We start from the raw sequence: 115,343 nt of genomic DNA on the forward strand, positions 1-115,343 counted from the left end.
GACATTTGGCAACTAATCTCCCAACCGAAAAACACAATGCGCGATATAAAATCGCGACTACGCAATATCGTAGCAGCGGGTTTACCCCGCGACATTTGGCAACTAATCTCCCAACCGAAAACACAATGCGCGATATAAAATCGCGACTACGATAGTCCACCAAATAATGTAAGTAGTGCTATAAGTACTAAGTAAAATAATACATTGCGCTTAACAAGCTTAATCATACAAGTGGCCTCGTAGGTACAGCCGTAATAACGCTTTTCAACTTGCTCTGCAGCCAGCGCAGTACATGTTACTACTTCTCGGTTTGGAGATTTAAAGTTAAGTACGTAACGTAGCCAACAGCTTGTGCCTTTATTAAAGTTACCTATTACTAAATAACCAAAGCTGGTAATACGTGCAGGTAACCAGTCGAGCCAAAACAATAATTTATGTATAAGTTTAAAACGCTTAGCAAATATTACTTTATGATCTTCTCGTACTAAATCAGCTAAAGTACGTACCAGTGCATATAAAACCGCACCTGGCGCGCCTAAAACAACGAACCAAAAAATAACCGCACAGTAAAATCTAAAGTTTACCCACGCCAATGTTTGCCCAAAGGTTTCGCCACCATCTTGATCATCAGTACGCTTTTGACCTATTTGCAACGCATATAAAGATGCAGCAGTACCGTCATCTCGCGTTAACGCATTTAAATACGACTTATATAAAGCACGCTGCTTAGCACAACCAAAGCAAACCAAAAGCACCGCGATATTAATGCCCAACTGCCACAAAACAAAATCAGATAAACAATAAATTAGTGCCATCGCAATCACTGGAAGTAAAAGCCAAATTAAAAAGCCCGGTGCTGAGCTAAATAAGCCCTTATCACCAAGTAATTTATTAGAGCGATTTAAATAACCATTTGCGTAATAACTTATCTGCCAGTAATTAGACCGAGCCCCTAAGCGCTCTAGTATTAATGCAATTATTATAGAAACTAAAATCATGGGAATAACTCTCTTAACTTAGCTGTTCAAGCATATTAAAAAACAATGGCCAATTAAAGCTACTACCAGGATCGGTTTTACGCCCTGGAGCAATATCGCAATGCCCAACAATACGCGAAGGGGTAATTTTTGGATAGCGTTGCATTATAGATTTACTAATTATAGTTAATGTTTTGTACTGTTCTAAAGAATATGGTGCGGTGTCGGTACCTTCAAGTTCAATACCAATACTAAAGTTATTACACGCAGGCGCGTCCTCATACTCAGATTGGCCTGCATGCCAAGCACGCTTTTCAAAAGGTACGTATTGTATAGCCTCACCGGTGCGCTTTATAAAGCAATGGGCCGATACACGTAAATTCTTTAAGTCACTAAAACTCGGATGAGCATTGCAATCAATGCTACCCATAAATAACTCATCAACGAAAGGTGTACCAAACTGCCCTGCTGGCAATGATATATTGTGAATAACCAATAAAGAAATATCAGCCTCATCAGGGCGCTCATCAAAATGCGAACAAGGCCGCTGTGCTACCGTACTTAAAACACCGTCTAAATCTATTTTCATGATACGTTTATTATATAAATATCAAGATATACATAGCACTGATGCTAATGGATTTATTAAAAAAATGATAGTAACAAGCGAGGTATAAAACCTCACCTACAAATAATTCAAACCCATACGTAGATACGAATTTACATCCGCTCATATAACGTAACTGTTGAAATTAAAAGCGAGGTATAAAACCTCACCTACAGATAATTCAAAACCACACGTAGGTGCGAATTTACATCCGCTCATGTAACGTAACTTTTGAAATTAAAAACGAGGTATAAAACCTCACCTACAGATAATTTAAACCCACACGTAGGTGCGAATTTACTACAAGCGCTTATCTTTATATTGGCGAAAAGGCAATCGCTTCTCTTTCTTTTATAAACATAGTAAAATTTGCTTAATTTATTAACGCTTATGAGCTTTTATTATGTCTATCCCGCACTCTTTAGTTAGCCAACTTGTCACTCTTGCACTCGACGAAGATCTAAATTACCAAACAGCTCAAGACGGAGATATTACCGCGCAGCTTATCCCTCAGAGCGAGCAAGCCAACGCCAAAGTAATCACTCGCGAAGACTGCATTTTTTGCGGAAAAGACATCATCCTTGAAGTATTCAAACAAGTAGACCCAAGCGTTAAGGTTAATGTACTAATAAACGACGGCGACGCAGTTAAAGCAAACAGCACATTATTTACCGCTATTGGCTCGGCTCGTTCAATATTAACTGCCGAACGAACTGCCCTTAACTTTGTGCAAACGTTATCAGGCACTGCAACTACTACAGCGCATTACGTAAAAGAGTTAAGTGGTACAACTACGCAACTACTCGATACACGCAAAACCATACCTGGTCTGCGCGCTCTTCAAAAATACGCAGTAAAATGTGGCGGGGGTGCAAACCATCGTATTGGGTTATTTGACGCTTTTTTAATTAAAGAAAATCACATAGCGGCTTGTGGCACAATAAACAAAGCCGTAGCTCAAGCTAAACAAAACCACCCAAACAAACCTGTCGAAGTCGAAGTAGAATCACTCCCTGAACTTAAGCAAGCGATTGAGGCTGGTGCCGACATAATCATGCTCGACAACTTTAGCGTAGAGCAAATTAAGCAAGCTGTAATTTTAACCAACAAACGCGCAAAACTAGAGGTTTCAGGCAATATGACCCTAGAAACGCTTAAAACTTATTCACAAGCCGGTGTCGATTTTATATCAAGCGGAGCGTTAACAAAAAACTTACAATCAATCGATTTATCGATGCGTTTTGAACAATTTTAAAGCAACAACTGCCAATTAATACCGCTAATCGATTGACAAGTTAAGTAAAAAAGCATTAAATAACCCGAAAGGCTTACTTTGTAACATTTTGTTAAATAAAATCGCTTTTTTATAAGAAGATACGTGCTAAATACTAAAATAAAATGGTAGACTAATTCTGTTGTACTATTTTATTTAAAAAGGTAGTCATAAATAACTAGTACCTTTAGTTTTTAAAGACATAATTAAAAACTAAAGCAACTAAACTACTTACTTTATGCCTATACTATTTGTTGCTGCAACATGTAGTGCACTTAGTAAACTTTTATAGTTAGTACTAAACATAATGAATTCACATACGGCTTTTGTGTTTCATACTCTAAAGCTAAAGTGTAATAAAATTAATTTTAAGTAAAACTGTAAAGTAAATCAGTTAAATTAAGTGAGGCATTTTGCCGCTTAAGTGATTTAAGTTACAAAAATCTATCCTTTAGGAGAGGAAACATGAAAACAATGACTCAAAAACAACAGGGTTTCACCCTAATTGAATTAATGATTGTAGTAGCAATCATAGGTATTCTTGCTGCAATTGCATTGCCTGCATACTCAAACTACCAAGCAACATCTAAATTAACTGCCGGCTTAGCTGAAATTTCAGGTGCAAAAACTGAAATGGAAATTTTAGCGAATAATGGAGAAACAGTTTCAACAGTTGCTGATATCAAAGCAATTAAAAATGCATCTACTCAAAACTGTACTATCACAGCCTCAATGTCTGCAGGCGCAGGTACTATTGTTTGTTCTATTGCTAACGCACCATCACAGATTACCAATGCTAAGTTGACTTGGGCTAGAGCTGCTACTGGTGCATGGACATGTTCAACTACAGGTATTGCTGCAGCTGACAAAGACTTAGCTCCTAAAAGCTGTCCACAATCTTAATCATTTTTTGATTACTAAAAGCGCCTAGTTTGGCGCTTTTTTAATGCGTAAGAATCAGCATTCATGAATATAGTAAATATAATAAAACCATCACTCATCAGCTTGTTTTTTCTGTGTACGCTAATACCTTTAATACCCATATTTTCCTACGATTACCATAACCACCAACGCATCATTCAAATGGCTTTCTTACTTAGCCTAAGCCTTATAACACTTACTACTTTTTTAAGTAATAAAAAACCTACTTTTAAGCTTTCACTAAATAAAAAAAGCAGTGTGTTATACTTGATTTTTATTTTTTTTGGTTGCTTATCTGCATTAATGAGTGCGGAGCAAAGTTTTAGCTTGCTTTACACATTTCATACAAGTCTACTTATTTTAACTATGTGTTATGTAAGTACTATAAATAATAAAAAATCTATTTTATTTATTATTTATGCATTACTGATAACTCATACAAGCCTCATTTTAATATGCCTACTTAATATAATTTTTACGCTATCTGAACAACAGCCCTTAAACCCCTACATAATCTACTCCGGTTTTATTAACATTCGTTTTTTTAACCAAGTACAGGTGTTTATACTTCCATTTTTGGTGCTACTCCTAAAGTTTAAAAGCATTCAGCGTGTTGTATTTATTATTTTGTTTTTAAACTTATTACTTATATTTATTGGGCAAGCTCGTGGGGCTTTACTCTCATTTTTAGCTTTCTCCATTTTTGCTCTTGCTTTAAAAACTACATTAAAAAAACAAGTACTTCTTGGATTAGCCTGCTTTATATTAAGTTGCATTGCTTTTTATGCTCTGGACTCATTAAATAAAGGGGGGGCCGAAATACTACGCACATCCACCTCGGGCCGTATTGATTTATGGTTTAATACTATTTTAAGCCTATCTTTAAAGCATTTATTTATAGGCAATGGTCCTGGAGTGTTTGAAATGTCACTTGGCAGCTCAGCTCCTTTTAGCCATCCTCATAATTCGTTAATTGAAATTTTAAATGAATGGGGTCTTATCGCTCTTATATGTATTTTAACAGTTGTTTGTACAACCGTTAAAAAAGCTATAATACATTTGAAATGTCATAAAAAAGATATCATTACTGAAAGTCTCTTTTATTCTTTTGCTATAGGAATTACATACTCACTATTTTCTGGCGTGCATGTAATGCCGGTTTCACAAACACTCTTATTTATAATGTGGGGATTGCTACTTGGAAGAATTAATAAAAAAAGCAACCAAAGCATTCCCATAAATAAGTACTTAAAAGCTTTAATAGCCATTTTATTTATTTTTGCATGGTACCTTTACCTACAAAAAGCGATAAGTATTTATAATAATATTGACCCAGATAAGGGCTATATTTACGGACCTAGGTTTTGGTCCGTTGGGCAACGATTTTAAAGCACCCAACTTTTCTACCAAGAATCATTAGTTTAAGTTATGCTTATAATAATGAAGTTTTAAACCAAATTCAGCTGGGTACTCTTAATGGCAAAAAAACAACAAGATAAAGGCCTCGATACTTTTCAGTGGGTCGGTGTAAGTGCACGAGGGAAGAAACTTGAAGGCGAGCTTACAGGTAATAGTATTGCATTAGTAAAGGCTCAGCTTCGCAAGCAAGGTATCACTCCCTCAAAAGTGAAGCGTAAAGCAAAACCGTTGTTCGGTATTCAAAGTGTTCAAAAAATAACGCCAAAGGATATCGCACTAGTTACTCGCCAAATTGCAACAATGTTATTAGCCGGCGTACCATTAATACAGTCTATAGAAATGATTGGCACTGGTTCGACTAATAAAAGCATCAGGAAACTAATGGAGACTATTGCTGATGAAGTAAAAGCGGGGCAGCCATTATCTACAGCACTTAGAAAACACCCTCGCTATTTTGATGATTTATATTGTGATCTAGTAGCATCGGGCGAACAATCAGGTGCGCTTGATAGAATATTTGATCGTGTTGCTATTTATAAAGAAAAGTCTGAAGCATTAAAGTCAAAGATTAAAAAAGCGATGTTTTATCCTATTTCAGTATTAGTAATCGCCGGCATTGTAACCTCAATACTATTAATATTTGTAGTGCCGCAGTTTCAAGAAATATTCGCAGGCTTTGGTGCTGAGCTTCCTCCATTCACTTTATTTGTTATTGGCATATCAGACTTTATGCAAGCGTATTGGTGGATAATTCTTATTGGAATGTTTGCTTTTGGATACGCGTTTAAAGAAGCTAAATTAAGAAGTTTAAAACTAAGAGATGCAACTGACAGAGCAATACTAAAACTGCCTGTTATTGGCATGATTTTAAATAAAGCAGCTGTTGCTCGCTATGCACGAACTCTTTCGACTACATTTGCTGCTGGTGTGCCGCTGGTTGATGCACTTGATTCTGCTGCAGGAGCTTCCGGCAATGCAGTATACCGATATGCTATTTTAGATATAAAAACAGAGGTTAGCTCTGGTAATCAGATGAATTGGGCAATGCGTAACTCAAAAATATTTCCTGATATGGTAATACAAATGGTCGCGATTGGTGAGGAGTCTGGCTCACTAGACGGTATGCTTGCTAAAGTAGCGACTATTTATGAGCAAGAAGTAGATGATGCAGTTGATGGTCTTTCAAGCCTACTTGAGCCACTTATTATGGCCGTACTAGGTGTACTTGTTGGTGGCTTGATTATTGCGATGTATTTACCTATTTTCCAACTTGGCTCTGTTATTTAATTACCAAAAATAACAATTTACAGGAAATAAAAGAGAAGCTTACCTTTTTGTTTAGGTATAGCTATTAATGTCTTCTCATTTACTCTCTTTCACTTCTCTTTGTGATAAATACTTCACTTAATTTTTAAACGCTTAATTTTTAAAATAATTTTCAGGTAATATGATGCAAAGTATTATTGAAGTAATGCAAAGCCAGTTGTGGTTTTATTTAACCACCGTTGGCTTAATTAGTTTATGTATTGGTAGTTTTTTAAATGTGGTTATTTATCGCTTACCGTTGATGATGCAGCGTGAGTGGCAAAGCGAATGCAGACTACTGCTAGAAGATGAACTTACAGGGAATAAATCTAAACAAGCCAATATTAATGAGCCTTTTAACTTAGTCAAACCTAACTCTACCTGCCCTAAATGTAAAACAGCCATAAAGCCTTGGCAGAATATTCCTATTATTAGTTGGTTAGCACTCAAAGGTAAATGCGCAAGTTGCAGTAACCCTATTTCGGCCCGTTATCCTGCTGTAGAGCTAATTACTGCCCTATTAAGTTTAATTGTTGCCTATAGCTTTGGTGCGACCGAGCAAGCTTTATTATATATTTTTGTAACGTGGATTTTAGTAGCACTGACCTTTATTGATATTGACCACATGCTGCTGCCAGATCAACTTACACTTCCGCTAGTATGGCTTGCACTTATTGCCTCTGTAATGGGTTACACAATTACACCAACCGATGCCATTATTGGCGCGGCTTGTGGCTATTTAAGCTTATGGAGTGTGTTTTGGCTATTTAAGTTACTAACCGGTAAAGAAGGCATGGGCTATGGCGATTTTAAACTACTCGCTGTATTTGGGGCATTACTTGGCTGGCAATCATTACTTACTATTATTCTGCTTTCGAGCGTAGTAGGTGCCATTATAGGTATTGCGCTGTTGAGCATACAAGGTAAAGACAAAGCAACCCCTATCCCTTTTGGGCCTTATTTAGCGATAGCTGGCTGGATTACAATGCTTTGGGGCAACCAAATTCAAGGCGCTTATTTTAATTTAATTGGTTATTAAAATGAGTGAACAAATAACTAAAGTAAACAGCTGGGTATTAGGTTTAACAGGCGGTATTGGCTGTGGTAAAACGGCCATCAGTAACATGTTTGAAGAACTTGGTATTACAATAGTTGATGCCGATATAATTGCGCGCGAAGTAGTACTCCCAAATAGCACAGGGCTAAAAGCGATTACCCAACACTTTGGTGAACATATTTTATTGCCTGATGGCACATTAAATAGAGCAGAGCTGCGTGCAAAAATATTTACTAACAACAATGACAAAGAATGGCTTAATGCGTTACTGCACCCTCTTATACGGATAAAAATACTAACCGATTTAAACAATGCAACTAGCCCTTATGTTGTTTTAGTAGCGCCTTTATTGTTTGAAAACAACCTTGATAAATATTGCGACCATACCTTACTTATTGACGTACCAACCTCTGTACAAATAGCGCGTACAACAAAACGTGACAACACAAGTAGTGAGCAAGTTAAAAGTATTATTACCTCGCAAATGTCACGTGCCGATAAACAGCAAAAAGCGGATGATATTTTAAATAATGACCGCAGCTTAAACCTAGTGCATATAGAACTTGTTGATCTGCATAAAAAGTACCTACAATATGCATTACACAACAAAACTAACTCACATTAACACTGTCCTAACTCACACAAACTCGTATTTTAGTTAGTAAAATCACAACAAAGAATGAAAGGTGATGTAATCACCTTCTTTTTTCTGATAAATTGCTTACTATTGAAGGAATAAAACAGGTGCGCAATGAATATTAACTCACCGTTATTGAGAAAATTTATAACCCTTGGCCGCATTGATGCCGACACGGTTAAAAACAAACAAAATGAATTTGCCTCAACAGCTGAGCTTATTTCTAAATGTGGAAAAATCGATAGTAAAGATTTAGCTGAACAATGTATTGATTTGTTTCGCGTACCTTATTTTGATTTAAAAGATTTTGATCCTACAAGAATCCCAGCCGATCTCGTAAAAGAAAAACTCATACGTAAACATCACATTTTACCGCTTGTTCAAAAAGATCGAAAAGTTTATATCGCAGCATCAGACCCAACAGATTACGGTGCATTCGAAAACTTTGAGTTTAGTACCGGTCTTTCATGCGAAATTGTTGTTGTTGATTATATTCAACTCGATAACAAAATTGAGCAATTGCTAGATGCCACTGGCAGCTTAAATCTAACTGATGACGAGTTTCAAGAATTTGCTGATTTAGACTCAGAAAGCCAAAGAGATACAGCACCACAAGATGACGACAAAGATGATGCGCCTATCATCGTATATATCAACAAAATTTTAATGGATGCCATTAAAAAAGGCGCCTCTGATTTACATTTTGAGCCATACGAGCACAAGTACCGTATTCGCTTTCGTATTGATGGCATTTTGCATGAAGTGGCAAGCCCACCTAATACATTAGCAACCAAGCTTTCTGCACGTATTAAAGTAATGTCGCGACTCGATATTGCCGAAAAACGCAAACCACAAGATGGTCGTATAAAACTAAAAATCACTGAACGCAAAAGTATCGACTTTCGTGTAAGTACTATGCCTACCTTGTGGGGCGAAAAAATAGTAATGCGTATCCTTGATTCATCAAGCGCTATGTTAGGCATTGATGTATTAGGTTACGAGCCTGAGCAGAAAAAGCTCTATATGGATGCACTTGCCCAGCCTCAAGGGATGATACTAGTAACAGGGCCAACGGGTTCTGGTAAAACAGTATCGCTATACACAGGTTTAAATATATTAAACCAGCCAGAGCGCAATATTAGTACTGCGGAGGATCCGGTTGAGATTAACCTTGAAGGTGTAAACCAAGTACAAATTAATATTAAAGCCGATATGACTTTTGCCAATGCACTGCGTGCTTTTTTACGTCAAGATCCTGATGTAGTTATGGTAGGTGAAATACGTGACCTAGAAACCGCAGAAATATCAATAAAAGCGGCGCAAACAGGTCACTTGGTTTTATCAACATTGCATACAAACTCAGCACCAGAAACAATCACCCGTTTATTAAATATGGGTGTGCCGGCTTATAACGTAGCAAGTTCGATCAGCTTAATTATAGCCCAGCGTTTAGCACGTCGTTTGTGCCCTAAATGTAAAACGCCAGAACAACTTCCGAGTGAAGAACTGGCTCGCCAAGGATTTAGCGCCAAGCAAATTGAAGAAATGACGTTATATACGCCTAAAGGGTGTGATAGCTGTACCGATGGTTATAAAGGCCGAGTGGGTATTTACGAAGTAATGCAAATTACCCCTGAAATTGCCCAAATTATTATGCGCGGTGGTAACTCGCTTGAAATAGCTGACGTTTCACTTAAAGCCGGATTTAATAATTTACGTTTATCAGGTTTACGCAAAGCAGCCGATGGCCTTACATCCCTTGGTGAAATTAATCGCGTGACTAATTTTTAAAGGTCCATAGTAAAAGTTATAAGGTTCTGAACACTAAATTCAGAGCCTTACTTATACCTAGAGACTCATATCTAAGTAATGTAAAATGCAGAAAAAGATTGTAAAGAGTAAATTATGCCTACTATTGTAAACTGCCCAACCTGTAAAACTAAAGTTGAATGGTCAGAGCAAAGCCCATTTCGTCCTTTTTGCTCAAAACGCTGTCAGCTAATTGATTTAGGTGAATGGTCGTTTGAAAATAACAGAATTTCTGCACCAATCACCTCGGCTGAAGAGTTTAGCCAAGACATGATTGAAGATATTGAAGCTATGCTGGCTAAAAATGAAGATGACTTTTTTAAGTAATTTATCTTCATTATGCCCTAAATACGAAAACCAGCATTAAGCTGGTTTTTTAGTATTTACAAAAAGTATAATTAACTTTTTTGTTTACTGTGCTTTTTATTCATACGCTTTTGCATTTTAGCAAATTTCTCTTTTTGCTCAGCGTTAAGTACTTGCATTACTTGGTGCTGCGTTTTTAGTTTAATTAAACCAAATTGCTCACCTTTTTCATGACGTTCATTTAATAGCTCTTTTGCTGCATTTTCGTCAAATGTTGCCGCCGAAAGTAACGCATCCATTTTAGCTTTGTGCGCTTCACGCATCGCTTTACGGGCTTCTTTATCGTCGCCACGCAACGCTTTCATTTGTGCTTTTTGCGCTTCAAAAATAGCCTTTAGCTTAGTTTGCTGCTCATCTGTTAAGCTTAATTTTTCAACGCCGCGCTCAGAAAGTAAAAAGCGAGCTTGAGAATGGCCTTGTTTATGTCCGTCGCCTTTAGCTAATACGCTACCAGCACCAAGCGTTGCTGTTGCTAAGCCACAGATAAGTACTAATTTTGAAAGTGTGTTTAATTTAGTCATAATCATTACCTTAATATTGGGTTGGTTGTGGCTGCTAAGCCAGTGAGTTAACTATACCTAACTCAATGCAAAGTAACGCAAAGCAGTGTAAAGGTTGTGTAAAGATTCACCTTTGCACTATTTAGCGGGTAAAATAACGCTATAAACAACTCTAAGGGTTTGTAAATGAAACTATTAATGATTGATGACGACACTGGCCTTTGTGAGCTATTAAGTGAGTATTTAACTGCCCAAGGGTTTGAAATACAAAGCGTACACGACGGTGAGCAGGGCCTTAAACTAGCACAAGCAAATGACTACGCCCTTATATTGCTAGATGTAATGTTACCAACGCTTGATGGTTTTGAAGTGCTTAAACAGCTTAGGCAAACAAAACTCACACCGGTAATAATGCTTACTGCAAAAGGTGAAGACTTTGACCGTATTTTTGGTTTAGAGCTAGGCGCTGACGATTACATACCAAAGCCTTTTAATCATCGTGAATTACTAGCCCGCGTAAAAGCAATAACACGCCGTATTGAGCACATTAATAGCTTAAATGCAGCTACCACGAGTAAGTTACTCGTTAATGGTATTACTGTTAACCTTGCAGCGCGAGAGGCCTCAATCGACGGCTCTACACTAACCCTTACCGGTACAGAGTACGAAATACTCACGCTATTGTGTAAAAATGCAGGCGAAGTTGTTAGTAAAGAGCAAATTAGCGAAGAAGTGCTAGGCAGGCGCTTAGCTTCTTTTGATCGCTCTATCGATATGCATGTAAGTAATATCCGTAAAAAAATAGCTGAGCATATTCCAGGTGAGCGAATTAAAACAATGCGAGGTACGGGTTATGTCTTTATCCAAGGCGAATAAAAGCACTTACTTTGCTTGGTTAAAACATCCTGGGCACTACCTGTTTTTTAAAGTATTTATTTGGTTTTGGTTAACTATAATCGGCACCGTAGCAGCGCTTATATTTTTAAGTAATATAACCGCTATTAATGCAGTATCTAACGAGCCACTTTATGGCCCAATGAAAAAAAACCTAATATATACCGCCAAAAGTATTGAGCGTACTGCCATTAAACATAAGCGCAGCCTAAGTGAAGTATTAGTACACCCTCGCCTATCAAAGCGTAAACTTTTATACTTAAGCGCAGCTCAAAGCGAGGACTCTCTTAGTAGTAAAGAGGTGCCAGAGAGCATCGATTTAAGTTTATTAAACTTCACTCAAAATATGTCACCGCAAATTATTTTCACTGAAAAATATCAAGCCTTCGGCCCTGTTAATATAAACGTGCCTGAAGGGAGTTTTTATCTTTATGAAATAGATATTAATCATCAACCACCGCTAATAATGCGCTTTAAGCTTATGCCTAATTGGATGAAAATAGTCATCGCAATTGTTGCCTCTCTTATTTTAAGCTTTGTATTTAGCCGGAACTTAATAGCCCCTATAAATAGCCTTAAAAAAGCGGCAATTAAACTATCAGCGGGTAACCTAAGCGCAAGAGCCGACATTTCTGTAAACCGAAAAGATGAGCTAGGAATACTAGGGCGAGATTTTAACAGCATGGCTAATCAGTTAGAGCTTTTAATCAGCTCACAAAAACGCTTATTAGCCGACATATCACATGAGTTACGATCGCCTCTTACACGTTTAAAAATGGCTACCGGGCTTGCACAAATGCAAGCTAACGACGCTAGCCAATCGTATTTATTACGCATAGAAAAAGAAGCTAACCAACTCGATAAAATGATTGCCGACGTGCTGCAAGTTTCTCGCTTAGAAGCAAAAAGCCAAGCGCTTTCACTGCAAAAACAATCATTACAAATAATTGTAGATCACGTTATTAACGATGCGCAGTTTGAAGCAAAACAAAATAATAAGCAGCTAAATATAGTGGGCGCTGTAGACGTAAACATTAATTGCGACGAAGGCCTTATTGCCAGTGCGCTTGAAAACCTATTACGCAACGCTATTAAATACGCAAATAATACAATTAGCATTACTCTAAAGCATGCTGATGCCATTTATATAGAAATATGTGACGATGGCTCTGGTGTGCCAGATGATCAACTGAGCAAGCTTTGCGAGCCCTTTTTTAGACAGTCAGATGCGCGGGATCGCGTAAGTGGTGGCACGGGTTTAGGTCTTGCGATTGCTAAAAATGCTATTACTGCGCATGGCGGCAGTTTAGTATTATCAAATAAAGAACTAGGTGGCTTGTGTGCTAATATAACCTTGCCATTAATAAAAGAGTAAAGCATGTTTTATAGTAGTGAGCGTGAGCTTAAGAGTAATCAAATAACAATTAATAACTTTTATAAAAACACGCTAATTAAAGCTTATTTAGATACACCTAACGGGCAATTATTTTATGCTTATGCCATACCAGATAAAGCCAAAAATGCCATTGTAATAAGCTCTGGGCGCCTTGAAGGGTTAGATAAATATAAAGAGTTGTTATGGGAGCTGTATAACAATAATTTTGCCATATTCATAGCCGATCACCAAGGACAAGGCCGCTCTTATCGCCACCTACTAAATAAGCACAAAGGCCATGTTAATCAATTTAAAGATTACAGCGCAGACCTAAACTTATTTAATACACAAATAGTGGATACTCATTGGCAAGGTAAAAAGGTGTTAGTGAGTCATTCAATGGGCGGCGCCATAGCATTTGACTATCTTGCGCATTTCGAACACAATTTTAGTGGCGCGTTTTTATCAGCGCCTATGCTTGATATTTATACAAAAAATACACCAAAGCCTTTAGCTAAATTAATAGCAAGTACTGCAACCCTTTTGGGTCAAAAAGACAATTACGCACTAGGGCAAACCGATTACATACCCGATGAGTTTGCTACAAATGTATTAACCAGCAGCCCAGTGCGTTACGAGCTATTTAGGCAAACATATCAAGAAGAGCCATTACTACAGCTCGGCGGTGTTACTTACGGCTGGCTAAATGCGACGTTTGCATTTATAACTTCTGTGGATAACTTAAGCGTGACTATTCCACTTTATATTGCCAGTGCGCAAAACGACGAAGTGGTTGATAACAATGCCCAATATAAATTAGCAAACAGGCACGTAAACACTGTACTTAAAAGCTTTGAAGGCGCTAAACACGAGCTGTTTTTTGAACGTGATGAAATACGCCAGCCATTGCTTAAGAGCTTGTATCAGTTTTGTGAGTCGGTGACGGCTTAACAAGTACCGACAAAGGGTCGAGGTGGATCAGTATATCTACCTCAGACTCAAAGCGTTCTTTAAGCATTGCCTCTACTTCATCAGCCACATTATGTGCGCGAATCAAACTTAAATGATCATCAAGCTCTAAGTGCATTTGGATAAACTTAACTTTTCCGCCTTGGCGCGTACGAATATCATGTACACCATGTACATCAGCATGGGCTCTGGCTATATCAAATATGCTTTGCTTTTCATCATCTGGCAGTTCTTTATCCATTAAATGATCGGCACTATCGCGAGCAATATCCCAGCTGTTATAAAGTAAGTAACCCGCTACACCTATCGCAAAAACAGGATCGGCATACAACACACCATAATAAGCTAACAAAATAGCTAATAGCACAGCGGCATTTAATATTAAATCACCTTTGTAATGTACTGAGTCGGCTTTTATAGCAATTGAATCGGTGTATTTAACTACTTTATTTTGCACAAATACAATGACGAGCGTACACGCAATAGCAAAAATACTTACCCACACACCTAATAAAGAATGGCTTAACTGTATAGGATTAAATAAACGCTCAATACCATGAAAAGCAAGTAGGCAACCTGAGCCTGCAATAAACGCGGCTTGCCCAAGTCCAGCAAGTGCTTCAGCTTTACCGTGCCCAAACCTATGGTCATCATCTGCTGGGCGCAGTGCGTAACCCAAAACTAAAAAGCTCATAGCAGTGGCTGTTATATCCATTAACGAATCAGTTAACGAGCCAAGCATTGAGGCAGAGCCCGAAGCAAGCCACGCCCATGTTTTTGCGCCAATCATTAAACTAACCATTACCATGGTAACAATGCTTGAAGTTTTAACCCAAAATTCGTAGCTACGGTTATGCACGTTTTAATCCGATAATTAGGAGTACTCAATAGTGTGAGTATATCATTTTTTTAAAAGGTTTCGTGTATACTGCCCTTCGTCAAACTACAGATTATTTTATAAGGCTCATTATGCTGGATATTGTTTTATACCAACCTGAAATACCGCCTAACACTGGTAATATTATTCGCCTATGTGCCAATACCGGCTATGCATTACATTTAATTGAGCCGTTAGGTTTTGAGTGGGACGATAAGCGCGTGAAACGTGCAGGACTTGATTATCATGAATTTAGTCATGTTCAACGCCATGCCTCATTTGAAGATTACCTTGAAAAATGTAAACCAAAAAAAATATATGCATGTACAACCAAAGGTAGCCAATTCCATCATGAAGCTAAATACGAAGCCGGCGACTGCTTAGTATTTGGACCTGAAACCCGCGGCCTACCTGATGATATGATTCAAGCATTACCAAAAGAGCAGCGTGTGCGTATTCCTATGCAAGCTAATAGCCGCAGCATGAACTTATCAAACGCAGTAGCCGTGTTTGTTTACGAGTCGTGGCGCCAGTTGGGTTTTCCTAACGCGCAGTAAATAGCTTTGAGCTAAACAACAAAAAACCGACATAACGTCGGTTTTTTAGTTTTATAAACGCTTATAAAATTATTCAGAACGTTGCTCTCGGCCTAATAGCGCCATTGCAGCTTCTTTCATATCTTTATTTTCATAAAGCACTTTATAAATTTGCTCGGTAATCGGCATTTCTACACCGCTACGCTGCGCTAATAAATACACTTCTTTGGTATTTCTAAAGCCTTCAACTACTTGACCAATTGATTCAATAGCAGCATCAACGCTTTCGCCTTTACCTAACGCTAAACCAAATCGACGATTACGTGATTGGTTATCTGTACACGTTAGTATTAAATCGCCAAGGCCTGCCATCCCCATAAAGGTTTCTGGCTTAGCACCAAGAGCGCAACCTAAACGAGTAAGCTCTGCAAGGCCTCGGGTGATAAGTGCGGTACGCGCATTAGCGCCAAAACCAACACCGTCCGAAATACCGGCACCAATGGCAATTACATTCTTAACCGCACCACCGAGCTGTATACCAATAAAATCATCATTGTTATACACACGGAATGAGCGACCACAATGAAGTAAATCAGCGAGCTGCTGAGCAAATTCAGGCGACGTAGAAGACACTGAAATAGCTGTAGGTGAGCCCATCGCCATTTCTTTTGCAAACGTAGGACCCGACAGTACCGCAAGTGGAATATCATCACCTAATTCTTGCAAAGCTACTTCTTGTAACAAACGTCCAGTATTAGGCTCAAGCCCTTTAGTTGCCCACGCTACTTTAGCACCGTCTTGCAATGCAGGTTTAATCTGCGCAAGTGTGTCGCCAAAAGCATGGCTTGGCACAACAACAAGTACAATAGCGCTGCTAGCAACGGCATGTTGTAAGTTAGCTTCAAGAGTAAGAGTATCTGGAAAAGGAGCATCAGGTAAGTAACGTTGATTTTTCCGCTCAGCTGCAAGCGTGGCAACGTCGTCGCTATTTCTTCCCCAAAGTGTCACGTGGTGACCATTTCGGGCTAAACAAATAGCAAGGGCGGTGCCGTAAGACCCCGCCCCTAATACAGTAACAGCTGTAGTTGCTGTACTCATAAGTTATGCGTCTGCTGAAGCCTGGTCAGCTTGCGCAGTACGTTGTTGCATGTATTGTGCAAATAACGCATCAAAATTAACTGGCGCAAGGTTAAGCTGTGGGAAAGTACCACGGTTAACAAGGTTTGAAACAGCTTCACGTGCATATGGGAACAACACGTTAGGACAAAATGCACCTAGCATGTGCGCAAGTTGCACTTCTTCAACTTCAGCAATAGTAAAAATACCTGCTTGTTGAATTTCACATAAGAACGCAGTTTCTTCACCAAGAGAAGCGGTTACAGTCAGCGCTAAAACAACTTCAAATACACCTTCGTCTAGTTTATTAGAGCGTGTATCTAGGTCTAGCTTAACTTCTGGCGTCCATTCTTTTTGAAAAATGGCCGGAGAGTTTGGCGTTTCAAACGATACATCTTTAGTGTAAATACGTTGAATAGTAAATTGTGCGCCGTCTTGTGCAGCTGCTACGTTTTGATTTTCTTCGTTCATTGTTATTCCTAACTTGTTCGTTATTATAATTAAATTAAGCGTTTAGCTTAGCGTCAAGTTTACCTTGCGCTTCAATAGCCATCATGTCGTCGCAGCCACCGATATGTTCATCATTAATAAAAATTTGCGGTACTGTGCTTGCACCACCTGCTTTGGCAATCATTTCATCGCGTAGCTCAGGCTGTACACCAATATCATAATTTGTGTATTCAACGCCTTTGCTGTTTAAAAGCGAAAGAGCACGCTGACAAAATGGACAATACGCCTTGGTGTATAAAACAACATTACTCATAATAAATCCTCTATCGGCCTAGCTAAACTGATTAGCGACCTGTTGTAGTTGGTAAGCTGGCAGATTGCCACGCACCCATGCCACCTGCTAATAAGTAAACTCGTTCAAAACCAGCTTTACTCATAGCGGCTGCAGTACCTTGGGCAGTCATACCTGTAGTACATACAACTATAATGGGTTTAGTCTTGTACTTTTCAAGGCTTGAAAAGTCAGATTTTTTCGCATTCTCTGGGCTTAAGTGCTCAGCACCAGAAATACGCCCTGCATTAAACTCTTTTTGCGCACGTATATCGATTACTTGACCGTCATCACGGTTAATAAGTAACGTAAGCTGCTGAGGATTTATTTGACGAACAGCTGAAAGCTTACTCTTTATCCAGCCACTAACAATAAGGAAAACAATACCAACCCAAGCAAGGCTTAAAATGGGATGATTTGTAATAAATTCAATATATTGATCCATTCTACTTCCACTATGAAATTATGTTTTAAACCTAGGGCGTGTTGGCCTTTGTAGATTGAAATTTGTTCAATCTAGGGGCGATTAAATCGCGGCGCGAGATTTGTAACCTAGTGGGCTAAGTAAAAACCGAGCAACAAAGAGGTAATAGTCCCTAGAAAGAACCCAACGGGCAGCGTATGTTTGGTATTTATGCTACGTTATCGCCTATTTATGGGGAGTAACCACACTTCATAGGCTCTGCCTTGCCTAAAAACCAAACATACTGCTGCAAATTCAACCACCAAAGTGCAACACGCCCTAATATTTTAAGGATTTTGTACTTTAGCCACGCAAGTATACCCAAACCAACCTAAAATGCGAGTTTAGGAGCACTTAGAGACGTTTAAAAAACGATAAAGCCCCCCATATATAGTTAACAAGAACTCTTGATAATAAATCTATCTCAAGCAGAGTTCAGGTTAGTCAATGAGGTATAAGTGAAAAAATTTAATATCTTGTTTTCAATGCTGATCCTAGCTTAAAAACACGGTATGCTAAAACCACGCTAATAAACCTTTTAGGTGCACAGTATCCATCAACAGATACTAATTTTCAGGAGCTATTATGACAGAGCATAAAAAACCACTGGTATTAATGATTTTAGACGGTTGGGGATACCGCGAAGATACGCAAAGTAATGCTATTCTTGCAGCTAACACACCGGTATTAGACAATTTATGGGCCACACGGCCACACACATTAATATCAGCTTCGGGTTTAGATGTTGGTCTTCCTGATGGTCAAATGGGTAACTCAGAAGTTGGCCATGTGAACTTAGGTGCTGGTCGCATTGTTTATCAAGATTTCACCCGTATCACTAAAGCAATTAACGATGGCGAATTTGATTCAACCCCAGCCTTAGTTGAAAACATAGATAAAGCGGTAAGTGCAGGAAAAGCAGTTCACATAATGGGTCTTTTAAGCCCAGGTGGTGTGCATAGCCATGAAGACCACATAGTTGCTAGCATAAAACTTGCTGCAAAACGTGGCGCTAAAGAAGTTTACTTTCATGGCTTTTTAGATGGCCGCGATACACCTCCACGTAGTGCTAAAGCGTCAATCGAACGTATTGAAGCGTTATTTAGCGAACTTAAATGCGGTCGTTTGGCGTCACTTATTGGCCGCTACTACGCAATGGACAGAGACAACCGTTGGAACCGCGTAGAAAAAGCTTACAACGTAATTGCATTAGCTGAAGGTGACTTTAATTTTGATAACGGCGTAGAGGCACTTAATGCAGCGTACGAACGCGACGAAAACGACGAATTTGTGGCCGCTACAACCATTACACCAACAGGCGCCGCTCCTGCTTCAATAAACGATGGCGACACTCTAATTTTTGCCAACTTTAGAGCAGATAGAGCCCGCGAAATTACTCGCGCTTTTGTTGAGCCTGATTTTGATGGATTCGCAAGAAAAAGAACGCCAGAGCTTAGTGCATTTGTAATGATGACAGAGTATGCAGCCGATATAGATGCACCTATTGCCTTTGGTTCAACACCGTTAGTAAACGTACTTGGTGAGTGGTTTGAAAAAAATAACAAAACACAGCTTCGCATTTCAGAAACCGAAAAGTACGCACACGTTACGTTTTTCTTTAGTGGCGGGCGCGAAAGTGAATTTAAAGGCGAAACACGCGAGCTAATTCCTTCGCCGCAAGTTGCAACCTACGACTTACAACCTGAAATGAACTCAGAAATGCTAACCGACAAACTAGTAGCAGCAATTAAAAGCGGTAAATACGATGCTATTATTTGTAACTACCCTAACGGCGATATGGTTGGTCACTCTGGTGTATTTGAAGCTGCTGTTAAAGCTTGTGAAGCTGTAGATAGCTGTATCGGACGTGTTGTTGATGCACTTGAAGAGTTTGGTGGTGAAGCACTAATAACAGCCGATCATGGTAATGCTGAGCAAATGGCTGATCTTAAAACAGGCCAAGCGCATACAGCTCACACTAGTGAACCAGTACATTTTATTTATGTTGGTCGCGATGCAGAGCCTATGCAAGGTAAAGCATTAAGTGATGTAGCCCCTACAATGCTTCACTTAATGGGCATGGAGCAACCAAACGAAATGACTGGTACGCCTATCATGATGTTGAAATAACACATGAATAGACGTATTAACCGGTTAATTAAGTGCGGTTTAATACTAACTTCATTAGTGACTGCATCTGCAGTTGCTAATGAAGATCGTACTAAAAAAGACTTATCAGAAGTTCAAAATGCACTTGAGCAAAGCCAAGCTGAGTATAACGCCCAAAGAAAAAAAATAGCGTCACTACAAAAAAACCTAAAAAGCCATGAACTCGATATAGCTAAAAATGCTAAAGCACTTAACATGGCAGAACAATCAGTAAAAGAAACTAAAACACAGCAAAAAGAGCTACAAAATAAAGCCGATGAGCTCGATAAAAAGCACACTCAATTTCAGAAAATTTTAGCCGCGCAACTTAAAAGCGCCTATATGGCCGGTGGCGACGACTACTCTAAAATGCTGTTAAATCAAGAAGACACTGCAAAATTTGAGCGCACACTTAGTTATTACAACTACTTAAATAAAGCCCGTATTGAACAAATTGAAGATTTAAAAGACCTTCAACAGCAAATAGTACAAAACCAAGAAGAGCTTGTTAAAACACAAGAAAAACTAGCGCTTTTATTTGATGAGCAAAAAAGACGTCAAACTGCATTGCTTAATGCACAAAGTGAACGCCAAGCTAATCTTAAAAATTTACAAGCTCAGCTCAACAGCACCAAAAGTTCAATAAACTATTTAAAAGAAAACCAACAAACTTTAGTAGCAACAATTGAAGAACTCGAAAAAGAAAAAACACAGAAAATTGAATTACTGGGCCTAAATAAAAACAAAGGCAAATTAGACTGGCCGAGCAAAGGCAAGTTAGAGCACACATTCGGCCAACGTAAACATGGTGGTATTGATTGGAAAGGCGTATTAATTGGTGCAAAAGAAGGCACTAATATTAATAGCGTACATAACGGCCAAGTTGTATTTGCCGATTGGCTAAAGGGCTATGGTTGGGTAATTGTTGTAGACCATGGTGAAGGTTTTATGAGCCTATATGGTCATGCCCAAACACTGCTAAGAGATGTAGGCGACATGGTACGCGAAGGCGAAACCCTTGCTTTAGTTGGCCAAAGCGGCGGACAAGCTAGTTCTGGTCTATACTTTGAAATACGCCACAAAGGACGCGCAGTAAATCCTGTAAAATGGTGCAAACGCATTTAATTAAATAAATCGCTGCACCGCTCTGGAGCAGCTGATGACAACTAAAAAAACTGCAGTAATTACCATTGTTCAAAAAAATACAGGCTTTTATATAAGTCTGTATTTACTTGTATTACTAACCTTAATCGCTTTTTCTAGTAACGTACTAGCAAGCTCGATTAAAGATCTTAAAAGACAACAAATAGACGAAATACTCTTTAACATCCATACCTACTATGTTGAAGATCTCACCTTAAAAAATAGCCACCACATTAAATATAATAGCCAACAGTTTGAGCGTTTATATTCAAAGCTCGACTCTTACTCTAAGTACTTAAATGAGCACGAACTAACCTCATTATTTGATAACACAAACGGGCGCTATACAGGTATTGGTATTGAGGTTAAAAATATCGACGAGAATATGACGATTGTTAATGTGGTTAATAACTCCCCCGCAAAAGCAGCGGGTATTTTGCAAGGTGATATTATTGTCAGTGTAAACAACCAAGCAGCCCAAAACCGTACAATCGATGAAGTAGCAACACTAATAAGAGACAGTAAATTTTCAAATATAGAGCTAATTATAAGTCGTGATAACAATAAAAACCCACTCACGTTTCATGTAGCACGCCGCCAAATAAACCTCGAAAGCGTAACAAGCGAACTTCTAGATTTTGGTACTGGTTATATAGCTATCAATAACTTCTCTAACCACACATTACATGAGGTTGCTCTGCAAGTTGCTGCCCTGCAAAGCCACTTTGGTTACCCACTTAAAGGCTTAGTAATTGATTTACGTGATAACCCAGGGGGTACATTACAAAGCGCAGTAGCGGTATCAGACCTATTTTTACAAAGTGGCACTATAGTGACTACTAAAGGACGTTTTTACGATGCCAACCAAGCATTTTATGCAAAGCGTGGAGACATTCTAAAAAATGCCCCCATTGTTGTGCTTATAAATGAAAATTCAGCCTCTGCAGCCGAAATACTTGCAGCAGCACTTAAAGATAATAAACGAGCAACCGTTGTTGGCAGTCAATCTTTTGGGAAGGGTTCTGTACAATCGCTCATTCCTCTAGGTGACGGCAACACTGCATTAAAGCTCACCACAGCTAAATACTTTACGCCGCTAGGTAAATCGATTGATGGAATAGGAATAACCCCAGATGTGGCGGTTAATCAAACAAACCTTTCACAAAGTAATAAAGCCGTTATAATAAAAAATGAACACACTAACAGTAACGCGCAATTACTTACTGGTAACTTAGCCGACTTACAGTTAGTTAAAGCAAAACAATTACTCAGCATGCAGTAACTTGTATAAGCTGTTAAACAAAGCTAAAAAGATAATAAAAACTATAAACGTGAAAATAATAAAATGGCTAATATTAGCTATTTGTTTTAGCTCAGCAACAATTAGCGCTAAACAAATAGCAATAGTGATAGACGATATAGGCTATCATCAACGGGACTTAGAGTTCCTTTCCTTACCAGGGCAATTGTCGTATTCAATTTTGCCCCACACCCCTTATTCGCAAATTTTTGCAACGCTTGCTAGTCAATCAAATAAAGAGTTATTACTTCATGTACCTATGCAGGCACTTAACGGTAAAGAACTCGGACCTGGCGCGCTTACTTTAAATATGAATAAAGAGCAGCTTCAGCAAACTCTAGGAACCGCTCTCGCTAGTTTACCGCAAGTTAAAGGCGTTAATAACCACATGGGCTCAGCGCTTACGCAAAAAAGCCAAGCTATGAAGTGGACAATGGAAGTGCTTAAAAAGCGCCATTTATATTTTTTAGATAGCCGCACAACCGATTTAAGCCAAGCACAAAATGCTGCTAACTTTTTAGGTGTTGCCAATATTAGTCGCCAAGTGTTCTTAGACAATATAACTACACCAGAACAACTGCAGCTAAGGCTTGAAGAATTAAAACAACTAGCCATCACTCATAATTCCGCTATTGCAATTGCTCATCCCTACCCAGAAACAATCGAATTTTTACGCCATGCCTTACCCGAGCTAACTAAGCAAGGTTTTGAGCTCGTGCCGGTTTCGCAGCTGGTTGAGCGTAAATACATTCAGTTAGCGCAGGCTGAGGGGAAAGGGATTAGTGCTAGATGATATAAGCTTTAAATAATGCTATATCCGAATGATAAACTAATACCAATTCGCTTAATTAAGTGGTCTATTTTGAGGGCGGAAAAACGTGTTGATAGCTAGGCAAAAAATTCGCTATTTAGTTGTTCTAAATGAGAATTTTTTAACGCAGGTAGCGACACGTTTAGCCCCGCAAAATGATTAAGTATTATTGCGGATTGGTATAACCATTCAATATGCAGAGTATCGGTATTACTTAATTGGATATTTTATCGTTGGGTTTCGCTTCTCTCAAGCCAACCTACGCGAAAGCAAAAAGCCCCGCATTTTCATGCAGGGCTTTTTAAATTTTGCAGCTTGAACTGTGTTTAGCTCATAGCGCTTTGTAATTTTTTCATCGCTGTTTTTTCAAGCTGGCGAACACGTTCAGCAGATACACTGTACTTTTGTGCAAGCTCTTGAAGAGTCGCCTTATCATCCGACAACCAACGTGCGCTAACAATATCTTGTGAACGTTCGTCTAGTGTTTTAAGTGCGCTAAATAAACGAGTATGCGCTTGCTCTTTCCACTGCTCTTGTTCAACGTCGTCAGCTAAATCAGCTGCGCCATCTGTTAAATATTGTACTGGAGAGTACGTACTTGTTGGTGCGTCGTCGTTATCGTCGCCCGTTAGGTCAAAGCCCATGTCTTGGCCGCTCATGCGCGATTCCATTTCACGTACTTCTTTTTCACTCACACCTAGCTCGCTAGCAACGGTACTAACCTCAGCTTGATTAAACCAACCTAAACGCTTTTTATTTTTACGAAGATTAAAAAACAATTTACGTTGCGCTTTAGTGGTTGCAACTTTAACTATGCGCCAATTTTTAAGCACAAACTCGTGAATTTCGGCTTTAATCCAATGCACTGCAAACGATACTAAACGTACACCCACAGTAGGGTCGAAACGCTTAACCGCTTTCATCAGGCCTATATTACCTTCTTGAATAAGGTCAGCTTGTGGTAAGCCGTATCCCGAGTAGCCTTTAGCAATATGCGCTACAAAGCGTAAATGCGACATAATGAGTTGCTTGGCAGCACTAAGATCGCCTTCTTCCTGAAGTTTTTTAGCAAGTTCTTGCTCTTGTTCAACTTTAAGCATAGGAATAGTGCTTACCGCTTGAAGGTAACCGTCCATGCTTGCGCTTTGTTGTCCGACTGTAAGTGCCATTGCGTATAAATCTTTACTCATTTTTCACCTCGGTGATAAACATTTGAAACTATCTTAGCACTCTTTCTTTAAGAGTGCTAACCCCAATTTAAAACTTTTTTAAAGTATAAATCAAGCAGTTTTTAGTATGTGTTTAGTCTACTACAAGCGACTGAATAAGTGATGAATTGAGGGGCTGCAGCAGGTTAACCTCGCTGCATCACCTTATTTACAACTCATTACTTCATGGGAGGATAGTACATAAATATGACAATTTTAATAACAGGAGGTACAACCCAGTTCGGTACGATACGCATATCAAGCTGGGTTGGTTCACTTATAGTTTGCAGGATTTTTTATACTTTATCGGGTTCTATTTCTTTAATATATCGATTTACAGAAAGGTACGAGCCCACAAATCCTAAGCTTGTTGCAAGCAACACTAAAAAGCCGAGCTCATTAAGCGATAATCCAATTAACGAGAAGCTTGTTTGATACACCCCCGCTACACTGCTCACAGCGCTTGAAAGCCACCACATCATTAGTCCTACGCATATAAAGGCAAATAAACCACCTATTACACCATACCAAATACCGGTCCACAAAAATGGGGCATGTATAAAGGTGTTAGTTGCGCCGACTAGCTTCATTACTTGTATTTCTTCTTTTTTATCCATGATCGACAAACGGATGGTGTTACCAATAATAAGCGTCACTGAGGTAAGCAGTAATAATGCGATGGTTATTACACTTTCTTTCAGTAAATCTAGTAATGCATTTAAACGCTCTAGCCACGCTATATCGAGCTTACCAAAATCAACTTCACGTTCACTTTCTAATTTAGTTAGCAGTACTTTAGCGGCATTTGGGTGTCTGTGACGTTTTGTAGGAGTAACAAGTACCACATCAGGTAATGGGTTTTTATCTAAGTACTCTAAAGCTTGCCCAAAGCCAGATACGTCTTTAAATTCTGTTAGTGCTTTTTGCTTTGAAATAAATTCAACGCTTTCCACTTCTGGATAAAGTGCTAAACGCTTTACTAATGTTTGTGTTTCTTGCTCGTTCATACTTTCTTTTACAAACAACGATATCTCACTCGCTTCTTCAAAACCACTACTTACTTGCTGTACGTTTTTAACAACGAGATAAAGTGTTGCAGGTAACGTTAGGCTCAAACCAAGTACAGCAATAGTCATCATAGATGCAAGCGGCGTACGCCACATTTCACCTAAGCTATGAACACCTTGGCGAAAAATATTAATAATGAAAAAATAACCGCCAGCTAATACTGATTTTTTTTGCTTGTCGTTACTATTTTGACGACTTTTAAAAAGTAAACTCATAGTGCTCCCTCAGCGAGCGGATCTTGAAGCATGCGGCCATCTTTTAAGGTTAGACTGCGGTACTTCATACGTGCAACCAAACCTAAGTCATGCGTCGCTATAAGAACAGTGGTGCCGTGTTTATTAAAGTCCTCAAACAGCTTTAGTATTTCCATTGAAAGCTCAGGGTCTAGGTTACCTGTAGGCTCATCGGCTAACAGAATTGGCGGGGAGTTTACAATTGCTCTGGCAATACCAACACGTTGCTGCTCGCCTCCAGAGAGCATAGACGGATGACATTTTATTTTGTCTATCAGGCCTACTTTATCAAGCGCACCATGAACACGTTTAGCTATTTGCTTATGGTGAGTACCCTCAATAATAAGAGGCAGTGCCACGTTATCAAAAATGGTATAGCGCTCTAGTAAACGGTGATTTTGAAAAATAATACCTATATCACGGCGAGCATAAGGAATTTGACGCGAGTTTACTTTATTTAAATCAACACCGTTGATAAATACACTACCTGCCGATGGACGTTCCATTAAGCTAATTAACTTAAGCAACGTACTTTTACCCGCACCACTGTGGCCGGTTAAAAAGGCAAGTTCACCCGGTTTAACATGAAAATTAACTTTTTCGAGGGCGCGGTGCCCTCCAGGATAAGTCTTACTTACTTGCTGAAAATTTATCATCTTTTTATTATGCCAATTCAATTAGTTTACTAATAAAATTGGTATTCCTCGCAATTAAAAAGGGAGCAAGCTCCCTCTTTTGGTAAATTAAACGTCGTCCTCATCTTGGCTAAATAACGCATCAATAAAGTCATCGCTTTTAAAAGCGCGTAAATCATCAATACCTTCACCAACACCAATGTAACGAATTGGAATATTAAACTTATCTGCAACCGCAAAAATAACACCACCCTTTGCAGTTCCATCAAGTTTTGAAAGCGTAATACCTGTTAAACCAACGCATTGATTAAATAAGTTCACTTGGCTAATTGCATTTTGACCTGTGCCAGCATCAATGGTTAGCATCACTTCGTGCGGCGCATCAGGATCAATTTTTTTCATAACACGAGCTATTTTTTCAAGCTCTTGCATTAAGTTATCTTTATTTTGCAAGCGACCCGCTGTATCTGCAATTAACACATCTATATTACGTGCTTTTGCAGCTTGGAATGCATCAAAAACAACCGATGCACTATCTGCACCCGTATGCTGTGCAATAACAGGAATGCTGTTACGCTCACCCCAAACCTGAAGTTGCTCAACAGCAGCCGCTCTAAACGTATCGCCAGCAGCCAGCATAACCGACTTACCTTCGCTTTGAAATTGCTTAGCCATCTTACCAATAGTCGTTGTTTTACCAACGCCATTTACGCCCACCATTAAAATAACAAATGGCTTTTTATCTTTGGTAATGACTAAAGGCTGTTCAGCCGTTTTTAGCATCGCCGCCATTTCTTGTTTCATTAACTCATAAAGCGCATCACCATCTTTTAACTGCTTACGGTTTGCAGCATCAGTTAAGCTATCAATCAACTTCATGGTGGTATCAACGCCTAAATCGGCGGTGAGCAGCTGTGTTTCAAGATCTTCAAATAATTCGTCATCTATTTTTTTACCACTAAAAATAGATGCAAAGCCAGAACCTATATTAACGCGAGTTTTTAACAAGCCCTTTTTAAGACGAGAGAAAAACCCTTCTTTTTTCGGCTTTTCTGCTTTTTTAGCTTCTTCAATTGCAAGTTCTTCTGCAATGCGTTCTTGCTCTAAACGCTCATTTTCTGCTTTTTCAGCAGTAATGCGTTCTTGCTCTAAACGCTCATTTTCTAATTTTTCAGCAGCAATGCGCTCTTGATCTAAACGCTCATTTTCTGCTTTTTCAGCCGCAATGCGTTCTTGCTCTAAACGCTCATTTTCTGCTTTTTCAGCAGTAATGCGCTCTTGCTCTAAACGTTCATTTTCTGCTTTCTCAGCCGCAATGCGCTCTTGCTCTAAACGTTCATTTTCTGCTTTTTCAGCAGCAATGTGTTCTTGCTCTAAGCGCTCGTTCTGAGCTTTTTCAGCAGCAATACGTTCTTGCTCTAAACACTCACTCTGAGCTTTTTCAGCCGCAATGCGTTCTTCCTCTAAACGTTCATTTTCTGCTTTTTCAGCCGCAATGCGCTCTTGCTCTAAACGCATTTGCGCTTCTTGTTCTGCTAAACGTTTTGCTTGATCTTGTCTTTGTGCTTCAGCATCTGCTTGTTCTTTTGCTAATAACTCAGCATTCGCTTGCTCTATTGCAAGCTTTTCAGCCTTTACAGCTTCATCCTTTTTTTCAAGGCGTATTTGCTCTAGTCGCTCAGCCTCTATTTTTTCTGCAGCCAATCGCTCTTGCTCTAACAGCATCTGCGTTTCTTGATCGGCTAAACGTTGTGCATGTTCTTGTCTTTGCGCTTCTGCATCAGCTTGTTGTTTTGCAAGTAATTCAGCATTGGCCTGCTCAATTGCAATCTTTTCTGCGTTTTCAGCACGCTCTTGCTCTAAACGTTTTGCTTCAATTTGTTCAGAAGCAATACGCTCCAGCTCTAAGCGCTCTGTTTCGGCCTCTGCTTTTAAACGTTCAGCTTCAGCTTGCTCCTGCGCTAGCTTTTCTTGCTCTGAACGTTTAGCTTCAATTTTTTCAGCAGCAATACGCTCCTGCTCTAAGCGCTCTGTTTCGGCTTCTGCTTTTAAACATTCAGCTTCAGCTTGCTCCTGTGCTAGCTTTTCTTGCTCTAAACGTTTAGCTTCAATTTGTTCAGCAGCAATACGCTCCTGCTCTAAGCGCTCTGCTTCGGCTTCTGCTTGTAAGCGTTCAGTTTCAGCCTGCTGCGCAAGCTTTTCTTGCTCTAGCTTCTGCGCTTCTTCTTGCGCTAATGCTTGTTGTTTATCAGCGGCTGCTTTTTGCTCTGCTTCTTTTTTATCTGACTTGCCAAAACCGAGCCACGACATGAATTTACTTTTTTTTGTCATACTTGCTAATAACCACTTATAAAAATCTGATAAACTAAAATTTGAAATAGCTTGGCAATGCCCAGCAATAGTTGCTAATAAATACAACCATTCAAAACGTAAGTGTTCAATAGTAACACTTTTAATACGGTTGAAAAATGAAGCTACACGTAATCACCCATAATATTATCTGAGCTAGATACCATATACCATTTTTTAGTGAGCTAAATGAAAAAAAAAACAACGCAAAATAAAGCTACTAACAAGCCCAGTGATGGCTTTATTAGAGTGATTAGTGGCCAATTTCGAGGCCGAAAACTCCCTGTTAAAAATGTAGAAGGCTTAAGACCTACTACCGATCGAATTAAAGAAACTGTATTTAATTGGCTAATGCAAGATACGCGTGACACAAATGTACTTGATTGTTTTGCAGGTTCTGGTGGGTTAGGATTTGAAGCGCTATCTCGGTTTGCAAAAAACGCCACATTTATCGAGCTCGACTCGTCAGCTGCCAAGCAATTAGAACAAAACATTAGCACTTTAAAGCTCGACAACGCATACGTTAAACATACTAATTCACTCTCCTTTTTAGAGCAAAAAAACACAAACGAAGCGTTTAATCTTGTATTTGTTGACCCACCATTTCGTAAAGATTTAGCGCAAACAACCTGCGATTTATTAGAAAAAAACCAATGGTTAAGCGATGATGCATTAATTTATGTTGAAGTAGAAACAGAGTTAACCACCTTCAAGAACCCGAGCAACTGGTTGTTAATTAAAGAAAAAAAGGCAGGCCAAGTGTTTTGCAAACTCTACCAGCGCCAAGCAAATTAATACTGTTTTACATGATGCGTTTCTGTTAATATTGTCCTTTACATGTGGTGTTGCTTCGGATTACAATACCGCACCATTTTTGAACCACTTGATCAATGTTTGATCAACTTGAGCAACGCTCATAATTTAGGTAGGTGAATTTTTAATGCCAGTAATTAAAGTAAGAGAGAACGAACCGTTTGACGTAGCACTTCGTCGCTTCAAGCGTTCATGTGAAAAAGCAGGAATCCTTTCAGAAGTTCGTCGTCGCGAGCACTATGAAAAACCAACAGCTGAGCGTAAGCGTAAAAAAGCTGCTGCAGTAAAACGTCACATGAAAAAACTTTCTCGTGATAACGCACGTCGCGTTAAATTATACTAATATATTAGGTCTTGTATAAATGAGCCTTTTAATAACGCTAAAAGATGCGCAAAAAGATGCGATGAGAGCCAAAGACAAACAACGTCTTAACCCTATTCGTATGGTACTTGCTGCAATCAAGCAACGTGAAATTGACGAGCGCATAGAACTAGACGACGCAGGTATTACCTCCGTTATAGTGAAGCTTGTTAAACAACGTCGTGACTCTTACACTCAGTACAAAGATGCTGGGCGTGATGATTTAGCTGATATTGAAGCCAATGAAATAGTAGCACTTGAAACTTTCTTACCTCAAAAATTGAGTGAAGAAGAAATCATTGCTCTCATTGATGCGGCTATTGCTGATACTAACGCAGCAGGTATGCAAGACATGGGTAAAGTAATGGGTATAATCAAAAGCAAAGCCGAAGGTCGTGCCGATATGGGCAAAATCTCTGGTTTAATTAAGCAACGATTAACTGCCTAATACTCCCACATACATTAAAGTATGATTGAAGTGAACCGAGCCTTGCGCTCGGTTTCTTTGTTTTTAACTTTAATAAAAAGTACACCTACTAGGTTACTTTAAAATGAAATTTTTTATAGCTTCCCTATTTATTTTGTTATCATTTTGGTAAGTTAAAGCACGCTATACTTTGCATCAAGCTAGTATAAAAAAGTAAATTTCATATTCGTTATTCTTCTTATTATTTCAGGACTGTATTTTACTAATGGCTGGAAAGATCCCACGTAACTTTATAGACGATTTACTTGCCAGAACCGATATTGTCGACCTGATAGACTCAAAAGTAGGTCTAAAAAAAGCAGGTAAGGATTATCAAGCTTGTTGCCCATTCCATAACGAAAAATCGCCCTCATTTACCGTATCGCAAGACAAACAGTTCTATCATTGCTTTGGTTGTGGCGCTAATGGTAATGCTATTTCGTTTGTAATGGAGTATGAAAAGCTTGAGTTTGTAGATGCTATTGAAGAAATAGCAAGCATGCTTAACTTAGAAGTACCTCGAGAACAAGGCACAAACTCAGCACCAGAACGTACTGCTGCGCAAAAGCGCTCTGATTACGATTTAATGCTTCATACTGCGCGCTTTTATCAGCACCAATTAAAACACCACAGTAATTCTGCCGCCGTTATTGAATATGTAAAAGGCCGTGGTTTAAGTGGTGAAACAGTTAAAAAGTTTATGATTGGCTACGCTCCCAGCGAATGGGATGGATTATGTCTTCAGCTTGGCCGTAATAAAGAACAAAAAGAGCAATTGGTTGAATTAAAGCTAGCTTCAGAAAAAACACCAGGTAGACAATTTGATTTTTTCCGCGACCGATTAATGTTCCCTATTCGCGATAAACGCGGGCGTGTTATTGCATTTGGTGGCCGTGTAATGCAAGCCGACCAAGGGCCAAAATATTTAAACTCGCCAGAGACCCGAATTTTTCATAAAGGCTTTGAGCTTTACGGACTTTATGAAGCAAAGCAAGCCCATAAAAAACTTGAGCATGTAATGGTTGTGGAGGGTTACATGGATGTTGTTGCCTTAGCCGAGCAAGGGATTGAATATGCCGTTGCATCACTAGGTACCGCAACAACAAGCGAGCACATGCATACGTTGTTTAGAACAACAGATAAAGTAATCTGTTGTTACGATGGCGACAGAGCTGGCCGTGATGCAGCTTGGAGGGCGCTTGAAAACGCACTTCCTTATTTAAATGACGGTAAAGCACTGCAATTTACTTTTTTACCCGATGGCGAAGATCCTGACTCTCTTGTACAAAAAGAAGGTAAGGAGCAATTCGAATTGCGCCTAAGCCAAGCAGATGACTTTACCAAAGTATTGTTTAATAAATTAAGCCAAGAAGTTGATTTAACACTCGACTCAGGAAAAGCTAAATTACTCAGTGCAGCACTTCCACTCATTGAAAAAATCCCAAGTGAATTTTATCAAGAAAACATTCTTGAACAATTAGGGCGTTTAATCGGAAGAACACGTGAGCAATTAAATAACCGTTTAAAAACCCCAAAGCAACAGCATTCGATTGAACGTAAGTTTAAAATAACACCAATGCGTCAAGCGATTGGTATTTTAATTCAACATCCTAACTTAGCTAAAAATGTGCCATATTTACCTGAACTCGCACAAATGAATATTGCTGGTATAGGGCTATTATTACGCTTACAAGAGCAAGCTTTAGAAAAAGAAAGCATTACCACAGCGCAACTACTCGAATTTTTTAGAGGAACTGAAGATTACGAGCCCTTAATCAAGCTTGCAACGTGGCAACACGACATAAATGAAGAGCGTTTAGAGACGGTTTTTAAAAATACTTTCAAGTTTATTGAAGATCAGTGTTTAAATTATCGACTCGAGACCCTATTAATAAAGGACAAGACTCAAGGCCTTAGTAGCGACGAAAGACTTGAGTGTCATTTGTTAATGACAGCGTTAAAAGCCACTAACAGCTAGTCAAAATTGATTTAAACTGTTATACTGTGCTATTCACTGCGTCACATTATTCTAGTTGGCTTTAATGCAAACTACATGATGGCGCCTGTTGTATCAACTTATCAGAGTGGAAGAAACAATCTCTATGGATCCAACTCCTCAGTCACAATTAAAACTTCTGATTCAAAAAGGTAAAGAGCAAGGCTACTTAACTTTTGCAGAAGTAAATGATCACCTTCCACAAGACATTATAGACTCAGATCAAGTAGAAGATATCATAAGCATGATTAATGATATGGGTATCAAGGTTAGCGAAAACGCGCCTGATGCTGATGAATTAATGATGCAAGAAACAACGACAGACGAAGACGCAGCTGAAGCTGCCGCTGCAGCCCTTGCGACTGTAGAAAAAGAAATCGGCCGTACAACGGATCCGGTTCGCATGTACATGCGTGAAATGGGTACTGTTGAACTTCTTACACGTGAAGGCGAAATTGTAATCGCTAAACGTATCGAAGAAGGCATTAACCAAGTACAGATTTCTGTTGCAGAGTACCCTGAAGCAATCACTTACCTGCTAGAGCAGTGGGATAAGTTTGAAGCTGAAGAAATGCGTTTAAGCGATATCATCGTTGGATTTATCGATCCTAATGAAGATACAGCGCCAATTTCAGCAACTAATATCGGTTCAGAATTAAGTGCTAAGCAACTTGATGACGATAAAGATGACAAAGATGATGCTGATAGCGATGACGAAGATGAAGAAGAAGTAGACACAGGGCCAGATCCTGAAGAAGCGCGCATTCATTTTGAAAATTTACGTGATTTATACAATAAAGCACGTGATACGTTTGAAGCTAAAGGTCGTTCGCATCCTGAATCACAAGCCGCCATTTTTGAAATTGGTGAGCTTTTCAGAACCTTTAAATTAATACCTAAACAGTTTGACCGCATGGTAAATAACATGCGTGAAATGATGGATCGTGTTCGCGTTCAAGAACGTCTAATCATGAAACAAGCTGTACAAATTGCTAAATTACCGAAGAAAACATTCGTTAAGCATTTTGCTAATAACGAAACTGACGCTTCGTGGGTTGATTTAGAAATTTCAGGTAACGAAAAATACTCAGCTAAACTTGAAGAAGTTAAGCCAGAAATCATTCGTAGCATTAATAAACTATCTGTTATTGAACAAACAACAGGTTTAAGCATTGAGCGTATTAAAGACATTAACCGTCGAATGAGCATTGGTGAAGCGAAAGCACGCCGTGCAAAAAAAGAAATGGTTGAAGCTAACTTACGTCTTGTAATCTCAATTGCTAAAAAATATACAAACCGTGGCTTACAATTCTTGGATTTAATTCAAGAAGGTAACATTGGTCTGATGAAAGCAGTTGATAAGTTTGAATATCGCCGTGGTTATAAGTTCTCTACTTATGCTACGTGGTGGATACGTCAAGCAATCACTCGCTCTATTGCTGACCAAGCAAGAACAATCCGTATTCCAGTACATATGATTGAAACGATTAATAAACTTAACCGTATTTCTCGTCAAATGTTACAAGAAATGGGTCGTGAGCCAAATCCAGAAGAATTAGCAGAACGCATGATGATGCCTGAGGATAAAATCCGTAAGGTACTTAAGATTGCTAAAGAGCCAATTTCAATGGAAACACCAATCGGTGATGATGAAGATTCTCACTTAGGTGACTTTATCGAAGATACAACTATTGATTCGCCAATCGATTCGGCAACAATGGAGTCTCTTCGTGGCGCAACTAACGATGTACTTGCAGGCCTAACAGCCCGTGAAGCTAAAGTACTACGTATGCGTTTTGGTATTGATATGAATACCGACCACACCTTAGAAGAAGTAGGTAAACAGTTTGACGTAACACGTGAACGTATTCGTCAAATAGAAGCGAAAGCGCTGCGTAAATTACGCCACCCTTCTCGCTCAGATTTACTGAAAAGCTTTTTAGACGCTAAATAATTTAGCGCTACTATATAAACTAAAAAGGCCGCTATAGCGGCCTTTTTTCTATTTGAAGGAAATAATCATGGCTTGGATCCAAATTCGTATTAACGCCAATGCTGCAACAGCAGATGCAGTAAGTGACCTATTAATGGAAGCGGGTAGTGCTTCAGTAACCTTTATTGACGCAAAAGACACCCCTATTTACGAACCCAAAATTGGCACCGTTGTATTTTGGGCTGATACAACAGTAATTGGCTTGTTTGAAGCTAATCACGATATGAATGAAGTCGTTGCGTTATTGAAACGCCATGATGAACTAAAAGACAATTTAGTATACAAAATAGAGCAGCTTGAGGATAAAGACTGGGAACGTGAATGGATGGATAACTTCCACCCTATTCAATTTGGTGAAAGGCTATGGATTTGTCCAAGCTGGCGCGACATTCCAGATCCTGATGCAGTAAATGTACTGCTTGACCCTGGCCTTGCCTTTGGTACGGGCACACATGCAACAACGGCCTTATGTCTTAAGTGGTTAGAAAGCCAAGATCTAACAGGTAAAACGGTTGTTGATTTTGGTTGTGGCTCAGGCATTTTAGGTATTGCAGCTATAAAACTAGGCGCAGAGCGCATGATTGGGATTGATATTGATCCTCAAGCGCTTGAGGCAAGCCTCGATAATGCTAACCGTAATGGCGTTGCAGACAAACTTGAAGTATACCTTCCAGAAAACCAACCTGAGTTTACCGCCGACATAGTAGTGGCAAATATATTAGCCCAGCCACTTCGCGAATTGCACAGTGTAATTTTAGGTTTATTAAAGCCTGGTGGAAAAATTGCCATGTCGGGTATTTTAGAAGAACAAGCACAATCAGTTGCTGATATTTATGCACCGTTTATTGAACTAGATGACATTGCCGTTGAAGGTGATTGGACTCGAGTAAGTGGCACTAAAAAAGCGTAATAAACTGCATAACCAAATTTAGAGCATTAACTCAAAACCTGCATGTAAAGCCTGTATTTAACAGGCTTTACTATTTTTTTACATATTAAAAGTTTTCTGATTATTGTGTAAAAAATAAAACTTGTATAAATTTCAAACAAATCAACCTACTTGTCATGTGGTTATCAAATGTCAATACGAAAAGGGCAAAAAAAAGTTACTTTTGTTCAATTTATAGCCTTTGATTTTTGTGAAAAAAACCGTAAACTTAGCGCCCCTTGAAAAGAGGCCTATTGAATATAGTGCGTATCGGTAAATACCAACTTGAGAATAATGTAATTGTCGCGCCAATGGCTGGCATTACAGACAGACCATTTAGACAACTTTGCCGTCGTTTAGGCGCAGGGCTAGCTGTTTCTGAAATGCTATCGTCTAATCCTAAGGTTTGGAAAACGGAAAAGTCGATGAACCGTATGGATCACAGCGGTGAGTCGGGTATACGCGCTGTGCAAATTGCAGGAGCAGATCCTGAGCTTATGGCGCAGGCCGCACAATTCAATGTTGCTAACGGTGCACAGATCATAGATATCAATATGGGGTGCCCAGCAAAAAAAGTGAACAAGAAACTCGCAGGCTCTGCCTTATTACAGTTTCCTGAACTTGTGGAAGAGATTATTGATGCAGTCGTTAATGCTGTTGATATACCTGTGACACTTAAAATCCGTACAGGATGGGATCCGGATAACCGTAATGGTGTAGAGATTGCGAGAATAGCTGAACGTTATGGCATTGCATCACTTGCTGTACATGGGCGTACGCGCGCATGTATGTACAAAGGTGATGCTGAGTACGCCACGATTAGGGATATAAAACGTTCAGTGTCGATTCCTGTTGTTGCCAATGGTGATATTACATCACCAGAAAAAGCAAAACAGGTTTTAGACTATACGGGTGCAGATGCCATTATGATTGGCCGAGCCGCCCAAGGTCGCCCTTGGATATTTAGGGAGATAGACCACTATTTGCGAACTGGGGAACACTTACAGCCGCCTGCTATTGCAGAGGTGCGCAGTATTTTAATGGAGCATTTAACAAACCTCCATCTGTTTTACGGTGAGCCAATGGGAGCGCGAATTGCTCGCAAACATGTATCTTGGTATTTGCAAACCCATGACAGTGATGGTCAGTTTAGGCGAGTATTTAATGCGCTCGACAACCCACAAGCACAGGTCGTCGCATTAGAGCAATACTTTAAAACACTAGCAGCTAACTAAGAAAGAAAGAGACTTAATAATGTTCGAACAAAACGTGACTTCTCCATTTATCACTAACCCTCATGTTCAGTCACACGAGAAACCGCAGCCATTGCGTGATGCAGTAAAAAAAGCTGTTCACCACTATTTAAAGCAGCTTAACGGTCAAGATGTGCAAGACGTTTACGACCTTGTTCTTTCAGAGCTAGAAGCGCCATTACTTGAAGAAGTAATGACATATACACGTGGTAACCAAACTCGTGCAGCAATTTTACTAGGTATCAACCGTGGTACTTTACGTAAAAAGCTTAAAAAATACGGCATGAACTAATATGCTGGCTGTGATTTATCACAGCTAATTATTAAAAAAGCACCCTAGGGTGCTTTTTTTATGCCCGTAGTTTAATAGCCGAGTTGCAAAATGCTCACCCTCATCGGCGCTTTATAAGTCGTTTTTTGAGTTGTAATCAGTTAAAATGCCCGCTTCTAAGCTAGCTCATTAACTGAGGAAATCAAACTACAATGGATACTCATCGTCCCATTCGTCGCGCACTATTAAGTGTGTCTGATAAAACCGGTATTGTTGAATTTGCCCGCGCACTAGAAGCGCAAGGCGTTGATATATTATCAACTGGCGGCACATGTAAACTACTTGCTGATAACGGCATAAAAGTGACTGAAGTATCAGATCACACAGGCCACCCTGAAATCATGGATGGTCGCGTAAAAACTCTTCACCCAAAAATTCACGGCGGCATATTAGCCCGTCGCGGACAAGATGAAAGCGTAATGGCAGATAACAACATTTCTGCTATCGACATAGTTGTAGTTAACTTATACCCCTTTGCGAATACAGTCGCTCAAGAAAACTGCAGCCTTGAAGATGCTATTGAAAATATTGATATTGGCGGCCCTACAATGGTTCGTGCAGCCGCTAAAAACCACAAAGACGTAACAATCATGGTAAACGCGAGTGACTACGACCGTGTTATTAGTGAAATGCAAAACAATAATGGCTCTACTACATATAAAACACGTTTTGACTTAGCGATTGCAGCTTACGAGCACACTGCCGCATACGATGGCATGATTGCTAACTACTTCGGTAAAATGGTTCCTGATTACACCGAGGAAGCTGCTGTAGAGACTAAATTCCCACGTACTATCAATATGCAGTTCACTAAAAAGCAAGATATGCGTTACGGTGAAAACTCACATCAAGATGCTGCTTTTTATGTTGAAAGTGACATTGCTGAAGCATCAGTTGCAACAGCAACTCAATTGCAAGGTAAGGCCCTTTCGTTTAACAACATTGCAGATACCGATGCAGCACTTGAATGTGTTAAAGAATTTGACGTACCTGCGTGCGTAATTGTAAAACATGCTAACCCGTGTGGTGTTTCAATTGGGGACAATATTCTACAAGCATACGAGCGCGCTTTTAAAACAGACCCTACATCAGCATTTGGTGGCATTATTGCCTTTAACCGAGAGCTAGATGCCGCAACTGCACAAGCAATTGTTGATCGTCAGTTTGTTGAAGTAATTATCGCACCTAGTATTTCGAGCGACGCTGCAAAAATTGTTGAAGCTAAAAAGAACGTTCGTTTATTAGAATGTGGACAGTGGACAGGTAAAGCAGCTGGCCAAGATATTAAACGCGTTAACGGCGGTATTTTAGTTCAAGACCGCGATTTAGGCATGGTAACGCAAGGCGACTTAAAAGTTGTTTCTAAGCGCCAACCTACAGAGCAAGAACTTAAAGATTTACTATTTTGTTGGAAAGTAGCTAAGTTTGTTAAATCAAACGCAATTGTTTATGCCCGTGACGGTATGACCATTGGTGTAGGCGCAGGCCAAATGAGCCGCGTATACTCAGCTAAAATTGCAGGCATAAAAGCTGCCGACGAAAACCTTGAAGTTAAAGGTTCAGTTATGGCGTCTGATGCATTCTTCCCATTCCGTGATGGAATTGACGCAGCAGCAGCCGCTGGTATTACTGCGGTAATTCAGCCAGGTGGCTCAATGCGTGATGAAGAAGTGATTGCAGCTGCTGATGAAGCTGGCATGGCAATGGTACTTACTGGTATGCGCCATTTCCGCCACTAATCACACAAAGGGTTAAACGTTGGTTTAACCCTTTTTGTTTGCTATAAATTCACGTATTCTGATTATTCAATAACCTATTTAAAATTATAATGTGAAGGAACAAACAATGAAATTTGCGCTAAAATCGCTACTTGTAGCCACACTAACGATGACATCGACTATGGCGCTTAGCCATAACCACGAATCGAGCCTTGAGCATGCACTTCAATCAAGCGAACGTAGCGCTAAAAACAGCGTTCGTGACGAATATCGTCACCCGGCTCAAACACTTGCATTTTTTGGCTTTAAACCAACTATGACAGTTGTTGAAATTGCGCCAGGCGGTGGTTGGTATAGTGAAATTTTAGCGCCAGCACTAAAAGAGCAAGGTACTTATTATGCCGCGCACTTTCCTGCTGATTCATCAGTTGGCTACTACCAACGCTCTCTTGCGGGCTTTAAACAAAAAGTAGCTGAAGATGAGCGCTTTAGTAGCGTTAAAATTACTGAGTTTGCACCTGTAACACATTTAGATATTGCGCCAGCTGGCAGTGCCGATATGGTTTTAACTTTCCGTAATGTGCATAACTGGTATATGGGCAAAGATAAAAGCGGTGCATTAAGTGCATTCCAAGCTTTTTATAAAGCCCTTAAACCAGGTGGTACATTAGGTTTAGTTGAACACCGTTTAGCTGAAGAGCGTGCTGACGAAGATCAAAAAACATCTGGTTATATGAAGCAGAGCTACGTAGTAGACCTTGCTAAACAAGCTGGGTTTGAATTAGTAGCAAGCAGTGAAATAAATGCAAATCCAAAAGATACAGCCGATCACCCTAAAGGTGTATGGACGCTACCACCAAGCTTTAGACTCGGCGAACAAGATGCTGACAAATATAAAGCCATTGGTGAAAGCGACCGCATGACGCTGAAATTTAAGAAACCGCTTTAAATAGGAATTTTCGCCATGAATGTTTTAGTCATTGGCAGCGGCGGCCGCGAACACGCACTTGCGTTTAAAGCCGCTCAAAACACCAAAGTAAATACTGTATTTGTAGCCCCTGGTAATGCAGGTACTGCACTTGAACCAAAACTTGAAAACGTAGCAATAAACGTTGACGACTTAGATGGTTTACTTAGTTTTGCACAGCAAAACAAGGTAGAGCTTACTATTGTAGGTCCAGAAATACCGTTAGTACTGGGTGTTGTTGATAAGTTTCGTGAACATAACATGGCTATTTTTGGCCCAACGGCAGGCGCAGCCCAGCTTGAAGGCTCTAAATCGTTTACTAAAGATTTTTTAGCACGCCACAATATCCCATCAGGCGATTATCAAACGTTTGAACAAATTGACCCAGCCCTTGCTTATTTAAAAGAAAAAGGCGCGCCAATTGTTGTAAAAGCAGATGGTTTGGCTGCGGGTAAAGGCGTAATTGTAGCCATGACGCAAGCCGATGCCGAAGCAGCTATTCGCGATATGCTTGCGGGTAATGCTTTTGGCGATGCGGGAAGTCGTGTTGTTATCGAAGAGTTTTTAGACGGTGAAGAAGCGTCTTTCATTGTAATGGTTGATGGCAAAAACGTATTACCATTTGCTACCAGTCAGGACCATAAACGCGCTTACAATGGCGATGCTGGTCCTAACACGGGTGGCATGGGTGCATACTCACCTGCGCCAGTTGTTACGGATGAAATCCACCAGCGTATTATGAATGAAGTGATCTACCCTACGGTAGAAGGCATGGCAAGCGAAGGCCATCCGTACACCGGCTTTTTATACGCAGGTTTGATGATTGACGATACAGGTACCCCTAAAGTAATTGAGTACAACTGTCGCTTTGGCGACCCTGAAACTCAACCAATGATGCTACGTTTGCAATCAGATTTAGTTGAATTGATTGAAGCTGCTAACCGTGTAGAACTTGATAAAACAACGATTAAGTTTGACCCACGCGCAGCCGTTGGTGTTGTACTTGCAGCTAAAGGTTACCCTGGTGATTACCCTAAAGGTGATGCAATTTCGGGGCTAAAAGTTGATTACCCTGCGGGTGAAAAAGTGTTTCATGCGGGTACTAAGAAAAGTGGCAATGACGTTGTAACCGCAGGCGGTCGCGTATTATGCGCAACAGCACTTGGTAACACCGTTACGCAAGCGCAGCAGCGCGCCTATGAGCTTGTTAAACAAATTAGCTGGGATGGTATGGAATATCGTACTGATATAGCTTACCGTGCTATTGCACGCGAGCAATAGCCTGTAATACCTATTCATTGGTATAACCAGTTAATTTAACTACAAAAGCGCAGTTTATCTGCGCTTTTTTAGTGCTACACTAATTAAAAGGTTTTTTAAAAGTAAATTAACGTTGGAACTAAGAACTTTACGTTACCATGCAATTGCTGTTGCCATACTGATATTTATATTTTTTATAATCAGTACATTGGCATCAAACCTTGTCGTGCCTACACGATATACAATTGATAAAACGGCTCCAATGTACCTCGATTACGCCTACTATATTGACGAAACCAAAACTAAAACATTCGATACCATCATTAACCAACCTGAATTACTTACTCATCAACCATTTTCAGATGTTCCATGGAGTTTTAGCCAGCAAAACTATTGGTTGTTTCTTGATTTAGAAAATAAAAGCCTTAACAAGCAAAATGTTGTGGCACATTTTGACAACCCTATGGTCGATCATCTTACGGTTTATCGCCTCGACAAAAATAACAAACTAATTGAAACATACAAACTCGGTGATAAAGAAGAAGCCCTCTCTTTGTTTGAGTACAGCGTACCGCATATTCGTTTTTTAGTAGAAAGAAAATCGTCACAGCGCCTAGTAATGAAAATAGACACAATCGGCATAAGTAAAACACCTGTAAACTTATATCGTGATAAAGAGTTTATTGACTTAGTGCGCTCTCAAACTGGGATCTGGGGCATTTTTGTAGGCGTGCTATTGATGGCTGCGCTTTATAACTTGGTGCTTTATTTTGGCATAAAAGACCGTGTTTATTTAATTTATATTGGCTACATCGTCAGCGCTATTACGTTAATGGGGGCTGTATTAGGTTTTGGTTTTTATATATGGCCTAATCACTGGCAGCTCCTTATTAACGAACAAGTCGTGTTTAGTAATTATGGGGTCGCTTTTTTCACCCTTGCTTTTTGCACCATGTTTTTGCGCTACCATAAGGATAAATGCTGGCGCTACAAAATGAGCATCACCCTACTTTGGCTTATGTTTGTTCTTGCTGTATGTAGCTTGTTTATTCCCGAGAATATAGCGGCTCCTATATTTTTTGGTGTGATGGTACTGCTTTATATTACCTGTATTATTTTAATATATAACAAGTTACGTAGTGGTTTTAGGTGGGCTAAGTTTTATGTTTTTTCATGGATACCACTAATATTTGGTGCTGCAATTCAGCCCATGGAACTCACTGGTGTTTTACCGTATACCTTTACAACCCGCCATGCCTTTTTAGTCGCTATTTTGTGCGAAGTTATTTTAATGGCAATGGCGTTAGCAGACCGAGTAAGGTATCAGCGCGAACGTGCGCTTTACCATGCCACGCACACACAACAAACAAAGTTACTTAATAGCTCCAAGCTAAAACAAGCATTTATGGCGCTACAAAGCCAAAACCGCTCAACAACTTTATGTTTAATAAAAATACGTCACTTTAATTCGCTCAATACTATTATTACCTCTTCTCAGGGCTACACACTTATAAAGCATGTAGCCAAAGAGCTTGAATTAGAACTCAGCCATGAACGCGAATTTACAAACCTCGAAACAGATTTAAACACCAGCCCACGCTTAGCCGATTTAAGCAGTGGCGTATTTGCCTGTATTTCTACTAAAACACAAAACCAAGAAATGCTAGAAGCACTACTGACTAAAATAATTAGCAGCCTACCAAAACAATATGAAATTAAAGGGCTAAACCTGCAGCTTAGTTACAGTATAGGTATTAGTAGTGCAGGTAAGAGTAACGACTTTGAATATTGGTTAAAGCGTGGTTATTTAGCGCTTAAAAAAGCAAAAGGTAGCGTTAATCAAGTTGGGTCATCGTCAAATGGTAATAATCTAATGATGGACGTTGCTCTAGCCGCTAAGCTGCAACAAGCCATCAAAACAAATCAACTGGCACTTTATTACCAACCTCAAATAAACTTATTAAGTAACCACGTAAGTGGTGCTGAAGCTTTATTACGTTGGCCCGACCCAACTTACAGCAACTTATCAATTGAAGAACTAATAATACTTGCTGAGCACACAGGCATTATTAACGAGCTAACACTGTGGGTAATAGAGCAAGCCTGTAAAGACATAGTCAAGCTTACAAAAAATGGCTATAACGAGCACACAATTAGCGTAAATTTAAGCGCTAAAAACTTAACTATAAATAATTTAGCCGAAAAAGTAGAAAATATTTTAATTAAATACCAAGTGCCGGCACAGTTACTTAAATTTGAACTAACCGAATCGGCCTTCGTAGATAGCCAAGATGCACTTATAAAGTTAGTTGATGAGCTAACCGCATTAGGTATTAAAGTAGTACTGGATGACTTTGGGACAGGCTATGCGTCACTTAGCTACTTAGTCAATTATCACTTTAGTGAACTTAAAATAGATAAGTCATTTGTTTTTGATTTACCTAATAACCCTACTCACCAGGTTATTGTACAAACAGCCATTGATATGGCGCATAACCTCAATTTATCAATAACAATTGAGGGGGTAGAAACCCAGGAAATCCATCACTTACTCAAAGATATGAACGCTGACTACGCCCAAGGTTATTTATACGCAAAAGCACTGCCTTACACCGACTATTTACACTTCTTAAAAAGCCAATATAGCTTAAAAATGTTAGACTCCTCTTTTTAACATCTTTAGGGGCCAAGTAAAGATGCAAGGCACACTGCGTAAACTAAAATCGAGCTTAACCGAACCAGTACAATATCACTTACCAGTAGGTGAGCACTTAGTAGACTTAAATGCATTTATAGGTAAGGAGCTTACGCTTACCTTTAGTGGCACTATTTTATGTTCTAACTGCGGTAAAAAAACCAAAAAAAGCTATTCTCAAGGTCACTGCTTTGTATGTATGCGCAAGCTTGCTAGTTGCGATATGTGTATTATGAAACCAGAAACCTGCCACTATGACCAAGGTACTTGCCGAGAGCCAGAATGGGGCGAAGCAAACTGCATGATCCCACACTATGTATATCTCGCTAACACCTCTGGGTTAAAAGTAGGTATTACCCGCCACACACAAATACCGACTCGTTGGGTTGATCAAGGCGCGACTCAAGCATTACCTATTTTTAAAGTGCAAACTCGCCTGCAATCAGGTTTAGTGGAAGTTGCATTGGCTGAATTTATTGCCGACAAAACTAATTGGCGCAATATGTTAAAAGGTCAAAACGAAGCAATTGACTTAAAAGCAGCTGCAGCCGAACTGATCCCACAAATTAGTGAAAAGCTAAACGAGCTCAGTGAATTATTTGGCGCAACAGCAATAGAACAACTTGATGAAGATGTAGTTGATTTAAACTTTCCAGTAACCGAATACCCAACAAAAATCAGCTCATTTAACTTTGATAAAGACCCTGTTGTAAGTGGTGTTTTACAAGGTATTAAAGGCCAGTACTTAATTTTTGAAAAAGGCGTTATTAATATTCGTAAATTTACGTCTTATGAAGTAACCGTAGGCTAACGGGCTATGCTAAACAGCTATCCACAGTTATTGGTTATTTATAATGAGCTTGAGATAGCCCATAACCAACAAGAGCAACAAGAGTGCTTACACAGCGTTATGCAAAGTGAACTAAGCGATGTGCGAGTACTTAATAAGCAAGGTGACTACCTTAATTTACAAGGCACTGCTTGCCCTGAATTGAATGGCGAGCAACTAGCACAGCTTGTTACAGCTTACTTATTAAATGAAGGACAATGCTGCCTTGGTAAAATCAAAACCCTAAGCACAGCGCAGGCGTTTGATTTATTAGGGCTATAAGCACTCTCTTTATTTAAACCTCAGTAAGCACTTTTATATGCGCTACAGCACTGCGACCTAAAGCTGATAGCGCATAGCCACCTTCTAAGTACGAAATAACACCTTTGCAGCCGCCCTCTTTAGCAACACCACATAGTTGCTCGGTAAGCCAAATGTAGTCATCCTCTACAAACTTTAAACTTGCCATATCATCTTCTAGGTGTGCATCAAACCCTGCGCTTATAAAAAGTAATTCAGGCTTAAACGCTTTTAATTTTGGTAACCATTGCCCAGTAAACACCTCTTTTAGGTCGTCGCCATTACTAGCAATTGGCAGAGGTGAATTAACTATATGACTATTGTTTTTAACCGCTGTATTTGGGTAAAACGGATACTGAAATAACGAACAAAGCAGTACGTTTTCGTCATCAATAAAAATGTCTTGTGTGCCATTACCGTGGTGTACATCAAAGTCAGCAATCGCAATCCGTTTAACCCCTTTGCTTTGTGCGTACTTAACGGCAATAGCTAAATTATTAAACACACAAAATCCAGATGATGACTCTTTATTCGCATGATGCCCTGGCGGGCGTACTGAGCAAAAAGCAGCATCGAGTTTATCGGCAAGTATTTCATCAACAGCTAACAACCCTGCACCCACTGCACGTTCAATCGCTTTAAACGAATCGGGGCACAGCCAAGTATCACCGTCTAAATTAGCGAGTCCTTCGGTTGGTAGTGTCGTTTCTACGTGCTTAACTAAAGCTTCATCGTGAGCAAGTAAATAATGCTCACGCTCGGCTTTAGGTGCTTGAAGGTGTGTTAAGCCAACATCTACGCCGCTGGCTAATAATCTGTCGGTAATTGCATCTAAGCGCTCTGGGCACTCAGGATGGTCGTCTATCATTTTATGCTTACGGCAATGAGGATGTGAAATAACTGCTGTACGCATAAAGTGCTCCAAAGCAAAGTAAATTAAGTACTAATATAGCAAAACCACCTAATGGTGGCTTTGCGACTTTGGTTTATATCGATACTTTAAATATCGGTACTTTAAATACTAATGTTATTAGCTATTTTGCTTTTAAATGTAGGTTTCTAAAGTCAAAGCTAAAGTCGGTAACTTGCGTTGATACCGCACGCATTTTAGCGCTGTTTACACGGTTTTGTGAGCTCATTTCAAAACGAATAAATGCATCCGCTTCAAGTAGCTTTTCATCCCACTTAACAATAAATGTATTACCAGTGTAATGCTCAAGTGTGCCTTTTAAGCGCTTGGTATGCGTAAAATCAATATGTAACTTACTATCAAGCTGCTCAATAATCACATCGCCATACCAATCATCGTGTAATGTACCGGTGTAATTAATGTTTGGTAATTGTGGTTGGTAGTCAGCGGGGGCTTCTGGTTTTGCATTAGCATACGCTTGTTGCTTGCCTTCAAAATGGCTTTTAGCTAAATCCTCTACCCAGTCTTTATCTTCAAGCTCAAGCGCATCTTCAAGTACTTCATGGGTTACCGCCGAAAGCGCACCAAAAGCTTGTTGATTAGATAAAATAACAATACCAAGTTTTTTCTCAGGCAATAAAGTAACTTGCGATACCATTCCTAAAATACCACCACCATGACCTAGCTTTTTAAAGCCATGGTAGTCTTCAATGCTCCAACCTAACCCATAACCTCTAAACTGCTGATGATACGACTCAAACGCGCTTTTAGACGCCATAGACGTAATATGTGGGTGCCACATTTGCGCTTGTTGTTTTTCGCTAAACAGCTGCTCGCCACTTGGCATTTTACCGCCTGCTAATTGCGTACGAAGCCATTGGCTCATATCGCTTACACTTGAAGCAATTGCACCTGCGCCTCTAAAATCTTCTAGGTAATTCACAAAAAATGGATGAAGCATACCATCCATAGGAATATGACCTGTAGCCCAGTTTTTATTGCTTTTTGGAATACGTGAAAAGCCCGCGCGTGAGTTGTCCATGTGTAGCGGTTGTAATATATTTTTTTCGATATAATCGTTCCAGCTCATACCCGACACACGCGCAACCACTTCACCAGCGGTGACAAACATCAGGTTGTTATAAGCGTATTTACTACGAAAACTGCTCGCTGGTTTTAAATACTGTAATCCCGCTAAAATTTCATCAACTGACTTGTCGGTACTTGGCCAAATCATTAAATCGCCTTGCCCAAGCCCTAGCCCACTGCGATGGCTTAACAAGTCACGAATACGCATTTCGCGTGTTACGTATGAGTCGTATAATCTAAACTCTGGTAAATGATCAATTACGCGGTCATCCCAGCTCAACTTCCCTTCATCAACCAACTTGGCAAGTGCTGCAGTTGTAAACGCTTTCGTGTTTGAAGCAATACCAAACAAGGTGTCTTTGTTTACTTTTTTGTTGGTATCGAGATTAGTTACACCAAAGCCTTTAGCAAATATCACTTTATCGTTTTCAACAATGGCGACGGCCATACCTGGTACATCAAAACGTGCCATTGACGCTTTAATAACGTCGTCAATTTTGTTGGTATCAACTTGTGCCCAGCTACTAAACGTAGTGCCTGCTAGTAGTGCAATTGCGGCAAGTTTGGTTAATTTCATATCAATCCTATTTTATTATTGTTGATGAACTGCAAATTCAATTGCTGCGCGCTCTTGATTGGTATCGCTTTTTTGTGCGCGATTTAATATCGCATCACTGTATTCTTTTGGTACGCCCGCTTCAAGTGATCCGCGATGAACGTGTTTTATGTACCAATCGTATGGGAGTACATCGCTGTCGTGGGTATTAGCTATATAACAATGTGCAGTTACAGTCTCACCCGTTAAAAGCGTTGGGGCTATATCTACGCAGTCGTAACCTACGCCCTCAATACCATCTAAAATAACTTTTTCATCTTCATTAAGCTCATAAATTACGCCGTAAACCAGCGCGCCTTCTTTATCGCTTGGGCAAATACTGCATTTGCCAGAGCCATCTTTAAATAGCATATCAAAAGTTAGCTCGTAACCTTTAAGTACCGCTGTTCCTACACGCTTTACATTAGGTAAGCGCGCTAACAAACGATTAGATGACATATTAGAGCCAAACGAAAAATTATATAACGACATTTTATCTCCTGTACTTTTTAAATAAGTTAAATAACAACACGTACTGCAAGGGCAATTAAAATAACGCCAATTCCACGGTCAAACCAATAACCGCGTTGTTGGAAAAAACCCCTTACATTATTTCTAGAAAGTATTATTGAAAGCATTGAAAACCACGCCCAAGTAGCCAGTGCCATGTACACACCGTAACCGATCTGTACGCTAGTCGGTGTTGTTGGGCTAATCACGAGTGTAAATAACGACATAAAAAATAACGTGGCTTTTGGGTTTAATGCATTTGTGAAAAAGCCGCGCCTAAAAGCAAGCCAAACGGATTCTTCTTGGACGGTTTTGTTTTCAACATCTTTTGCAGCCTCGCCTTCATTACTTGCTGTAGGTTTTGCAGCTCTGAGTGCTTGTACGCCTAAATAAGCTAAATATGCACCGGCAAGATACTTAAGCGCCATAAATAAACTAGGCGATTGCGTTAAAATAAGCGCAACACCTAAAACGCAATAGGCAACGTGCAGTAGAATAGCAGCGCCAACACCGGCGCTTGTCCACAATGCATTGCGCCTTCCTTGTTGCACACTTTGCTTAAGTACTACGGCAAAGTCAGGCCCTGGGCTTGCTACTGCAAAAAAATGAGCAATAACAATCAGTAAAAATTCATCTAAGTATTCCACGCAGATCCTTGCTAGTTTGGCGAATAAGCTAATAACAGCGGGTTAGCCGAGTTATTTACCAATGCTTTAATTTCTTTTTGTGCTTTTTTGAACTGACCACGTAAATGCGGCTTTAAATGTTTTTTAGACACTTTATCGTTTTTAAAGTAACTAATCAGGGCATGCATAAATACCGTATGTGTTTCACTTAACTTAGCTTCACGGTTAGCGTATGGATTATAACAAGAGCCACAACCGCCTTTAAACTGATACACCGTGTTGCTCATCATCACACCAAATCCTAAAAAACAAGCAAGTGCATCGGCAGCTTGTGGTAAATACTCCCTACCGCCTGGCGGTAGCACCCCAACGTGATGGATAAGTATGGTGGCCAGAGTACCCGCATAACTAGCCACTAAATCTTGTGGCTGATTAATCTGATTAGGATTAAAAGAGATACTGACCTTATGGCTTGGCGGCACAATTAAATGACTGCCTTCGCCACGTATTTCATCACTAAATTCAAAGTGCGGAAAAACTTGCGGTTGTAACTGCTGAGGTGCGACTAATTGAATAGGCCATGCATTCATACCCGCGTAATTAGTAACGCGGGTAAAAACATTACTCGCCATTTCCTCAATGCTCGATACCGAATCGGGGAAAAAAGTGGCCGTTGGCAGTATTATTTGTGTTTGCTTTGTAAAAAACTCAGCATCAAAATTTTCTACAGCCCAAATAAATGTATCAATAAGCCATTGCTGCTCTTGATCTTCCAATAAAGGTGCCGATTTAAATAAAGCTAACATAAGGTGCTCTTATAAGTTTTAGTGCTAGTTTAGTCTTTCTGTGTAAGCGCCCAATCCCACGCTTGAGTATTGTATAGCGGCACTGTTGATAGCGCATGGTGGTGGCTACCACTGGATTCTTTAGTTGAGTACGATAAGTACAATAAAGTACGATTCTCAGCATCGTAAATACGGCGCACTTTTAGTGATTTAAATAATATACTTTTAGATGATTTGAATATCACTTCACCTGATTTACTGCGGTCTATTTTTTGTAGCTGCTGCGCTGTAATAGGCCCCGTTTGACGACACGCTATAGACATATCAGAGGGATCAGAAAAGTCCAAATTAGCCTCTATATGACTAATATGACAAGTAACGCCTTCGAGGATTGGATCTTGCTGCGAATTAACTACAACATCTTTAGTTGTAAATAACCCAAGGCTTACCGACGCAACATCATCAGAGCAAGCACTTAATGTAACAACAGCACCTGCAAGTAAAACTAAACGTTTAAATTTTTGTGGTAATTTCATACTTATCCTTAATTAATATATAAGTAATTTAGCACCTACGTTACTAAGCGAAGGTTCACCTGTATGTTTTTATACTAACATCAAAAATAAATACGACTAAATTAGTTTAAAGTAAAGATTTTAGATAGCTCAGGGTTTAGCGAACCCTGTTGTATTTGATACAATTAACTCTCGCTCATGCAGTAACTCATAATAGGAAACGCCTAAATGCCGCACATTATTATTGAACACTCAGAAGACCTCCCTGTATTACCACAAGTTCTCGTAGAAAAAATTCACAATACCGCCTTTGAAAGCGATTTATTTGAGTTAGAAACCATAAAAACGCGCGCTATTGCTTATCAGCAATATCAACTTGGCGCAGGAAAATCAGGGTTTATACATATCGCGGTACATATATTGGCTGGGCGCTCAATTGAGCAAAAACAAATGTTAAGCGAACTGCTACTTTCATGCTTAAAAACATACTGCAGAGCATCAGACAGCCTAAGCGTAAATATTTACGATATTGAGCATGAGATATACCGTAAAAATTAGTTAACTCTTGTAGTTTTGAGCAATAGAAGTAAACACTAGTAAGTAAAAAGCCCCAATAGGGGCTTTTTTGTATTCTAAAATCAGGTGCAGCTCATTGTCATTTACAAAACAGAGCATGAATAGCGTCCGATCTAACGCTGGAATTTAATAGTGCATTCGCACTCTTTCAAATTTAAGAAAGCTTAGCTTAATCTACGGATTAACTTTATTTAAATTATATTTATTATTAGAGGTAAATAAAGAATAATAAATTACACGATATTAAGTTCATGTAGCTTTAAATAATTTGAATAGGTATTTTTTGGGAAGCTTGTAAAAGTGGTGGCCCCTCCCAGACTCGAACTGGGGACCTAACGATTATGAGTCGTGTGCTCTAACCAACTGAGCTAAGGGGCCAACTTTTATATAACTGCTAGGCAGTTAATTTTTGAAGCGTTCAGTCACAGAGCGACTAAAGCGGGTTGCAGTATAAAAACTTTTTAGGTGCTTGTCACTACCAAACACCTTTATTTTAACAATCAGTAAGCTAACTGCTTAAATAGTAATCTTTTAGGTGGGTATAAGCATAAAATACAAGATATTTCCCATGATATTCTCTGCATTAAATTATAAAACCCTCCTCCCACATGTAGTCTTTTATATTTAACGCTCTACTTTTTAAGTAAAGCTAACATATATGTGTAGGCATACAAGGCTGTAAAAAATATGCTTGGGGCTACTGTAAGTGCCAAATTAGGTGTCTGATTAATTACATTCACCATAATCACTAAGCTCGATTGAATAGTAATCGGAATAATAGGCGCAAAAAGTACACCTGCTATTTTTTTGTTACCTAAATACGAGGCGCTAGAGTTAATTGCATTATTGAAGCTTTGTCGTATTGCTACGTTTTGTGGTGTTTTAGAATGAAACATACAAATAATTGGAGTTACGAACGCAAGCGTTACATAACTAGACTTATACTTGTTGACGACCTTTTCTAAAATAAAAGTAAAAAACAGCGTTACAAATCCACTATACAAACCTTGTACTAATGCAGCTTGAAGCGTGACAGATTTAGCAATATCTGCCGAACTATTTGCCCAGTAGGCCCAACTAAAATAAAAAACGAATGACACAACGCCTGACAGTATAAGTCGAATATTCAATTAGCTACCTCAATATGCGTAAAAACTTGGTTTAATGATAACACTAGAAGTGATGGTAATATTGCCACTTAATAATAGAGTAATTAATCGCGTATTGTAGATATATAAACAAACTAATGTTAAAGACTTCCTAAATGGCATCAATACAGAATCAGAACACTGCTGTTAGTTAGAAAGCTTAATTGAAGTAAACGATAGGTGTGGCTGAGGGAATGTTGGGAGTGAGTTACAAGAAATAAATCACTTAGTTTGAGTCAATTAAAAATTAGATTTTGATAAAAAATATTTACTTTAAAAACTGATATTGTGAGCCGATCAGTACTGAAGTTTTTATTTAGCTAAACCTCAGTAGTCGGCTTACACAATATATAATCTGTCATTATTTTTTCGCAATAATGTAGATTGCATGTATTAACCCTGGGAAATAACCTAACAGTGTTAATACAATATTTAACCAAAAATGCATACCTAAGCCAACTTGCAAAAACACACCTAATGGCGGCAATAAAACTGAAAGTATTATACGAATAATATCCATGACTAAACTCCATTTAAATTAAGCATTAAAAAGGCGTAAAGCCCAGTGTTAGTGGGCCTTAACTATACTGTATTATTCAGCAACAATAGCTAGTTTATCAACTACGTCACGAACATCTTCAGCATTTTTAGCAATTTTAACTGCTAGTTGTTTTTCAGCTTCAGACTCTACTGAACCGTTCAGAGTTACAATACCGTTGTCGGTATCAACATCAATGTCTGTACCACCTACTTCTGAGTCAAACAGGAAGCGAGTTGTGATTACAGTGGTGATTTTAGCGTCCGTTAGGTCGTTATCATCATCGTCCATCATGTCATTGCTTTTATCTTTGGTATCCATGCTTTTAACAACAGTAAGGCTGTTATCAACATCAGATACACCATCTAGGCTAAGTACAAGTTCTTCTGCTAGCTCTTTATCAAGCTCGCTATTAACTTTACCTGTAAGTACTACTTTGCCATTTTTTACATCAGTGTTAATGTCAAAGTTGTTTAGATTAGTGTTCATAAGTAGAACTGTTTCTGCCTTACCATCAATCCAAGCATCTTTACTTTCGTTTTCCCAGCTGTTTGCTTGGGCACCCATAGCCGTAGTACCAAGAACTAGAGCTGCGATAATAGACTTGTTAAATGTTTTCATAATCTTTCTCCTTTTGATTAAAGACACTTTAACTAATGCGAGCTTTGGGCCAACTTTATTTATACTTATATTTCAATAGGTTGAGTTTATTTTGGAGTGAGGCATTATCTATAGTTGTGTAACTATTTACAGGCTACTCGGTAAAACTTTCTCAAATAGTGAAAATAGCTAGATAATTGCATTTTTGGTTAATCTATCGTTAATATAACAAAATAAAAAACATCATTATAAATTAACCTACTGATAATTAGGGTGATTATATTTGGTGCGTGCTTTGCATATAAACATCAAGAGCAGTATCAATAGTAAATATAATAAGGAATGCCCCATGTCTGTAAAAGTTGAAGACCGCCCAATAGAGCAAGTACGCGAACAAGTAATTGACCAATTAATTTATAATTACAGTCATGGGGTTATTTCTGTTGATGCATTTGAGAGACGACTCGATAGCGCGATGGATGCACCTAATAACGACGCTCTTTTAGCCTTAGTAGAAGACTTAACACTTAATACCGATCAGCAATATAAAGCAGAAAAACAATCGCAATTTAAACCACATTATAGTGCACAGCAAAACAGTGATGATGATTTTACATTACGTAGTATTTTAGGCTCTAACGAACGAAGCGGTCAGTGGGTCGTGCCAAAAAATATATATTTAAGTAACTTTATGGGATCGGTGGTACTTGATTTTACTGATGCCATTTTTGCGCATCAAAATGTAACTATTCACGTTAACTGTATTTTTGGTAGCGATGAGATTTACGTACCAGAGCATGTAAATGTAGTGTCTAAAATGTTTTGTATTTTAAGTAGTCTTGAAAATAAATCGGTGTCGCTTAACAAACGCCAAGGTCCTACTATTCATATTGAAGGAAAGGCAGTTATGGGATCGGTTGAAGTAAAAATAAAGCGCACAATTAAAGAAAAATTTATGAGCTTTGCAAATGAGCTAAAAACCCAGTTTGGCACGGGTAATAATAACCGCTCACTATAATTGAGTAGCAGCACTTTAGCGTGCTGCTTAGTATTTTATTATAAATCGTTATTTCGCTCGCTTGGTATATCACTTAAATACTCTACAAACTCAACTTCAAACCCTGCAGGATCAATAAAGTAGACATTCTTTCTGAAAGGATTCTCGCTACCTTGCTTGCTTACTGTAAAACCCACTTTATTTAAGCGCATTACTACTGCGCTTAAATTATTAGTTACATAAGCAAAGTGTGCAAAACCAATTTGATGGCCCGATAAGTTTCTGTTTTCACCCTCACCATGGTCGCTTATCGCAATGTAATGCGTGTCATCTCCAAAGTGTACCCAGCGTCTTGGTTTTCCATGCCAATCGCCTCTGCCCTCACTTCTAATCGACCAATGTGGAAATACAGCGCGATAAAATTTAAGCATGCTATCTATATCACTCGCGACTAAGTTTACGTGCTCTAAATACATAATGTTGTCCTATCAATTAAGTTAGGATCACGATAAAACCTCAAGCTAACTTTAGGTAAAGCGTTATTTAAAATTAATTAAATTTAATTAACACACAAAGGAACATAATGACTTATTAATTGCTCATTATTATTTTTTAAAAATATAGACACTTTTCAATCTTGTATAAAAAACAAACATAAGTATTTGGGGTTTATTGTTTACTTTATGTCAAAAGTCGCTAAAATACGCCGGCTGAAATATATAAACGTTCTTTTACAACCCAAAGGTAATACCATGCATCCAATGTTAAACATTGCGGTTCGCGCTGCGCGCAACGCAGGCAAAATTTTACTTCGCGCAAGTGAAGATTTATCAAAAGTTGAAGTGCAACAAAAAGGCGCTAACGACTTAGTAACTAACATTGATAAAGAAGCCGAAGCCGTAATTCGTGACACTATTTTACAGTCTTACCCTACTCACTCTATTGTTGGTGAGGAATTAGGTGAGCATAAAGGCAAGGATGATGATTACCAATGGATTGTAGATCCTATCGATGGAACAACTAACTTCATCAAAGGTATCCCTCATTACGCGGTTTCTATCGCACTTAAAGTTAAAGGTCGTTTAGACCAAGCTGTTATTTATGATCCAATTCGTGGCGAGCTTTTCACTGCGTCTCGCGGACAAGGCACTCAGTTAAACAGCAAACGTCTACGTGTTAGCAAAACGACGGTCCTTGCAGGCACTGTACTTGCTACTGGCTTCCCTTTCAAAAACAAAAACCACATGGACGCATACACTGAAGCGTTTAAAGCATTGTTTGTACACACTGCAGACATTCGTCGCGCAGGTTGTTCTGCTTTAGATATGGCATACGTTGCTGCTGGCCGTGTTGATGGTTTTTTTGAAATTGGTTTAAAACCTTGGAACTCTGCTGCAGGCGAACTTATGGTTAAAGAAGCGGGCGGTATGGTTGTAGATTTCGCTGGTGGTAATAACTATAACCACAGCGGCAATATTATCTGTGGTTCACCAAAATTGACTCAAGCAATTATTCGTGAAATTCGTCCAGTATTAACTGAGTCGTTACTTCGCTAATTTAATGCTATTAATAGCATGCTAAAAAGGAGCTCAGGCTCCTTTTTTTGTGCCTAAAAATAAGGATTATCTAGCTTGAGTTCTACTGTTTTACCTTTTTCGTAAGGTAATGTATTTAAATCCTTCGCAAAGTATTCATCAAACAACGTATCAAACTCACCATTTTTTTGCATTATTTTAAGCCCTTTTTCAATTGCCACTGCAAGCTCTGGCTTACTATTTGATACAAAATAATAAAATCCTGTTGGGTAACTTATATATAAGTTAGGTACTATCACTAGGTTGCTTTCTTTATTAGCTAGAAGCTCTGAATTAACCTCGATAAATGAACGTGGGAAGTAATCAATACGCCCTGCACTTGTTAAGGCAAACATAGCCTGATAATTTGCAAACGGTCTTATATGCAAGCCATTAAATGCCATTATTTTTGTATCTGGCCAATCATGACCTTGCACCGCAGAAAGCTTACCTAACTGCCCTAAGCTAGTAATACCTTTAAATCTAGCAATACTGTTCTTACTTGTTAATAGTGCCCTTTTACCTATGTAGCCTTTAAACAATGGGATTTTAATCGCAATAGCTAAAGACTCTCTTTCGGGGCTGCTCATACTCCAGTATAAATCTAAATTTTTTGTACCTAGTGCTATTAAAGTACGTTGTTGATGGGGATGAATTAAAACGGGGTTAATCTCTGCAGGGTATTGTGCGCTCACCAATGCTTTTTCTAATAGCTCGTTAAGGTAGTCGTCACGAGCATATTGCACACGCTGCTCCTGTGCTACATTTACGATATTTACGTCACTTGCTAAAGCGCTGCATATAAACAAACTTACTACGTTAACTAAATACTTTAATGGCAACATAATTATCACCTTAGTTATTATCGGTAGTTTTAACAGTTATTATTGATAGTTTAAATTATCGCGTTATTTAAGCTAAATAGCTTCGAGCGCCTAAATGTAAGATGACAATATTATGTAACTGTACTTATTAATAACCGCGCTATTAATACTTATTTTAAATACATAGTACGACGTTACACTCATGGCGTGCTCTACAAAGTTAGCACTGTTTATTCATACTTGCACAGTAAAGCTAAAACAATCGTGAGCATAAATATATTACAGGCAATAAAAAACCGCTCAATGAGCGGTTTTTTAAAGTAGTTACAAAACCATTACGGCATTGCGTCTAGGTCTGCACCTTCTTTTTCAATTACTTCTGGTATTAAGTCTTCTTTGCTTACGCCCATTGCTATAGCAACAGAGCTCGCAACATAAATCGAAGAATAAGTACCAATAAACACACCAAATAGCAATGCAGTTGCAAAGCCATGAATGGTTTGTCCGCCCCATGCAAACAAAGCAATCAATACTAAAATAGTCGTGATTGATGTTACAAGTGTACGATTAAGTGTTTGCGTAAGTGAAATATCAATAATTTCTACAGTATCGTCAATGCGCACTTTGCGGAAGTTTTCACGTATACGGTCAGATACAACAATTGTATCGTTAAGTGAATAACCTATTACCGCAAGAATTGCCGCTAATATAGTTAAATCAAACTCTAAACCTAATATCGAAAATAAACCCACAGTAATAATAACATCGTGTAGTAGTGCACCTACCGCACCCACAGCAAAGCGCCATTCAAAGCGAAACGCAACGTAGATTAAGATACAAATAAGTGCAGTTAACATGGCAAGGCCACCCTGCTCTTTTAAGTCTTCACCTACGCTTGGGCCTACAAACTCAATACGGCGCATTACTACGCTGTCGTCTGCTTTTTTAAGCGCATCAATTACTTGGTTACCAATCACTTCAGCTTTTACATCGCTACCGCGTGGTGCTAAGCGAACTAAAATCTCTTGGCTTGAACCAAATAGCTGCACTGATGCATCAGCAAAACCATTATCAGCTAGTGCATCACGTACTTTTTTAAGATCAGCCGGTTGTGAAAAACCCACTTCTACCGCCGTACCGCCGGTAAAATCTAAACCAAAGTTTAGGCCCTTAACAAAAATTGATGCAAACGACGCTAAAATTAATAACGTCGAAAAACCCATAGCCACTTTTCGAAGAGACATGAAACGAAGGGTTCTACTACCCAAACTTAAAATTTGCATGTCAGCTCCTTAAATCGAAAGTTTATCAATACGTTTACCACCAACAAATAAGTTGATTACCGCACGGGTACCAACGATGGCTGTAAACATTGAAGTTAAAATACCAATCGCAAGTGTTACTGCAAAGCCCGCTATTGGGCCGGTACCTACTGCAAACAGTATAATGGCAGCAATTAGCGTGGTGATGTTGGCATCGAATATAGTGCTAAATGCGCTATCGTAGCCAAAATGAATTGCTTGTTGAGGGCTTCGGCCATCGGCTAGCTCTTCACGGATACGTTCAAAAATAAGTACGTTAGCATCAACCGCCATACCTACCGTTAATACAATACCGGCAATACCAGGTAGCGTAAGTGTAGCGCCTGGAATTAAAGACATAACACCAACAATCAGTACTAAGTTAGCCGCAAGAGCAAGGTTTGCAACCATACCAAAGCCTTTGTAGTACACAAGCATAAACACAAGTACAAACGCAAAACCAAGTGCAACCGCAGTCATACCCGCTTCAATATTTTCTTGACCTAAACTTGGACCTACAGTGCGCTCTTCAACAATTTGAATTGGTGCTACAAGCGCACCAGCACGAAGTAGCAAACTTAAGTTATGTGCTTCAGCTGGGTTATCGATACCTGTAATACGGAACGAGCGATCAAGACGTGCTTGAATTGTTGCTACGTTAATAACTTCTTCAACCTTAATAGGCGGAAGCGCTTTACCGTCTGCATCTTTTTTACCTGATGGCTTATATTCGATAAATACCGTTGCCATACGCTTACCAATAGCACGTTTGGTAAAGGCATTCATTTTTGCCCCACCTTTGCTATCGAGCGTAATACTCACTTGCGGGCGTTGGTATTCATCAGCGCCAGATTGCGCGCCAGTAATATGACTGCCTTCTAGAATAATACGCTTTTTAAGTACAACAGGGTAACCGTCGCGGCTCATGATCATTTCAGTACCCGCTGGGATACGACCTTGAGCAGCTGCGCTAATATCAGCATTTTCGTCTACTTCGCGAAATTCAAGTGTTGCTGTTGCGCCTAAAATTTCTTTAGCGCGTGCTGTGTCTTGAATACCTGGTAGTTGAACAATAATACGCTCAGCGCCTTGGCGTTGTACGTTAGGTTCTGCAACACCAATTTGGTTGATACGGTTACGAATAATCGTTTCATTTTGCTTGATAGCGTAGTCACGAATTTCTTTGAGTTTTTGCTCACTCATTGTCGCAAAAAATGCTTTATCGTTACTGCTGTCATCAATGTAGACATTTAGCGGGTAGCGAGTTTCTAAGAAGCTCTCTGCTGCGTCTTTATCTGCTTCGGTACGCATTTCTACACGCATACGATCGGAGCCTGCTACGCGGCGAACACTACGGTAACGTAGTTTTTCTTCGCGCAGGTCGCTACGAAAATCTTGTTCCATTTGCTCAAGCTGGTTATCAACCGCTGTTGCCATGTCGATTTCCATGGTGAAATGTACGCCACCACTTAAATCAAGACCTAGCTTCATAGGGTTACCACCAACCGCTTTTAACCAAGCTGGTTGAGCAGGTGCCATATTAATAGCAGAAATGTAATCGTCGCTCAGCGAATCACGCAGTAAGTCATGCGCTTTAAGCTGTTCTTCAACATTTTTTAAACGAACTAAAATTTGCCCATCTTCAAGTATTGTCGATTTAGCGGTTACATTATTTTTTTCAAGGATTGCGTTTACTTTGTCTACAACACTGAGATCGACATCAGCGCCTTTAGCACCTGAAACTTGTATAGCCGGATCACGACCATACAAGTTTGGAGAGGCATATAAAAGGCCAATGGCTACCACAGCTAAAACAAGTAAATACTTCCAAACTGGAAACTTGTTTAACACGGGGTCGTCCTTATTATTTTTATAGCGACTTCATTGTGCCTTTTGGCAATACTGCAGATACTGCAGATTTTTGTACTGTTACTTCTGCCTGCTCGTTTAAAGAGATAACGATGAAATCTTTCTCTTCAGAAATCTTCACAATTTTACCCACTAAACCGCCTTGGGTAAGTACTTCATCGCCTTTAGCCATCATACTCATTAAGCTTTTGTGCTCTTTAACGCGCTTAGCTTGCGGGCGGTAGATTAAAAAGTAAAAAACCAAACCGAAAATAGCTAACATTATTAGCATTTCCCAACCACCGCTTGCCGCAGGTTGACCAGCTGCTGCGTGTGCATTTGAAATAAATAAACTCATGATACTTCCTCTTTAATTTTAAAGTTTAATTTTTTATATCTACTAGCTCTGGCACGTCTTGGCCTCGGCGAGCATAAAAATCTTGTACAAATTCTTCTAATTTACCTTCGCTAATTGCATTACGTAAACCTTCCATAACACGTTGATAGTAACGTAAGTTATGAATTGTGTTTAGTCGCGCACCTAAAATTTCGTTACATTTATCAAGGTGATGCAAATAAGCTCGTGAATAGTTTCCACACGTATGGCAATCACACTCAGGATCAAGTGGCCCTGTGTCTGTTTTATGTACTGCGTTACGTATTTTAACTACACCTGTGGTAATGAATAAATGGCCGTTACGCGCATTACGTGTTGGCATAACACAGTCAAACATATCAATACCACGGCGAACAGACTCAACTAAATCCTCTGGCTTGCCTACACCCATAAGGTAGCGTGGTTTGTCTTCTGGCATTTTAAACGCACAATGATCAAGAATATTCATCATTTCGTTTTTAGGCTCGCCTACTGATAGACCACCTAATGCATAGCCATCAAAGCCAATTTCTTCTAAGCCTGCTTGCGATTGTGCACGTAATTCTGGGTACATACCACCTTGAATAATACCAAACAAAGCAGATGGATTGTCGCCATGCCCTTCTTTTGAACGCTTAGCCCAACGAAGAGATAACTCCATAGAATCTTTAGCTTCTTTTTCAGTTGCTGGGTATGGCGTACACTCGTCAAAAATCATAACGATGTCTGAGCCTAAGTCGCGCTGTACTTCCATCGACTTTTCAGGCGACATCATAATTTCATCACCATTTACTGGAGATTGAAATAACACGCCTTCTTCAGTGATTTTACGCATTGCGCCTAAGCTAAATACTTGGAAACCGCCTGAGTCAGTTAAAATTGGGAAATCCCAATTCATAAAGTCGTGTAAATCACCATGTTGCTTAATGATTTCAGTACCTGGGCGAAGCATTAAATGAAAGGTATTACCTAAACATATTTGCGCACCAGTGGCTTTTACTTCATCTGGCGTCATACCTTTTACAGTACCGTAAGTACCAACAGGCATAAATGCAGGTGTTTCTATTACACCACGGTCAAAAATTAAGCGGCCGCGGCGCGCTTTTCCGTCAGTACAATCTAATTCAAATTTCATATCATCCTCAATGTCGGAAAAACAGTCCAACAAGCTATAATTTAACCGCTCGATTCTACCCTTTTTGCCTCATTAATACTATTAACTGCGATAAATTCAATCTTGCTTATTACGCTAAACAAAAACCCCAGCAACGAAGCTGGGGTTTTTAATGTTTTTTACTGAGTATTAAATAACAAGCTGTTAATTGCGTGTTAAAAACATCGCATCACCGTAACTAAAAAAACGGTATTTTTGTTCAATTGCGGTATTGTATGCGCCCATAATATTGTCTTGTCCGCTAAAAGCACTTACTAACATAATGAGTGTTGACTCAGGTAAGTGAAAATTAGTGACCATGGCATCAACAACATTAAATTGGTAACCCGGAAAAATAAATATATCGGTATCACCAAAATACGTATCTAACTTGCCGCCGTGAACTTTAGCTGCCGACTCTAATGAGCGTACTGAAGTTGTGCCAACCGCAATTACACGCCCGCCACTTGCTTTGGTTTGTGCAACGGCAGCAACTACATCATCGGGTACTTCAATGTACTCGGAGTGCATTATATGCTCATCAACACTATCTACTCGTACTGGCTGAAAAGTACCGGCGCCAACGTGTAAAGTAACAAAGGCCATGTTTACACCTTTATCTTTTAGTGCCGTCATTAACTTATCGTCAAAATGTAAGCCCGCTGTTGGCGCAGCAACTGCACCTGGCTTTTCTCCATAAACAGTTTGGTAACGCTCGCGATCAGCTTCGGTATCAGGTCGGTCAATATAAGGAGGCAGTGGCATATGACCAATATCATTAAGTATATCTAGCACGTTTTGGCTATGATCAAACTCAAGCTCAAATAATGTATCGTGGCGTGCAACCATTATTGCCTTGGCTTTGCCCTCTAAAATAACTTCGTTACCAACCTTAAGCGACTTGCTCGCGCGTACGTGCGCAAGTACGCGATGTTCATCTAGCACTCGCTCTACAAGCACTTCAACTTTGCCGCCAGAGGCTTTTTGACCAAACATACGTGCTGGAATTACGCGTGTATTGTTAAAGACTAACAAATCGCCTTCGTTTACTAAATCAAGTATGTCGCTAAACACTTTATGTTCTAGAGTTCCGCTTGGGCCATCTAAAGTAAGTAAACGGCTGCTAGTTCTGTCCGCTTTAGGAAAACGAGCTATTAATTCATCAGGTAAGTCAAAGCTAAAGTCAGCCACGCGCATAATTAGTAATCCACATCATTTAAAATCGCGCCAAGTGTATATGTATCGGATATTAAGCTCAAGAAATCAGCCAAACTTATAATATCTTGTTTGCGTGTTTCTCATTAAATTTTCTTGTTCTTATGGTTAAATGTCACTATTCTTGTTCGGCTGAATTATTATAAGTTACATTAGGGGTGTTCAACACGTGCCAAACCAGCTTAAATTGCTAATATTAAACGCAAGTAGTGCTGAACGTCGCGCGATTAAGGGCACTTTAGATAGCTTAAATGTATTTACCTTTATTGATGCGCAAGATAGCCAACAAGCTTTAAAGCTTTTAAAACAACACCCTGTTGATATTATAATAACGGGCATTAATGTTGGGAAAATTGACGGCTGGCGCTTTTCGAGGATGATCCGCTCAGGATTATTAAAAACACCAAAAAACACCCCAATTTTACTTATTCCGCCAATTTACTGTGAGCGTATTGCCGAAACAACAGCCCGAAGCTACGGAATAGATGCTGTACTGCCGTTTGAACATAAAGACATGCTTCCTCAAGTGCTTGCGAATGTTTTATCTACGCACCTAGAAAAAAGTAGCCGACTAAATTTATTGCTATTAGAGCCGCTTCAAAATACGGCCGACAAAATTAGTGATCAGTTAAAGTTAAACTTTGCTATTACTCACGTTACCTCAGCCAAAGCAGCACTAAACGCTTACAATCAACAGCAGTTTTCAATTGTGCTACTCGATGCCACTATATCAAGTGCAGAGAGCTCGAGTGTACTCGTTGAAGAAATCCTACAGCACAATTCTAAACAAGCTATTGTTACGATTATAGAAAGTGATGATGCTGATTACGCTGAGCAGCTTTTGCTGTCTGGTGTTACCGATTTTATTAGAGCCCCATACGACCCTTCATTTTTAAATAAAGTGTGTGACCACGCCGCACGACGTGAAGATTTTATGGTGAGTTATGCTGAGTTTGCTTACAAAGTAGAGCAACTAAGCGTGAGCGAAGTGCGTTACAAAGAGTTATTTTCGGCTCATCAGCGTATTTTATTGCATTTAAATACGGTTGTTTTAGAGCTTGATCAGCAAGGGCATATTCGTTTTATTAACCCTGCATGGGAGGCATTGAGCGGTTTTGGTGTTAAATCATCACTACAAACCCCATTAAGCGCTTATTGTAATAACGAAGATAAAGGAAGACTAAATTATACTATTAATGACATTTTACATGGTGGCGAGCAACAGCAACAAATAGAAGTAAAGCTCACCCATAAAAATGGCAATTTAATTTGGGTCGAATGCAGATTACAGCTAATCAAAAATAGTCGTAATAACGCGACCATAACCGCCACTATCGACAACATACACGAACGTAAACAAGCAGAAATTCAACTACGTCATTTAGCACACCATGACCCATTAACTGGTTTACATAACCGTTATTACTTTGATCAACAGCTTAATAAAATATGCCAAGATAAATACACGTATGATGGCATAGAGCATGCTGTTATTTATATTGACCTCGATCACTTTAAAATAATAAACGACAGCAAAGGTCACCACCAAGGTGACATAGTATTAAAAGAAGTGGCGCAATTATTTAAAGCAAATATTGGCGAAGACCATTTGGTGTGCCGAATAGGCGGCGATGAGTTTGCAGTCATACTTACCGATATGAATTTACTGGATGCACACCTTATTGCTGAAGGTGTGTGCAGCGCAATAGAAAAACATGCTTTTAAATCAGAAGATCAGATATACACAATTAGCTGCTCTATCGGTTTAACTCAAATTACGACACAAAATAACGACCCTAATGAGTGTTTAAAACAAGCCGATATTGCTTTGTATATTGCCAAAAATTTAGGGCGTAACTTAGTACATTGCTACTCAAAAGAGGACGCTCAAAACAATACGCTTCAAACTGGGCTTGAATGGGGTCACGAAATTCGACAAGCACTGCAGCAAGATAATATTGAACTGCATTACCAACCTATTTGGGATTTTAAAGAGTGTAAAGTTGCTTATTTTGAAGCGCTCTTACGCTTAAAACTCAAAGGTAAACTTGTGTACCCAAATCAATTTATTCCCTCTTTAGAGATGCTTAACGACACATTTTTGATGGATCAATGCGTTATACGTAATGCCGTTGCTTGTGTGTCTAAGCACCCAGAGTTAAACCAAGTTGCTATTAATTTGTCAGCACAATCATTCTTAGATGAACGCTTATTGCCATTAATTGAATCAAATCTTGAAAAGTATAACGTGCCCCCTTCGCGGATAATTTTTGAAATAACTGAATCAGCAAGTATTAACAACTTAAAAGCGACTCGTAAAATGATTGAGAAGCTTAATAGCTTAGGCTGTCATTTTTCTATTGACGATTTTGGAACTGGCTTTAGTACATTTAACTATTTAAAGCAGCTTCCAGCACAACATGTAAAAATTGATGGCTCATTTGTAAGCGACATGCTTAATGACCCTATAGACTTAGCGTTAGTAAAAGCAATAAATGATATTAGTCGGTCTCTCGATAAGCGCTCTGTAGCTGAGTACGTCGAAAACGAAGAGATATTTTTTGCACTAAAAGAGATAGGTGTTGATTATGGACAAGGCTACTTTATTGCACGCCCAGTACCTGTTGAAAAAGTAAAAGATGAACTTGAAAAAATTTCAAAAAATAAAACGTTTTACCAACAACAAGCTAGCCCAAAATAAACAAAATTAAACAATTTGTTACTACCAATATTACCTTTCTTGCCTATACTTTCAGTATCAAATAAAAAATGTCGTGCATTTTAATGTATTTCACTTTAAAAACATGACATTACCTTTTGGCGACGTAGTACTGATATTTATAGTGGGTTTCAAAGCTATTTAAGCTTTTAAGGAGAAAGGTATGACACAGCTAGTTATGTTATTACTGATTATACATTTTGCAATCGCGTATCAGTGTTATCGTTACGCAAATATTAAAGGCTACCCAGTTAAGGTTTTTACTGTATTAGGTTGCGTGCCTTACTTTAACTTGGTGGTATGGATTTATTTACTATTTTTACCCGAACTTGAGCCTTTTGAAAGCCATTTTAAAAATCAAAAGCAGCCTTTATAGGCTGCTTTCATTCATTTACTATTCTTATTTAGAAAAATCTAAACTACATTGGCGCTTTAAAAATATCTCAAGCTGTTGACTAAATAACTTAAAGTCGCGGATCCGCCCCGTAGTTTTCCGCCACAATATGCCAATATCTCTATATGCATCGCTTTGTGATGGTGTTGCCACCATATTTTTATTATCTAAAATTCCGGCGTTAATCGCCATTTGTGGTAAAAAAGTCACCCCGAGCTGATGCTCAACCATACTCAATAATGTATGCAAGCTTGCTGCTTCAAATGGGTTAATACAACTAGCACGGTTTAAATGACATGCACTAAGCGCATGGCCTGTCATACAGTGCTCACGCTCGAGTAAGAATACGCTAGCCTCTGGTAATAGATTAAAGTCGACTACGCCCTTTGCAGCGCTGTAGTCCTTATGGTGCACTAAACTAAACTGATCTTTTGCCAATACTTGTGTATGAAATTTATCGGTTTCGTATGGCAGTGCAAGTAGCGCTAAATCAATATGCCCATGCTCAAGTTTATCCAGTAGCTTATCACTCGTATCTTCTATTAATACCAGCTCTAAATCACAAAAGGTTTCTTTACAAAAGTGATACAGAGGAGCCGCTATAAAGCTAGCAATTGTAGGTATAACACCCACCGTTAATTTACCACTCAGTGGTGTTAAAAAGCTTTTAGTGAGCTCTTTTAAACTAATTGTATCGTTAATTATTTTACGAGAGCGCTCAACAACCTCTTCACCAATACTGGTAAACATAAGGCTGCGATTTTCGCGTTCAATAAGCTGGCAACCCAACGTTTCTTCAAGATTTTGAATAGCACTGCTTAAAGTAGATTGCCCAATAAAACAGGCACTGGCAGCTCTGCCAAAGTGCTGATGTTGATGAACAGCTAATAAATACTGTAGCTGTTTGATACTTGGAAGATTGGTCATTTTTTCTTTCCACAAATAAAAAGACCCCAACACCTAGGGCATTGAGATCTTTTCAAGCTAAAAGTCTTTGAGTACTTTTTTGTTAAACCCCAAATGCGGTTCTTAGTACGTAGAAAATAACAATAGCAAGGGCAGCGCCAACTGGCAATGTAATTACCCAAGAAACTACAATGTTTCTGATAACACCCATGTTAAGTGCACCAATTCCACGTGCCATACCTACACCTAATACCGCACCTACTAAGGTTTGAGTAGTAGAGATTGGCATACCAGTACCTGATGCAATAACAACGGTAGAAGCAGCGGCTAGTTCAGCAGCAAAACCACGGCTAGGCGTTAAATGTGTAATGCCTTCACCAATCGTTTTAATTACTTTTTTGCCCAAAATAGCAAGACCCGCAACAATACCAAAACCACCTAGAGGTAGAATCCACCAAGCAATAGCCGCTTTTTTAGCAATTTCACCATTGTTTTCAACAATATTTACAACAGCAGCTAGTGGACCGATTGCATTAGCAACATCGTTAGAACCATGTGCAAAGGCCATACAACATGCTGTTAATACCATAAGAACAGCAAACACTTTTTCAACATTGTTGAATTGCATTTGTTTATCTGCTTTTGGATCGATATTTAAACGAGAAATAGCAATTTTACCAATTATAGCAACGACAACTGCTACAGCTATTGCTAAGGCGTACCCTTCGGCTGCACCTAAATCAACACCAACATGCTTTAAGCCTTTTTTAATTGTAACCAAGGCCATTATAAAACCTGCTAAACCCATATAAAGTGGTACATAGCGTTTAGCATTTTTTAGTGGTGCATCTGTATTAAAAATAAGTTTTTGTGCACTCATAAATATTAAGTATGCAATAAAGCCTGATATGGCGGGCGTTATAATCCAACTACCAACAATACCACCTACTTTATCCCATTGAATCGCCTCAGTACCAACAGCAACTAACGCAAAACCAATGATTGCACCAATGATTGAGTGAGTCGTTGATACTGGCCAACCCAAGAACGAGGCCATTAATAACCAAGCACCCGCTGCAAATAAAGACGAAATCATACCCAGAACCATAAGTTCAGGAATGTCTGCAAATGGTGCGGCATCGATAATTCCTTTACGAATTGTTGATGTAACCTCACCACCTGCTAAGTAAGCGCCTGCAAATTCAAAAATCATCGCTATAAAAATAGCTTGTTTGATTGTTAGCGCTTTTGAACCTACAGATGTGCCCATGGCGTTCGCTACGTCGTTCGCGCCAATACCATAAGCCATAAAAAAGCCGACTGCTGCGGCAATTAAAATTAATACCGTGCCGTAAGATGCAATGATATCCATTGTAAAACCTTAATCTTTCGTGTTTGAACTGATTTTAAATTAACGAGCTAACATCAGCTCAAGACGTGATCCTACGCGCTCTGCAATATCTGCAAGCTCGCCAACCCATTCAATGATTTTGTACAAAAACATAACATCAATTGGATTTAACTCACCCTCTACATCACGTAGCTGGCGGCGTACTTTTATCTGCATTTCGTCCGTGTCTTGTTCTATGGCATCCAATTCAACTAACATTTTTTCTACTAAGGTGACTTCTCGACCTTTAAAACCCGTTTCTAGCAATTCTTCTAATTCGTTAATTGCTTTAGATGCTTGTTTAGTCGCATCTACACAACGGGTTAAGTAAGCTAAGAAATCAGCTTGCATAACTTTTGGAATGGTCATTTCACGACCAATCACTCGCCCTGCAATATCTTTTGCTTTATTGGCAATTTTATCTTGTTGAGTTACTAGTTCGAGAAGATCTGTACGCTCTACCGGCATGAATAAACCACGCGGTAATTGTAAACGTATATCTCTTTTCATATCATCAGCTTCACGTTCTAAATTGCGAATAGTGATGCGAAGCTCTTCTGCTTGTACCCACTCTTCTTTAAATACGTGATTAAAAAAAGGTATCAAAGCTTTACTTGCTTGATGAACCTTCTTGATGTGTTCTTCCATTGGTTTGATAGGAGATTTTGCAAATACTCCTAAAAACGCGTTTGTAGGCATAACTGACCCTTTAATCAAATTGATATGCTTTGCAGCATGAATTTTACAGTATTAACCAAGATTGTGAACGCTTTTTATTACTTCACTAAAGCTTGCAATACACAAAGCGGCACTAAGCCGCTTTAATAGAAATACATGATGGATAAAAAATCATAGTGATTTTTCTATATCTTCTTGAGATGTATGGCGAATATCTTTGCCATTAACAAAATAAATAATGTATTCAGCAATGTTCTGACAGCGATCACCAATACGCTCTAATGAGCGAACAGACCAAACTAAGTCCATGATTTTAGGGATTGAGCGTGGATCTTCCATCATATAAGTCATTATTTGACGTGTGATAGCTTCATATTCGCGGTCAACTTTTGCATCTTCTTTATGTACTTGAAATGCGCGTTGCACATCCATACGCGCAAATGCATCTAGTACGTCGTGTAGCATTTTTAAAACTTGACGGCCCATATTTTCAATATTTACTAATAAATCTTGCTGATCTTTAGTAAATGAGTCTAGTGCAACTTTAGCAATTCGCTCAGCTTCATCGCCAATACGCTCTAAATCAGCAATTGTTTTTGCAATTGCAATCACTAAACGTAAGTCGCTTGCTGCAGGCTGGCGACGCGCAATAATACGCGTACATTCTTCATCAATGCTTACTTCCATAGCATTCACTTTATAATCGTTCTGACGTACCTTTTGAGCAAGCTCTGCATCGTTACGGCTCACAGCATCAAGCGCACTATTTAACTGCTGCTCAACTAATCCACCCATGCTTAATACATGATTACGTACATTTTCTAGTTCTTGGTTAAAACGCCCAGAAATATGTTTATTAATATTATGTTCCATAGTTACCTTCTCTCTTTATCTTGCACAACACGCTATAACGGACTAATTAACCGTAACGACCGGTAATGTAATCTTCGGTCTTTTTCTTCGTTGGTGTAGTAAATAAGGTATTTGTGTCTGAGTACTCAATCAATTCGCCCATATACATAAAGGCTGTTTGATCAGATACGCGTGCCGCTTGTTGCATGTTATGAGTAACAATAACAACGGTAAATTGGTTTTTTAAATCGTTTATTAGCTCTTCGATTACCAAAGTAGAAATTGGGTCGAGTGCCGATGTAGGCTCATCTAATAAAAGAACTTCTGGCTCAATTGCAATTGAGCGAGCAATAACTAAACGCTGTTGCTGACCACCCGATAAGCCAAACGCGCTATCGTGTAATCTATCTTTTACTTCATCCCATAAAGCAGCACCACGAAGTGATTGCTCTACCACTTCGTCTAACTTACGCTTCTCTTTAATGCCTTGTAAGCGTAGGCCATAAACCACATTTTCATAAATTGATTTAGGAAATGGGTTAGGACGCTGAAACACCATACCTACATTACGACGAAGTGCTGCTACATCTACGCTCTTATCGTAAATGTTTTGACCGTGAAGTAATATTTCACCTTCAATACGACAAATATCAACCAAATCGTTCATGCGGTTAATACAACGTAATAGAGTTGATTTACCACACCCTGATGGTCCAATAAACGCAGTTACTTGGCCTTTTGGAATGTTCATATTTACTTTATTAAGCGCTTGCTTATCACCGTAGTAAAGATCGAGATCTTTAATCTCTAGCGCTTTTTGGTCATCCGTTAAATTTTCTAGGTCTAACTTCTGGCCTATATTAGCTTGGTTTACTTTTGGAGCGACTGTAATCATTTTTGTTACCTATAAAATCTTTACTAATTAGTGTTCAAGCGATCTGAATTTTTCACGTAAATGGTTACGTATACCAATGGCCGTTATGTTTAGGGTAATAATCACCGACACCAATAAAAAGGCCGTTGCGTATACCAGCGGGCGTGCCGCTTCAACATTAGGGCTTTGGAAGCCAACATCGTATATATGAAAGCCTAAGTGCATGAACTTTCTATCTAAGTGAAAATACGGGAAGTTGCCATCAAGTGGTAATGTAGGGGCCATTTTTACGACGCCTACTAGCATTAACGGTGCAACTTCACCTGCAGCACGCGCAACTGCCAGTATTAAACCGGTCATAATTGCAGGGCTTGCCATTGGAATAATTATGCGCCATAACGTTTCTACTTTTGTTGCGCCAAGCGCTAGTGAACCATCACGTACGGTACTTGGAATACGAGATAAACCTTCTTCAGTCGATACAATAACAACTGGCAGCGTTAGTATAGCGAGCGTTAATGCCGACCACATTACACCTGGCGTACCAAATACTGGCGTTGGCGACGATTCTGGATAAAATAGTTGGTCTAAGCTACCACCTAACATGTATACAAAAAAGCCAAGGCCAAATACACCATATACAATTGAAGGAACACCAGCCAAGTTAATCACCGCGATACGAATCATTTTAGTGATTGCATTTTTAGCGGCGTACTCGTGTAAGTAAATCGCAGCAACAACGCCAAACGGTGTCACTATTACAGCCATCAACATAACCATAAACACAGTACCAAATATAGCAGGGAAAACACCGCCCTCTGTATTTGCTTCACGTGGATCATCAGATACAAACTTACCTAGCTGTACAAAATAGTGACCTAGCTTTGCAAAAAAGCCCATGTCGTTTGGAAACCAAACATCAAGTACTTGGTACATTGGAATCGTTACAACCTCACCGCGCATATCTTTTACAGTTACGTGGTCACGCTTAGCTTGCTTGCGTAGTGCAAATAAATCTTTTTCAAGTACACCATACTGTGCACGTAATTCAGCACGCTCTTGAGCAAGCTCAGCAACACGCTCATCAGTAAGTGCATTATCGAGTAAGTAGCCCTTTTCTTTTAAACGAAGGCGTTCAAGTGCGTAGTTAATATGCCCAATGTCACCATTTTGCAAATCAAGTGCTTCGTCATTTAAGTCAACTGCACGCTCTACAAGCTCATGTAGCGCTTCAATCTTATCGCCTTCGACTGGTTTACCATCTTTAATTACACTTTCAACATAACCATAAAAATTACCGTTTTTACTACGCTCAAATACAGCAAGCGCCGCTGGTGCTGTTTTATTTTTTATGTCGGTTTCTAATATCCAACGAAAATCTAAATCTACATATTCTCGGTTACCTGTTTTAATAAGCAAGCGCTCTATTTCTTCTTTTTCAAATTCGCTAACATCAATACCTGTCGCGGCTAAACGCGTTTTTGGTACTAATTCACGGTCGTAAACTTCGCCAATCACGGTTTGCTTTGCAATCGACCCTTCAAGTTCAAATTGCACAACTTCCGAAGGCCAAAAAAAACTTAATCCCTTCCAGGCTATCATTGCTAATAAGCCTAAAACTGAAATCAAACTGATGCTCACTGCACCACCGGTCATCCAAATCCAAGGAGAACCAGACTTAAACCACTGCTTTACCATGTCGTGTCTCTCCGCTTACATCGAGCTATATTTTTCACGCAGTTGCTGGCGAACAAACTCAGCTACTGTGTTAAAAATGAATGTGAATATGAATAGTACAAAGGCCGCTAAGAACAGTATTCTATAATGTGAACTGCCTACTTCAGACTCTGGCATTTCAACTGCAATATTTGCCGCAAGCGTTCGCATACCTTGGAAAATACTCCAATCCATAATAGGTGTATTACCCGTGGCCATAAGTACAATCATGGTTTCGCCAACTGCTCGGCCAAGTCCCATCATTACCGCTGAGAAAATACCAGGGCTTGCTGTTAGTAATACAACGCGTATTAGCGTTTGCCACTGCGTTGCACCTAATGCTAATGAGCCGTTTGATAAATGCTTTGGAACACTAAATACAGCGTCTTCTGCAATTGAAAATATGGTAGGAATAACCGCAAAACCCATCGCAATACCTACAACAAGTGAGTTACGTTGATCGAATGTCATACCCAGCTCATTTGTTAAGTACTGACGTACATTGCCGTCAAACATCCAAAGCTCAACAAATCCACTCATCGCAAACGAAAACCAACCAATAAGTAAGACGACCGGAATAAGGATAATTGAATGAGAACCTTCAGGAATTCTATGGCGAATTTTTGTTGGCAATTTAGTCCAAGCTAAGCCCGTCGCTAACATACCTAGCGGTAATAGTACGAGTAACCCAACAATCGCAGGTAAGTGTTCTTCTATTAACGGTGCTAACCAAAGACCCGCTAAAAAACCCAAAATAACCGTTGGTAATGCTTCCATTATTTCTACGGTAGGCTTAACCACTTTACGTAATTTGCTCGACATAAAGTATGCCGTGTAAATAGCCGCCGAAAGCGCGATTGGTACAGCAAACAACATAGCGTAAAGTGCAGCTTTTAATGTACCAAACGAAATTGGCACTAATGAAAACTTAGACTCAAAGTCATCACTAGCTGATGTTGACTGCCATATATAACCTGGCTCTGGGTAACCTTCGTACCACACTTCTTGCCAAAGTGCTGACCAAGTAACTTCTGGATGCTCGTTGTGAATATCTAATACGGTTAGTTTGTTATCCGCTAAAATTAACGCAGCATTTGAACGTGGTGCAATTGCAAAGTTCTCTATTGCACCTTCACTTACTTTACCTTGCCAAAGTTTTGCTTCACTTGTTGTGTAATACACACCTAGCTCACCATTATTGCCGGTAGTAAAAAAAGTACGACGGTAAAACTCAGTAAATATATTTAGCTTACTTTGCTTAGTCGTTTCAAATGAGCGAATTTTTTGATATTCGCGGCCTGTGTCAGTGTTTACTTCAAACCACTGCGAAACCTCACCGTTATCATTCGCAAGCATTAATGAGTTTGCACCAGCCAACAACTGTGCAGATACAATATTTGCATTTTCTTCGTTAGCCGAAAGTAATTGAATTTGCTCTACATCACTTGGGTCTCGTGTATCGTATACATACACTTGATTAGCAGAACGCACAAAAGTACGTGTTGTATCTGGCGACATTAATAACTCGTCTACACGTCCTTCAACATCAAGTTCTGTACGCTCAACAACCCACTCAACTTCACCAGTAAACATATTCTCTTCAGCAATAAAGCTGCTAAATAATACACGCTTATCTTCTGTAAGAGCTACAACCGCTGTTTTGTCTTCATAGTGACTAAATGCAAAGCGTTTAATAGCTGCACCTTGTTCATCTACTTCTAAAGCCATTTCCCCTAGAGGAAAACCTAAGCGAGGTGTTAATTTACGCTCGTTATTTGGAAAGGTAACTAAAAATTTAGGTGCAACAACCATTACGGTGCCATCTTCTAAGCCAAACGCATAATGCCCTTGAAAAGGCGCGCTTGTTGCAAAGCTTGTTGCATCACTTGGTAAATCTGCATTAAGTGTTTTGAGTTTTTTACCAAAACTACCTGACTCAACACTGTAAAAATCAACCTGCCCCTGCTCACTTAGTAAATAAGCTACTTCAGTTTGCTCTTCTACGCCTAAACCTACTATTTGCTGTGAATTAGCAACATGAAAGCTATCGCGCTTTTCTACTTTTGCTGATTCAAAAATTGGCTGTACTACATAAAGAAGGTAAAAGAATATTAATAGCAGCGCTACTAATACCATTATCCCACCTGCGGTTATGCCAAATTTGGCAAACCGATCTTTAAATAGACGGCTTCGATCCGTATTAAAAGTCGGCTTATTCGGATTTGAAGTCATCAAAACACCCTTAAATCTTAACGTTGCATAAATTATATTTCATCAAGATGACAGTATTGTTACAACGGTAACAATAAGCACTCTAAAACAGCTTTAAATAAAACTAACGAGGGAAAAGTCTAAATTAGCTTCAAATAGGTGATTTATAAGTGAACTAAATTATAAAATAATTGGACAAAGTATTTATCGAGGTCAATACTAAAAGAGTACTTAGTAAATAATAATGACTATTAATACTGCGTATAGTCAACACAACTATATCCATTTTTTTAACTTATAATCAAAGATTTATAAAAAAGTGCAACAACACACAATTTAAATTAGACAACATACTTAATGCCTATGCATTTACTTTCTTTGGGCTTAAAAAGAGAATTATTTATGAAGCAGTTGGTTATAACTATTTTAGGGAAAGATCGCCCTGGTTTAGTAGAGAGCATCTCATCAGTCGTATTACAGAATCATGGCAACTGGCTAAGCAGTAACTTAAGCCATTTATTAGGTCATTTTGCAGGTATTATTCAACTTGAAGTTGCTGAGGAGCATTTTCAATCATTACAAAGTGCTTTAAATAAGTTACCTAAGTTAGACGTTCGTATTGAAACCGGAAACACAGAGATTGAACCATCAACACTAGAGCAAATTAATCTAGTTATAACAGGTAACGACCGTCCTGGTATTGTTCAAGAACTGGCAAGTGTAATACGTCATAAAGGCGCTAATATTACTCACTTAAATTCAAGACAACAAAGTGCACCTAATTGGGGAGTGCCTATTTTTAGCGCTGTTGCTACCGTTACTTTGCCAAATGGTATGGATAAAGACGAAGTTATTGAAGCATTGGAATCAATTACAAGTGATTTAATTGTAGATACGGAAGAAGTTTAACCTCCATTTATGCGTGCCATACAACTGACACGCATACCATTTCAGTCCATCAAAATGCTCTGCAGATTATTTAACGCAGACATAAAATAAGCCGATGCAAGCATCAGCTATTTTAAATAATCACCTTAAAGCTAATAAGAGCGAGATAAACTCAGTAATCCCGCTCTTTTATAAAGCTACATATCCATATGACGATTAGTACTTTGCATCATTTGCTTTATACCTTGCTTTTCAAGCTCTAGTATTTGTTGAAGCTTTTCTTGCCCACTTTCGGTTTCGGCGCGTTCAAGTAAGTATTCATATAACTCAATCACTTTTTGATGTTGCTGTGCTAAATAGCCTTGAATGACTTCTTCATCGAATTGCTGATCTTTACTAATGTCTTCAAAAGTAATTAGCTCAGGATTTTTAGCAAAGTATTCATAACTGTACGTATCGAGCGTATTTATTTCGGTTATCGCTTTAAACCCGACTAAATCTTCGGCGAGTTTTTTTTCGTAATTTAGGTAGTAGTCCACCAGCATTGCATTATGTTCATCGAGTAAATCCTTTACGCTATAAAAATTAGCCGCCATTTGCGTATGAAACAAAACGGTCCAATCGTATACCTCTTTAATTGTTTTAACTTGCATGTGCATTCCTTACTTAGTTGACTGTATAGGTAATACACTGCGTAAAGCGTGCCAATTAAAAAGCTATTTAAAAACAGTTAGTTAATTTAAATATGAGTAATAACTAGCTATTTAATAGAACAACTTACAAATTATAGGTAATTTTTATAGAGCAATGCGTGAGTAGTAACAGCATTGCTCTATCGTCTTGTGGTTTTATATTATTTAAGTCCTTGTTTGCGCCACAGCAAGTAAACAGCAGGAATAACAAGTAAGGTGAGTACAATTGCACTGCCCATACCGCCAACCATAGGCGCTGCTATTCGGCTCATTACTTCGCTTCCGGTGCCTGTACCATAAAGTACAGGTAATAAACCGATAATAATGGTCGCAACTGTCATCATAACCGGGCGTACTCGAAGCCCTGCTCCTTCAATAATAGCTTGCTGTAATTGCACTAAGCTAAGCGGTTTTCCGGCTTGCTCTGCTTCGAGGCATTTTTCTTGATAGGCTTGGTTTAAATACACCAACATAATGACCCCTATTTCTACCGCAACACCGGCTAAGGCAATAAAGCCCACACCTACTGCAACTGAAAAGTTAAAGCCCTCTAAATACATTAGCCATACGCCACCAATCATTGCCAGTGGCAACGTAGCCATAATAATAGTGACCTCAGCAAAGCTTCTAAAATTAAGGTAAAGCAATACAATAATAATCGCTAATGTAAGAGGTAATACATAAGTCAGTTTGTCTTTAGCGCGCTGCATGTATTCATACTGCCCAGCCCACGTAATTGAGTAGCCAGCAGGTAGTATTAGGTCTTTATCGAGCACTTGCTGAGCGTGCTCAACGTAAGTACCAATATCAACGCCATCTATATCAATAAAACTCCAACCGTTTAAACGTGCATTTTCGCTTTTTATACCAGGCGGTCCATCTTCAATAAATACATCGGCTACATCACCAAGTGCTATACGCTGCCCTGTAGGCGTTACAATAGGTAACAACATTAACTCTTCTGGCGAGTCTCTGTATGCTTGTGGGTAGCGTAAATTTACTGGGTAGCGCTCTTGCCCCTCTACCGTTTTTGTTACGTTTGTACCACCTATTGCAGTAGATACAACTTGCTGTACGTCGCTAATGTTTAAGCTATAACGCGCGGCTTTTTCACGATTTATATCTACTTTTATATAACGTCCACCGGCTACTCGCTCTGAGTAAACCGATGCGGTGCCTTGAACATCTTTTAAAAGCACTTCTATTTGTTGACCAATTTTTTGAATTTCACTCAACTTTGGTCCCGCAACTTTAATGCCCACGGGAGTTTTAATACCGGTTGCGAGCATATCAATACGCGTTTTAATTGGCATTACCCACGCATTAGTCAGCCCTGGAAACTTAACCAAACCGTCGAGTTCTTTTTTAAGTTTTTCAAGCGTCATACCCTCGCGCCACTCGTCTTTTGGTTTTAACTGAATAAACGTCTCTATCATTGTAAGCGGCGCAGGATCTGTTGCAGTTTCTGCTCGCCCAACTTTACCAAATACTGTTTTAACCTCGGGTACTGTGGCAATTAACTTGTCGGTTTGCTGTAGTATTTCGCGCGCTTTACCTACCGATAAACCAGGATACGTTGTGGGCATATACATTAAATCGCCCTCATCGAGTGGCGGAATAAATTCACTGCCTATTTTATTTACCGGGTAAAAGCCAATAACAGAAACAACCACCGCGAGTACCAATGTCATTTTTGGAAATTTAAGCACCCAGTTAAGTAGTGGACGATACGCTGCGACGAGTAATCGGTTAACTGGATTTTTTTGCTCCGAAATGACTTTACCTCTAATAAAGTAACCCATTAATACCGGCACTAAGGTAATCGCAAGCCCAGCAGACGCTGCCATAGCATAGGTTTTAGTGTAAGCCAATGGCGCAAACATACGCCCTTCTTGTGCTTCTAAAATAAATACTGGCATAAAGCTGACGGTAATAATTAATAAACTAAAAAATAATGCAGGACCCACTTCACTCGCCGATTTAGCCACAACTTCCCAGCGATTTTCGTTGGTAAGGGGCGTTTTTTCCATATGCTTATGCATATTTTCAATCATGACGATAGCGCCATCGGTCATTGCGCCTATGGCTATTGCAATCCCCCCTAAAGACATAATATTGGCGTTAATCCCCTGCCAATACATAATTATAAATGCCGTTAAAATTCCAAGCGGTAACGTAATAATCGCTACAAGTGATGAGCGCACATGAAATAAAAACACCACACACACTAAGGCAACTACAATAAGCTCTTCAATTAGCTTACTTGTTAGATTATCTACCGCGTTATTTATTAAGTTGGAACGATCGTACACAGGGACTATTTCAACGCCCTCTGGTAATCCCTTTTTAAGCGATTCTAACTTTGCTTTTACGAGTTCAATGGTTTTTTGTGCATTTTCGCCATAGCGCATAATAACAATGCCGCCGGTTACTTCACCTTCGCCATTTAGCTCTGCTACACCACGGCGCATTTGCGGTCCGACTCGAATATCAGCTACATCACGCAATTGCAGCGCAGTACCATTAGCGTTTACGCCAAGCGGAATAGCTTCCAAGTCGGCAACACTCTTAATGTAGCCGGTGCTTGTTACCATGTATTCAGCTTCAGCCATTTCAACCACCGAGGCGCCCATCTCTTGGTTGCCTTGTTGAATAGCGGTTTGAATAAGGCTAAGCGGAATACCATATGCACGTAATTTATCGGGCTCTACATTGACTTGGTATTGCTTAACCATGCCGCCAACAGCAGCCACTTCAGATACACCGGGCACCGTTTGTAGCTCAAACTTTAAAAACCAATCTTGTAAACTTCGTAGCTGACTAATATCGTGTTTATTTGTTTTATCAACTAGTGCGTATAAATAAATCCAACCTACACCAGTTGCATCAGGGCCAAGCTCTGGCGTAGCGCTATCGGGTAATCTGCTTGCTACTTGGCTTAGGTATTCTTGTACTCGGCTACGCGCCCAATACAAATCAGTTTTTTCGTCAAAAATAACGTAAACGTACGAGTCACCAAAAAACGAAAAACCCCTTACGGTTTGCGCACCTGGCACAGAAAGCATTGCTGTGGTGAGCGGAAATGTAACTTGGTCTTGCACTACTTGCGGCGCTTGCCCCGGGTAAGTGGTTTTTATAATGACCTGAACATCAGATAAGTCAGGCAAGGCATCTACGGGAGTATTTTTTACCGCAAACAATCCTCCACCCAGTAAAATTAATGTAAGCAACAACACAAAAAAGCGATTGCTAACAGACCAGCGAATAATGGCAGTTATCATAATGGCTCCTAGTGAGAACTGTGTTGCATAGTAGAATGATCAATCGGCTCTGCGTTTTGCGCTTTAGTAATTACAAATTCATCGTTAATAATGCTAAAAGTAAAATTAATATACTGGGCATTTTCAAACTGACTAATATCAATATCTGGCGCTAATACAAAGTCCATTGTGGCGGGTTCTCGATTCCATTTTTCAATGGCCTCTCGGCTAATATTAATAATGCGATTTTGTGTATCTATGGCGTTAATAGTACCGTTAACCGTGGCGTTTTGTGGCTGCATATCCATGTTCATATTCGAGCCTGAACCAGAATCCGAACTCATACCTGAGCTGATACTAGGACTTGGCATTTCCATTCGTTTAAAGTCAGAGCTCTTACTCGACTCAGAGTCTATTAAAAATTGCGCTGAGGTCACTACCGTGTCACCTGTCATTACACCTGACAAAATCACCGCTTCATTACCATTAATTTGCCCAACTTCAACTTCTACCGATTTAAAACGACCCTCACCTAATGCAATAACTACACGGTTTTGATGCTGCGTGCGAATTACCGCTTCTTTAGGGACTGTAAATTGCGCCTTACTCGCTTTAGCGTGAATGCTCACTTGTGCAAACATATTTGGTTTTAACCGATGATCTGCATTTTCAAACCTAAGCCTTACACGCAGAGTCCGGTTTTTAGCATCAAGCGCGGGATAAATATAATCAACCTTACCTTCCCACTTTTGACCTTTTAAGTAATCAAGCGTCATCGTTACAGGTAAACCAACGCTCACTTGTTCTGATTGGCGCTCGAACACTTCCGCCTCTACCCAAATTTCATCAAGCTGGGCAATGCTCATCATTGATGTGCCTGGTTTAACGTAAAAGCCCTCTCGTACTGTTAGCTCATCTACCACACCACTTTGCTTTGCGTAAAAAGTAATATTTTGCATTATCTTTTTATTTTTTTGTAAACGTTCAATAAATCCATCAGACACATTTAACGACTCTAAACGTGCCTTTGCAGCGCGAATTAACACGGTATTATTACGATTAACTGCCAATAAAAGCTCTTCCTGTGCGTTCACCAATTGTGGTGAATACAATGTATATAAAGGCTCACCAGCTTTAACTTCTGCGCCTTGTGCTTTAACGTATAAACTTTCAATCCAGCCTTCTACACGCGGATGAATGTGAATAAGTTGGTCTTGGTTATATTGCACATAACCCACAGTATTTATATCGCTGTGAAGTGTTTTAAGCTGCACTTTGGCAGTTCTTACACCAAAGTTATTAACGACTGCAGGCGAAATAGTTACAGCACCAAGTCCGTCCTGAGCGTTGCTAGCGTTTTCATACACAGGTACTAAATCCATTCCCATTGGAGAAAGCCCTGGCGTGTCACGCCTGTAATTACTATCCATAGGGGCTACCCAATATAAGGGTTGTTTGTTAGCATTTTGCTGTTCATTCATTGGCGAGTTGCTAGGTAAAAATTGCATTACTAAGCCGCCTATTAACCCAAAGGCGCCTGCGCCAACTAAGGCGGCAACAAGTAGCTTTAAATTAGTATTCATTGTGTAATTCTCCAGTTTGATCGCTCATTACTTGGGGGTCTAAGCTACTTGCATAATAATTAAGGCGGGCAGTAATAATATGTTGATCTACTTGAATATTAAGCGCGTCTATTTTGGCGTTAAGTTCACTAATGCGCGCGCGCATCACGTCAGAAAAATCCCCGTCGTCGCGTGTATAAGCATTTAGTGTTGCCTGAGATTGCTCTGACATTTGCGGTAATAACGTATTTTGATAAAGCGCATCGCGTTTTTGCAAACGAGCGAGTTGGCTAAACTCCTTAAAGTACATGCCTTTGAGTTTTTGAAGCGCCATCAGCTTTTGTGTTTTAGTAGCTTCTGCACTAGCAATAGCCGATTTAACCTGTTGATCTTGTCTGTTATCAGTAAACAATGGCAAATCAATACTAAACCCTACCGAGAGTAAATCAGCTCGCGACTCACCCATCGGGGTATCATCTCGGTAACCATAACCCACATTAACGCCCATCTGAGGTTTGTAGCTTTGCTTAGCGAGTGCAACTTCGGTTTGCTTTGCCGTTACGGTTTTATTTATCGCAATAATTGCGGGATGCGTCATAAGCAACTGTATTAGCTCATCAAATTCAAGGCTCGCAAAATCAACCAGCCCTGCGGTTTTAGTAAACTCAGTATTTAAAGGCTGCATAAGCATATTCATAGGTAACCACTGTGCTAAACGGTTTTTAGCACTTTCAAATTGCTGCTCAAGCATAACCAGCTTATCTTCAAGACGGGTGAGTTCTAATTGCGCACGAATAATATCTTGCTGACGTGTTTTACCTAAGGTGCTTGCGTAGCTTGCTTCGGTAATGTCAATAAGTTGAGTAAATAGCCCTTTATCTAGCTCAATTAAAGCAATACTTCGCTGAGCACGATACGCGTTTAACCACGACTCAATCACAATTGCTTTTACTTGTGCTAAGCGATCGGCGCGCTGCCAAGGGTATTGTTGAGCAGACTGTGCTAATGCTTTTTGTCTAAGCGCTAAACTATTCCCTCGGCTAAACTTTTGGCTCAAATCAACTTTAAGCTGCGTCATCCCTTCTTGATCAAACGCATAACCGTTAGTAGGTAAGTTGAGTAAGCCAACCGTTAAAACAGGATCGGGTAAGGTGCCAGCGGCAATGCTTTGCGCTATTGCTGCATCTTCTTGGTAGCCACTCGCTTTTAGCCATGGCTCATGCGTTAGCGCATAATTAAGCGCTTGCGTTAAGCTAAGCGTTTGCTCATTACTAGTTTGCTTTAGTGTTTCGGTATTTAGGTTATTTTGATTGTTTTGCGCATTAACAGCTGTGCTAAATAACACAACACTACATAATACGACTTTAATACTTACAGCGTGGTTCATCACCTGCTCCATCTAAAAATAAAAGAAAATCTTAAATTAGGAAGCAAAAAAGGTGTTTAGGAGTTTTACAAAAACCTTTTATATCAATTGCATTGAATTAATGATCTATTATTGCGGTAGGGAAATAGCTCTATAACAAGGAAAAAATTACGCAGTATAGTTGCTTTATATAAGTAATTTTTAACGCAGTTAGAGAGTTATTTAACTCGCTAGAATGAGCATATTTTCAATAAAATTGATATTACACCTATCCTGCTATTAAGCAGACATAGGAGGGCGATAGAGTGAACGAGGTATATTAATTTGTGTAGTAAATACACGTACATTTACTTTTTCAGATTCAAGTAAAGTAACGCTAAATAAAGTATTAACATTAAGCATTGAGTTAGCAGCGCAGCCACTCATAGGGCATTTACAGTCGTTTTGTGGCGTATTTTCATCGTCGCAACAATCCATCTGCATCATATTATCAGACATGCTAGCGACAGCTGTTGCATCACTACTTTGTGTCATTGGCATTTGGGCATGCATTGCTTTTTTAGTTGGCATATGTGGCATTTCGCATACCATAGCTACAGACGCAACTGACTGACCCACAAAAGTGAGCAGCAAAGTTATCATGAGTAAACTAGAGTAAAAACGTTGCAACATTATGCCTTTTAATAAACTTTAAAATGATTGTAAGGTAACCTAACGGCAACCACAAATACTTTAATTATGTAGACTGCGGTTTATCAGGTGTTTTAATTAAGTTACTCGCGATAATTGCAAATATACAATATGCGCTAAAATACCAAAACCCTTCACCAAATTGTGCATTCATAACAAGTAGCTCACCACTTTTACCATGGGCGTTACCTGCTAAGTAAGTCACTATTAATGCAATAACAAATACATCAACCATGCTCCACTTACTTAATGCACAAATAACCAGACCGAGCTTTTGCTTAAACCCATTCAAAGGTAGGCAACAATAAAGCAATTGTAATAGCAGCTTTAAGCTTGGAATAACAATAGAAAACAACCCCACTAAAGCAGCTACAAATAAATTATTATTGCTAGCAAGCTCTTGAACTGTGCCTAAAATACTTTGTGTTTTGTTATAGGCGCTAATCTCACCTTCTAACTTATCGAGCCCTAGCATGTTCGAGAACATCATTAGCATGCTGCGAGTGCGACCATCGCCCTCTTCAGCCAGCATTTCAATACCCGCTTGCGCTAGTTTTGATTTATCTATGTTGCCCTCTATTGTTAATACTGGTTTTGTAATACCAGGAAACAATAAACAAAGAGCAACCACTACACTTATAACCGATAACCAATTACGCATATTTATTCTGCTATTGCCTCAATAATGTCATCACTGTATAAAACAGCATCCAGTAAAAAATTAAACATATCGCCAATGTGTAGCTCTGAATTTATGTTGGCCAAATGGAGCATAGCTTCATCTATATTATCTAATTCAAACTCTTTTATAAGCGATAAACAGCTCCCTAAGATGCCGCTCTCTAATAGTAACGCATCAGATATTGCAGCATCTAAAGTAAACTCTTTAACTATGTCTTTTAAATCAGCATCTAAAATAGCATCAAGCACTGAGAACAAACCCACCAGATACCCTTGCTCGGTCAGCTCTTTATTATTTTGCTCCAATATTAGCGACATAAATTGAGCCCGCGTTAAAGCAAGCTTAGTTAATTCAGTTGGTTTTTCGACCCCCAACTCACTAATTGCTAATACGCGAACAAATTGCCTTATTGTGTCCTCACCTAAATAAATAACCGCTTGTGAAATAGAAGTAATGACTAAATTTGCTTTGCCTGAACGCGCGTTAGCAAGCTTTAAGACCCTCGCTGTTATGGCTACATCTCTGGCCACTCGTTGATGAACTTCTTTAAAGCAAAGTTTTTGTTTTGCTGTAAAACGCAATAGATCAAAAACAGTTAACTTTGAAGGCTCTACACCTTTATATGTAATCATTTCTGGGCGAGAGAAAAAGAACCCCTGAAATAAATCACAGCCTGCCAATTTTAATATATTAAATTGTTCATGCGTCTCTATTCGTTCAACAATTATTTTTGCATGTGGATTTGCGCGTTTTATTTTTTTAATGCGCATATTGGTTTTAATAACCGGATCATCTATCTCAATTTTTATGTAATCAACATGTGCTAATAGTGGCTCCCATTTTGGATCGCCATCGTAATCATCAAGTGCAAAAACATACCCTTCTTTTTTAAGTTCTTGCACACGCTCAGCAACCGCAGGAATATTGCCCGTGCGCTCTACTATTTCAATAACACTATTTTCTGGCAATAAAAGTTTGGGAAAGTTATCGAGAATAGTTTCTGATGACAAGTTTATAAAAGCTAAATGATGCGCGGTAAGTCTATCTAAACCTACCAACATTAATGCATTAAAAAACAGGCGGCTTGTCGCATGCACATCAGAAGTGCCCACAGGAAACGCATTGTTGGCTGAGTCTCGATAAAGCAGTTCGTACGAGAAAACATTCTGGTCTATATCAAAAATAGGTTGCCGCGCGACAAACTGAGTTATTTTTTGTACCTCATCAGGTATGTTATTTAATTTCACTTGGCTCTAAACCTATAAATAAGAGATGGCAAAACAGCCAATAATATGTGTACTTTAATGCAACTCGCATAAGATAAACATAGTCGTCATTGCAAAAATGTTAAAATTACACAACACTAATATAAAAATATTAATATAAAAGGTGGAGATTTGGCTAACTTTATTCGGTTATTAGTACTGAGCCCTCTACTATTTGTATCTTTTAGCTATGCCAGCATTAACCCTACTCCCCTCAAATACAATGTTAGCGCGTCAGGTAGTCATTATCCATATTATACAAATGATCCAGAAAAGCCTGGTGTATTACCCGAAATTATTGAAAAAGCACTCGATGATGCAAATATTGCAGCTTCTCATATCGACCTACCCACAAAGCGTATTACCAAATATTTACAAGATGAAATAATCGATTTTGATGTTATTTCATTAGAATGGCTTCCAAAGGATGAGAGAAATGACTCTCGTTATGTTTTTTCAGAGCCCCTTATTTATGCCACAGAAATGATTGTTACCTTGCCTCAAAATGCCCGGAACTGGCAAAGCGCTGATAGCTTAAAGGGCAAAAATATAGGAACGGTACTAGGTTACTATTACTTTAATGATAACACCTTTGAGCGTGTTGACTTTCCATCCGAGAAAGAACTTATGACCGCTCTATCAAGAAACCGTGTAGAAGCAGCACTAGTAGGTAAGTTAACTGCACTCTATTGGGCAAAGCAGTTAGGGATAAACATTGCCTTTGGCGCACAGCATTCCCATGGTTTTTTAAGAATTCGTTTATTGAGCAAACATAAAGGGTTATTGCCCCAAATAAACCTAGCAATTAAAAACCTTCACGCTCAAGGATATATAAAAAGTATTGAAGATAAGTATATGAGTAATATACCCACACAAAATTAAGGGACTAATGGCGCAGAGCTCGTGTTTTGGAGTATAATAGCAGCAAATGTTAACTCGACCAGAATCAGAAAGAGCCCCATGAGTATTGAAAAAGCCTTAATCGAACGTAGTAATAATCAATGTGAATTGTGTGCAGCCACCGAGAACTTATCTGTTTATGAAGTACCACCGGTAACTGAAACCCACTCAGATAAATGTATTTACACGTGTCAAACATGTAAAGATCAAATCGAGAATAACAGCGAAATAACGCCTACACATTGGCACTGTTTAAACGATAGCATGTGGAGCCAAACTCCTGCAGTACAAGTTGTAGCTTACAGAATGCTTTCGCGTTTAGCGCCTGATAATGGCTGGGCACAAGATGCGCTAGACATGATTTACCTTGAAGAAGACACGCTAACCTGGGCTAAAAAAGCACTTGCCGAAGATGACGATTTAAAGCATGTAGATAGCAACGGTGTAGTACTTCAAGCAGGCGATACTGTTACCCTAATTAAAGACTTAGACGTTAAAGGCAGTAGCCTTACCGCTAAACGTGGAACAGCTGTTCGTAATATTGGCCTAACCAGCAACCCTGAACATATTGAAGGGCGAGTTGACGGCCAGCGCATTGTTATTTTAACTAAGTTTGTTAAAAAATAATCGTTTGTTTTTAATTATTAAAGGCGCTAATGCGCCTTTTTTTATGTTTAAAATAAGTTAAGGAATGATTAAGTAACTAGGTAATACACTAAGGACATAATATTGAGTAAGGATAACCAACATGGAAAAGCATCAAGCAGTATCTTCGCGTAAAAAGGCAGTTGCAGGGATTGGCTTATTGGCGCTTAGCGCTTTTGCAGTAACTGGCTGCGGTGAGCAAACTAAATCGACTGAAAACACAGAAATTGCAGAAGCAATAACCAGCCTAACTATCCAAGCTAGCTACAAAGATCGCAGTATGCTTCGCCCTGGCTCGCAATTAATAGTTACGCTTTCCAATGTATCTAAAATGGATGTAAAAGCCGATATAATCACACAAGAAGTGATTGATGTAACCCAAGCCCCGCCATTTACCGTTGAGCTAATTTATGATGCCAGCAAAATTAGCGATAAACATCGCTATAGCCTAAGCGCCAGAATTATAAATAAAGACAAAGTGCTTTACACAAGTACAACAAATCATGACCCGTTTGCAGAATCACAGTTAACTACCCCCTATAAAATTGAGCTTTCAAAAGTGTCGACTCAAAAACCCGATGTAACACTCACAAATACTTACTGGAAAGCAATAACAATAAATGCTCAAACTGTGAATGTTACAACTAAAGAACCATTCATTCAGTTCAATAAAGACCACCGCGTTAATGGCTTTTTAGGCTGTAATAATTTTAGCGGAAGCTATAGTACCGAGCAGCAAACAATTACACTTAGTCAGCTAGCAAGTACAAAAAAGATGTGCTCGGATAATATGAGCCAAGAAGCGGCTATGTCTGACGTACTTAGCAAAACTTCAAAGTGGGAAATAACAGGTGAATCACTAAAACTTAAAAACAGTCGCGGTAATACGCTTGCTACTTTTAGTGCGGTTTATTTTAATTAATATTTAGCTCCCTTATATATATTACCTAACACATTCGTATTGATTTTAAATAAAATGCCCAGCAAAGCTGGGCATTTTATTATTCGTTATAAGCGCTATTTAAAGTTACTCATCAACGAGTTGTTCACTTCTGTAAAAACCACTTGGCTCACTTAACAAACTAACAAGTTCAGGCATTATTGCATCCATTGTTTGCTTTAGCTTCCATGGAGGATTAATTACAATCATGCCCGATGCTGTCATACCGTGTACGTCAGTATCCGCTTCAGTGCCTAATTCAAATAACTGAATGTTGCGCATTCCTGAATCAATTAAGCCCTGCTCCATATTATCAATGCGCTCTCTATCTACAACCGGATACCAAATCATGTAAGTACCTGTAGCAAAACGCTGATAAGCTTTAACTAAGGTTTTTACAACCGTTTCGTAGTCATCTTTAATTTCGTATGGAGGGTCAATTAACACACACGCTCTGCGAGATGCTGGTGGTAATAAACCAACTAAACCTGCAAAACCATCCTCTCCACGTACACGAATAGATCGCTTACCTTGCATGTTTTCTTCAAGTAATAATAAATCGCGCGGGTGCAGTTCAAAAAACCAACCCTTATCTTGGCGGCGTAAGTAGTGCTCTGCAATTTTTGGTGAACCTGGATAAAACGTAAGTTCGTCAGTGTCGTTAAATGACTTAATTAATTCAATGTATTCATTAAGCTCAGCATGCTCACTTTTATGATGCCAAAGTTTTTCAATACCATCTTGATACTCTTGCGTTTTTTGCGCATCGGCAGCTGCAAGTTCAAAAAAGCCAGCACCTGAATGTGTGTCTATATAATCAAGCGGTTTATCTTTAATTGTTTGATAATTTAGCACTTGTGCCAGTACTAAGTGTTTAAGTACATCGGCAGGATTACCCGCATGAAATGAGTGTCTGTAACTAAGCATTATTTATTTTCGCCATACGCAATTTAATATCGTAAGTGAACCATAAGCACTAGGCTTTGGCAACTTACACCAAGATAAGAGAGTGTTTAAGTGAACCATTTCTGAATGAAAAAGCCCATATGCTGAATTATCCCTTAACGCAAAAGAAAAATCAGCTAAAACCACCGTAAATGCTGGCAAATCAACACACTTTGCTTTACATTTGCATGACATTAATTACAGTTATATGAGCGCCTTTATGAATAACACTACTCTTCAACAACTCGAACAACTGATCGATTCTTTAATCGAACGTAATAACCAATTACAAACAGATGTTGTTACTTTAAAAGAACAGAACACTAAACTAAGCGATGACAACGAATTGCTACAACTTGAAGCTTTAGAAAATGAAGAAAAGCAAAAAGATGCCAGCACTACTTTATCTGGTCTTCTTGATAAGTTACAAAGCGCACAACAGGCTAGCTAATGTCTGAGCTGCAAAACCAGCGGGTCACTGTTGAGTTGCTAGGTAAAGAGCAGCAATTTGCTTGCCCTGAAGGGCAGGAAGATGCATTAATAGCAGCAGCTAAAAATCTAAATGACTTAGTTGAGCAAATGAAGCAACGCTCAACCGTTAGAAACGATCAAAAAGCCCTACTAATGGCAGCATTAAACTTAAGCCACGAATTGCTAGAAGCAAAAACACAGGCTACAGTTGAGCAACAGCATCAAGACCAAATGATTGATAAACTCAGTCAGCATTTGGCAAATGACCCCAAACACCAAAAATAAAAAGCGCATACTGCGCTTTTTGTTTATTATTAAAGTAATTAAACATCAGCGTAGAGATAATAAATGAAGTTAAAACTTTCAAACATAGCCTCTTCATGTAAGCACTTACTATTAGCATGCACTTTATTATCAATAGTACCTAGCACCTATGCTGCCGTCACTTGGAATACAATAAACCCTCATATTCAGTTTTTAAAGCAACAAGACAAGCTTCGCTTTTACGACTCTAACCAAGTGTTAATTGAAGGCGAGAAATGTGCCCTACTTGTTGATACGAGCGCCAATTTTGCTGCAGTTGAACAACTTGCTAAAGATTTAAAGAACCGCCTTAAAACACCCTTATGCTATTTAGTGGCTACCCACTACCATGACGATCACTTGCTAGGTATGGCGGTTATGCAAAATTTTTATCCTGATGCCAAGCTCATTGTTCATCAGCAGGTAAATAAAAATTTTAACCTTTATCAAACAGCATATACCGACAAGCTAGACACGTATGAAAAGAGCATCGAGCTGAGCTACCAACGATTAGCGAATGTGCCCAAAGAAGAGCAAGCTAAATGGCGAAATAAGTTAGAGCTTGCAAAAAAACGACTTTTTCGCTGGCAAGAATATCAACTTGGCGAACCAAAAATAATAATCGATAATCATAAAACTATCGACCTTGGTGGTTTTGAGATAACCATTGAGCCGCAGCAAGCCCATACTAACGGTGATTTAACTATTACTACTAATAATGGCAGTGTGCTGATTGGTGGCGATATCGTTGACTGGCTTCCTTACCCTGGACACGGTGAACTTAAAAGTTGGCAAACGTTGCTTAAGCAATATATTAACGACGAAAAGCTCACTATTATTTTACCTGGGCACGGCGGTACATTAACAAAAGAGCAGCTGAAACAGCCTCTATCATTTTTAACAGCCATAACAGAGCACGTTAAAAACAATAAAGATCAAAGTATTGAGCAGTTAATGCTATCGTTTCCTGAATCAGTTATTGAGCCTTATAAACAAGAAGCGCTTAATATAAAATCGAGCAACTTCTTTTTACAAGCTGGCCTAAATCGCGCAAAAAGCGCAGAATAACTCAACACAACGGATTGTGTTAAAATAATAAAAGGAATTTACAAAAGTGATCACTATGCGCAGTTTGGTTTTATGTTGTTTGGGTATTTTGTTATTTGGTTGTCAATCAACGGAGCAAGAACCACAAGAAGCTCCACAAATATTTACTCATTTTGAGCCTGACTATACTTATGATATTGATGATGAAGTAGCTCAAACGCCCCAAGTTAGTGAGCACGTTACGCCACTTCAATTCAAAAAAACAATCGTAAAAAAGCGCCCACCAAAAACCACCGATCTGTGGGTGCATATAGCCAACAATCTACACTTTACGGTTTATCAAAATCGCGCGTTAAAAAAGCGTATCAGCTGGTACGCAAAGCAACCTAACTACTTGCAAACTGTGAGTAAACGCGCAGCGCCTTACCTGTATCATATCGTAAAAAAAATTGAGCAAAAGCAACTACCTATGGAGCTCGCTTTACTACCATTTGTAGAAAGCGATTTTAGACCAACGATAGCCTCATCACAGCAAGCTGTTGGTGTTTGGCAGTTAGTTGGCGCAACAGCGCATCACTTTGGAGTTAAGTCAGACCAATGGTATGACGGTCGCCAAGACGTACTTGCTTCAACCGATGCTGCACTTGATTACTTAAGCTACTTACATAAACGCTTTGATGGTAATTGGCTACATGCTTTGGCTGCTTATAACAGTGGTGAGGGCCGCGTTAAACGCGCAATCGAAAAAAACAAAAAACGCGGTAAAAGCACGGATTACTGGTCACTCAGTCTGCCAAAAGAAACCGCCGACTACGTACCCAAGTTACTCGCTTTAAGCTATTTAGTTAAGCACCCACAAAAGGGCATAAAACGCCCAAAGCTTGCATATAAGCCATTTACAACACAGATGAATATAGGCCAGCAGTTCGATTTTTCGGTTATAGCTAAGCTCTCTGGTATAGGCTCAAAGCAGTTACACGCGATTAATCAGGGATATTTAAAAAATCAAAGCTCACCTAACGGGCCGCATGCTTTACTGCTTCCTATAGGACAAGAGGCTTTATTAAAAAGTCAGTTTTTTAAATCAAACTTTGCTGGAGAGTACATCGTTAAACAAAACGACACGCTTTACGGTATTGCTAGACGTTTTAGTATGTCGGTAAAAGCTTTAAAACAACTTAATAACAAAAATAATAATTTAATAGGCGTTGGAGAAAAGTTATTAGTTGGACAACCTAAAACCCTGCCAAGCACATTAACAGTTGATTACAAAATCAGCCCTTATTTAGAACACCAAGAGATTGCGATTCCCACCATTGAAATAGATTACGAAGTTAAGTCGGGCGATAGCCTTTGGAGTATAAGTCAGCTTTACGATGTACCTCATAGCGACTTGGCAAAATGGAACAAACTCTCTGCATCAAGTATTTTAAAGCCTGGCACTCAATTAGTACTGTTTATACCACAAGCTGAAAAGCAAAAAGCAGCCCCAACAAAAAAAGATTTTCTGCTAAATTTACAAAAAACACTAAATCAGCCACGTTAAGTTTATAAACAAGTATATTTCGCGTAAAATTGCGCCCTAACATAGTTATTATTTGAAGAGACAAGCATGCAAATTAGCAAAAATTCAGCAGTTGAATTTCATTACACCCTTAGCGAAGCGGGCGAGCAAATTGAAAGTAGCACAAACGAAGCGCCACTTACTTACATTCATGGCAGCGAAGGCATGCTTCCTGGTTTAGAAAAAGCACTTGAAGGCAAAGAAGCTGGCGAAAAATTTAGTGTAACTCTAGAGCCAAGTGAATCATACGGCGAGCGTGTTGATGACTTAATTCAGCGTATTCCGTTAAAGCATCTACAAGGCGATGTTAAAGTATGGAAACCAGGTATGACAGCAATGGTTAGCTCTAACCAAGGTCGTCATCAGGTTACTATTGTTAAGGTTGGTCGTTTTAACGCAGATTGTGATTTAAACCACCCATTTGCTGGTAAAACGCTAACGTTTGACGTTGAAGTTATATCAGTACGTGAAGCAACAAGTGAAGAAGTTTCTCACGGACACGTGCACGCTGAAGGCGGCTGTGGTCACTCTCACTAGTTAGCAATAAAGGAAGTAAGTATGTCTAAAGTTGCAGTCGTTACAGGTGGTACAAAAGGTATTGGCTTAGCCGTAGTAAAGCGTTTGCTAAACAATGGCTATGAAGTACATAACCTTGATATAGAGCTAAGCGAAATCGGTATATTTCATCAGTGTGATGTAAGTGATGTATCGGCGGTACAAAGCTGTATCAACGCTATCTGTAAACAAAGCAAACGTATTGACGTACTTGTTTCTAATGCTGGAAAACACTTAAGCGCAAATATAGAAAGCACCGACGAGCAAACTCTCGATGCACTTTTTGCGCTTAATGTTAAAGGCGCTTATGCCGCGATACAAAGCGTATTGCCAAGCATGAAAGCGCAAAATGGCGGCGCTATTATATTAGTCGCTTCCGATCAGGCAATTATAGGTAAGCAAAACTCTTTTGCGTATAACCTAACAAAACATGCCCTTGCCTCAATGGCTAAAACAACAGCGCTTGATTACGCGGGTTTTAATATTAGAGCAAATGCGGTATGCCCTGGCACAATAGAAACCCCGCTTTTTCATAACGCGATAGATGCGTACTGCGCAAAAAGTGGCGCAAACAAAGCTGAAATAGTTGCCGAGGAAGCAAGTCTTCAACCGCTTAACCGATTAGGTCAAGCCGATGAGGTTGCTGCCCTTGTGAGCTTTTTAGCAAGCGACGATGCCAGCTTTATTACTGGCAGCCTACAAAGCATTGATGGTGGTTACACAGCGCAATGAGCATGCAAATTATTGACCCTCATGTGCATTTTTTTAATCTTGCCGAGGGGCAATATACTTGGCTACAAGGCGAAAACCCGCCAGCATGGCCTAACCTAGAAAAAATTAAACAACCAATAAGTGCACAGCAACTTGTTAAAAGTACTGACTTTGAGCTAGTAGGGCTTGTTCATATAGAAGCCGGGTTTGATAACACCTCCCCTATTAACGAGCTAAACTGGCTAGACTCGCATTTAAAAAGCCTTTCATTTAAGGCTATTAGTTACAACCGAATTGACTCATCGGCTGATCAGTTTATAAACTCGTTAGAAGCTTTAGCTCATCTGAGTTTGTGTGGCATTAGAGATATAACCGAAGGTACTGACGCAAAGCGTTTATTAGATGCTAATAGTTTTAAAAACCTAACAATATTATCAGATACCCAACTGCATTTTGAAGCTCAATTTGATATTGAAAATAGCGAAATAACCAAACAAATAGCTTACTACGCTAAGCAGCTACCGCAGCTTCAAATTATAATTAATCATGCAGGACTGCCAAGTAATTTAAATGATTGGCGACAAGGTGTTGAGTTACTTGCTCAGCATGACAACATAGCAATTAAATTCTCTGGTTTTGAATTACTACAACTCACCAGCGAGCAACAAGCCGCGTGTTTTAGTTTTCTTTTTAATCACTTTGGCCAGCAGCGTATTATGTTTGCTAGCAACTTCCCTGTGTGCCAAATAAATACAAGCTACAACAATCTATGGCACTGCCATAAGGCGTTATGCTCAAACGATAAGACATGGCATGACCTTAGCTATACAAACGCTAAGCACTACTACCAAGTGTAAGTAAAACTAGTTATATTAAACTCTCTTTTTATGATAATACGGCCAATTTATGAAAATGTACTTTTTACTAATCGTTGTATTTTCAGCGCTTCTTCTCAATGGCTGCATATCTCAAAACCCAGACCCGACACCTAAGCTGCAACATGCCCTACTGGCAAAGCCAAATAAAACAGCCGTTAGCAAAGCAATTAAAACACTTGTACATATGCAAGAGACTCAATTAGCTGATGATGTATTTACTACCAGCAGCACAGTAACCCTTAGCAATGTAGATGGTAATAATATTATCGACACGCAAAGTCGCAATACACCCGATCAGTTTGAATTGATGATTAAAGGTAATCAGTGCTACATACGCCATCTCGATAGCAAAGCAACTATTGAACTTAAAGACGTGGAATGTAAAGTCAACGAGTTATAACAAGCTTTACCTCCCCCAAAAAAGTAAAAGCCGGTAAGTGACTAATCACTTACCGGCTTTTTAATGCATAACCTAAAGTTAGGTTAAAAGGCTATTATTTTATTTCTACGCGTTGAGAACGCATAACAATCTCATCGTTTAATTCAATACCTAACCCTGGTTCTTCTGATACTTCAAAGAAGCCGTTTTTAGGTTGTGGGTCTTGTAAACATAACTCGCGGTTCCACTTTTTAATCGCATAAGTATGGTGCTCATGAATCAAAAAGTTAGGGATAGCCGTTTCTAAGTGCAGTGATGCTGCTGTTGCAACAGGCCCGCCACATACGTGAGCTTGAATACGCACATCAAAAATATCAGCGTAATCGCACACTTTTTTGGTTTCGGTAAAACCACCACATAAACCAATATCTGGCTGTAGTACATCAATACTTTGATCTTCTAAATACGGGCGCACACCCCAGCGATTATACAAACGCTCACCACCAGCAATTGGCACATTAACTTTATCTGCTACTTTTGCATGTAATGAATGGTTTAAATAGTTAACTGGCTCTTCAAAGTACATGCAGTCAAATTCTTCTGCAATTTCACCCAACTGAATAGCTGTTGTCACACCAGGTAAGCTGTGGCATTCAAAAATAATATCTACTTCGTCACCTACCGCTTCGCGAATAGCTTGCATACGTGCACGATATAACTTCATTTCAGTACGTGAGATTATTTTTGTACGGTCGTAATAAGTATTGCCGTCTTTATCGTACTGAATTGGGTCTACTTTTACTGCATCGTAACCTTCGGCCATCGCCTTTAAAGCCGCTTCTGCATATTCTTGCGGTTGTACTAGCGCTTTAAATTCGCTATCCCAGTCAAACTGTAATTGCGATGCGTACGTACGTAGTTTGTCGTTAACCTTACCGCCTAATAACTGGTATACAGGTAAACCAAGCGCTTTACCTTTTATATCCCAAAGTGCGGTATCAATTGCGCTCATTGCAGCATATACAACTGGTCCGCCGCCTAAACCCCAAAAGCTCTCACGTAACATACGTGACCATAGTTTTTCTGTTTGAAAAGGGTCGTGGCCGATTAAAAAGGCGTCGGCCATTTCTTTAATCATAGCCGCTGCAGCACTGTGACCTAAATCGTATGCAAGGCCCGCTTCGCCAACACCACTAATACCTTCGTCAGTATGAATACGTACAAACACAGGTGTCCAAGAAGGTCTATCAGGACAGTGAATATCAAATACTTCAACGCGATTTACTTTCATTAAAATTCCTTATTAACCGCTATGGGTTATTTTGCAAAACTAGGGTCAAGTCGATACGCTTTACGCAACATCGCAGGCCACGCAAGTTGCCCGCCAGTGCTGCCACTGTGTACTACGTTTGCTTGATTATAAATATTGTCGATTATAGGTTGCGGTACTTCAATCACCTCTTGCGAACTTGATTGTAGCGCTAATTGAATTTCACACGCTCGCTGTAAATCATAAAAGCGCATAAACGCATCGCCTACCGTTGGCCCTACTGTTAAGCCACCATGATTTACCAATAACATATGGTTAGTACTGCCCAAATCATCTTGCAGCACTTTTCGCTCGTCGTCGTTTACTGCAAGCCCTTCGTAACCATGATAAGAAAGCGATGGCAGTGAAAACATTGAATATTGGCTAAGCGGTAATAAACCATTTTTTTGTGTAGCGACTGCGATTGTTTCTTTAGTATGAAGGTGAATAACACAATGAGCGTCTTCGCGTACCTCATGAATCGCACTATGAATAGTAAAACCAGCTGGATTAATACTAAATGGCGTATCGTCAATAATGTTACCGTCTAAGTCGACCTTCACTAAATTAGAGGCAGTTACTTCATCAAAGGTTAAACCAAAGGCATTCACTAAGTAGTGGTCAGTGCCAGGCAAACGTGCTGATAAATGCGTATAGATTAAATCCCCCCAACGAAAGTGCTCAACCAGTCTATAACATGCGGCTAAATCAACACGAAGTTGCCACTCTTGTGCCGATACTTTATTTTTTAAATCGAGTTGGGGTAAATCAAACATAATAAGCCTTTTAAAAACGTACATTATTAACCTGTACGAACAGATGTTTAGAAGTCTAAAGCAGTCTCTATTTTATAGCAAACACCAAACAAAACAGCCACACTATTGTGTGGCTGTTTGTAAAACTAAAATACCAATTGCATTAAAATGGTATAGCTGCGTAAATTATTTTACGTTAGCTAGGTAATCTGCAATTGCTTCAAACTCTTCATCAGTTACCGTTGCAACCATTGCTTTCATAGCCATGGTCATACCGTTATTACGTGCACCTGACTTAATATCTTTCATTTGCGCTACTAAATAGTCTTTGTTTTGACCGTTTAGTTTAGGGTACATACCCATAATTGGTGCTTTACCTTCAGCGCCATGACAAGTTTGACAATTCTTAGCTGTATAAAGTGCAGCGCCATCGGCGGCAGCTGCATTAAACGAGAAGCTTGCGGCTAAAGTAATACCCGCGCCTAATAGTAGTGTTTTCATCTTGCTCATTGTATTTACTCTTCTTTTTTGACGGTTAGAAAAACTGTTCTATTGATTGTAGTAAACAATCAAATAAAAAGCATACGTACGAAACGACGCTAGACGATCAACTTAACCAAAAACCGCCAACTCGTTTCTGTCTCACTTTTATATACTTTAGCAAATAAAAATGAGCTTACCCTTAATAGACTATTACCACACTATATCATCTGGTACTTCAAAGTCTGCGTACGGGTCATCTTCATCTTTTGGTTTGTTTTCTGGCTCTACATGAAAAACAATATACTTTTCGTCAACTTCAGCCACTTTGCGTGCTGGTTCGTCGTCTAATACGTAAAATTGCCCTTCTAGTACACAAATAGCTAAACGACCGCCCGATAACGCTTTTTGCGTTTTCTCGTTCACGTCGATATTTTTTACTTTGTTTTGATAAGTAAAATTAAATGTGCGCTCACCACGAATAGCGTCTTGGTTGTGGTGCTCTAAAATTTGTTTAACACGCGCTTCTTGTTCACGCTGCTTTAAGCTCACTTGGCGTGTTTGGTTAAGCTCTTCAGCTTTTTTTTGCTGTTCTAGCTTGGTTTGTTGAATATGCTTTTGCAGATCACTTGGGTTGCTAGTAGCCCCTTTCTTTTGCTTTTTTTGTTGCTTACGCTTTTCTGATTTAGCAACTTTAGCATTATGCGATGTTGTTAATCCTGCTTGAAGCAATTGGTCTTGTAATGAACCCATGGCTTTGTTCCACTAAAAACTAATATTATCGCTATTTTAATCACCAACGAGTTCAAATAACAGCGCTATCGACATTAATCTAGCAAACTAGTTAAAACAAACCATGATATAGCGCAATGACTATGGTTTTAATTATGAATTAAAAGCAATTTTTAATACAATACCACGCAACCAATCAGCAAATGCACGAGCCATATAATGCGTTTACCTCATCTACTCGTTTGCTCGGTATTTATATTTTTTGTGCTTTATGCACCCCAACCCCTACTTAGCCTTTTTGCGAGCGAATTTAATGTAGCACCTGCGGTAGCTGGCAGCTTAATGACTGCAACTATGCTGCCCTTAGCCATTGCCCCGCTCGTTTATGGTTTATTTTTAGCAAAAATAAATCCACTACTTATATTACGTATTGCAATGGTGCTTTTAGGCCTTAGCTGCTTACTTTTTATTTATGTACCTAGCTTTGAGCTTTTATTATTAGTCAGATTTTTACAAGGTTTAACGCTCCCCGCAGCTTTAACATCAATGACTAGCTATATAGGTATGAGCTATAGCGCTGATACACTTCAAAAAAACATGACCCTATATATTGGTAGCAGTATAGTTGGTGGTTACTTTGGTCGTGTGCTCGCAGCTTTGTTTAGCGACTTATGGAATTGGCAGAGCTTTTATTACGTAATTGCTTTTATGCTTATTTGCTTAGCTTTGACAATTAAGCATTCTCGCTTTACAAACCCAGCTACACCGTCGCAGCTCTCCCCTCTGGATTACATTAAACAACTTAAAGAAGGCGCTATCCTTAAAGTGTACGGTGCCGTCTTTTGTATGTTTTTTTGTTTTGCTGCACTACTTAATTACTTACCGTTTATATTACAAAACACGTTTTTAATTACCAATACTCGTGACATAGGTTTAGTTTACAGTGGTTATTTAATTGGTGCCCTCGCCTCTATTGCTGCACCTTGGTTACTTAAAAAAGTCCCTTCGCCTTGGCATTTATTAACTGCGATATTTAGTTTTTATAGTGTGAGTATTATTTTATTAATGAGCCACCAGCTTAGCTTATTTTTAATCGCATTTACTTTGTTTTGTGGTGCTATGTTTGTGATTCATTCAACTGCCGCACCACTCGTTAATAAAATAAGTAAAGCCCCGCCAAGTGTAACCAATGGCGGATATGTATCGTTTTATTACAGTGGCGGTGCATTGGGGTCGTTATTACCCGGTGTGGTATACCAACATCATGGGCAAACAGCGTTTATGTTTACGCTGCTTGCGGTTTGTTTATGTGGTTTATCGTTAATTATGTGGGCTTATTTTGAAGGTAAAAATACAACGCGCGGTTGATGCTTTGTGTGATTAAAAAATGTTTCTAAATCAGCTTTACTAAGCAACCATGTTTGGGTGTTTTCAAACGGATGACAATGAAACAAATCACCACCCCAAATATCTTGATCGACCCATAAGCTCACTTCGTTTTGCTTATCATTTAAAAGAGCCAACATAGATACACACCCAGGAGCCACTTTTAAATACGTTGCTAAGCGTTCACTCGATGCAAACCCTAAACGCGAAAGCCCTTGTTGCTTTGATAGTGCCTTTAAATCGAGTTGCTTATTGTGCGCTGTAATAACTAAAAAGTGTCGCTTGCCTTCGTTATCGCGTAAAAACAGGTTTTTAAGACGAGTACCTGGGCGCTCAATCATAAACTCATCAGCCGCTAAGCTAGTATGTAGCGGCGGATGTTCTATTGCATCGTAAGTAATATCTAGGTCCGCTAAAAGCTCTGCTAACTTCGTTTTATCAGCCAACATATTACAAGCAACGCCCTCTTAGCTGTACACTCAGATCTCGCCATAAAACATCATTAACTTCATGTTTGTTATCGCAATATTTACGCTCTTTTAGCTCTTGGTTCAATAATTCAACTGCTTGGTCTTCTAGCTGTAACTTTAGAATGCTCGATTCTTCAAAATGCTCTTTCTCTATATACTGCTTAACCTCACCACGGCTTGGTCTCTTGTTAGGACCACGGTCAAGGTTAAAGTTTTCACGATGCTTAGCTTTTACCGAAACAACATAAGCAAAAAGTTTATTACCTTGCTCATCTTGCTTTTCGTGAAACTGTTTATTATTTATTTCAAAAGGCGGCTCGTCATTTGAGGCACAACCAGCGAGTAAAACCATAAGCGCTAGAACACATTTTTTCATTGTTTTTTATCGTTTTAGTTTTGAATTAAGCCGAGTCTAACAAAAATTGACGTAAACAGTGAAAATTTACGAAAAAATACTTGACCAAATTTATAAAAAAACTTAAAGTTCGTCCCGCTTGGAACTCAGCAGTCAAGCAGTTACATTATATGTAATTTAGGAATGTGGGGCTATAGCTCAGCTGGGAGAGCGCCTGCCTTGCACGCAGGAGGTCAGCAGTTCGATCCTGCTTAGCTCCACCACTTTCCTACTCCTTTTCAAATTCGCTCTACTCTTCTATTTTTCCATTGTTTTTATTATTTTTTGACACCCTACTATTCTAATTTTTCATTCTATATAATTTTAAATTTATCCATTCAACTTGTGTCTTTACAAGTTCTTAGCTATACATAATGTCACACATTAGTACTTTAGGCTTAACATGGACATACCTAAGCGTTCAACGCTAAAAAAGCTAGCTGCAATAGGTTTAACAGCTGGTGCAATAACACATGCGCCTTATGTTTTTGCCCGAAAAAAAGTCACATTAAGAGTACTTGGTACGCATGTAACACTCCAAGAGGCTATTCGCAAGCAAGCGATGAGTGACTTGGGTATTAATATAGAATTTACTCCCGCAGGCAGCGCTGCTGTTTTGCAAAAGGCATCAATGGACCCTAGCTCCTTTGATTTATACGAACAATGGTCAAACAGCATTAATGTGCTTTGGGATGCAGGTTCTATACAGCCAATAGAAAAAAAACGACTCACCTACTTTAATGAGATAAATCCACTCACTAAAACGGGAAAACTAACCGAAACTGCAAGTATTGGTGCAGGTGATGCCCCCTATAAATTATTAAATGTTCAACCCGATGGCACATTAAGCGCACAAGAAAGCGATCATATTAGCTTTTTACCTTATGTGCATAATGTTGACTCTTTTGGTTACAACACCGATTTTATTAAGCCCGGTATAGCATACGAAACCGAAAGCTGGAGTTGGCTGCTTGATGACGAGAACAGAGGTAAAGTAGCTATCGTAAATGCGCCTACCATTGGACTCTTTGACCTAGCCCTAGCAGCACAAAGTAAAGGGCTTATAAAATTTAACAATATAGGTGCGATGACTCGCCCAGAACTTGATAGATTGTTTAGTATATTACTCGACTTTAAACGCCAAGGTCACTTTAGTGGCTATTGGAACTCGGTTCCTGAGTCGATTGAATTTATGAAAAGTAAACGAGCCCATATAGAAAGTATGTTTTCGCCTGCCGTGTCTGCATTAAACAGCCAAAATATTAATGTACGATTTGCCGCGCCAAAAGAAGGCTACCGAGGCTGGCATGGTGTTATGTGTTTGTCGTCACAAATACAAAGTAGCGCAAAAGATGCTGCGTACGATTATATGAATTGGTGGCTTTCAGGCTGGCCTGGTGCATTTATTGCTCGCCAAGGTTATTACATTAGTAACCCGCAGCGCTCTAAACTACTCTTATCGCCGGCCGAATGGGATTACTGGTACGGTGGAAAAGCAACAAACATAGATTTATTAAATACAAATGGCGACGTAGCAGTAAAAGCAGGTGGACAACGTAATGGCGGTAGTTACCATAAACGCTTTAGCAATGTAGCAGTATGGAATACAGTTATGCCAACCTATGACTACAGCCTGCAAAAATGGTATGAGTTGATTAGCCGATAATGATAATAAATTCAATTAAATCAAAAATAATATTAGCTTTGTGTTCGCTGATTGGATTACTTCTTTTACAAAGCTATTTGTTTAACTATTCGCAAACGTCCTTACTTAACTTGCAAAAGTCGCAGCATAACGCGCTTATTCAAAGTGAAGCTGTGAATCACTTAGAAAACGATATTATTTCCCTGCAAGGGCATGCAGTTTCATTTATTGACAATGCAAATGAAAATACGATTACCAAATTTAATTTTTATTTAAATAAGGCAAATCTAAATCTCGAGCAGCTAAAAACAAACACTCAAAACCAGACCCCTGAGTATCAAAACTCACTAATACGCCTTGGCGAGTATCTAAATAATTACCAAGATACATTTGGCCAAGTTGTCGTAAACAGACAAAAACGCGAACACCTTTACACTACTCAGTTCAAACAGCCTATTGATGACCTACAGGTAACAATTAGCAATTTAGAAGGGTCTTCAAACAATGATAATAAAGTTATTTTTAACGATGTTTTACTCACAATAAGTAATTTAAAACACGCAATTATAAGCTATCTCTATAAACCTAATTTTGATGAAGCACAAAATGTAAAACAAAACTTAAATCACTTACATAAAAAACTAACGAGCACCTCTGTAATAAATGAATCCCTGTCCAATAAAACAACAAGCTTAAAACAAGCTTATAACCAACTTGTATTACTCACCCGTAGCTACACTTTTTCTGTAAATGTAGTGCTTACAGGCATAGAAAACGAATTGCTGTATTTAACTAATGAAATTAAAAACATAGAAAAAAATAAACTAATCAAAACAGAAGAGCTACTAAGTAGCCACTTAACAAAAAATACAGAACAGGCAAATATATTTGCCGTTTTAATTATGTTAATCATTTTATTTTTAAGCTATTTTATTTTTAGATCGGTTATAAAACCAATTACTCAGCTCACTTTATTACTTAAAGATATGAATAGCGAAAAGCCAGTAACTATTTCAAATAACAGCCAAAATCAAACTGAAATAGCGTCGGTAATAAAAGCAGCTAATGCTTTATATTTAAAAAATAAGCAAACCAAAGAGCTACTCAACGAAACCCGCGTATTAAATTCCCAAATGGAAGCAATGAATGCCGACCTGACGAGCGCTATGGAGCAAACCGATAAAGCCAATAAAACAAAAATAGATTTTGTAGCCAATATGAGTCATGAACTTCGCACTCCAATGAATGGCATATTAGGTATGTTGCAGCTTTTACAAAGCAGTGAGCTTCCCTCAAGACAAAAACATTATGCAGATAAAGCTTTTTCAAGTGCTCAAAATTTATTACAGATTTTAAATAATATTCTAGATTTTTCTAAACTAGAATCGGAAAAAGTCCAGTTAGAGCAAATCCCTTTTACTTTACATACTATTGTTTCTAACGTTCAAAATTTATTCTCAACAAATGCCAAGCAAAAAGGCTTGCTACTAAATTTCACTTTACACGTTGATGCAGGACTTGAACTTATTGGCGACCCAATGCACTTAAGCCAAATAATAAATAATTGTGTAGGTAACGCAATTAAGTTTACAGAGCATGGTGAAATATCATTAATTATAGAAGCGACATCTCAACACGAAAAAACAATAAACCTGCGCTTTAGTATAAAAGACACGGGTATTGGGATGACTGAAGAGCAATCAAAAATTATATTTCAGTCTTTCTCGCAAGGTGATTCAAGCACAACAAGAAAGTATGGTGGGACCGGTTTAGGACTCACTATAAGCAAGCAGTTAACTAAATTGCTGGGCGGAGATATACAAGTAAGGAGCACGATTAATCAAGGTAGCGAGTTTTTCTTTACTCTACCCTTTACTTTATCTGAGCAACAAAAGCTTAAAAAACACGCCTTATTAATTAGCCCTGATAATGAGCAAATTAAAAAATTAATGGACTTACTAAGTGATATAAATATAACGACAGAAACAACACAAGAACCATTAAGGGCCATTGCAAAAATGTCTCAGCCTAGTAGCCCATTTAGTATTGTAATAATGTCGATAGAAAAAAAAGAGCTCAACGATAACTTTATTTTACAACAACTGTACGCTCAAAATAAAAACGTTAATGAAAAATTGACACTAATTTTATTAATTACCGATGAAGAGTCTCCTGAGCCAATTGCAAAAAATGAAAATATAGACATTATAATTATTGGTAATAAAAATAGTGAAGTTGAAATTTTAAGAATGCTTTCACCAAATAATTTTAAAGAAAAGCAATTAAAGCCTCACCCTAAATTCTCGGGTTTTAATGCATTAGTTGTTGATGATAATAGAATTAACCAAGAAATAGCCTCCGCCCTTTTAGCAAGATTAGATATGACCGTGATCATTGCTGATAATGGACATGATGCATTAGATAAAGTAGAGATAAATGACATCGATATTATTTTTATGGATGTTCAAATGCCAGTTATGGATGGGCTTGAAGCAACAAGCATATTAAGAGAGCGAGGCTACAAAACTCCCATAATTGCAATTACTGCAGCCGCAGATCCTAATGATAAAAAAGCAGCGTTTAGAGCGGGTATGGATGACTTTTTAGTAAAACCGATTATTTTTGATGCGCTTTACGAAAGTATTGAAAAGCATCTGCAAAGTAGCGAATCTCTGAGCACTATAAACCTGCCTTTAGCAAAAGAAAACCTAGAAAACAATGACGAATTGTTAGCTAAATTATTTACTCAGTTTGTCAACGATTACAATGACTTTTCGATTAAAGCTGATATATTAATCAAAAATGGAGAGTTAGAAAGCTTAATTCGACTAGTACATACACTCAAAGGCTTGGCCGGCACATTAGGCTTTGAGCTACTGCAACAAAGCGCGCAAAGTGTTGAGGAAAGCTTAATAGATAAGAAAAGTATTAATTTATCTCATTTTAATGAGCAATTAATACTTACACTTTTTGCTGTAAAACAATTTTTGATAGCTGATAGCTTTAAAAAAGAACATATACAGCAACATGAACTAGAAAACGAAGACTCGGTTATTGATAATATATACTCATTAGCATTAACGGCTCGCCCCGTACCTAGCAGTTTGGTTAGACAGCTAGAAATGAATCAATATGATAGAGGCCACTCTCTATTTAAGCTCAAAGAAGCAATTGATCATTTTAACTACGCGTTAGTAATTGAGCTTATTGATAAGTATAGAAACGATAATAAAAATTAGGCATAACCACTAACCTGAACTAGATTAATATTGTAAAGAACGCAGAGAAGGACAGATAGTGCATTCAAATTACCTCGCAAACAATAATGGATTAACCACAGAACAAAAGCATAAACCTTTAATTCTTATTGTTGATGACGAACCTAGTAATTTACACGTATTAGTAGAAGGACTTTTAACTGACTACGATGTACGTATTTCTACTAGTGGTGAGCAGGCTTTGATCTTTATTGAGTCAACTCGGCCTGACTTGATTTTATTAGACATAATGATGCCTGGCATGGACGGCTACGAAGTATGTAATATACTCAAAGCGAAACAAAATACCAAAGGCATCCCCGTCATATTTGTAACTGCGCTTACCGAGGAAGAGTCTGAAGAAAAAGGCTTTGCTATGGGCGCAATTGACTACATACACAAACCTTACAAGCTCGCGCTCGTTAGAGCACGCATTCGCACTCATATTACCGCTCAAGGCATGCTAGATAGGCTTATAGAAAAAAACTTTGACCTGCACGACAAACTACTTGAAATAGAGTCACTGGCGAAAGAATTAAGTCAGCGTGAAGAAGAATTAAAAGAACTCTCCTCAAAACAAAAGTTATTTTATCAAGCCCTAACGGGAACCGCTGATGGCGTTGTTATTACCGACAGTAACGGAAAAATTATTGCCGTAAACCCTTCATTTTGCCGGATTACAGGTTACTCTGAATCTGACTCCCTGCAAATGCAGTTGCACGATATTAAACAAAATAACCACCCTAGTATTAGCTTTGATCAAGTATGGCATCATGCAAACCAAGCAGGATATTGGAGTGGAGAGCTAGTAACCAGACGAAAAAATGGCGAGCTTTATCCTGAGTTATTAACTCTTAGTATGGTAAAAGGCGAGCAAGATACCAACGTGCACTATATTGGTGTATTTAGTGATATTTCTAGCGTTAAGATAACGCAAGAAAGAATTCACTACCTCACATGGCATGATGAACTTACAGGTTTGCCCAACCGAAATGGTTTTTTAAAGCAGTTGGAGCAGCAACTTCAGGTTTGTAGTACCGAAAATAGTTATGCCTATATTTATATTATTGACATAGACAGCTTCCACTCAATAAATGATGGATTAGGCCTACTCGCTGGCGATAACATATTAAAAGAATTAACTAAACGAATTCATTCTAAGGTGAGTAAAAAAGATGTTATTGCTCGCTTAGGCAGTGATGAATTTGCAGTACTGTGTACAGTTGAAAAAGGCGTTGGCAGGATCAGAGCCCAAGCTATGGCTGAAAATAAAGCCCAAGAACTGCTCATAAGTGTAAACCACCCCTTTGTGGTTGATGAACAAGACGTTAGCTTAACCGTAAGTATTGGCACGTATATTTTTCCTCGAGAAGATCAGTGGGAAAGTGCTATAGAAACAATTCGTAACTGTGAGGCGGCTTGTTACAAAGCAAAAGAAAAAGGCGGTAATAGAGTTACCTTTTTTGATACTTCGTTTGGCGAGCAAGCAAAACGCCGTTTTGAAATCGAGCAAGATTTACGTAAAGCAATCTCAAATAATGAGTTATCCCTATATTTACAATCCCAATTTGACCGAAGCCAAACCCTTAAAGGGGCTGAGGTTTTATTAAGATGGGAGCATCCTCAAAAAGGCTTCATTAGCCCTGGTGAGTTTATATCTATAGCCGAAGAGTCAGATATAATTTATGACTTAGATTGCTGGGTAACTTCAAATGCACTTGAAATATTAACGCAACTTAGTAAAACTCACCCTGAGTTAAACCTATCAATTAATGTAAGTGGCAGGCACTTTCATGAAGCGCGTTTTTTAAGCTTTATTAGCCAACAAATAAAGCAACATAGCATTAATCCTCAGCAACTCACTATTGAGATAATTGAAGGTACATTGCTTAATCACATGGAAGCGGCTATTGAGGCTGTTCACTTTCTCAAGAAGCTAGGTATTAGGGTATCAATTGATGACTTTGGTACTGGATATTCGAGTTTAACTTATCTTAAACAATTACCCATACAAGAACTAAAAATTGACCGTTCTTTTGTATTGGAAGCACCGACTGATAATAACGATAAGTTGATTATTGATATGATTGTAAGCTTAGGCCGTTTATTTGAACTCGAGATAGTTGCCGAAGGTGTAGAGAACCAGTCCCACTTTGATTTATTGCAAGAATATCCAGAAGTTATTCTTCAAGGCTATTATTTACACAGGCCTGAACCTGCAAGCGACTGGCTTGAAAAATTAAATTAATTACAGAGTAGTCTGAAAAAACAAAAAAGCCGAGTATTTCCATACTCGGCTTTTTAATGAAATTAAGCTTTAGCGGTTACTCGCGAACTTGGCCTTCACCATTCACTAAGTACTTCTCAGTAGTCAGTGACTCAAGTCCCATAGGGCCGTATGCATGAAGCTTAGAAGTTGCTATACCAATCTCTGCGCCTAGACCCAGCTGTGAGCCATCAGAAAAGCGAGATGATGTATTAACCATCACTACAGAAGCATCGACACTACGCTGGAATAACTCTGCAGCGGCTGCGTTTTTAGTGCAAATTACTTCAGTGTGGTTTGATCCAAACTGTGCAATGTGTTCAACCGCTGCCGTAAAGTTTGGTACAACGCGAATGGCGATTTCTAGGTCTAGATATTCTTCACCAAATTCGTTATCGGCTAACACAGTTGCATTATCAAAGTATTTAGCTGCAAAGCTGTCAGCATTTATTTTTACACCTTCTTGGCGTAATACAACTGCGCACAGATTTAAAAACTCATCTGCAACATCTTGATGAACTACTAAGCCCTCAAGTGCATTACAAACACCGGTACGCTGCGTTTTACCGTTAAGTAGTAAGTTAAGCGCAATTTCTAGGTCTGCATCTTTATCTACATATAGATGACAAACGCCTTTGTAATGCTGAATTACTGGAATCGTACTGTTTTCAGTAACAAAGTTAATTAAGCCTTCACCGCCACGTGGAATTATTAAGTCAATGCTTTCACGTTGCTGCATTAATTCCATTAATAGTGCACGATCTGGATCTGGAATCACTGAAATAAGTGATACTGGTAAGTTATGCTTTTCAAGTACGCTGTGCATTACACTTGCGATAGCTTGCGAACTTTTAAGTGCTTCTTTACCGCCACGTAAAATTACGCCATTACCTGATTTAAAACATAATGCGCCAGCGTCTGCTGTTACATTTGGGCGTGCTTCGTAAATCATACATACAACGCCAAGAGGTACGCGCATTTTACGAATTTTAATGCCATTTGGACGCTCTGTAATATCACGTAGCTGACCAACAGGATCGTCCAGGCTTACGATTACTTCAATACCTTCTGCCATTGCTTCAATACGCTCATCGTTTAGCGTTAAGCGGTCGATCATTGAGGCTGCTAAGTTATTGTCGCGTGCTGCGCTTAGGTCACTTTCGTTTTCTTTGATTATAAATGCTTTTTGCTCTCTTAATGCCGCTGCCATTTCAACTAGTACTTGATTTTTAGTCTCGGTATCGAGTAAAGCAAGTGTATGGGCAGCTTTAGCTGTCTGGCGTGAAATGTCCGTAATTAAACTCATGACTTCTCCAATAATGCGATATGTTTTTCAGATATAACTGGTCCAATTGAATCCTGCATTTTTTCGCTGAATTCACTCTGTTCGTTGTCTGCAATAAAGTTTAACAAACAGCTACTATAATTTGCGGTCGCTTTAGCTAAACGCGTACCGTCTTCACTACGTACTAAAATGGTATCACCAACAGCAAATTCACCATGGACTTCCATGATTTCATCACCGCGAATACATCCACTTTCACCTTCAAGGGATTCATCAAATGATCCATCAACAACAACTTCACCTTGCTCATTTGCTGTGTGTGTCATCCAATGTACAGAATCTTGCATCGGCTTTTCGTACGGTAAAAATACGCTACCAGGATTTTCCCCAGCTAGCAGTTTCGTAAATGTTTCTTCTTTAAAGCCGTTTATAATATAAGTCGCGATACCATGTGACGTTGCTTTTTCTGCCGCTTCTATTTTGGTTTTCATGCCACCAGTACCAACAGCACTTGTAGCACATCCTGCCATAGCATAAATAGATTCATCAATTGATTTTATTTCAGGCAGTAACACCGCATCATCATGTAAGTTAGGGTTTTTATCATATAACCCATCAACGTCTGAGAATATTAATAAAGCATCGGCATCGGCTGCTGCTGCGACCATTGCTGATAAGTTGTCGTTATCACCCACTCTTAAGTCGTCGGTAGTTACAGCATCATTTTCATTAATGATAGGAAAAACACCATGTTCAAGTAAAGTAAACACTGTTTCGCGAATACTTTGGTAACGCTCGCGGTCACGTAAATCGCCGTGCGTTAATAATAGTTGCGCAGATGGAAAGTCAAAAAAGCGATCCCACATGGCGATCATTTCTGTTTGGCCTGCTGCTGCCATTGCTTTTTTCATCACCACAGAGCGAGGTTTGTCTGATGGGAATAAATGCGCTCCAGCCGCTACAGAACCCGATGATACTAAAATCACCTCGATTCCACGGGCACGACAACGAACAATGAACTGTGCGATGGTTAATATGTAACGCGAACGGCAGCCATCTTGATCTGGTGCAATTAATGCACTACCTACTTTAAGTACGATACGTCGCCAATTTAACTTTTGCATAAATGCTCAACTTTCCATTTTATCTGCGCTCATCTTAATTAGACGAGCTAAAACTAAGTAGCTAGGTTTAAAACATAGCTTCGAATTTTTCTTTTCATTTAGGCAACACTTTTTTACACACACGCAAAAACCATATCTAAAACAAGAAGCTTAGATTTGAGGTTAAGTAAAAGTAGCAACAACCCAATAATATTGAGCAGCACTAATCAAAAAATTTAAAAGTGTTGTTTATGCATCGCTGTAAAAAGCTGTGTGTGGCTTTTTTATTAACAACATACATAGAGCCTCTAAAGTCTGATACACCAACAGATAGGGTGAAGACCAAAGGACCGAGATTTAACCGCCACGATGGGGGGCTAAATATTGAAAGTAATAGTTCAACTCAAACCTTTATTTACTTAAATAATTAAATAAACTTGTTTGGCAAAACCATACCAAGAATTCGGCAAATGATATTTTGTAATGCTCAAATACTAGAAACATCACTAACACATGATTATAAAGATTAAAAATGACGTTAAGATTAACAAGCCTGTTTTATCTTCAATAAACTTCGTTAGATGACTAATTATTAGAACACGAAGTATAATACACCAAATACCCCTTTAAAATCAAGGTTAAAATTCGAACTAAGTTAATACGAAACACTCATACCCTTTATATTGTTATTAAAATTCAATAAATTAAACAATTAATACACTTTAAAATAAGGTGGCTAAGTTCTCGCTAAATAATTTAAGCCTACTAATCTTTTATAAGCAGCTAAAATTGATTAGTAATATTTGAGTTTCCGGTGTATACCCCTGTATTAATAATTAACAAAAGTTATACTTTCTAAACATATCGTCATAAATAAGGAATTCTTAATCTATGTCAGCAATTTACATAGCCGGTATTGCACTTTGCTCTGTGCTTGCCCAATGGGTCGCGTGGGCTTTTAGAGTACCCGCTATTCTTTTTTTATTGCTTACTGGTCTTTTACTTGGACCATTTAGTGGTGTTTTAGACCCTGATGCACTTTTAGGTGATTTACTGTTTCCAGTAGTATCACTAAGCGTTGCCATCATTTTATTTGAAGGTTCCTTAACTCTGCATTTCAGAGAATTAAAAGGGATAGGAAAAGTTGTAAGGAATCTCTGCTCAATCGGTATGCTTACTACCTGCATTATTATTAGCCTAAGCGCCTACTGGTTGCTTGAGCTTAACTGGCGTGTTGCTGCGGTATTAGGCGCAGTACTCGTTGTTACTGGCCCTACCGTTATAGCACCGCTATTAAACTCAATGCGCCCAACACAAGACATAGACCGTATACTTCGCTGGGAAGGTATTGTAATAGACCCAATTGGCGCATTATTTGCTGTATTGGTATTTGAAGCTGTAATGCTTGTAGGCCAAGGCGAAGTATTTAGTCATACTATTATTGCTTTAGTTAAAACCCTAGGTGTTGGTTTAAGTATTGGTGTTGCTGCAGGTTGGCTAACAACCCTATTAATGCGTCGCGAGTGGCTGCCATTTGAATTACATAAGTTTGGAATTTTAGCACTAGTCCTTATTAGTTTTTCTGTATCAAACTATTTAAGCCATGAATCTGGCTTATTAGCAGTAACTGTATTTGGTATTTGGCTTGCGAACCAAGACGATTTAGAAATAGATTCTGTACTTGAGTTTAAAGAAGACTTGTCGATGATTTTGATATCGACGCTGTTTATTTTACTTGCAGCACGTTTACAGCTTTCTGATTTGATGATGCTCGACAGCGATGTATTTATATTTTTAGCTATTGTGCTTTTTGTTGCACGCCCACTGTGTATTGCTATTTCGACCTTTGGTACTGACTTACCAATGAAGTCTCGCTTGGTACTTGCCTGGATTGCTCCACGCGGTATAGTTGCCGCAGCCGTTGGGTCGGTATTTGCACTAAGTATGATGGAAGCTGGCGTTGCTGATGCTGAAAAGATGGTGCCACTTATATTTACGGTGATCATCATTACGGTTGTGCTGCAAAGCTTAACAGCCATCCCTGTTGCCAAGCTATTAGGTGTACGCCAACCATCACCAAATACAATATTAATTATTGGTGCAAACCATGTATCGCGTGCAATTGGACGTGGCTTACAAGAGCAGAATATTCCGGTTCACCTTTCAGATCCTGCATGGGAAAACTGCAGAATGGCACGTATGGATGGCTTAGCTTGTTATTATGGTAACCCGCAATCAGAGCATGCTGAACGCTACTTACCTCTAACAACTATTCGCAGTGTCTTAGCGCTATCGCCAAACCGTCATCATAATGCGCTAGGCGTTCAATACTTTTCGCATTTACTTAATGAAAAAAATGTATTTTCGCTTCGCTCATCAACGTCGCATGCTAAAGCAAATAAAGACAGCGCAACGTTTTTATCTAGACAAATATTGTTTGGAGACGAAGGCTCGTATGCACGTTTAAGCAGTATTATAGCTAAAGGCGGTAAGGTTAGTTCAACACGCATCTCGGATGAGTTTAGCTGGGAGCAATATCTAGAAATGAACCCTGAGGCTATCCCTTTGTTTATTCTTAAAGGTGATAAAGACAGCGACGACGATACGCCAATTAAGCTAAGACCGTTTACAATCAACATGGAAAAACCGCCGCAAGAAGGCGAGCGTGTTGTTGCATTACAGCCGCCTAAAATGTCGGTCTTAAAAGACCCGCAAACAAAGGCTAAAGAAGAAAGTTAAACACTTTTACTACCTGTAAAAACTCAAAAACCCTAACTTAAAAAGTTAGGGTTTTGTTTTTTAAGAGCCATTAAATAGGAAGGCGAGCTCGCGCAACCACACTATCTGGCATTTTTTGCGCTAACTTAGTCAGCGCTCGCTCAATTTTTTTATGAGTCGCTTTATCTGCGACCATAGAATTAAATAGCCAACGGTATGCATCTTCAAAATCACGCGGGCTGCCATAGCCATCATTAAATAATTTAACCAAACGTAGTTGTGCTTTTAAATTGCCTTGCGACGACGCTTCACGCAAATACGTAATTGCCATTGCTTTATCTTGCTGAACTAAACGCCCGGTGTCGTAGTAACGCCCTAACTGCTCTAGCGCTGCCGCTAAGCCTTGCTCAGCCGCTTTTCGCATGTAATACACACCTAACTCTACATTACGATCCACGCACACGTTATAAGCCAGCATATCGCCGTATAAAAATTGATAAGACGGCAATGCCATTTTATTGGCTCGTGCTTCTATATCTTGCACTAACTGGCAATCATCTGCCTTTACCCGCGCTAAATGCGTATTTTTATTTATTAACGCAATTAGCTCAGATTCTGTATACAGCGGTACAGCAGCAGGGCTTTCTGTAGCTAAGCTGTTGGTTGCTATAAATAAAGACAGCGGAATTAATGAAAGCCTTAATACGCAATTACGGTAAAATAAACGCATGCTCACCACTTATAAAAATAAACTTATTAAAATATATACAAAGATCGTTCCAAGGTGAATTTTAGATACAAAAAAAGCTGCACTAGGCAGCTTTTTTTAATCTAATGGTAATTACGCAAACGGGTTGCGAAGTACCATAGTTTCTACGCGGTCTGGACCTGTAGAAATAATATCAATTGGAACACCCGTAATTTCTTCAATACGCTTGATGTAGTCAATCGCAGCTTTTGGTAAACCGTCAAGACTCGTTACACCAACAGTGTTTTCTGACCAACCTGGCATTTCTTCGTATACTGGCGTTACTTTATCGTAACCTTCAGCTGCTAATGGTGTTACGTTAGTAACTGTGCCATCTTCAAGCTTGTAACCAATACAGATTTTAAGCGTTTCTAAGCCGTCTAAAACATCAAGCTTAGTTAAACAAAAACCTGAAATACTGTTGATTTGAACCGCACGGCGCATAGCCACTGCATCTAACCAACCAGTACGACGAAGTCGACCTGTTGTAGCGCCAAACTCATGGCCTTTATCACCTAAGTGCTTACCAACTGGATCTTGTTTCTCAAGACCGTCGTAAAGCTCTGTAGGGAAAGGACCTGAACCAACACGTGTAGTGTACGCTTTAATAATACCTAAAACGTAATCAAGGTTTAATGGACCAAAACCTGCACCAGTAGCAACGCCACCAGCTGTAGTATTTGAAGATGTTACATAAGGGTAAGTACCGTGATCGATATCAAGTAACGTACCTTGTGCACCTTCAAATAAAATGTTTTCGCCTGCTAAACGCGTTTGATCTAAAAGCTCAGTTACATCTACAACCATTGCTTTTAAGATATCAGCAACAGCCATTGCATCATCAAACGTTTTTTGGAAATCTACAGCGTCTACTTTGTAGTAGTTAACTAAAGTGAAGTTATGGTATTCAAGAACTTCTTTTAATTTAGCTGCAAATAATTCAGGATTAAATAAATCGCCTACGCGTAAACCACGGCGAGCCACTTTATCTTCGTACGCAGGACCGATACCACGGCCAGTTGTACCAATTGGCTTATCGCCACGAGCAGTTTCGCGGGCTACATCTAATGCAACATGGAAAGGCAAGATTAGCGGACATGCTTCACTTATTAAAAGACGCTCACGTACTGGTACGCCGCGTTCTTCAAGCATGCCAATTTCTCTCATTAGCGCTTCTGGTGATAAAACTACACCATTACCAATCACACATTTAACATTGTCACGTAATACACCCGATGGAATAAGGTGTAGAACCGTCTTTTCACCTTCGATAACTAAAGTATGACCCGCATTGTGGCCACCTTGATAACGAACTACTAAAGATGCTTTGTCTGTAAGGAGATCAACTACCTTACCCTTTCCTTCGTCACCCCATTGGGTGCCTAATACAACAACGTTTTTACCCATCGTAAATTCACTTAGAGAAAATTAGGACGAGATTTTACCAGAAAACTAAAGTAAAGATCACCCCTGTTCAGCTTATTTTTTCTGCGCGCATTTGTTATATCCAAATATTAGCTAATAACCACATAAATAACAGTGATTTAAAGCACTTGACTGTGTTTAACAAAAAGCCCCGCAAATGCGAGGCTTTTTAACTTCTAAATAATTAACGTAAAGCCTATTGAGCTTTAGCGCCTTTCATATATTGGAAGAAGTCGCTATCTGGTGAAAGCACCATAACGTCTTGCTTATTTTTAAAAGTCTTTTTGTAAGCCTCAAGCGAACGCACAAAACTAAAGAACTCAGGGTCTTTGTTATACGCGCTTGCATAGATGCCTGCGGCATCAGCATCGCCTTGACCACGTACAGAACGCGCATTACGCTCTGCATCGGCAAGCATTACTGTTACACGACGGTCAACACCCGCACGAATAGTCTCGGCTTTTTCCTGACCTTCAGAACGGTGCTCTTTTGCAACAGCAGTACGCTCAGCGCGCATACGTTGGTAAATAGAGCTACTCACTTCTTGTGGTAGGTTAATTTGCTTAACACGTACGTCTAGCACCTCAATACCAAGCTCACGTGCACTTTCAGAAGCTTGTACTAACGCTTCTTCCATCAACTCGCTACGCTCACCCGATACAATTTCGCGAATTGTACGTGTACCAAAGTTTGTACGAAGACCATTATTTACTTTTTGTTTAAGTAGCGTTTCAGCATATTGCTTATCGCCACGGGCACGTAAGTAAAAAGCGCTAAAGTCATTAACACGCCATTTTACAAACGAATCAACAATTAAGTCTTTTTTCTCACTAGTAACAAAGCGATCCGGCGCACCATCTAGCGTTTGAATACGTGCATCAATGCGACGAACTTGGCTAAAAAATGGCACCTTAAATTGTAGGCCTGGGCCATATACAATCGCTTGATCGTCGCTATCTTTTTGTACTTTACTGAATAACATTACAATTGCTTTTTGCCCTTCAGGTACAACAAATACCGATGAGAAAGACATAACAATGGCAGCTAATAGTATTACTAAACTAAAGTTTTTCATTATGATTATCTCCCATCATTGAAGCGGTCGTTGTTAAAGCGGTCATTGCCACTATTAACAGAGCTATTGCGCGACGTATTTACTTTATTGCGTAAATCTTGAATATCACTAGAGCTTGGAAGTGCAACACGTGTTGCTGCTCCTTGCTTATCCATGATCTTATCAAGTGGTAGATAAAGCATGTTATTACCGCCTTTAACATCAACCAATATTTTAGAACTATTCCCTAACACTTCTTCCATTGCATCAATGTATAAGCGCTCGCGAGTAACTTCTTTAGCTGCTTGGTATTCAGGTAATAGCTTTTCAAAACGAGCTACTTCACCTTGTGCTTCTAATGTAATACGCTCTTGGTAACCTTCCGCTTCTTGAGTCATACGCGTTACTTGACCACGAGCACGCGGTTCAATTTCACGAGCATATGCTTCTGCTTCACGAATGAAACGTTCTTCATCTTCTTGTGCAGCAATCGCATCATCAAATGCATCTTTAACTTCAGTTGGCGGACGAGAGTCTTTGAAGTTCACGTCAGTAACAATTAAACCTAAGTTATATGGTTCGATAATCTTATTAAGCTCATCCCATGTATTTTGACGAACAACCTCACGGCCATTAGTTAATACTTGGTCCATTTTTGCATGGCCCACAACGTAACGTAGTGCACTATCTAGTGCTTCTTCTAAGCTACTATCAGCGTTAGTTACGCTAAATTCATAAAGGTATGGGTCAATAACACGGTATTGCACCTGAAACTCAACGCTCACTACGTTTTCGTCTTCAGTAAGCATAAAACCAGAAGCCGATAATGAACGAACTGCTTCAATATCTACTGGGATTACCGTTTCAATAAACGTCATTTTCCAACGCAGACCAGGATCAGCAATTCGGTCATATTTACCAAATTGAAGAACCACACCACGCTCGGCTTCTTTAACCGTATAAATA

Annotated in this window: 107 protein-coding genes and 2 tRNA genes (1 of these 109 running past the window's edge); 53 read left to right on the plus strand and 56 right to left on the minus strand. The window is 39.1% G+C overall.

Features of this window, described 5'->3' with window-relative positions; genetic code table 11:
• Nucleotides 1-146: 146 nt before the first annotated feature.
• Nucleotides 147-998 (minus strand): beta-lactamase regulator AmpE, encoded by an 852-nt coding sequence (gene ampE / locus I6E82_RS15280; RefSeq protein WP_007586130.1) that lies wholly within the window; start codon nt 996-998, stop codon nt 147-149.
• A 13-nt stretch (nt 999-1,011) separates the two neighbouring features.
• Nucleotides 1,012-1,566, minus strand: a complete 555-nt coding sequence (gene ampD / locus I6E82_RS15285; protein ID WP_197118237.1) for a 1,6-anhydro-N-acetylmuramyl-L-alanine amidase AmpD — start codon at nt 1,564-1,566, stop codon at nt 1,012-1,014.
• 421 nt (nt 1,567-1,987) lie between these two features.
• Here ampD and nadC point away from each other — a divergent pair, with 421 nt between their 5' ends.
• The 8 genes from nadC to yacG all read left to right on the plus strand — a co-directional run bounded on the left by nadC (nt 1,988) and on the right by yacG (nt 10,332).
• Complete coding sequence (gene nadC / locus I6E82_RS15290; protein ID WP_197118238.1) at nt 1,988-2,839, plus strand: carboxylating nicotinate-nucleotide diphosphorylase; 852 nt, start codon at nt 1,988-1,990, stop codon at nt 2,837-2,839.
• 483 nt (nt 2,840-3,322) lie between these two features.
• Nucleotides 3,323-3,760 (plus strand): pilin, encoded by a 438-nt coding sequence (locus I6E82_RS15295; protein ID WP_182715889.1) that lies wholly within the window; start codon nt 3,323-3,325, stop codon nt 3,758-3,760.
• Nucleotides 3,761-3,823: 63 nt separating this feature from the next.
• Nucleotides 3,824-5,167, plus strand: a complete 1,344-nt coding sequence (locus I6E82_RS15300; RefSeq protein WP_197118239.1) for an O-antigen ligase family protein — start codon at nt 3,824-3,826, stop codon at nt 5,165-5,167.
• Between the two features lie 87 nt (nt 5,168-5,254).
• Nucleotides 5,255-6,484 (plus strand): type II secretion system F family protein, encoded by a 1,230-nt coding sequence (locus tag I6E82_RS15305; protein WP_197118240.1) that lies wholly within the window; start codon nt 5,255-5,257, stop codon nt 6,482-6,484.
• A gap of 163 nt (nt 6,485-6,647) precedes the next feature.
• Nucleotides 6,648-7,541 carry a prepilin peptidase gene (locus I6E82_RS15310; protein WP_197118241.1) on the plus strand — a complete coding sequence of 298 codons (894 nt, stop codon included), beginning with the start codon at nt 6,648-6,650 and terminating at the stop codon, nt 7,539-7,541.
• A gap of 1 nt (nt 7,542) precedes the next feature.
• Complete coding sequence (coaE, locus tag I6E82_RS15315; RefSeq protein ID WP_197118242.1) at nt 7,543-8,184, plus strand: dephospho-CoA kinase; 642 nt, start codon at nt 7,543-7,545, stop codon at nt 8,182-8,184.
• Between the two features lie 126 nt (nt 8,185-8,310).
• Nucleotides 8,311-9,987 (plus strand): type IV-A pilus assembly ATPase PilB, encoded by a 1,677-nt coding sequence (gene pilB / locus I6E82_RS15320; RefSeq protein ID WP_197118243.1) that lies wholly within the window; start codon nt 8,311-8,313, stop codon nt 9,985-9,987.
• Nucleotides 9,988-10,101: 114 nt separating this feature from the next.
• Nucleotides 10,102-10,332, plus strand: a complete 231-nt coding sequence (gene yacG / locus I6E82_RS15325) for a DNA gyrase inhibitor YacG (protein WP_007586146.1) — start codon at nt 10,102-10,104, stop codon at nt 10,330-10,332.
• Between the two features lie 71 nt (nt 10,333-10,403).
• Here yacG and I6E82_RS15330 read toward each other — a convergent pair whose 3' ends face one another.
• A complete protein-coding gene (locus tag I6E82_RS15330) occupies nt 10,404-10,892 on the minus strand; it encodes a periplasmic heavy metal sensor (protein WP_197118244.1) in 489 nt (162 codons plus the stop codon).
• Between the two features lie 165 nt (nt 10,893-11,057).
• On the opposite strand from I6E82_RS15330, the gene I6E82_RS15335 reads away from it, so the two are divergent.
• From I6E82_RS15335 to I6E82_RS15345, 3 genes are read left to right on the plus strand one after another with little or no spacing between them, the layout of a single operon-like run.
• On the plus strand, nt 11,058-11,747 hold the full coding sequence (locus I6E82_RS15335; protein ID WP_007586150.1) for a response regulator: 690 nt from the start codon (nt 11,058-11,060) through the stop codon (nt 11,745-11,747).
• Nucleotides 11,725-13,140, plus strand: a complete 1,416-nt coding sequence (locus I6E82_RS15340; RefSeq protein ID WP_024590618.1) for an ATP-binding protein — start codon at nt 11,725-11,727, stop codon at nt 13,138-13,140. The genes I6E82_RS15335 and I6E82_RS15340 overlap by 23 nt, the downstream gene beginning before the upstream one ends.
• 3 nt (nt 13,141-13,143) lie before the next feature.
• Nucleotides 13,144-14,091, plus strand: a complete 948-nt coding sequence (locus I6E82_RS15345; RefSeq protein WP_007586153.1) for an alpha/beta fold hydrolase — start codon at nt 13,144-13,146, stop codon at nt 14,089-14,091.
• Here the strand turns inward: I6E82_RS15345 and I6E82_RS15350 are convergent.
• Nucleotides 14,051-14,917, minus strand: coding sequence for a cation diffusion facilitator family transporter (locus I6E82_RS15350; protein WP_101217109.1), 867 nt, complete (start codon nt 14,915-14,917; stop codon nt 14,051-14,053). The two genes, I6E82_RS15345 and I6E82_RS15350, sit on opposite strands and share 41 nt — an antisense overlap.
• Before the next feature lie 161 nt (nt 14,918-15,078).
• On the opposite strand from I6E82_RS15350, the gene trmL reads away from it, so the two are divergent.
• Entirely contained in the window at nt 15,079-15,543 is a 465-nt protein-coding gene (gene trmL, locus I6E82_RS15355; protein ID WP_197118245.1) for a tRNA (uridine(34)/cytosine(34)/5-carboxymethylaminomethyluridine(34)-2'-O)-methyltransferase TrmL, read from the plus strand.
• A 69-nt stretch (nt 15,544-15,612) separates the two neighbouring features.
• On the opposite strand, the gene gpsA is transcribed toward trmL, so the two are convergent.
• The 4 genes from gpsA to I6E82_RS15375 are packed head-to-tail and all read right to left on the minus strand — an operon-like array spanning nt 15,613 to nt 17,864.
• A complete protein-coding gene (gene gpsA, locus I6E82_RS15360; protein WP_007582822.1) occupies nt 15,613-16,620 on the minus strand; it encodes an NAD(P)H-dependent glycerol-3-phosphate dehydrogenase in 1,008 nt (335 codons plus the stop codon).
• A 3-nt stretch (nt 16,621-16,623) separates the two neighbouring features.
• Nucleotides 16,624-17,109, minus strand: coding sequence for a protein-export chaperone SecB (gene secB / locus I6E82_RS15365; protein ID WP_007582825.1), 486 nt, complete (start codon nt 17,107-17,109; stop codon nt 16,624-16,626).
• Between the two features lie 34 nt (nt 17,110-17,143).
• Entirely contained in the window at nt 17,144-17,401 is a 258-nt protein-coding gene (gene grxC, locus I6E82_RS15370) for a glutaredoxin 3 (protein ID WP_002957783.1), read from the minus strand.
• 31 nt (nt 17,402-17,432) lie between these two features.
• The gene (locus I6E82_RS15375) at nt 17,433-17,864 is read right to left on the minus strand and encodes a rhodanese-like domain-containing protein (RefSeq protein ID WP_002957784.1); all 432 of its coding nucleotides are present in this window, start codon (nt 17,862-17,864) and stop codon (nt 17,433-17,435) included.
• A 603-nt stretch (nt 17,865-18,467) separates the two neighbouring features.
• Here I6E82_RS15375 and gpmM point away from each other — a divergent pair.
• The 4 genes from gpmM to I6E82_RS15395 are packed head-to-tail and all read left to right on the plus strand — an operon-like array spanning nt 18,468 to nt 23,266.
• A complete protein-coding gene (gpmM, locus tag I6E82_RS15380) occupies nt 18,468-20,012 on the plus strand; it encodes a 2,3-bisphosphoglycerate-independent phosphoglycerate mutase (protein WP_165722455.1) in 1,545 nt (514 codons plus the stop codon).
• Nucleotides 20,013-20,015: 3 nt separating this feature from the next.
• A complete protein-coding gene (locus I6E82_RS15385) occupies nt 20,016-21,155 on the plus strand; it encodes a murein hydrolase activator EnvC family protein (protein ID WP_024606965.1) in 1,140 nt (379 codons plus the stop codon).
• Between the two features lie 34 nt (nt 21,156-21,189).
• Nucleotides 21,190-22,455: a S41 family peptidase gene (locus I6E82_RS15390; RefSeq protein ID WP_197118246.1), complete on the plus strand. Its 1,266-nt coding sequence runs from the start codon at nt 21,190-21,192 to the stop codon at nt 22,453-22,455.
• A 49-nt stretch (nt 22,456-22,504) separates the two neighbouring features.
• On the plus strand, nt 22,505-23,266 hold the full coding sequence (locus I6E82_RS15395; protein WP_180961376.1) for a divergent polysaccharide deacetylase family protein: 762 nt from the start codon (nt 22,505-22,507) through the stop codon (nt 23,264-23,266).
• 344 nt (nt 23,267-23,610) lie between these two features.
• Here I6E82_RS15395 and rpoH read toward each other — a convergent pair whose 3' ends face one another.
• From rpoH to ftsY, 4 genes are all read right to left on the minus strand, one after another.
• Entirely contained in the window at nt 23,611-24,474 is an 864-nt protein-coding gene (gene rpoH, locus I6E82_RS15400; RefSeq protein WP_007582838.1) for an RNA polymerase sigma factor RpoH, read from the minus strand.
• A 314-nt stretch (nt 24,475-24,788) separates the two neighbouring features.
• Nucleotides 24,789-25,775 (minus strand): permease-like cell division protein FtsX, encoded by a 987-nt coding sequence (gene ftsX, locus I6E82_RS15405; protein ID WP_007582840.1) that lies wholly within the window; start codon nt 25,773-25,775, stop codon nt 24,789-24,791.
• On the minus strand, nt 25,772-26,449 hold the full coding sequence (ftsE, locus tag I6E82_RS15410; RefSeq protein WP_007582842.1) for a cell division ATP-binding protein FtsE: 678 nt from the start codon (nt 26,447-26,449) through the stop codon (nt 25,772-25,774). Before ftsE ends, ftsX begins: the two co-directional genes overlap by 4 nt.
• An 87-nt stretch (nt 26,450-26,536) precedes the next feature.
• Entirely contained in the window at nt 26,537-28,738 is a 2,202-nt protein-coding gene (gene ftsY / locus I6E82_RS15415) for a signal recognition particle-docking protein FtsY (protein ID WP_442960254.1), read from the minus strand.
• A gap of 228 nt (nt 28,739-28,966) precedes the next feature.
• Here ftsY and rsmD point away from each other — a divergent pair, with 228 nt between their 5' ends.
• The 14 genes from rsmD (at nt 28,967) to I6E82_RS15485 (ending at nt 44,669) form a co-directional block, all read left to right on the plus strand.
• Nucleotides 28,967-29,572, plus strand: a complete 606-nt coding sequence (gene rsmD / locus I6E82_RS15420; protein WP_197111583.1) for a 16S rRNA (guanine(966)-N(2))-methyltransferase RsmD — start codon at nt 28,967-28,969, stop codon at nt 29,570-29,572.
• A gap of 145 nt (nt 29,573-29,717) precedes the next feature.
• Nucleotides 29,718-29,933 carry a 30S ribosomal protein S21 gene (gene rpsU / locus I6E82_RS15425; RefSeq protein ID WP_002957797.1) on the plus strand — a complete coding sequence of 72 codons (216 nt, stop codon included), beginning with the start codon at nt 29,718-29,720 and terminating at the stop codon, nt 29,931-29,933.
• A 19-nt stretch (nt 29,934-29,952) separates the two neighbouring features.
• Nucleotides 29,953-30,399 (plus strand): GatB/YqeY domain-containing protein, encoded by a 447-nt coding sequence (locus I6E82_RS15430; protein ID WP_007586535.1) that lies wholly within the window; start codon nt 29,953-29,955, stop codon nt 30,397-30,399.
• A gap of 244 nt (nt 30,400-30,643) precedes the next feature.
• Nucleotides 30,644-32,395 (plus strand): DNA primase, encoded by a 1,752-nt coding sequence (gene dnaG, locus I6E82_RS15435; RefSeq protein WP_007586534.1) that lies wholly within the window; start codon nt 30,644-30,646, stop codon nt 32,393-32,395.
• Between the two features lie 124 nt (nt 32,396-32,519).
• Nucleotides 32,520-34,367, plus strand: coding sequence for an RNA polymerase sigma factor RpoD (rpoD, locus tag I6E82_RS15440; RefSeq protein WP_007586533.1), 1,848 nt, complete (start codon nt 32,520-32,522; stop codon nt 34,365-34,367).
• 67 nt (nt 34,368-34,434) lie between these two features.
• Complete coding sequence (gene prmA / locus I6E82_RS15445) at nt 34,435-35,316, plus strand: 50S ribosomal protein L11 methyltransferase (protein WP_010553367.1); 882 nt, start codon at nt 34,435-34,437, stop codon at nt 35,314-35,316.
• Nucleotides 35,317-35,597: 281 nt separating this feature from the next.
• Nucleotides 35,598-36,569 carry a tRNA dihydrouridine synthase DusB gene (gene dusB / locus I6E82_RS15450; protein WP_010553368.1) on the plus strand — a complete coding sequence of 324 codons (972 nt, stop codon included), beginning with the start codon at nt 35,598-35,600 and terminating at the stop codon, nt 36,567-36,569.
• Between the two features lie 19 nt (nt 36,570-36,588).
• Entirely contained in the window at nt 36,589-36,879 is a 291-nt protein-coding gene (gene fis / locus I6E82_RS15455) for a DNA-binding transcriptional regulator Fis (RefSeq protein ID WP_002957804.1), read from the plus strand.
• A gap of 191 nt (nt 36,880-37,070) precedes the next feature.
• Entirely contained in the window at nt 37,071-38,657 is a 1,587-nt protein-coding gene (gene purH, locus I6E82_RS15460) for a bifunctional phosphoribosylaminoimidazolecarboxamide formyltransferase/IMP cyclohydrolase (protein WP_197118248.1), read from the plus strand.
• Between the two features lie 106 nt (nt 38,658-38,763).
• On the plus strand, nt 38,764-39,585 hold the full coding sequence (locus I6E82_RS15465; protein ID WP_197118249.1) for a class I SAM-dependent methyltransferase: 822 nt from the start codon (nt 38,764-38,766) through the stop codon (nt 39,583-39,585).
• Nucleotides 39,586-39,600: 15 nt separating this feature from the next.
• Entirely contained in the window at nt 39,601-40,884 is a 1,284-nt protein-coding gene (purD, locus tag I6E82_RS15470) for a phosphoribosylamine--glycine ligase (RefSeq protein ID WP_197118250.1), read from the plus strand.
• A gap of 112 nt (nt 40,885-40,996) precedes the next feature.
• Entirely contained in the window at nt 40,997-43,537 is a 2,541-nt protein-coding gene (locus tag I6E82_RS15475) for an EAL domain-containing protein (protein ID WP_121953770.1), read from the plus strand.
• Nucleotides 43,538-43,559: 22 nt separating this feature from the next.
• Nucleotides 43,560-44,369 (plus strand): DUF2797 domain-containing protein, encoded by an 810-nt coding sequence (locus tag I6E82_RS15480; protein WP_197118251.1) that lies wholly within the window; start codon nt 43,560-43,562, stop codon nt 44,367-44,369.
• A gap of 6 nt (nt 44,370-44,375) precedes the next feature.
• Nucleotides 44,376-44,669, plus strand: coding sequence for a hypothetical protein (locus tag I6E82_RS15485; RefSeq protein ID WP_010553373.1), 294 nt, complete (start codon nt 44,376-44,378; stop codon nt 44,667-44,669).
• Nucleotides 44,670-44,682: 13 nt separating this feature from the next.
• Here the strand turns inward: I6E82_RS15485 and I6E82_RS15490 are convergent, their stop codons facing one another.
• The 6 genes from I6E82_RS15490 to I6E82_RS15515 form a co-directional block, all read right to left on the minus strand.
• Nucleotides 44,683-45,600, minus strand: coding sequence for a histone deacetylase family protein (locus I6E82_RS15490; protein WP_197118252.1), 918 nt, complete (start codon nt 45,598-45,600; stop codon nt 44,683-44,685).
• 121 nt (nt 45,601-45,721) lie between these two features.
• Nucleotides 45,722-47,263: a serine hydrolase gene (locus I6E82_RS15495; RefSeq protein ID WP_197118253.1), complete on the minus strand. Its 1,542-nt coding sequence runs from the start codon at nt 47,261-47,263 to the stop codon at nt 45,722-45,724.
• 15 nt (nt 47,264-47,278) lie between these two features.
• On the minus strand, nt 47,279-47,773 hold the full coding sequence (locus tag I6E82_RS15500; protein ID WP_197118254.1) for a gamma-glutamylcyclotransferase family protein: 495 nt from the start codon (nt 47,771-47,773) through the stop codon (nt 47,279-47,281).
• Nucleotides 47,774-47,799: 26 nt separating this feature from the next.
• Nucleotides 47,800-48,438: a LysE family translocator gene (locus I6E82_RS15505; RefSeq protein ID WP_165735441.1), complete on the minus strand. Its 639-nt coding sequence runs from the start codon at nt 48,436-48,438 to the stop codon at nt 47,800-47,802.
• A gap of 11 nt (nt 48,439-48,449) precedes the next feature.
• A complete protein-coding gene (locus tag I6E82_RS15510; RefSeq protein WP_121953765.1) occupies nt 48,450-49,223 on the minus strand; it encodes a hypothetical protein in 774 nt (257 codons plus the stop codon).
• Between the two features lie 29 nt (nt 49,224-49,252).
• A complete protein-coding gene (locus I6E82_RS15515) occupies nt 49,253-49,738 on the minus strand; it encodes a CreA family protein (protein WP_024590600.1) in 486 nt (161 codons plus the stop codon).
• Between the two features lie 207 nt (nt 49,739-49,945).
• Here I6E82_RS15515 and I6E82_RS15520 point away from each other — a divergent pair, with 207 nt between their 5' ends.
• Nucleotides 49,946-50,275, plus strand: coding sequence for a 5-carboxymethyl-2-hydroxymuconate Delta-isomerase (locus tag I6E82_RS15520; RefSeq protein WP_024590599.1), 330 nt, complete (start codon nt 49,946-49,948; stop codon nt 50,273-50,275).
• Nucleotides 50,276-50,594: 319 nt separating this feature from the next.
• Here the strand turns inward: I6E82_RS15520 and I6E82_RS15525 are convergent.
• The 4 genes from I6E82_RS15525 to I6E82_RS15540 all read right to left on the minus strand — a co-directional run bounded on the left by I6E82_RS15525 (nt 50,595) and on the right by I6E82_RS15540 (nt 52,600).
• Nucleotides 50,595-50,671 (minus strand) — tRNA-Ile (locus I6E82_RS15525).
• A gap of 254 nt (nt 50,672-50,925) precedes the next feature.
• Nucleotides 50,926-51,423, minus strand: a complete 498-nt coding sequence (locus I6E82_RS15530) for a hypothetical protein (RefSeq protein ID WP_197118255.1) — start codon at nt 51,421-51,423, stop codon at nt 50,926-50,928.
• A gap of 379 nt (nt 51,424-51,802) precedes the next feature.
• Entirely contained in the window at nt 51,803-51,961 is a 159-nt protein-coding gene (locus I6E82_RS15535; protein ID WP_121953763.1) for a YqaE/Pmp3 family membrane protein, read from the minus strand.
• A 72-nt stretch (nt 51,962-52,033) separates the two neighbouring features.
• Nucleotides 52,034-52,600: a BON domain-containing protein gene (locus I6E82_RS15540; RefSeq protein ID WP_007586486.1), complete on the minus strand. Its 567-nt coding sequence runs from the start codon at nt 52,598-52,600 to the stop codon at nt 52,034-52,036.
• Nucleotides 52,601-52,928: 328 nt separating this feature from the next.
• Between I6E82_RS15540 and I6E82_RS15545 the strand changes: the two genes are divergently transcribed.
• Nucleotides 52,929-53,597 (plus strand): LiaF domain-containing protein, encoded by a 669-nt coding sequence (locus tag I6E82_RS15545; protein ID WP_007586484.1) that lies wholly within the window; start codon nt 52,929-52,931, stop codon nt 53,595-53,597.
• Nucleotides 53,598-53,635: 38 nt separating this feature from the next.
• Here the strand turns inward: I6E82_RS15545 and I6E82_RS15550 are convergent, their stop codons facing one another.
• Nucleotides 53,636-54,052 (minus strand): VOC family protein, encoded by a 417-nt coding sequence (locus tag I6E82_RS15550; protein ID WP_197118256.1) that lies wholly within the window; start codon nt 54,050-54,052, stop codon nt 53,636-53,638.
• Between the two features lie 276 nt (nt 54,053-54,328).
• Here I6E82_RS15550 and suhB point away from each other — a divergent pair, with 276 nt between their 5' ends.
• A complete protein-coding gene (gene suhB, locus I6E82_RS15555; RefSeq protein WP_002957826.1) occupies nt 54,329-55,132 on the plus strand; it encodes an inositol-1-monophosphatase in 804 nt (267 codons plus the stop codon).
• Nucleotides 55,133-55,185: 53 nt separating this feature from the next.
• On the opposite strand, the gene I6E82_RS15560 is transcribed toward suhB, so the two are convergent.
• The 6 genes from I6E82_RS15560 to queA all read right to left on the minus strand — a co-directional run bounded on the left by I6E82_RS15560 (nt 55,186) and on the right by queA (nt 61,849).
• Nucleotides 55,186-55,995: a substrate-binding periplasmic protein gene (locus I6E82_RS15560; RefSeq protein ID WP_197118257.1), complete on the minus strand. Its 810-nt coding sequence runs from the start codon at nt 55,993-55,995 to the stop codon at nt 55,186-55,188.
• Between the two features lie 314 nt (nt 55,996-56,309).
• The gene (gene secF / locus I6E82_RS15565; RefSeq protein WP_024590595.1) at nt 56,310-57,257 is read right to left on the minus strand and encodes a protein translocase subunit SecF; all 948 of its coding nucleotides are present in this window, start codon (nt 57,255-57,257) and stop codon (nt 56,310-56,312) included.
• A gap of 9 nt (nt 57,258-57,266) precedes the next feature.
• Entirely contained in the window at nt 57,267-59,126 is a 1,860-nt protein-coding gene (gene secD, locus I6E82_RS15570) for a protein translocase subunit SecD (protein ID WP_010554381.1), read from the minus strand.
• Between the two features lie 19 nt (nt 59,127-59,145).
• Nucleotides 59,146-59,481 (minus strand): preprotein translocase subunit YajC, encoded by a 336-nt coding sequence (gene yajC / locus I6E82_RS15575; protein WP_007586472.1) that lies wholly within the window; start codon nt 59,479-59,481, stop codon nt 59,146-59,148.
• Between the two features lie 25 nt (nt 59,482-59,506).
• Nucleotides 59,507-60,634, minus strand: coding sequence for a tRNA guanosine(34) transglycosylase Tgt (tgt, locus tag I6E82_RS15580; RefSeq protein WP_007586471.1), 1,128 nt, complete (start codon nt 60,632-60,634; stop codon nt 59,507-59,509).
• Nucleotides 60,635-60,817: 183 nt separating this feature from the next.
• Entirely contained in the window at nt 60,818-61,849 is a 1,032-nt protein-coding gene (gene queA, locus I6E82_RS15585; protein WP_197118258.1) for a tRNA preQ1(34) S-adenosylmethionine ribosyltransferase-isomerase QueA, read from the minus strand.
• A gap of 187 nt (nt 61,850-62,036) precedes the next feature.
• Between queA and I6E82_RS15590 the strand changes: the two genes are divergently transcribed.
• Nucleotides 62,037-64,568 (plus strand): two-component system response regulator, encoded by a 2,532-nt coding sequence (locus I6E82_RS15590; RefSeq protein WP_197118259.1) that lies wholly within the window; start codon nt 62,037-62,039, stop codon nt 64,566-64,568.
• A gap of 181 nt (nt 64,569-64,749) precedes the next feature.
• Nucleotides 64,750-64,962: a hypothetical protein gene (locus I6E82_RS15595; protein ID WP_121953757.1), complete on the plus strand. Its 213-nt coding sequence runs from the start codon at nt 64,750-64,752 to the stop codon at nt 64,960-64,962.
• A gap of 24 nt (nt 64,963-64,986) precedes the next feature.
• On the opposite strand, the gene I6E82_RS15600 is transcribed toward I6E82_RS15595, so the two are convergent.
• The 7 genes from I6E82_RS15600 to I6E82_RS15630 all read right to left on the minus strand — a co-directional run bounded on the left by I6E82_RS15600 (nt 64,987) and on the right by I6E82_RS15630 (nt 73,628).
• Nucleotides 64,987-65,907 (minus strand): hydrogen peroxide-inducible genes activator, encoded by a 921-nt coding sequence (locus tag I6E82_RS15600; protein ID WP_007586467.1) that lies wholly within the window; start codon nt 65,905-65,907, stop codon nt 64,987-64,989.
• Between the two features lie 82 nt (nt 65,908-65,989).
• A complete protein-coding gene (locus tag I6E82_RS15605) occupies nt 65,990-67,258 on the minus strand; it encodes an inorganic phosphate transporter (RefSeq protein WP_007586466.1) in 1,269 nt (422 codons plus the stop codon).
• A 39-nt stretch (nt 67,259-67,297) separates the two neighbouring features.
• On the minus strand, nt 67,298-67,975 hold the full coding sequence (locus I6E82_RS15610) for a TIGR00153 family protein (protein WP_002957838.1): 678 nt from the start codon (nt 67,973-67,975) through the stop codon (nt 67,298-67,300).
• A gap of 150 nt (nt 67,976-68,125) precedes the next feature.
• Nucleotides 68,126-68,827, minus strand: a complete 702-nt coding sequence (gene phoU, locus I6E82_RS15615; RefSeq protein ID WP_007586465.1) for a phosphate signaling complex protein PhoU — start codon at nt 68,825-68,827, stop codon at nt 68,126-68,128.
• Nucleotides 68,828-68,873: 46 nt separating this feature from the next.
• A complete protein-coding gene (gene pstB, locus I6E82_RS15620; RefSeq protein WP_007586464.1) occupies nt 68,874-69,701 on the minus strand; it encodes a phosphate ABC transporter ATP-binding protein PstB in 828 nt (275 codons plus the stop codon).
• Between the two features lie 27 nt (nt 69,702-69,728).
• Nucleotides 69,729-71,378 (minus strand): phosphate ABC transporter permease PstA, encoded by a 1,650-nt coding sequence (gene pstA / locus I6E82_RS15625; protein ID WP_024600192.1) that lies wholly within the window; start codon nt 71,376-71,378, stop codon nt 69,729-69,731.
• A 15-nt stretch (nt 71,379-71,393) separates the two neighbouring features.
• Complete coding sequence (locus tag I6E82_RS15630) at nt 71,394-73,628, minus strand: ABC transporter permease subunit (protein ID WP_197102073.1); 2,235 nt, start codon at nt 73,626-73,628, stop codon at nt 71,394-71,396.
• Between the two features lie 381 nt (nt 73,629-74,009).
• On the opposite strand from I6E82_RS15630, the gene I6E82_RS15635 reads away from it, so the two are divergent.
• Nucleotides 74,010-74,516 carry a glycine cleavage system protein R gene (locus I6E82_RS15635; RefSeq protein ID WP_007586460.1) on the plus strand — a complete coding sequence of 169 codons (507 nt, stop codon included), beginning with the start codon at nt 74,010-74,012 and terminating at the stop codon, nt 74,514-74,516.
• A 176-nt stretch (nt 74,517-74,692) separates the two neighbouring features.
• Here the strand turns inward: I6E82_RS15635 and I6E82_RS15640 are convergent, their stop codons facing one another.
• The 7 genes from I6E82_RS15640 to I6E82_RS15670 form a co-directional block, all read right to left on the minus strand.
• Nucleotides 74,693-75,148: a hypothetical protein gene (locus I6E82_RS15640; RefSeq protein ID WP_007586459.1), complete on the minus strand. Its 456-nt coding sequence runs from the start codon at nt 75,146-75,148 to the stop codon at nt 74,693-74,695.
• Nucleotides 75,149-75,348: 200 nt separating this feature from the next.
• Nucleotides 75,349-78,468: an efflux RND transporter permease subunit gene (locus tag I6E82_RS15645; protein ID WP_197102071.1), complete on the minus strand. Its 3,120-nt coding sequence runs from the start codon at nt 78,466-78,468 to the stop codon at nt 75,349-75,351.
• An 8-nt stretch (nt 78,469-78,476) separates the two neighbouring features.
• The gene (locus I6E82_RS15650) at nt 78,477-80,030 is read right to left on the minus strand and encodes an efflux RND transporter periplasmic adaptor subunit (protein WP_197118260.1); all 1,554 of its coding nucleotides are present in this window, start codon (nt 80,028-80,030) and stop codon (nt 78,477-78,479) included.
• On the minus strand, nt 80,020-81,396 hold the full coding sequence (locus I6E82_RS15655) for a TolC family protein (protein WP_197118261.1): 1,377 nt from the start codon (nt 81,394-81,396) through the stop codon (nt 80,020-80,022). The genes I6E82_RS15650 and I6E82_RS15655 overlap by 11 nt, the downstream gene beginning before the upstream one ends.
• 258 nt (nt 81,397-81,654) lie before the next feature.
• A complete protein-coding gene (locus tag I6E82_RS15660; protein WP_331459165.1) occupies nt 81,655-82,017 on the minus strand; it encodes a hypothetical protein in 363 nt (120 codons plus the stop codon).
• A gap of 94 nt (nt 82,018-82,111) precedes the next feature.
• Entirely contained in the window at nt 82,112-82,726 is a 615-nt protein-coding gene (locus I6E82_RS15665; protein ID WP_197118262.1) for a paraquat-inducible protein A, read from the minus strand.
• Between the two features lie 2 nt (nt 82,727-82,728).
• Entirely contained in the window at nt 82,729-83,994 is a 1,266-nt protein-coding gene (locus I6E82_RS15670; RefSeq protein WP_197118263.1) for an EAL and HDOD domain-containing protein, read from the minus strand.
• Between the two features lie 150 nt (nt 83,995-84,144).
• Here I6E82_RS15670 and I6E82_RS15675 point away from each other — a divergent pair, with 150 nt between their 5' ends.
• From I6E82_RS15675 to I6E82_RS15685, 3 genes are all read left to right on the plus strand, one after another.
• Nucleotides 84,145-84,894, plus strand: a complete 750-nt coding sequence (locus tag I6E82_RS15675) for a substrate-binding periplasmic protein (RefSeq protein WP_197102065.1) — start codon at nt 84,145-84,147, stop codon at nt 84,892-84,894.
• 78 nt (nt 84,895-84,972) lie between these two features.
• Complete coding sequence (locus tag I6E82_RS15680; protein WP_007586451.1) at nt 84,973-85,539, plus strand: PhnA domain-containing protein; 567 nt, start codon at nt 84,973-84,975, stop codon at nt 85,537-85,539.
• Nucleotides 85,540-85,660: 121 nt separating this feature from the next.
• Nucleotides 85,661-86,479 (plus strand): META domain-containing protein, encoded by an 819-nt coding sequence (locus I6E82_RS15685; RefSeq protein ID WP_101164326.1) that lies wholly within the window; start codon nt 85,661-85,663, stop codon nt 86,477-86,479.
• Between the two features lie 105 nt (nt 86,480-86,584).
• On the opposite strand, the gene I6E82_RS15690 is transcribed toward I6E82_RS15685, so the two are convergent.
• Complete coding sequence (locus tag I6E82_RS15690) at nt 86,585-87,424, minus strand: 23S rRNA (adenine(2030)-N(6))-methyltransferase RlmJ (protein WP_197118264.1); 840 nt, start codon at nt 87,422-87,424, stop codon at nt 86,585-86,587.
• Between the two features lie 238 nt (nt 87,425-87,662).
• Here I6E82_RS15690 and I6E82_RS15695 point away from each other — a divergent pair, with 238 nt between their 5' ends.
• From I6E82_RS15695 to I6E82_RS15730, 8 genes are all read left to right on the plus strand, one after another.
• On the plus strand, nt 87,663-87,893 hold the full coding sequence (locus tag I6E82_RS15695; protein ID WP_007586448.1) for a hypothetical protein: 231 nt from the start codon (nt 87,663-87,665) through the stop codon (nt 87,891-87,893).
• Nucleotides 87,893-88,198 (plus strand): cell division protein ZapA, encoded by a 306-nt coding sequence (locus I6E82_RS15700; RefSeq protein WP_007586447.1) that lies wholly within the window; start codon nt 87,893-87,895, stop codon nt 88,196-88,198. Before I6E82_RS15695 ends, I6E82_RS15700 begins: the two co-directional genes overlap by 1 nt.
• Nucleotides 88,199-88,261: 63 nt before the next feature.
• Entirely contained in the window at nt 88,262-89,284 is a 1,023-nt protein-coding gene (locus I6E82_RS15705; protein ID WP_197118265.1) for an MBL fold metallo-hydrolase, read from the plus strand.
• Between the two features lie 55 nt (nt 89,285-89,339).
• Entirely contained in the window at nt 89,340-90,809 is a 1,470-nt protein-coding gene (locus I6E82_RS15710; RefSeq protein ID WP_197118266.1) for a LysM peptidoglycan-binding domain-containing protein, read from the plus strand.
• A 66-nt stretch (nt 90,810-90,875) separates the two neighbouring features.
• Complete coding sequence (locus I6E82_RS15715) at nt 90,876-91,364, plus strand: FKBP-type peptidyl-prolyl cis-trans isomerase (protein WP_007586440.1); 489 nt, start codon at nt 90,876-90,878, stop codon at nt 91,362-91,364.
• A 21-nt stretch (nt 91,365-91,385) separates the two neighbouring features.
• Nucleotides 91,386-92,114 (plus strand): SDR family NAD(P)-dependent oxidoreductase, encoded by a 729-nt coding sequence (locus I6E82_RS15720; RefSeq protein WP_197102058.1) that lies wholly within the window; start codon nt 91,386-91,388, stop codon nt 92,112-92,114.
• The gene (locus I6E82_RS15725; RefSeq protein WP_197118267.1) at nt 92,111-92,950 is read left to right on the plus strand and encodes an amidohydrolase family protein; all 840 of its coding nucleotides are present in this window, start codon (nt 92,111-92,113) and stop codon (nt 92,948-92,950) included. Before I6E82_RS15720 ends, I6E82_RS15725 begins: the two co-directional genes overlap by 4 nt.
• A 49-nt stretch (nt 92,951-92,999) precedes the next feature.
• On the plus strand, nt 93,000-93,371 hold the full coding sequence (locus tag I6E82_RS15730) for a hypothetical protein (RefSeq protein ID WP_007586434.1): 372 nt from the start codon (nt 93,000-93,002) through the stop codon (nt 93,369-93,371).
• Nucleotides 93,372-93,465: 94 nt separating this feature from the next.
• On the opposite strand, the gene I6E82_RS15735 is transcribed toward I6E82_RS15730, so the two are convergent.
• From I6E82_RS15735 to I6E82_RS15750, 4 genes are all read right to left on the minus strand, one after another.
• Entirely contained in the window at nt 93,466-94,641 is a 1,176-nt protein-coding gene (locus tag I6E82_RS15735; RefSeq protein ID WP_007375956.1) for a mandelate racemase/muconate lactonizing enzyme family protein, read from the minus strand.
• Nucleotides 94,642-94,667: 26 nt separating this feature from the next.
• On the minus strand, nt 94,668-95,435 hold the full coding sequence (locus I6E82_RS15740) for a class II aldolase/adducin family protein (protein WP_010554363.1): 768 nt from the start codon (nt 95,433-95,435) through the stop codon (nt 94,668-94,670).
• A gap of 165 nt (nt 95,436-95,600) precedes the next feature.
• Complete coding sequence (locus tag I6E82_RS15745) at nt 95,601-95,924, minus strand: c-type cytochrome (protein WP_002957866.1); 324 nt, start codon at nt 95,922-95,924, stop codon at nt 95,601-95,603.
• A 183-nt stretch (nt 95,925-96,107) separates the two neighbouring features.
• Nucleotides 96,108-96,647 carry a DUF2058 domain-containing protein gene (locus I6E82_RS15750; protein WP_002957867.1) on the minus strand — a complete coding sequence of 180 codons (540 nt, stop codon included), beginning with the start codon at nt 96,645-96,647 and terminating at the stop codon, nt 96,108-96,110.
• Nucleotides 96,648-96,845: 198 nt separating this feature from the next.
• Between I6E82_RS15750 and I6E82_RS15755 the strand changes: the two genes are divergently transcribed.
• Nucleotides 96,846-97,994, plus strand: a complete 1,149-nt coding sequence (locus tag I6E82_RS15755) for an MFS transporter (protein ID WP_197118268.1) — start codon at nt 96,846-96,848, stop codon at nt 97,992-97,994.
• Here the strand turns inward: I6E82_RS15755 and I6E82_RS15760 are convergent.
• Both I6E82_RS15760 and I6E82_RS15765 read right to left on the minus strand, forming a co-directional pair.
• Entirely contained in the window at nt 97,961-98,461 is a 501-nt protein-coding gene (locus I6E82_RS15760) for a prolyl-tRNA synthetase associated domain-containing protein (protein WP_101217105.1), read from the minus strand. The two genes, I6E82_RS15755 and I6E82_RS15760, sit on opposite strands and share 34 nt — an antisense overlap.
• Nucleotide 98,462: 1 nt before the next feature.
• Complete coding sequence (locus I6E82_RS15765; protein WP_197111540.1) at nt 98,463-98,858, minus strand: hypothetical protein; 396 nt, start codon at nt 98,856-98,858, stop codon at nt 98,463-98,465.
• 166 nt (nt 98,859-99,024) lie between these two features.
• Between I6E82_RS15765 and I6E82_RS15770 the strand changes: the two genes are divergently transcribed.
• The 4 genes from I6E82_RS15770 to I6E82_RS15785 all read left to right on the plus strand — a co-directional run bounded on the left by I6E82_RS15770 (nt 99,025) and on the right by I6E82_RS15785 (nt 106,026).
• Nucleotides 99,025-99,100, plus strand: a tRNA-Ala gene (locus I6E82_RS15770).
• A 179-nt stretch (nt 99,101-99,279) separates the two neighbouring features.
• Nucleotides 99,280-100,542 (plus strand): ABC transporter substrate-binding protein, encoded by a 1,263-nt coding sequence (locus tag I6E82_RS15775; RefSeq protein WP_197118269.1) that lies wholly within the window; start codon nt 99,280-99,282, stop codon nt 100,540-100,542.
• Nucleotides 100,542-103,760 (plus strand): ATP-binding protein, encoded by a 3,219-nt coding sequence (locus tag I6E82_RS15780; protein ID WP_197118270.1) that lies wholly within the window; start codon nt 100,542-100,544, stop codon nt 103,758-103,760. Before I6E82_RS15775 ends, I6E82_RS15780 begins: the two co-directional genes overlap by 1 nt.
• Before the next feature lie 58 nt (nt 103,761-103,818).
• Nucleotides 103,819-106,026 carry a two-component system response regulator gene (locus I6E82_RS15785; protein WP_197118271.1) on the plus strand — a complete coding sequence of 736 codons (2,208 nt, stop codon included), beginning with the start codon at nt 103,819-103,821 and terminating at the stop codon, nt 106,024-106,026.
• Between the two features lie 76 nt (nt 106,027-106,102).
• Here I6E82_RS15785 and I6E82_RS15790 read toward each other — a convergent pair whose 3' ends face one another.
• Nucleotides 106,103-107,350 carry a glutamate-5-semialdehyde dehydrogenase gene (locus tag I6E82_RS15790; RefSeq protein WP_007586417.1) on the minus strand — a complete coding sequence of 416 codons (1,248 nt, stop codon included), beginning with the start codon at nt 107,348-107,350 and terminating at the stop codon, nt 106,103-106,105.
• On the minus strand, nt 107,347-108,453 hold the full coding sequence (gene proB / locus I6E82_RS15795) for a glutamate 5-kinase (RefSeq protein WP_010554355.1): 1,107 nt from the start codon (nt 108,451-108,453) through the stop codon (nt 107,347-107,349). Before proB ends, I6E82_RS15790 begins: the two co-directional genes overlap by 4 nt.
• An 870-nt stretch (nt 108,454-109,323) precedes the next feature.
• Between proB and I6E82_RS15800 the strand changes: the two genes are divergently transcribed.
• Nucleotides 109,324-111,171, plus strand: coding sequence for a cation:proton antiporter (locus tag I6E82_RS15800; protein WP_007586413.1), 1,848 nt, complete (start codon nt 109,324-109,326; stop codon nt 111,169-111,171).
• Between the two features lie 70 nt (nt 111,172-111,241).
• Here I6E82_RS15800 and I6E82_RS15805 read toward each other — a convergent pair whose 3' ends face one another.
• The 4 genes from I6E82_RS15805 to hflK all read right to left on the minus strand — a co-directional run.
• Nucleotides 111,242-111,880, minus strand: a complete 639-nt coding sequence (locus I6E82_RS15805) for a tetratricopeptide repeat protein (protein WP_007586412.1) — start codon at nt 111,878-111,880, stop codon at nt 111,242-111,244.
• A 111-nt stretch (nt 111,881-111,991) separates the two neighbouring features.
• Entirely contained in the window at nt 111,992-113,305 is a 1,314-nt protein-coding gene (locus tag I6E82_RS15810) for an adenylosuccinate synthase (protein ID WP_010554354.1), read from the minus strand.
• A 214-nt stretch (nt 113,306-113,519) separates the two neighbouring features.
• Nucleotides 113,520-114,398, minus strand: a complete 879-nt coding sequence (gene hflC, locus I6E82_RS15815) for a protease modulator HflC (protein WP_010554353.1) — start codon at nt 114,396-114,398, stop codon at nt 113,520-113,522.
• Nucleotides 114,399-114,403: 5 nt separating this feature from the next.
• Nucleotides 114,404-115,343: the 3' portion of an FtsH protease activity modulator HflK gene (gene hflK / locus I6E82_RS15820; protein ID WP_197118272.1), read on the minus strand. 230 nt of this gene lie beyond the right edge of the window; only the last 940 of its 1,170 coding nucleotides appear in the window; its start codon lies off the right edge, out of view; its stop codon occupies nt 114,404-114,406.

This window comes from Pseudoalteromonas sp. NZS11 (genome assembly GCF_015864765.1).
GTDB classification, from domain to species: domain Bacteria; phylum Pseudomonadota; class Gammaproteobacteria; order Enterobacterales; family Alteromonadaceae; genus Pseudoalteromonas; species Pseudoalteromonas arctica.

Bases quoted from the DNA above. Each gene is read 5' to 3' on its own strand.
- ampE (WP_007586130.1), bottom strand. From the start codon at position 998: ATGATTTTAGTTTCTATAATAATTGCATTAATACTAGAGCGCTTAGGG.
- ampD (WP_197118237.1), bottom strand. From the start codon at position 1,566: ATGAAAATAGATTTAGACGGTGTTTTAAGTACGGTAGCACAGCGGCCT.
- nadC (WP_197118238.1), top strand. From the start codon at position 1,988: ATGTCTATCCCGCACTCTTTAGTTAGCCAACTTGTCACTCTTGCACTC.
- I6E82_RS15295 (WP_182715889.1), top strand. From the start codon at position 3,323: ATGAAAACAATGACTCAAAAACAACAGGGTTTCACCCTAATTGAATTA.
- I6E82_RS15300 (WP_197118239.1), top strand. From the start codon at position 3,824: ATGAATATAGTAAATATAATAAAACCATCACTCATCAGCTTGTTTTTT.
- I6E82_RS15305 (WP_197118240.1), top strand. From the start codon at position 5,255: ATGGCAAAAAAACAACAAGATAAAGGCCTCGATACTTTTCAGTGGGTC.
- I6E82_RS15310 (WP_197118241.1), top strand. From the start codon at position 6,648: ATGCAAAGTATTATTGAAGTAATGCAAAGCCAGTTGTGGTTTTATTTA.
- coaE (WP_197118242.1), top strand. From the start codon at position 7,543: ATGAGTGAACAAATAACTAAAGTAAACAGCTGGGTATTAGGTTTAACA.
- pilB (WP_197118243.1), top strand. From the start codon at position 8,311: ATGAATATTAACTCACCGTTATTGAGAAAATTTATAACCCTTGGCCGC.
- yacG (WP_007586146.1), top strand. From the start codon at position 10,102: ATGCCTACTATTGTAAACTGCCCAACCTGTAAAACTAAAGTTGAATGG.
- I6E82_RS15330 (WP_197118244.1), bottom strand. From the start codon at position 10,892: ATGACTAAATTAAACACACTTTCAAAATTAGTACTTATCTGTGGCTTA.
- I6E82_RS15335 (WP_007586150.1), top strand. From the start codon at position 11,058: ATGAAACTATTAATGATTGATGACGACACTGGCCTTTGTGAGCTATTA.
- I6E82_RS15340 (WP_024590618.1), top strand. From the start codon at position 11,725: ATGTCTTTATCCAAGGCGAATAAAAGCACTTACTTTGCTTGGTTAAAA.
- I6E82_RS15345 (WP_007586153.1), top strand. From the start codon at position 13,144: ATGTTTTATAGTAGTGAGCGTGAGCTTAAGAGTAATCAAATAACAATT.
- I6E82_RS15350 (WP_101217109.1), bottom strand. From the start codon at position 14,917: ATGGTAATGGTTAGTTTAATGATTGGCGCAAAAACATGGGCGTGGCTT.
- trmL (WP_197118245.1), top strand. From the start codon at position 15,079: ATGCTGGATATTGTTTTATACCAACCTGAAATACCGCCTAACACTGGT.
- gpsA (WP_007582822.1), bottom strand. From the start codon at position 16,620: ATGAGTACAGCAACTACAGCTGTTACTGTATTAGGGGCGGGGTCTTAC.
- secB (WP_007582825.1), bottom strand. From the start codon at position 17,109: ATGAACGAAGAAAATCAAAACGTAGCAGCTGCACAAGACGGCGCACAA.
- grxC (WP_002957783.1), bottom strand. From the start codon at position 17,401: ATGAGTAATGTTGTTTTATACACCAAGGCGTATTGTCCATTTTGTCAG.
- I6E82_RS15375 (WP_002957784.1), bottom strand. From the start codon at position 17,864: ATGGATCAATATATTGAATTTATTACAAATCATCCCATTTTAAGCCTT.
- gpmM (WP_165722455.1), top strand. From the start codon at position 18,468: ATGACAGAGCATAAAAAACCACTGGTATTAATGATTTTAGACGGTTGG.
- I6E82_RS15385 (WP_024606965.1), top strand. From the start codon at position 20,016: ATGAATAGACGTATTAACCGGTTAATTAAGTGCGGTTTAATACTAACT.
- I6E82_RS15390 (WP_197118246.1), top strand. From the start codon at position 21,190: ATGACAACTAAAAAAACTGCAGTAATTACCATTGTTCAAAAAAATACA.
- rpoH (WP_007582838.1), bottom strand. From the start codon at position 24,474: ATGAGTAAAGATTTATACGCAATGGCACTTACAGTCGGACAACAAAGC.
- ftsX (WP_007582840.1), bottom strand. From the start codon at position 25,775: ATGAGTTTACTTTTTAAAAGTCGTCAAAATAGTAACGACAAGCAAAAA.
- ftsE (WP_007582842.1), bottom strand. From the start codon at position 26,449: ATGATAAATTTTCAGCAAGTAAGTAAGACTTATCCTGGAGGGCACCGC.
- ftsY (WP_442960254.1), bottom strand. From the start codon at position 28,738: ATGTCGTGGCTCGGTTTTGGCAAGTCAGATAAAAAAGAAGCAGAGCAA.
- rsmD (WP_197111583.1), top strand. From the start codon at position 28,967: ATGAAAAAAAAAACAACGCAAAATAAAGCTACTAACAAGCCCAGTGAT.
- rpsU (WP_002957797.1), top strand. From the start codon at position 29,718: ATGCCAGTAATTAAAGTAAGAGAGAACGAACCGTTTGACGTAGCACTT.
- I6E82_RS15430 (WP_007586535.1), top strand. From the start codon at position 29,953: ATGAGCCTTTTAATAACGCTAAAAGATGCGCAAAAAGATGCGATGAGA.
- dnaG (WP_007586534.1), top strand. From the start codon at position 30,644: ATGGCTGGAAAGATCCCACGTAACTTTATAGACGATTTACTTGCCAGA.
- rpoD (WP_007586533.1), top strand. From the start codon at position 32,520: ATGGATCCAACTCCTCAGTCACAATTAAAACTTCTGATTCAAAAAGGT.
- prmA (WP_010553367.1), top strand. From the start codon at position 34,435: ATGGCTTGGATCCAAATTCGTATTAACGCCAATGCTGCAACAGCAGAT.
- fis (WP_002957804.1), top strand. From the start codon at position 36,589: ATGTTCGAACAAAACGTGACTTCTCCATTTATCACTAACCCTCATGTT.
- purH (WP_197118248.1), top strand. From the start codon at position 37,071: ATGGATACTCATCGTCCCATTCGTCGCGCACTATTAAGTGTGTCTGAT.
- I6E82_RS15465 (WP_197118249.1), top strand. From the start codon at position 38,764: ATGAAATTTGCGCTAAAATCGCTACTTGTAGCCACACTAACGATGACA.
- purD (WP_197118250.1), top strand. From the start codon at position 39,601: ATGAATGTTTTAGTCATTGGCAGCGGCGGCCGCGAACACGCACTTGCG.
- I6E82_RS15480 (WP_197118251.1), top strand. From the start codon at position 43,560: ATGCAAGGCACACTGCGTAAACTAAAATCGAGCTTAACCGAACCAGTA.
- I6E82_RS15485 (WP_010553373.1), top strand. From the start codon at position 44,376: ATGCTAAACAGCTATCCACAGTTATTGGTTATTTATAATGAGCTTGAG.
- I6E82_RS15490 (WP_197118252.1), bottom strand. From the start codon at position 45,600: ATGCGTACAGCAGTTATTTCACATCCTCATTGCCGTAAGCATAAAATG.
- I6E82_RS15495 (WP_197118253.1), bottom strand. From the start codon at position 47,263: ATGAAATTAACCAAACTTGCCGCAATTGCACTACTAGCAGGCACTACG.
- I6E82_RS15500 (WP_197118254.1), bottom strand. From the start codon at position 47,773: ATGTCGTTATATAATTTTTCGTTTGGCTCTAATATGTCATCTAATCGT.
- I6E82_RS15510 (WP_121953765.1), bottom strand. From the start codon at position 49,223: ATGTTAGCTTTATTTAAATCGGCACCTTTATTGGAAGATCAAGAGCAG.
- I6E82_RS15515 (WP_024590600.1), bottom strand. From the start codon at position 49,738: ATGAAATTACCACAAAAATTTAAACGTTTAGTTTTACTTGCAGGTGCT.
- I6E82_RS15520 (WP_024590599.1), top strand. From the start codon at position 49,946: ATGCCGCACATTATTATTGAACACTCAGAAGACCTCCCTGTATTACCA.
- I6E82_RS15535 (WP_121953763.1), bottom strand. From the start codon at position 51,961: ATGGATATTATTCGTATAATACTTTCAGTTTTATTGCCGCCATTAGGT.
- I6E82_RS15540 (WP_007586486.1), bottom strand. From the start codon at position 52,600: ATGAAAACATTTAACAAGTCTATTATCGCAGCTCTAGTTCTTGGTACT.
- I6E82_RS15545 (WP_007586484.1), top strand. From the start codon at position 52,929: ATGTCTGTAAAAGTTGAAGACCGCCCAATAGAGCAAGTACGCGAACAA.
- I6E82_RS15550 (WP_197118256.1), bottom strand. From the start codon at position 54,052: ATGTATTTAGAGCACGTAAACTTAGTCGCGAGTGATATAGATAGCATG.
- suhB (WP_002957826.1), top strand. From the start codon at position 54,329: ATGCATCCAATGTTAAACATTGCGGTTCGCGCTGCGCGCAACGCAGGC.
- I6E82_RS15560 (WP_197118257.1), bottom strand. From the start codon at position 55,995: ATGTTGCCATTAAAGTATTTAGTTAACGTAGTAAGTTTGTTTATATGC.
- secF (WP_024590595.1), bottom strand. From the start codon at position 57,257: ATGCAAATTTTAAGTTTGGGTAGTAGAACCCTTCGTTTCATGTCTCTT.
- yajC (WP_007586472.1), bottom strand. From the start codon at position 59,481: ATGAGTTTATTTATTTCAAATGCACACGCAGCAGCTGGTCAACCTGCG.
- tgt (WP_007586471.1), bottom strand. From the start codon at position 60,634: ATGAAATTTGAATTAGATTGTACTGACGGAAAAGCGCGCCGCGGCCGC.
- queA (WP_197118258.1), bottom strand. From the start codon at position 61,849: ATGCGCGTGGCTGACTTTAGCTTTGACTTACCTGATGAATTAATAGCT.
- I6E82_RS15595 (WP_121953757.1), top strand. From the start codon at position 64,750: ATGACACAGCTAGTTATGTTATTACTGATTATACATTTTGCAATCGCG.
- I6E82_RS15600 (WP_007586467.1), bottom strand. From the start codon at position 65,907: ATGACCAATCTTCCAAGTATCAAACAGCTACAGTATTTATTAGCTGTT.
- I6E82_RS15605 (WP_007586466.1), bottom strand. From the start codon at position 67,258: ATGGATATCATTGCATCTTACGGCACGGTATTAATTTTAATTGCCGCA.
- I6E82_RS15610 (WP_002957838.1), bottom strand. From the start codon at position 67,975: ATGCCTACAAACGCGTTTTTAGGAGTATTTGCAAAATCTCCTATCAAA.
- phoU (WP_007586465.1), bottom strand. From the start codon at position 68,827: ATGGAACATAATATTAATAAACATATTTCTGGGCGTTTTAACCAAGAA.
- pstB (WP_007586464.1), bottom strand. From the start codon at position 69,701: ATGATTACAGTCGCTCCAAAAGTAAACCAAGCTAATATAGGCCAGAAG.
- pstA (WP_024600192.1), bottom strand. From the start codon at position 71,378: ATGGTAAAGCAGTGGTTTAAGTCTGGTTCTCCTTGGATTTGGATGACC.
- I6E82_RS15630 (WP_197102073.1), bottom strand. From the start codon at position 73,628: ATGACTTCAAATCCGAATAAGCCGACTTTTAATACGGATCGAAGCCGT.
- I6E82_RS15635 (WP_007586460.1), top strand. From the start codon at position 74,010: ATGAAGCAGTTGGTTATAACTATTTTAGGGAAAGATCGCCCTGGTTTA.
- I6E82_RS15640 (WP_007586459.1), bottom strand. From the start codon at position 75,148: ATGCAAGTTAAAACAATTAAAGAGGTATACGATTGGACCGTTTTGTTT.
- I6E82_RS15645 (WP_197102071.1), bottom strand. From the start codon at position 78,468: ATGATAACTGCCATTATTCGCTGGTCTGTTAGCAATCGCTTTTTTGTG.
- I6E82_RS15650 (WP_197118260.1), bottom strand. From the start codon at position 80,030: ATGAATACTAATTTAAAGCTACTTGTTGCCGCCTTAGTTGGCGCAGGC.
- I6E82_RS15655 (WP_197118261.1), bottom strand. From the start codon at position 81,396: ATGAACCACGCTGTAAGTATTAAAGTCGTATTATGTAGTGTTGTGTTA.
- I6E82_RS15660 (WP_331459165.1), bottom strand. From the start codon at position 82,017: ATGATAACTTTGCTGCTCACTTTTGTGGGTCAGTCAGTTGCGTCTGTA.
- I6E82_RS15665 (WP_197118262.1), bottom strand. From the start codon at position 82,726: ATGCGTAATTGGTTATCGGTTATAAGTGTAGTGGTTGCTCTTTGTTTA.
- I6E82_RS15680 (WP_007586451.1), top strand. From the start codon at position 84,973: ATGAGTATTGAAAAAGCCTTAATCGAACGTAGTAATAATCAATGTGAA.
- I6E82_RS15685 (WP_101164326.1), top strand. From the start codon at position 85,661: ATGGAAAAGCATCAAGCAGTATCTTCGCGTAAAAAGGCAGTTGCAGGG.
- I6E82_RS15690 (WP_197118264.1), bottom strand. From the start codon at position 87,424: ATGCTTAGTTACAGACACTCATTTCATGCGGGTAATCCTGCCGATGTA.
- I6E82_RS15695 (WP_007586448.1), top strand. From the start codon at position 87,663: ATGAATAACACTACTCTTCAACAACTCGAACAACTGATCGATTCTTTA.
- I6E82_RS15700 (WP_007586447.1), top strand. From the start codon at position 87,893: ATGTCTGAGCTGCAAAACCAGCGGGTCACTGTTGAGTTGCTAGGTAAA.
- I6E82_RS15705 (WP_197118265.1), top strand. From the start codon at position 88,262: ATGAAGTTAAAACTTTCAAACATAGCCTCTTCATGTAAGCACTTACTA.
- I6E82_RS15710 (WP_197118266.1), top strand. From the start codon at position 89,340: ATGCGCAGTTTGGTTTTATGTTGTTTGGGTATTTTGTTATTTGGTTGT.
- I6E82_RS15715 (WP_007586440.1), top strand. From the start codon at position 90,876: ATGCAAATTAGCAAAAATTCAGCAGTTGAATTTCATTACACCCTTAGC.
- I6E82_RS15720 (WP_197102058.1), top strand. From the start codon at position 91,386: ATGTCTAAAGTTGCAGTCGTTACAGGTGGTACAAAAGGTATTGGCTTA.
- I6E82_RS15725 (WP_197118267.1), top strand. From the start codon at position 92,111: ATGAGCATGCAAATTATTGACCCTCATGTGCATTTTTTTAATCTTGCC.
- I6E82_RS15730 (WP_007586434.1), top strand. From the start codon at position 93,000: ATGAAAATGTACTTTTTACTAATCGTTGTATTTTCAGCGCTTCTTCTC.
- I6E82_RS15735 (WP_007375956.1), bottom strand. From the start codon at position 94,641: ATGAAAGTAAATCGCGTTGAAGTATTTGATATTCACTGTCCTGATAGA.
- I6E82_RS15740 (WP_010554363.1), bottom strand. From the start codon at position 95,435: ATGTTTGATTTACCCCAACTCGATTTAAAAAATAAAGTATCGGCACAA.
- I6E82_RS15745 (WP_002957866.1), bottom strand. From the start codon at position 95,924: ATGAGCAAGATGAAAACACTACTATTAGGCGCGGGTATTACTTTAGCC.
- I6E82_RS15750 (WP_002957867.1), bottom strand. From the start codon at position 96,647: ATGGGTTCATTACAAGACCAATTGCTTCAAGCAGGATTAACAACATCG.
- I6E82_RS15755 (WP_197118268.1), top strand. From the start codon at position 96,846: ATGCGTTTACCTCATCTACTCGTTTGCTCGGTATTTATATTTTTTGTG.
- I6E82_RS15760 (WP_101217105.1), bottom strand. From the start codon at position 98,461: ATGTTGGCTGATAAAACGAAGTTAGCAGAGCTTTTAGCGGACCTAGAT.
- I6E82_RS15765 (WP_197111540.1), bottom strand. From the start codon at position 98,858: ATGAAAAAATGTGTTCTAGCGCTTATGGTTTTACTCGCTGGTTGTGCC.
- I6E82_RS15775 (WP_197118269.1), top strand. From the start codon at position 99,280: ATGGACATACCTAAGCGTTCAACGCTAAAAAAGCTAGCTGCAATAGGT.
- I6E82_RS15780 (WP_197118270.1), top strand. From the start codon at position 100,542: ATGATAATAAATTCAATTAAATCAAAAATAATATTAGCTTTGTGTTCG.
- I6E82_RS15790 (WP_007586417.1), bottom strand. From the start codon at position 107,350: ATGAGTTTAATTACGGACATTTCACGCCAGACAGCTAAAGCTGCCCAT.
- proB (WP_010554355.1), bottom strand. From the start codon at position 108,453: ATGCAAAAGTTAAATTGGCGACGTATCGTACTTAAAGTAGGTAGTGCA.
- I6E82_RS15800 (WP_007586413.1), top strand. From the start codon at position 109,324: ATGTCAGCAATTTACATAGCCGGTATTGCACTTTGCTCTGTGCTTGCC.
- I6E82_RS15805 (WP_007586412.1), bottom strand. From the start codon at position 111,880: ATGCGTTTATTTTACCGTAATTGCGTATTAAGGCTTTCATTAATTCCG.
- I6E82_RS15810 (WP_010554354.1), bottom strand. From the start codon at position 113,305: ATGGGTAAAAACGTTGTTGTATTAGGCACCCAATGGGGTGACGAAGGA.
- hflC (WP_010554353.1), bottom strand. From the start codon at position 114,398: ATGAAAAACTTTAGTTTAGTAATACTATTAGCTGCCATTGTTATGTCT.